This window comes from Bradyrhizobium sp. th-b2 (assembly GCF_000426785.1).
GTDB classification, from domain to species: Bacteria; Pseudomonadota; Alphaproteobacteria; order Rhizobiales; family Xanthobacteraceae; genus Bradyrhizobium; species Bradyrhizobium septentrionale.
Genome location: NZ_AUGA01000023.1, coordinates 1 through 112,015, shown reverse-complemented (window position 1 = coordinate 112,015; position 112,015 = coordinate 1). Strand labels below are relative to the sequence as shown.

General features: G+C 64.3%; 114 protein-coding genes, 1 tRNA gene, 2 pseudogenes and 1 riboswitch (1 of these 118 cut by a window edge). Of the genes and pseudogenes, 63 read left to right on the top strand and 54 right to left on the bottom strand.

Annotated elements, in window-relative coordinates; translation table 11 throughout:
- Positions 1-47 carry the 5' end (the start) of a hypothetical protein gene (locus tag K359_RS0126485; RefSeq protein ID WP_029082018.1) on the bottom strand. It extends 289 nt beyond the left edge of the window, so the window shows 47 of its 336 coding nt (coding positions 1-47); the start codon lies at positions 45-47; its stop codon lies beyond the left edge, outside the window.
- A gap of 97 nt (positions 48-144) precedes the next feature.
- A complete protein-coding gene (locus tag K359_RS0126480) occupies positions 145-1,095 on the bottom strand; it encodes an AraC family transcriptional regulator (protein WP_029082017.1) in 951 nt (316 codons plus the stop codon).
- Positions 1,096-1,461: 366 nt separating this feature from the next.
- Here K359_RS0126480 and K359_RS53095 point away from each other — a divergent pair.
- A pseudogene (locus K359_RS53095) lies at positions 1,462-2,390 on the top strand (helix-turn-helix domain-containing protein).
- Positions 2,391-2,402: 12 nt separating this feature from the next.
- On the opposite strand, the gene K359_RS53090 reads toward K359_RS53095, so the two are convergent.
- Together K359_RS53090 and K359_RS0126465 are read right to left on the bottom strand one after the other, a co-directional pair.
- On the bottom strand, positions 2,403-2,582 hold the full coding sequence (locus tag K359_RS53090; protein ID WP_035977149.1) for a hypothetical protein: 180 nt from the start codon (positions 2,580-2,582) through the stop codon (positions 2,403-2,405).
- A gap of 9 nt (positions 2,583-2,591) precedes the next feature.
- Positions 2,592-2,825, bottom strand: a complete 234-nt coding sequence (locus tag K359_RS0126465; RefSeq protein WP_029082016.1) for a hypothetical protein — start codon at positions 2,823-2,825, stop codon at positions 2,592-2,594.
- Positions 2,826-3,021: 196 nt separating this feature from the next.
- On the opposite strand from K359_RS0126465, the gene K359_RS0126460 reads away from it, so the two are divergent.
- Genes K359_RS0126460 through K359_RS0126450 form a run of 3 tightly spaced genes read left to right on the top strand, consistent with a single transcriptional unit; the run spans position 3,022 to position 7,321 of the window.
- A complete protein-coding gene (locus K359_RS0126460) occupies positions 3,022-3,696 on the top strand; it encodes a TetR/AcrR family transcriptional regulator (protein WP_029082015.1) in 675 nt (224 codons plus the stop codon).
- Positions 3,693-6,374 carry a molybdopterin-dependent oxidoreductase gene (locus tag K359_RS0126455; RefSeq protein ID WP_029082014.1) on the top strand — a complete coding sequence of 894 codons (2,682 nt, stop codon included), beginning with the start codon at positions 3,693-3,695 and terminating at the stop codon, positions 6,372-6,374. The genes K359_RS0126460 and K359_RS0126455 overlap by 4 nt, the downstream gene beginning before the upstream one ends.
- The gene (locus K359_RS0126450; protein ID WP_029082013.1) at positions 6,371-7,321 is read left to right on the top strand and encodes a xanthine dehydrogenase family protein subunit M; all 951 of its coding nucleotides are present in this window, start codon (positions 6,371-6,373) and stop codon (positions 7,319-7,321) included. The genes K359_RS0126455 and K359_RS0126450 overlap by 4 nt, the downstream gene beginning before the upstream one ends.
- On the opposite strand, the gene K359_RS0126445 is transcribed toward K359_RS0126450, so the two are convergent.
- The 4 genes from K359_RS0126445 to K359_RS0126430 all read right to left on the bottom strand — a co-directional run bounded on the left by K359_RS0126445 (position 7,318) and on the right by K359_RS0126430 (position 11,180).
- Positions 7,318-8,301, bottom strand: a complete 984-nt coding sequence (locus tag K359_RS0126445; RefSeq protein WP_029082012.1) for a DUF3592 domain-containing protein — start codon at positions 8,299-8,301, stop codon at positions 7,318-7,320. The two genes, K359_RS0126450 and K359_RS0126445, sit on opposite strands and share 4 nt — an antisense overlap.
- Before the next feature lie 75 nt (positions 8,302-8,376).
- A complete protein-coding gene (locus K359_RS0126440) occupies positions 8,377-8,994 on the bottom strand; it encodes a LysE family translocator (RefSeq protein WP_029082011.1) in 618 nt (205 codons plus the stop codon).
- A 203-nt stretch (positions 8,995-9,197) separates the two neighbouring features.
- Positions 9,198-9,656, bottom strand: a complete 459-nt coding sequence (locus K359_RS53085) for a hypothetical protein (RefSeq protein ID WP_035977146.1) — start codon at positions 9,654-9,656, stop codon at positions 9,198-9,200.
- Positions 9,657-9,737: 81 nt separating this feature from the next.
- Entirely contained in the window at positions 9,738-11,180 is a 1,443-nt protein-coding gene (locus K359_RS0126430) for an LVIVD repeat-containing protein (protein WP_029082010.1), read from the bottom strand.
- A gap of 120 nt (positions 11,181-11,300) precedes the next feature.
- Here K359_RS0126430 and K359_RS0126425 point away from each other — a divergent pair, with 120 nt between their 5' ends.
- The 4 genes from K359_RS0126425 to K359_RS0126410 are packed head-to-tail and all read left to right on the top strand — an operon-like array spanning position 11,301 to position 13,090.
- The gene (locus K359_RS0126425) at positions 11,301-11,615 is read left to right on the top strand and encodes a helix-turn-helix transcriptional regulator (protein ID WP_029082009.1); all 315 of its coding nucleotides are present in this window, start codon (positions 11,301-11,303) and stop codon (positions 11,613-11,615) included.
- On the top strand, positions 11,608-12,078 hold the full coding sequence (locus K359_RS53080; protein WP_051346425.1) for an SRPBCC family protein: 471 nt from the start codon (positions 11,608-11,610) through the stop codon (positions 12,076-12,078). Before K359_RS0126425 ends, K359_RS53080 begins: the two co-directional genes overlap by 8 nt.
- Complete coding sequence (locus K359_RS0126415) at positions 12,075-12,542, top strand: SRPBCC family protein (RefSeq protein ID WP_029082008.1); 468 nt, start codon at positions 12,075-12,077, stop codon at positions 12,540-12,542. Before K359_RS53080 ends, K359_RS0126415 begins: the two co-directional genes overlap by 4 nt.
- 32 nt (positions 12,543-12,574) lie before the next feature.
- Positions 12,575-13,090, top strand: a complete 516-nt coding sequence (locus K359_RS0126410) for an SRPBCC family protein (RefSeq protein ID WP_029082007.1) — start codon at positions 12,575-12,577, stop codon at positions 13,088-13,090.
- A gap of 176 nt (positions 13,091-13,266) precedes the next feature.
- Here K359_RS0126410 and K359_RS0126405 read toward each other — a convergent pair whose 3' ends face one another.
- The 8 genes from K359_RS0126405 to K359_RS0126370 all read right to left on the bottom strand — a co-directional run bounded on the left by K359_RS0126405 (position 13,267) and on the right by K359_RS0126370 (position 19,791).
- Positions 13,267-13,701, bottom strand: coding sequence for a hypothetical protein (locus K359_RS0126405; protein ID WP_029082006.1), 435 nt, complete (start codon positions 13,699-13,701; stop codon positions 13,267-13,269).
- Positions 13,702-13,703: 2 nt separating this feature from the next.
- A complete protein-coding gene (locus K359_RS0126400) occupies positions 13,704-14,057 on the bottom strand; it encodes a nuclear transport factor 2 family protein (RefSeq protein WP_035977144.1) in 354 nt (117 codons plus the stop codon).
- Between the two features lie 96 nt (positions 14,058-14,153).
- On the bottom strand, positions 14,154-14,624 hold the full coding sequence (locus K359_RS0126395) for a MarR family winged helix-turn-helix transcriptional regulator (protein ID WP_029082004.1): 471 nt from the start codon (positions 14,622-14,624) through the stop codon (positions 14,154-14,156).
- Positions 14,625-14,642: 18 nt separating this feature from the next.
- Positions 14,643-16,253 carry an acyl-CoA synthetase gene (locus K359_RS0126390; RefSeq protein WP_029082003.1) on the bottom strand — a complete coding sequence of 537 codons (1,611 nt, stop codon included), beginning with the start codon at positions 16,251-16,253 and terminating at the stop codon, positions 14,643-14,645.
- Between the two features lie 158 nt (positions 16,254-16,411).
- Entirely contained in the window at positions 16,412-17,932 is a 1,521-nt protein-coding gene (locus tag K359_RS0126385) for an FAD-dependent oxidoreductase (protein ID WP_029082002.1), read from the bottom strand.
- An 80-nt stretch (positions 17,933-18,012) separates the two neighbouring features.
- Positions 18,013-18,480 carry a hypothetical protein gene (locus tag K359_RS0126380; protein ID WP_029082001.1) on the bottom strand — a complete coding sequence of 156 codons (468 nt, stop codon included), beginning with the start codon at positions 18,478-18,480 and terminating at the stop codon, positions 18,013-18,015.
- A 15-nt stretch (positions 18,481-18,495) separates the two neighbouring features.
- Positions 18,496-18,951, bottom strand: coding sequence for a GatB/YqeY domain-containing protein (locus tag K359_RS0126375; RefSeq protein WP_029082000.1), 456 nt, complete (start codon positions 18,949-18,951; stop codon positions 18,496-18,498).
- 138 nt (positions 18,952-19,089) lie between these two features.
- On the bottom strand, positions 19,090-19,791 hold the full coding sequence (locus K359_RS0126370) for an alpha/beta fold hydrolase (protein WP_029081999.1): 702 nt from the start codon (positions 19,789-19,791) through the stop codon (positions 19,090-19,092).
- A 160-nt stretch (positions 19,792-19,951) separates the two neighbouring features.
- Here K359_RS0126370 and carA point away from each other — a divergent pair, with 160 nt between their 5' ends.
- The 4 genes from carA (at position 19,952) to K359_RS0126350 (ending at position 23,639) form a co-directional block, all read left to right on the top strand.
- On the top strand, positions 19,952-21,145 hold the full coding sequence (gene carA / locus K359_RS0126365; protein ID WP_029081998.1) for a glutamine-hydrolyzing carbamoyl-phosphate synthase small subunit: 1,194 nt from the start codon (positions 19,952-19,954) through the stop codon (positions 21,143-21,145).
- 149 nt (positions 21,146-21,294) lie between these two features.
- Positions 21,295-21,792, top strand: a complete 498-nt coding sequence (locus K359_RS0126360) for a PaaI family thioesterase (protein ID WP_029081997.1) — start codon at positions 21,295-21,297, stop codon at positions 21,790-21,792.
- A 152-nt stretch (positions 21,793-21,944) separates the two neighbouring features.
- Positions 21,945-23,045: a mandelate racemase/muconate lactonizing enzyme family protein gene (locus tag K359_RS0126355; protein WP_084518517.1), complete on the top strand. Its 1,101-nt coding sequence runs from the start codon at positions 21,945-21,947 to the stop codon at positions 23,043-23,045.
- Between the two features lie 72 nt (positions 23,046-23,117).
- The gene (locus tag K359_RS0126350) at positions 23,118-23,639 is read left to right on the top strand and encodes a cupin domain-containing protein (RefSeq protein ID WP_029081995.1); all 522 of its coding nucleotides are present in this window, start codon (positions 23,118-23,120) and stop codon (positions 23,637-23,639) included.
- A gap of 169 nt (positions 23,640-23,808) precedes the next feature.
- Here K359_RS0126350 and K359_RS0126345 read toward each other — a convergent pair whose 3' ends face one another.
- Positions 23,809-24,336 (bottom strand): Dps family protein, encoded by a 528-nt coding sequence (locus K359_RS0126345; protein WP_029081994.1) that lies wholly within the window; start codon positions 24,334-24,336, stop codon positions 23,809-23,811.
- A gap of 123 nt (positions 24,337-24,459) precedes the next feature.
- Here K359_RS0126345 and K359_RS0126340 point away from each other — a divergent pair, with 123 nt between their 5' ends.
- The 6 genes from K359_RS0126340 to K359_RS0126315 all read left to right on the top strand — a co-directional run bounded on the left by K359_RS0126340 (position 24,460) and on the right by K359_RS0126315 (position 30,816).
- Positions 24,460-25,149, top strand: coding sequence for a class I SAM-dependent methyltransferase (locus tag K359_RS0126340; RefSeq protein ID WP_029081993.1), 690 nt, complete (start codon positions 24,460-24,462; stop codon positions 25,147-25,149).
- Between the two features lie 77 nt (positions 25,150-25,226).
- Positions 25,227-25,302: transfer RNA gene (locus K359_RS0126335), tRNA-OTHER, on the top strand.
- Positions 25,303-25,603: 301 nt separating this feature from the next.
- On the top strand, positions 25,604-29,068 hold the full coding sequence (carB, locus tag K359_RS0126330; RefSeq protein WP_029081992.1) for a carbamoyl-phosphate synthase large subunit: 3,465 nt from the start codon (positions 25,604-25,606) through the stop codon (positions 29,066-29,068).
- Between the two features lie 196 nt (positions 29,069-29,264).
- The gene (greA, locus tag K359_RS0126325) at positions 29,265-29,738 is read left to right on the top strand and encodes a transcription elongation factor GreA (RefSeq protein WP_156928677.1); all 474 of its coding nucleotides are present in this window, start codon (positions 29,265-29,267) and stop codon (positions 29,736-29,738) included.
- A gap of 175 nt (positions 29,739-29,913) precedes the next feature.
- On the top strand, positions 29,914-30,318 hold the full coding sequence (locus K359_RS0126320) for a DoxX family protein (RefSeq protein WP_029081990.1): 405 nt from the start codon (positions 29,914-29,916) through the stop codon (positions 30,316-30,318).
- Positions 30,319-30,414: 96 nt separating this feature from the next.
- Positions 30,415-30,816 (top strand): DoxX family protein, encoded by a 402-nt coding sequence (locus K359_RS0126315; protein ID WP_371261186.1) that lies wholly within the window; start codon positions 30,415-30,417, stop codon positions 30,814-30,816.
- Between the two features lie 225 nt (positions 30,817-31,041).
- On the opposite strand, the gene K359_RS0126310 is transcribed toward K359_RS0126315, so the two are convergent.
- The 5 genes from K359_RS0126310 to K359_RS53075 all read right to left on the bottom strand — a co-directional run bounded on the left by K359_RS0126310 (position 31,042) and on the right by K359_RS53075 (position 34,461).
- Positions 31,042-31,746: a hypothetical protein gene (locus K359_RS0126310; RefSeq protein WP_035977171.1), complete on the bottom strand. Its 705-nt coding sequence runs from the start codon at positions 31,744-31,746 to the stop codon at positions 31,042-31,044.
- Between the two features lie 86 nt (positions 31,747-31,832).
- A complete protein-coding gene (locus tag K359_RS0126305) occupies positions 31,833-32,063 on the bottom strand; it encodes a hypothetical protein (protein ID WP_051346431.1) in 231 nt (76 codons plus the stop codon).
- A gap of 192 nt (positions 32,064-32,255) precedes the next feature.
- A complete protein-coding gene (locus tag K359_RS0126300) occupies positions 32,256-32,840 on the bottom strand; it encodes a protein-S-isoprenylcysteine O-methyltransferase (protein ID WP_029081986.1) in 585 nt (194 codons plus the stop codon).
- 256 nt (positions 32,841-33,096) lie between these two features.
- Positions 33,097-33,636, bottom strand: coding sequence for a GDSL-type esterase/lipase family protein (locus K359_RS0126295; RefSeq protein ID WP_029081985.1), 540 nt, complete (start codon positions 33,634-33,636; stop codon positions 33,097-33,099).
- A 129-nt stretch (positions 33,637-33,765) separates the two neighbouring features.
- Positions 33,766-34,461 carry a thioesterase domain-containing protein gene (locus tag K359_RS53075; RefSeq protein ID WP_165127766.1) on the bottom strand — a complete coding sequence of 232 codons (696 nt, stop codon included), beginning with the start codon at positions 34,459-34,461 and terminating at the stop codon, positions 33,766-33,768.
- Positions 34,462-34,832: 371 nt separating this feature from the next.
- Here K359_RS53075 and K359_RS53070 point away from each other — a divergent pair, with 371 nt between their 5' ends.
- Positions 34,833-36,035, top strand: coding sequence for an alpha/beta hydrolase (locus K359_RS53070; protein WP_051346422.1), 1,203 nt, complete (start codon positions 34,833-34,835; stop codon positions 36,033-36,035).
- 52 nt (positions 36,036-36,087) lie between these two features.
- Here the strand turns inward: K359_RS53070 and K359_RS0126280 are convergent, their stop codons facing one another.
- Complete coding sequence (locus K359_RS0126280) at positions 36,088-36,567, bottom strand: Lrp/AsnC family transcriptional regulator (RefSeq protein WP_029081984.1); 480 nt, start codon at positions 36,565-36,567, stop codon at positions 36,088-36,090.
- 283 nt (positions 36,568-36,850) lie between these two features.
- On the opposite strand from K359_RS0126280, the gene trxB reads away from it, so the two are divergent.
- From trxB to K359_RS0126260, 3 genes are all read left to right on the top strand, one after another.
- Complete coding sequence (gene trxB / locus K359_RS0126275) at positions 36,851-37,816, top strand: thioredoxin-disulfide reductase (RefSeq protein WP_029081983.1); 966 nt, start codon at positions 36,851-36,853, stop codon at positions 37,814-37,816.
- Between the two features lie 2 nt (positions 37,817-37,818).
- Positions 37,819-38,739 (top strand): LysR family transcriptional regulator, encoded by a 921-nt coding sequence (locus K359_RS0126270; protein ID WP_029081982.1) that lies wholly within the window; start codon positions 37,819-37,821, stop codon positions 38,737-38,739.
- A gap of 536 nt (positions 38,740-39,275) precedes the next feature.
- Complete coding sequence (locus K359_RS0126260) at positions 39,276-40,193, top strand: 4-hydroxy-tetrahydrodipicolinate synthase (protein WP_029081980.1); 918 nt, start codon at positions 39,276-39,278, stop codon at positions 40,191-40,193.
- A 105-nt stretch (positions 40,194-40,298) separates the two neighbouring features.
- Here the strand turns inward: K359_RS0126260 and K359_RS0126255 are convergent, their stop codons facing one another.
- Positions 40,299-42,692 (bottom strand): heavy metal translocating P-type ATPase, encoded by a 2,394-nt coding sequence (locus K359_RS0126255; protein WP_029081979.1) that lies wholly within the window; start codon positions 42,690-42,692, stop codon positions 40,299-40,301.
- A 65-nt stretch (positions 42,693-42,757) separates the two neighbouring features.
- On the opposite strand from K359_RS0126255, the gene K359_RS0126250 reads away from it, so the two are divergent.
- Positions 42,758-43,033: a metal-sensitive transcriptional regulator gene (locus K359_RS0126250; RefSeq protein WP_029081978.1), complete on the top strand. Its 276-nt coding sequence runs from the start codon at positions 42,758-42,760 to the stop codon at positions 43,031-43,033.
- A 369-nt stretch (positions 43,034-43,402) separates the two neighbouring features.
- Here K359_RS0126250 and ychF read toward each other — a convergent pair whose 3' ends face one another.
- From ychF to K359_RS0126230, 4 genes are all read right to left on the bottom strand, one after another.
- Positions 43,403-44,500 (bottom strand): redox-regulated ATPase YchF, encoded by a 1,098-nt coding sequence (gene ychF / locus K359_RS0126245; protein ID WP_029081977.1) that lies wholly within the window; start codon positions 44,498-44,500, stop codon positions 43,403-43,405.
- Positions 44,501-44,631: 131 nt separating this feature from the next.
- A complete protein-coding gene (gene pth / locus K359_RS0126240; protein ID WP_029081976.1) occupies positions 44,632-45,237 on the bottom strand; it encodes an aminoacyl-tRNA hydrolase in 606 nt (201 codons plus the stop codon).
- 55 nt (positions 45,238-45,292) lie between these two features.
- Positions 45,293-46,021 carry a 50S ribosomal protein L25/general stress protein Ctc gene (locus K359_RS0126235; protein WP_029081975.1) on the bottom strand — a complete coding sequence of 243 codons (729 nt, stop codon included), beginning with the start codon at positions 46,019-46,021 and terminating at the stop codon, positions 45,293-45,295.
- A gap of 294 nt (positions 46,022-46,315) precedes the next feature.
- Positions 46,316-46,579 (bottom strand): accessory factor UbiK family protein, encoded by a 264-nt coding sequence (locus tag K359_RS0126230; protein WP_029081974.1) that lies wholly within the window; start codon positions 46,577-46,579, stop codon positions 46,316-46,318.
- A 177-nt stretch (positions 46,580-46,756) separates the two neighbouring features.
- On the opposite strand from K359_RS0126230, the gene K359_RS0126225 reads away from it, so the two are divergent.
- The 8 genes from K359_RS0126225 (at position 46,757) to K359_RS0126190 (ending at position 53,599) form a co-directional block, all read left to right on the top strand.
- Positions 46,757-47,488, top strand: a complete 732-nt coding sequence (locus K359_RS0126225; RefSeq protein ID WP_029081973.1) for a dienelactone hydrolase family protein — start codon at positions 46,757-46,759, stop codon at positions 47,486-47,488.
- Positions 47,489-47,504: 16 nt separating this feature from the next.
- The gene (locus K359_RS0126220) at positions 47,505-47,996 is read left to right on the top strand and encodes a GNAT family N-acetyltransferase (protein WP_035977140.1); all 492 of its coding nucleotides are present in this window, start codon (positions 47,505-47,507) and stop codon (positions 47,994-47,996) included.
- Between the two features lie 5 nt (positions 47,997-48,001).
- Complete coding sequence (gene lgt / locus K359_RS0126215; RefSeq protein WP_029081971.1) at positions 48,002-48,844, top strand: prolipoprotein diacylglyceryl transferase; 843 nt, start codon at positions 48,002-48,004, stop codon at positions 48,842-48,844.
- 83 nt (positions 48,845-48,927) lie between these two features.
- Positions 48,928-49,986, top strand: a complete 1,059-nt coding sequence (locus K359_RS0126210; protein ID WP_051346430.1) for a class I SAM-dependent methyltransferase — start codon at positions 48,928-48,930, stop codon at positions 49,984-49,986.
- Positions 49,983-50,750: a peptidoglycan editing factor PgeF gene (gene pgeF, locus K359_RS0126205; RefSeq protein WP_029081969.1), complete on the top strand. Its 768-nt coding sequence runs from the start codon at positions 49,983-49,985 to the stop codon at positions 50,748-50,750. Before K359_RS0126210 ends, pgeF begins: the two co-directional genes overlap by 4 nt.
- 73 nt (positions 50,751-50,823) lie before the next feature.
- Complete coding sequence (locus K359_RS0126200; protein ID WP_029081968.1) at positions 50,824-51,756, top strand: MerR family transcriptional regulator; 933 nt, start codon at positions 50,824-50,826, stop codon at positions 51,754-51,756.
- Positions 51,757-51,858: 102 nt separating this feature from the next.
- Positions 51,859-52,467: a hypothetical protein gene (locus K359_RS0126195; protein ID WP_029081967.1), complete on the top strand. Its 609-nt coding sequence runs from the start codon at positions 51,859-51,861 to the stop codon at positions 52,465-52,467.
- Between the two features lie 178 nt (positions 52,468-52,645).
- Entirely contained in the window at positions 52,646-53,599 is a 954-nt protein-coding gene (locus K359_RS0126190; protein ID WP_029081966.1) for a ribose-phosphate pyrophosphokinase, read from the top strand.
- A gap of 162 nt (positions 53,600-53,761) precedes the next feature.
- Here K359_RS0126190 and K359_RS0126185 read toward each other — a convergent pair whose 3' ends face one another.
- The 10 genes from K359_RS0126185 to K359_RS0126140 all read right to left on the bottom strand — a co-directional run bounded on the left by K359_RS0126185 (position 53,762) and on the right by K359_RS0126140 (position 63,882).
- Positions 53,762-54,568 carry an SDR family NAD(P)-dependent oxidoreductase gene (locus K359_RS0126185; protein WP_029081965.1) on the bottom strand — a complete coding sequence of 269 codons (807 nt, stop codon included), beginning with the start codon at positions 54,566-54,568 and terminating at the stop codon, positions 53,762-53,764.
- An 81-nt stretch (positions 54,569-54,649) separates the two neighbouring features.
- Entirely contained in the window at positions 54,650-55,111 is a 462-nt protein-coding gene (locus K359_RS0126180; protein WP_029081964.1) for a carbon monoxide dehydrogenase subunit G, read from the bottom strand.
- Between the two features lie 8 nt (positions 55,112-55,119).
- Positions 55,120-55,956 (bottom strand): XdhC family protein, encoded by an 837-nt coding sequence (locus tag K359_RS0126175; protein ID WP_029081963.1) that lies wholly within the window; start codon positions 55,954-55,956, stop codon positions 55,120-55,122.
- Positions 55,956-57,167, bottom strand: a complete 1,212-nt coding sequence (locus K359_RS0126170) for a VWA domain-containing protein (protein ID WP_029081962.1) — start codon at positions 57,165-57,167, stop codon at positions 55,956-55,958. The genes K359_RS0126175 and K359_RS0126170 overlap by 1 nt, the downstream gene beginning before the upstream one ends.
- Positions 57,164-58,036, bottom strand: a complete 873-nt coding sequence (locus K359_RS0126165; protein WP_029081961.1) for a MoxR family ATPase — start codon at positions 58,034-58,036, stop codon at positions 57,164-57,166. Before K359_RS0126165 ends, K359_RS0126170 begins: the two co-directional genes overlap by 4 nt.
- A complete protein-coding gene (locus tag K359_RS0126160; protein WP_029081960.1) occupies positions 58,033-60,459 on the bottom strand; it encodes an aerobic carbon-monoxide dehydrogenase large subunit in 2,427 nt (808 codons plus the stop codon). Before K359_RS0126160 ends, K359_RS0126165 begins: the two co-directional genes overlap by 4 nt.
- Positions 60,456-60,956, bottom strand: a complete 501-nt coding sequence (locus K359_RS0126155; protein WP_029081959.1) for a (2Fe-2S)-binding protein — start codon at positions 60,954-60,956, stop codon at positions 60,456-60,458. Before K359_RS0126155 ends, K359_RS0126160 begins: the two co-directional genes overlap by 4 nt.
- Positions 60,957-60,967: 11 nt before the next feature.
- Complete coding sequence (locus K359_RS0126150; RefSeq protein ID WP_029081958.1) at positions 60,968-61,831, bottom strand: xanthine dehydrogenase family protein subunit M; 864 nt, start codon at positions 61,829-61,831, stop codon at positions 60,968-60,970.
- A 175-nt stretch (positions 61,832-62,006) separates the two neighbouring features.
- Entirely contained in the window at positions 62,007-63,203 is a 1,197-nt protein-coding gene (locus tag K359_RS0126145; protein ID WP_029081957.1) for an MHYT domain-containing protein, read from the bottom strand.
- A 97-nt stretch (positions 63,204-63,300) separates the two neighbouring features.
- Complete coding sequence (locus K359_RS0126140) at positions 63,301-63,882, bottom strand: 6,7-dimethyl-8-ribityllumazine synthase (RefSeq protein ID WP_029081956.1); 582 nt, start codon at positions 63,880-63,882, stop codon at positions 63,301-63,303.
- A gap of 78 nt (positions 63,883-63,960) precedes the next feature.
- Positions 63,961-64,114, bottom strand: a riboswitch (FMN riboswitch).
- Positions 64,115-64,558: 444 nt separating this feature from the next.
- Between K359_RS0126140 and K359_RS0126135 the strand changes: the two genes are divergently transcribed.
- Together K359_RS0126135 and proC are read left to right on the top strand one after the other, a co-directional pair.
- On the top strand, positions 64,559-65,059 hold the full coding sequence (locus tag K359_RS0126135) for a YbjN domain-containing protein (RefSeq protein ID WP_029081955.1): 501 nt from the start codon (positions 64,559-64,561) through the stop codon (positions 65,057-65,059).
- 255 nt (positions 65,060-65,314) lie between these two features.
- Positions 65,315-66,079 carry a pyrroline-5-carboxylate reductase gene (gene proC, locus K359_RS0126130; protein WP_245284722.1) on the top strand — a complete coding sequence of 255 codons (765 nt, stop codon included), beginning with the start codon at positions 65,315-65,317 and terminating at the stop codon, positions 66,077-66,079.
- 134 nt (positions 66,080-66,213) lie between these two features.
- Here proC and K359_RS0126125 read toward each other — a convergent pair whose 3' ends face one another.
- The 4 genes from K359_RS0126125 to K359_RS0126110 all read right to left on the bottom strand — a co-directional run bounded on the left by K359_RS0126125 (position 66,214) and on the right by K359_RS0126110 (position 69,946).
- Complete coding sequence (locus K359_RS0126125) at positions 66,214-66,624, bottom strand: thioesterase family protein (RefSeq protein ID WP_029081953.1); 411 nt, start codon at positions 66,622-66,624, stop codon at positions 66,214-66,216.
- Between the two features lie 175 nt (positions 66,625-66,799).
- A complete protein-coding gene (locus K359_RS0126120) occupies positions 66,800-67,003 on the bottom strand; it encodes a tautomerase family protein (RefSeq protein WP_018269806.1) in 204 nt (67 codons plus the stop codon).
- Between the two features lie 113 nt (positions 67,004-67,116).
- Positions 67,117-68,721 (bottom strand): histidine--tRNA ligase, encoded by a 1,605-nt coding sequence (gene hisS, locus K359_RS0126115; RefSeq protein ID WP_371261185.1) that lies wholly within the window; start codon positions 68,719-68,721, stop codon positions 67,117-67,119.
- Between the two features lie 145 nt (positions 68,722-68,866).
- Complete coding sequence (locus K359_RS0126110) at positions 68,867-69,946, bottom strand: branched-chain amino acid aminotransferase (RefSeq protein WP_029081951.1); 1,080 nt, start codon at positions 69,944-69,946, stop codon at positions 68,867-68,869.
- A 331-nt stretch (positions 69,947-70,277) separates the two neighbouring features.
- On the opposite strand from K359_RS0126110, the gene K359_RS0126105 reads away from it, so the two are divergent.
- The 3 genes from K359_RS0126105 to K359_RS0126095 are packed head-to-tail and all read left to right on the top strand — an operon-like array spanning position 70,278 to position 72,946.
- On the top strand, positions 70,278-70,826 hold the full coding sequence (locus K359_RS0126105; protein WP_035977134.1) for a MarR family winged helix-turn-helix transcriptional regulator: 549 nt from the start codon (positions 70,278-70,280) through the stop codon (positions 70,824-70,826).
- A 20-nt stretch (positions 70,827-70,846) separates the two neighbouring features.
- On the top strand, positions 70,847-71,551 hold the full coding sequence (locus K359_RS0126100) for a response regulator (RefSeq protein ID WP_371261187.1): 705 nt from the start codon (positions 70,847-70,849) through the stop codon (positions 71,549-71,551).
- 9 nt (positions 71,552-71,560) lie between these two features.
- The gene (locus tag K359_RS0126095) at positions 71,561-72,946 is read left to right on the top strand and encodes an ATP-binding protein (protein WP_029081948.1); all 1,386 of its coding nucleotides are present in this window, start codon (positions 71,561-71,563) and stop codon (positions 72,944-72,946) included.
- A 38-nt stretch (positions 72,947-72,984) separates the two neighbouring features.
- Here the strand turns inward: K359_RS0126095 and K359_RS0126090 are convergent, their stop codons facing one another.
- Positions 72,985-74,964, bottom strand: a complete 1,980-nt coding sequence (locus K359_RS0126090; protein ID WP_245284719.1) for a TonB-dependent siderophore receptor — start codon at positions 74,962-74,964, stop codon at positions 72,985-72,987.
- 489 nt (positions 74,965-75,453) lie between these two features.
- On the opposite strand from K359_RS0126090, the gene K359_RS61560 reads away from it, so the two are divergent.
- Positions 75,454-75,960, top strand: a complete 507-nt coding sequence (locus K359_RS61560) for a hypothetical protein (protein WP_156928675.1) — start codon at positions 75,454-75,456, stop codon at positions 75,958-75,960.
- On the opposite strand, the gene K359_RS0126085 is transcribed toward K359_RS61560, so the two are convergent.
- Both K359_RS0126085 and K359_RS0126080 read right to left on the bottom strand, forming a co-directional pair.
- Positions 75,914-76,444, bottom strand: a complete 531-nt coding sequence (locus K359_RS0126085) for a DUF3617 family protein (RefSeq protein WP_029081946.1) — start codon at positions 76,442-76,444, stop codon at positions 75,914-75,916. The two genes, K359_RS61560 and K359_RS0126085, sit on opposite strands and share 47 nt — an antisense overlap.
- Positions 76,445-76,488: 44 nt before the next feature.
- Entirely contained in the window at positions 76,489-76,788 is a 300-nt protein-coding gene (locus K359_RS0126080) for a hypothetical protein (protein ID WP_029081945.1), read from the bottom strand.
- Positions 76,789-76,952: 164 nt separating this feature from the next.
- Here K359_RS0126080 and K359_RS0126075 point away from each other — a divergent pair, with 164 nt between their 5' ends.
- The 4 genes from K359_RS0126075 (at position 76,953) to K359_RS0126060 (ending at position 79,842) form a co-directional block, all read left to right on the top strand.
- Entirely contained in the window at positions 76,953-77,447 is a 495-nt protein-coding gene (locus K359_RS0126075; protein ID WP_029081944.1) for a hypothetical protein, read from the top strand.
- A 114-nt stretch (positions 77,448-77,561) separates the two neighbouring features.
- The gene (locus K359_RS0126070) at positions 77,562-78,248 is read left to right on the top strand and encodes a ribonuclease T2 (RefSeq protein ID WP_051346421.1); all 687 of its coding nucleotides are present in this window, start codon (positions 77,562-77,564) and stop codon (positions 78,246-78,248) included.
- Between the two features lie 260 nt (positions 78,249-78,508).
- Positions 78,509-79,369, top strand: coding sequence for a 23S rRNA (adenine(2030)-N(6))-methyltransferase RlmJ (locus K359_RS0126065; RefSeq protein WP_029081942.1), 861 nt, complete (start codon positions 78,509-78,511; stop codon positions 79,367-79,369).
- A gap of 260 nt (positions 79,370-79,629) precedes the next feature.
- Positions 79,630-79,842, top strand: a complete 213-nt coding sequence (locus K359_RS0126060) for a cold-shock protein (RefSeq protein WP_016844477.1) — start codon at positions 79,630-79,632, stop codon at positions 79,840-79,842.
- A gap of 272 nt (positions 79,843-80,114) precedes the next feature.
- On the opposite strand, the gene K359_RS0126055 is transcribed toward K359_RS0126060, so the two are convergent.
- Positions 80,115-80,738, bottom strand: coding sequence for an outer membrane protein (locus K359_RS0126055; RefSeq protein WP_029081941.1), 624 nt, complete (start codon positions 80,736-80,738; stop codon positions 80,115-80,117).
- Between the two features lie 263 nt (positions 80,739-81,001).
- On the opposite strand from K359_RS0126055, the gene uvrC reads away from it, so the two are divergent.
- From uvrC to K359_RS0126020, 7 genes are all read left to right on the top strand, one after another.
- Entirely contained in the window at positions 81,002-83,089 is a 2,088-nt protein-coding gene (uvrC, locus tag K359_RS0126050) for an excinuclease ABC subunit UvrC (protein ID WP_029081940.1), read from the top strand.
- Positions 83,090-83,295: 206 nt separating this feature from the next.
- Complete coding sequence (gene pgsA, locus K359_RS0126045; RefSeq protein WP_029081939.1) at positions 83,296-83,910, top strand: CDP-diacylglycerol--glycerol-3-phosphate 3-phosphatidyltransferase; 615 nt, start codon at positions 83,296-83,298, stop codon at positions 83,908-83,910.
- A complete protein-coding gene (gene moaD, locus K359_RS0126040) occupies positions 83,907-84,158 on the top strand; it encodes a molybdopterin converting factor subunit 1 (protein ID WP_029081938.1) in 252 nt (83 codons plus the stop codon). The genes pgsA and moaD overlap by 4 nt, the downstream gene beginning before the upstream one ends.
- An 8-nt stretch (positions 84,159-84,166) precedes the next feature.
- On the top strand, positions 84,167-84,634 hold the full coding sequence (locus K359_RS0126035; protein ID WP_029081937.1) for a molybdenum cofactor biosynthesis protein MoaE: 468 nt from the start codon (positions 84,167-84,169) through the stop codon (positions 84,632-84,634).
- Positions 84,634-85,593 (top strand): 50S ribosomal protein L3 N(5)-glutamine methyltransferase, encoded by a 960-nt coding sequence (gene prmB, locus K359_RS0126030; RefSeq protein ID WP_029081936.1) that lies wholly within the window; start codon positions 84,634-84,636, stop codon positions 85,591-85,593. Before K359_RS0126035 ends, prmB begins: the two co-directional genes overlap by 1 nt.
- Positions 85,594-85,772: 179 nt before the next feature.
- Positions 85,773-87,185, top strand: coding sequence for an EAL domain-containing protein (locus K359_RS0126025; RefSeq protein ID WP_029081935.1), 1,413 nt, complete (start codon positions 85,773-85,775; stop codon positions 87,183-87,185).
- 15 nt (positions 87,186-87,200) lie between these two features.
- Positions 87,201-88,052: a TIGR01459 family HAD-type hydrolase gene (locus K359_RS0126020; protein WP_029081934.1), complete on the top strand. Its 852-nt coding sequence runs from the start codon at positions 87,201-87,203 to the stop codon at positions 88,050-88,052.
- Between the two features lie 258 nt (positions 88,053-88,310).
- Here K359_RS0126020 and K359_RS0126015 read toward each other — a convergent pair whose 3' ends face one another.
- Positions 88,311-88,706 (bottom strand): response regulator, encoded by a 396-nt coding sequence (locus K359_RS0126015; protein ID WP_016844467.1) that lies wholly within the window; start codon positions 88,704-88,706, stop codon positions 88,311-88,313.
- Between the two features lie 213 nt (positions 88,707-88,919).
- On the opposite strand from K359_RS0126015, the gene K359_RS0126010 reads away from it, so the two are divergent.
- The 8 genes from K359_RS0126010 (at position 88,920) to arfB (ending at position 98,632) form a co-directional block, all read left to right on the top strand.
- Positions 88,920-89,891, top strand: coding sequence for a bifunctional riboflavin kinase/FAD synthetase (locus K359_RS0126010; protein ID WP_029081933.1), 972 nt, complete (start codon positions 88,920-88,922; stop codon positions 89,889-89,891).
- Positions 89,888-90,439 (top strand): sugar O-acetyltransferase, encoded by a 552-nt coding sequence (locus K359_RS0126005; protein ID WP_029081932.1) that lies wholly within the window; start codon positions 89,888-89,890, stop codon positions 90,437-90,439. Before K359_RS0126010 ends, K359_RS0126005 begins: the two co-directional genes overlap by 4 nt.
- A gap of 213 nt (positions 90,440-90,652) precedes the next feature.
- The gene (gene ileS, locus K359_RS0126000; protein ID WP_029081931.1) at positions 90,653-93,652 is read left to right on the top strand and encodes an isoleucine--tRNA ligase; all 3,000 of its coding nucleotides are present in this window, start codon (positions 90,653-90,655) and stop codon (positions 93,650-93,652) included.
- On the top strand, positions 93,625-94,146 hold the full coding sequence (gene lspA / locus K359_RS0125995) for a signal peptidase II (protein WP_035977133.1): 522 nt from the start codon (positions 93,625-93,627) through the stop codon (positions 94,144-94,146). Before ileS ends, lspA begins: the two co-directional genes overlap by 28 nt.
- A 100-nt stretch (positions 94,147-94,246) precedes the next feature.
- A complete protein-coding gene (locus K359_RS0125990) occupies positions 94,247-94,978 on the top strand; it encodes a hypothetical protein (RefSeq protein WP_029081929.1) in 732 nt (243 codons plus the stop codon).
- Positions 94,979-95,146: 168 nt separating this feature from the next.
- Positions 95,147-96,535, top strand: a complete 1,389-nt coding sequence (locus K359_RS0125985) for a pitrilysin family protein (protein WP_035977132.1) — start codon at positions 95,147-95,149, stop codon at positions 96,533-96,535.
- Positions 96,532-97,896: a pitrilysin family protein gene (locus tag K359_RS0125980; protein ID WP_051346420.1), complete on the top strand. Its 1,365-nt coding sequence runs from the start codon at positions 96,532-96,534 to the stop codon at positions 97,894-97,896. Before K359_RS0125985 ends, K359_RS0125980 begins: the two co-directional genes overlap by 4 nt.
- A 316-nt stretch (positions 97,897-98,212) precedes the next feature.
- Positions 98,213-98,632, top strand: a complete 420-nt coding sequence (gene arfB / locus K359_RS0125975) for an alternative ribosome rescue aminoacyl-tRNA hydrolase ArfB (RefSeq protein WP_029081926.1) — start codon at positions 98,213-98,215, stop codon at positions 98,630-98,632.
- A gap of 48 nt (positions 98,633-98,680) precedes the next feature.
- On the opposite strand, the gene K359_RS0125970 is transcribed toward arfB, so the two are convergent.
- The gene (locus K359_RS0125970) at positions 98,681-98,983 is read right to left on the bottom strand and encodes a hypothetical protein (RefSeq protein WP_029081925.1); all 303 of its coding nucleotides are present in this window, start codon (positions 98,981-98,983) and stop codon (positions 98,681-98,683) included.
- A gap of 389 nt (positions 98,984-99,372) precedes the next feature.
- On the opposite strand from K359_RS0125970, the gene K359_RS0125965 reads away from it, so the two are divergent.
- From K359_RS0125965 to K359_RS0125950, 4 genes are read left to right on the top strand one after another with little or no spacing between them, the layout of a single operon-like run.
- Positions 99,373-99,693, top strand: a complete 321-nt coding sequence (locus K359_RS0125965) for a cytochrome c family protein (RefSeq protein ID WP_029081924.1) — start codon at positions 99,373-99,375, stop codon at positions 99,691-99,693.
- Positions 99,694-100,089, top strand: a complete 396-nt coding sequence (locus tag K359_RS0125960; protein WP_029081923.1) for a VOC family protein — start codon at positions 99,694-99,696, stop codon at positions 100,087-100,089.
- A gap of 33 nt (positions 100,090-100,122) precedes the next feature.
- Positions 100,123-100,671, top strand: coding sequence for a hypothetical protein (locus K359_RS0125955; RefSeq protein ID WP_029081922.1), 549 nt, complete (start codon positions 100,123-100,125; stop codon positions 100,669-100,671).
- A gap of 25 nt (positions 100,672-100,696) precedes the next feature.
- Positions 100,697-102,265 carry a GMC family oxidoreductase gene (locus K359_RS0125950; protein WP_029081921.1) on the top strand — a complete coding sequence of 523 codons (1,569 nt, stop codon included), beginning with the start codon at positions 100,697-100,699 and terminating at the stop codon, positions 102,263-102,265.
- A gap of 193 nt (positions 102,266-102,458) precedes the next feature.
- Here the strand turns inward: K359_RS0125950 and K359_RS0125945 are convergent, their stop codons facing one another.
- On the bottom strand, positions 102,459-102,782 hold the full coding sequence (locus K359_RS0125945; protein WP_029081920.1) for a ribbon-helix-helix domain-containing protein: 324 nt from the start codon (positions 102,780-102,782) through the stop codon (positions 102,459-102,461).
- A gap of 231 nt (positions 102,783-103,013) precedes the next feature.
- On the opposite strand from K359_RS0125945, the gene mutL reads away from it, so the two are divergent.
- Positions 103,014-104,831: a DNA mismatch repair endonuclease MutL gene (mutL, locus tag K359_RS0125940; RefSeq protein WP_029081919.1), complete on the top strand. Its 1,818-nt coding sequence runs from the start codon at positions 103,014-103,016 to the stop codon at positions 104,829-104,831.
- 143 nt (positions 104,832-104,974) lie between these two features.
- Here the strand turns inward: mutL and rsmD are convergent, their stop codons facing one another.
- Both rsmD and K359_RS0125930 read right to left on the bottom strand, forming a co-directional pair.
- Positions 104,975-105,538, bottom strand: coding sequence for a 16S rRNA (guanine(966)-N(2))-methyltransferase RsmD (rsmD, locus tag K359_RS0125935; protein WP_029081918.1), 564 nt, complete (start codon positions 105,536-105,538; stop codon positions 104,975-104,977).
- A 6-nt stretch (positions 105,539-105,544) separates the two neighbouring features.
- On the bottom strand, positions 105,545-107,728 hold the full coding sequence (locus tag K359_RS0125930; protein ID WP_029081917.1) for a pseudouridine synthase: 2,184 nt from the start codon (positions 107,726-107,728) through the stop codon (positions 105,545-105,547).
- Positions 107,729-107,867: 139 nt separating this feature from the next.
- On the opposite strand from K359_RS0125930, the gene K359_RS0125925 reads away from it, so the two are divergent.
- Positions 107,868-108,314, top strand: coding sequence for a nucleoside deaminase (locus tag K359_RS0125925; protein ID WP_245284718.1), 447 nt, complete (start codon positions 107,868-107,870; stop codon positions 108,312-108,314).
- Positions 108,315-108,546: 232 nt separating this feature from the next.
- Here the strand turns inward: K359_RS0125925 and glmM are convergent, their stop codons facing one another.
- Complete coding sequence (gene glmM / locus K359_RS0125920) at positions 108,547-109,893, bottom strand: phosphoglucosamine mutase (protein WP_029081915.1); 1,347 nt, start codon at positions 109,891-109,893, stop codon at positions 108,547-108,549.
- 215 nt (positions 109,894-110,108) lie between these two features.
- Positions 110,109-110,294: a hypothetical protein gene (locus K359_RS0125915; RefSeq protein ID WP_029081914.1), complete on the bottom strand. Its 186-nt coding sequence runs from the start codon at positions 110,292-110,294 to the stop codon at positions 110,109-110,111.
- 164 nt (positions 110,295-110,458) lie between these two features.
- Between K359_RS0125915 and K359_RS0125910 the strand changes: the two genes are divergently transcribed.
- Positions 110,459-111,595, top strand: a complete 1,137-nt coding sequence (locus tag K359_RS0125910; RefSeq protein ID WP_029081913.1) for an alpha-hydroxy acid oxidase — start codon at positions 110,459-110,461, stop codon at positions 111,593-111,595.
- 92 nt (positions 111,596-111,687) lie between these two features.
- Here K359_RS0125910 and K359_RS53065 read toward each other — a convergent pair.
- A pseudogene (locus tag K359_RS53065) lies at positions 111,688-112,015 on the bottom strand (IS5/IS1182 family transposase); the annotation flags it as partial.

Below are 112,015 nucleotides of genomic sequence, written 5' to 3'. Positions count from 1 at the left end.
CGTCGCCGCGTGATTGCGAGGGAGCTGCCGAAATCCTTCCAGGCCATCGCTTGTCTCCGTTGTTGGCGTGGGCGCCACGGTGATCTAGCGAATTGAGCTTGTCCGTGCCCCAGAGCGATTGCCCGACCTGAAGAGCGATTGCTGCTACCGCAGACGACGACGCCAATCGCTCGGGGTTTCGCCGGTCAACTTCCTGAATGCCGCGGCGAACGCGGTCTGCGAGCTGTAGCCGAGCGCCGCCGCGATCGAGACGACGGATGCATCGGTGTCGCGCAGCATGTTCATGGCCTGCTCGAGCCGGTGCTGGCGCAGCCAGGCATGCGGCGAGAGCCCGGTGCTTTCCTTGAAGGCACGGCAGAAGTGAAAGCGCGACAGGCCGGCGTCCATGGCCAGCGCCGCAAGCGAGACGTCCGCATCGCTGTCGGAGCGCAACCGCTCGACGGCGCGGCGCAGCGCGGTCGGCGACAGCCCTCCCATGGTCGCCTGTAGCATGGCAGGCGCGCCGGCATGCGCCGACAGCAGGCGGTTCGCCAGAAGATCTGTCAGCTGGTGCCTGAACAGCGCATCCAGCGCCTGGCTGCCGTCGAGGGCGTCGGCGGCGCTCAACAGCAATCGCGACGTAATGGGATCGGGATGCGCGGTGCGCTCCAGGAGGTCGCCGGGCGCGGCGGTGTCGGCTTCGCCGGCCACGCGCTGCAGCGTCGCATGCGGAAGATAGAGCTGAACGACATGCATCGACTGGTGGATGTCCCATCGCGAGGTCGAGCCGGCCGGAATGATCGTCACGACGCCGGAACGCGCCGTTCCGATCGAGGTCACCTTGCCGGTGCGCCGCTCCAGCTGCTGCGAGCCGGCAGGATAGGTCATGATGACGTGATCGACCATCGGCCGGACGACGTCGTGCAGGGCCTCGTGCTTCCAATAGGCGAACGCGCCGCTCGACGGGTCGGCCGCGATGCGCAGCGGCCGCGTGTGGAGCACACGGGCCATCTCCTGGTCGGCGGGAGCGCGCGGGCCGACCGGCGTCTCGGGCGGCTTGGCATCGGATGCGGCGGACGAATCCCGCAAAGCATCGTGCAGGATCGGCTTAGTCATGACCTGTGCTCGCGTTTGAAAGCTCATGCGCTACCTCCCTGCGGGCAGGGTCTATCGACCGATGAGGTGCGGAACTGTCTGCGGGACCTAAGCGCCACGCAGTTTGGATGTCTTTCCTGAAACGGCCATGCTTTATCTAATTCTGTTGCGAGCGTGCCTTTGCGACATTCTGCCTCCGACAAATTCGATCGGACCAAAGCAATTGAATTCCTTCTGGAATTGCATCGTCATGATCGACGCGGCGGGGCGTTCATCATCGCGTGAGGAACTGGACGGCACCGCAACAATCCGGATAAATAAGCCCCGACCACGCGGGATGACGGTGACGGTATCCGAGGTCGCCCATCACAGTCGGACTTGATCGATATGGCACAGGCAGGCGTCTACGGACGGAGGCTCGGGCAGCCGCTGCAATTGGCGGAAGCGCCCTCGCTGATCACGCGCTCGCTGCGCAGTGCCGAGCTCGCGGTCACCGAGACGCGGAACGACAGCCCGGTGCGCGACCTGTCCGGGTCGCTGCCCGCCGACGATGCCTATCTCCTCAGCCTCAAGTTTCGCGATTATCCGGACTGCGAGTGCTGGGAACGCGGCCGGTGCGTCATCAAGTCGGATATCCGCAGCGGCGCAACCTACCTGTACGACCTGAAGCGCGATCCGCGTTATGTGATCGACAAGCCGTTCCACTCGATCTTTTTCTATCTGCCGCGCTCGGCGCTCGACGACATCGCAAGGCAGGCCGGCGCGCCACGTATCGATGAACTGGCTTATCAACCCGGTATCGGCCATGACGACGCCATCGTCCGTCATCTCGGCGCTTCGCTGCTTGAAGCATTGCGCCGGCCGGAGGAGACCAACCAGCTGTTCGTCGATCACATGATGCTCGCCTTCACCGCACAAGTCGCGCAGACCTACGGCGGACTGCGGAGCATCACCGCGCCGACCCGCGGAGGCCTTGCCGCCTGGCAAGCGAGGCAAGCGTGCGAACGGCTCGAAGCCGACCTCGGAGGAAAAATCCCGCTGAAGCAGATCGCGGCCGAGTTCGGCCTCTCGGTCAGCCACTTCTCGCGGGCCTTCCGCGTCTCACCGGCCTGCCGCCTCACCAATGGCTACTGCAGCAACGGGTGACGGCGGCCAAGCAATTGATGGCGGTGCGCGACCTGTCGCTGTCCGAGATCGCGATTTCGGCCGGCTTTGCCAATCAGAGCCATTTCACGCGGGTGTTTTCGGCCGTGATCGGCGTCAGCCCGGCGGTGTGGCGCCGCGAGACGCATCGCCCGGCGAACAGCGCGAGCTGAACCGGTCCGCGTTCAACCGGCCGGGGCGGCTTGAACGGTATGCTTGGCATGCCATTTGGGGCCCGGCCCGCGCATGTAGTGGAGCTCGGGCCGGTAAGGATCGCGAATTCGCTCGATCAGATTCTGCCAGCCGGTCGTGATCGCGTGCAGGCCGTGGCGAAAGGGCAGCAATGCTGGCTGCAGCGACGGCATGGCGTCCTCTCAGTGTGGTTTGCCGAGAACGGATGCGAAGGACAGGATGACGATCTCGTCGCCGGCCTCGTCGCTGACATGCACGGCCCAGTCGCGCCAGTCTTCCAGGCTGGCCGTTGCGACCAACGATCGCATCATGCACGTCGCCGCCTCGCAGGCCTCGGAAAGGCTGGTCACCGCGGTGCCGCGGCGATCCATCAACACGCCGCGCGTAGTCGAGCAATGGAAATAAACCTGGGCCATGTCAGTGTCCTTGCAAGCTCCGGGCGAGCAGGCTCGCCTTTAACAAGCTCTACGTTTCTTGGACGCGACCATCCGTGATGCGGTTCACACCGGTGCCGGCGGCGCGGCGACCTCGCGGAATGGTGATCAGGGGCGCCAGCACCACCCTCACCAAATCGCGATTTGACAGTTCGTCTATATTTGTCAAAATCGTCAAATGGGACCGAAGACCCGCATTCTCGATGCCACGATGCTGGTGTTCCGCCGGCACGGCTTTCGCCGATCCTCGATCGAGCAGGTCGCCGAAGCGGCCGGCCTGACGCGGCAGGCGCTCTACCACCATTTCGAATCCAAGGAAGCGCTGTTCCGCGCCGTGATCGAGCGCGTGCATGAGTCCGCGATCGCGGCCGAGGACGCCGCCGTTGCCGAGGCGGAGACGGCGGGCGGCGATCTCGGCGACATTCTTGCCGCAGGCATGATCGCGCGGATGTCGACCATGATCGCGTCGCTGGACGGCTCGCCGCATCTCGAGGAGCTGTATTCCGAGCACCTCTTGCACGCGCGCGACCTCTACCAGACCTATGCCGCGCGCTACGCGGAGCGCATGGTCACGACGATCTCGCGGATCGTGCGCAAGCAGCAGCTTGTGCTGCCGCAGGGCCTGTCGCCGGCCGAATTCGCCCGGCTGGTCGAAATGGCGATGTACGCATCGAAGTCGCAGTACCCGGCGATGCAGCCGGCCGATGCGTTCCTGAAGGACATGGCGATGATGGTGCGGACGCTCTGCGCGGGTGCCATGTCGAAATCCATGTCGAAATCCGAGAGGCCGCCCGTCAAGAAGGCGGCGATCAGCCAAAAGCCGACACGCAGGAAGACCGGAGGACATCCATGAGCACGACGACCATCAACGGCCGCGTTGAATCCCTGCCCGACGATCCCGACGCGTTATTGATCGACGTCGTGCGCGACCAGCTCAAGCTCACCGGCACCAAGCTGGTGTGCGGCGCCGGCGTCTGCGGCGCCTGCACGGTGCTGGTCGACGGCGCGCCGGTCGCAAGCTGCCTGATGCCGGCCGGCGCAGCTGCCGGCAAATCGGTGACGACGGTGGAAGGCATCGGCGCCGCAACGCTGCATCCGGTGCAGAGGGCGTTCATGGCGCATGACGCGCTGCAGTGCGGCTTCTGCACGCCGGGCTTCATCGTGGAAGCGACCGCGTTCTGCGACCGCTGGCGTGCAACCAAGGGAACGGCAGTGCCCTCGCGCGAGGAGATCGGAGTGGCGCTGTCCGGCCATCTCTGCCGCTGCGGCGCCTATGACGGGATTTTCCGCGCGGTGGCGGATGCCTGCACCGGCCGTTTCGACGGCGACAATGTCACAGCGCCCCGCATCGAGGCGCGCGACAAGGTGACGGGCGCGGCAAAGTACACCGTCGACATCAACCATAATGGCCAGCTCGAAGGCGTGATCCTGCGCTCGCGCGAGGCGCATGCCCGCATCACCACGCTTGATTTGGCTCCCGCGCGAGCAATCCCCGGCGTCGCCGCGGTATCGCTGCTCGGCGACGACCGCATCGTGCGCTATGTCGGCGAGCCCATCGCGGCGGTCGCTGCCCCGGACCGCAGGACCGCGCATGCCGCACTCGCCGCGATCAAGCTGACCAGCGAACGCCTGCCCTCCGTGATCGGGCTCGACGCCGGGCGCAAGGATGACGCGCCTGTCGTGTTCGACAAAGCAAGCCGCAAGCGGGCCGGCAACGTCTCGGAAGCGGCCGGCGGGCCGGCGCCCTGGAAGCAGAACATCCGCGGGCCGACCGCGGTGTTCTCGACACGCGCCAAAAAGGCCCGCAACTGGGTGGATGAGGCGCGCCAGGCCAACAACCGGCTGCTCGTCGAAGCAACCTTTCGCACCGCCACACAACAGCACGCATGCCTCGAGCCGCACGCTGCGGTGGCGCGCTTCGACGGCGACGGGCTGACCCTGCACGCCTCGACCCAGCAGGTGTTTCACCTGAAGGAGCAGATCGCAAAACGCTTCAAGCTCGGTCACGACAAGGTTCGCGTGATCGCCGATCACGTCGGCGGCGGCTTCGGATCGAAGGCGAGTCTCGGCGTCGAGACGATCGCCGCGATCGAGCTCGCGCGCGAGGCGAAGGCACCGGTGCGGGTCGCCTACGATCGACAGGAGGAGCTCTCCGTCGCCGGCTACCGGCCGGCCGCGGAACTGAAGGTCGCGCTGCTTCCCTCCGAGCAGGGCGGCCTGAAGGCGCTCTCCGTCACTGCGCATGCCGATACGGGGGCCGCGACCAATTCGACGATCGCGGGCCTGGCGCGGCTGATCTATCCGGCCGAGGCCAAGGACCTTTCGGATTTCGACGTCATCAGCAATTTGCCGCCCGGCGCCGCCTTCCGCGGCCCCGGCGGTCCGCCGATGGCATTCGCGGTGGAGCAGGCGATCGACGAGGCCGCGCTGCGGCTCAACGTCGATCCGATCGCGCTGCGCAAGCGCTGGGATCCCGATCCCAACCGTCAGCGGCTCTACGACTGGGCATCCGGGCTCGAGATCTGGCGCAATCGCAAGCCGGCACAGAATGGACGCTATCGCCGCGGCATCGGGGTGGCGACGGGCTACTGGCTCTATCTGTGGCAGCCCAACGTGAAGGTCGAGGTCGCGGTCAAGGCCGGCCGCATCATCGCCAGCACCGCGACGCAGGACATCGGCACCGGCACCCGCAGCGTGCTTGCCGACACGATCGCGCGCGAGTTCGATCTCGAACCAGCTGACATCGAGGTACGGATCGGCGATTCGTCGCTGCCCGAGGGGCCCGGCTCCGGCGGCAGCCGCGTCACCGCCTCCGTGCTGCCGCCGACGCTGCAGGCGGTGCGGAAGCTGAAGGCCGCGATCCTCGAACAGGCCACACGAAAGCCTGCGCCGGGTTCGAACGCGCCCTGGCGCGAGCTGATCGCGCGCTCGCCCGACATCGCTGTCACGGAGACGCGCGGCGAGGACGGCAAGAACACCGCGCCCGGCATCCGCTCGCCGCTGCGCGAAGTCGGCCTGATGGGATTTGTGTTCGGCTGGATGATGCGCCGCTTCTCGAACATCGCGGTCGGCGCCGGCGTGCCGAGCTCGGTGCAGGTCATCGAGGTGGAGGTCGACACCTGGCTCGGCCATGTGCGCGTGCTCAACGTGCATACCGGCATTGCGGTCGGCAAGATCGCAGCGCCCGCGCTGGCGCACAGCCAGGCCTGCGGCGCGGTGATCCAGGGCCTTGGCTACGCGCTCTATGAGGCGCGCGAGCTGGATCCGACGAGCGGCGACGTCCTGACCGCGGGGATGGAGGATTATCGCATCCCGGGCATCGCCGACACGCCCGAGATCGATGTCCATTTCGACGAAGCCGGCTTCGACCATGTGCTCGGCAACAGCGTCGGCATCGGCGAGGCGTCGACGGTGCCGACCTCGGCGGCCGTCGCCAACGCGATCCACAATGCGATCGGCGTCCGCCTCACCGAGATTCCGATCCGTCCCGACCGCATCGTCGCCGCGCTGAAAGGGAGGGCTGCCGCATGAGTGCCGCAACCGCAGAGGCAATGTTCGCGCCCGAATTCCGTGCCGCCGGCACCGACCTGTCGGAGCGCCGCCGCAGCGGCCTGTCGTGCGGCACGATCATCGATCTCGCCGCCAGTCCCGATATGATCGGAATCGCGTGGAACGCCGACGGCTCGGCACGCATCGGCGCCCTGACCGCGATCGCAACCATCGCATCCGACGGGCGACTGGCCCAGGCCTATCCCGGCATCGCCGCGGCCGCACAGGGCCTGGCCACGCCGCAGATCCGGCACATGGCGACGCTCGGCGGCAACCTCGCGCAACGTTCGCGCTGCTGGTATTTCCGCAATCCGCAGATCGCCTGTCTCAAGAAGGGCGGCTCCGACTGCCCGGCGCGATCGGGCAACCATCTCTATCACGTCGCGTTCGATCTCGGCCCTTGCGTGGCGCCGCATCCGTCGACCATGGCGATGGCGCTGTTGGCCTATGATGCGAAGGTCACCACGGACCGGCGCAGCGGATTGTCGATCTCCGACCTGCTCGGCAACGGCAGCAACGGCAGCAACGGCACGGCCGACAATTTGCTTGCGGCAGGCGAACGGATCGAGCGGATCGAGCTCCCCGCCCCGCTGGCCGGCGAACGCGCGCTCTACAAGCGCGCCATCAGCCGCTCGCATGCGGAATGGCCGCTGGTCGAGATCTGCGTACGAACCGTGATCTCAGGCGGTGCATTCCAGCAAGTTTATATCGCCGCCGGCGGCATCGCTCCGGTGCCGCTGCGGCTTGCGGCATGCGAGGCGGCACTGCGGGGCAAGCCCGCCAACGCAGCGACGATCGCGCAAGCCGCGGAGCTCGCGACATCAGGCGCGAAGCCGCTGCCGATGACAGGATACAAGCTTGATTTGCTGGTCGGTTTGCTGCGCGATGTGATGGAGCGGACGCTCAACGTCAACGAGACCGCGCGCTAGCCGCCACGGGTGGCAGCAAACAGCGCGGCCGCGAAAAAGAGTCCTGCGATGGTCCACAGCACCCAGGCGAGCCGGCCGTCGCCGCGCGCGTCGAGCGACGCTTCGGCGGGATTGGCGGGATTGACATGGACCTCGACGGCGGCGCCATCCTGGTAGCGCGACATCAGGCGCTGCAGCAACTTGTTCGAGCTCGCAGCGGACTCCGCGCCGACCCGCGCGCATTCGTTGGTGTAGCTGACGTTCTCGTAGGTGTAAGTGCAGGACACGCGCTTGCCGAACATCTCCATCCCGCGCCCGTCGCCATCGGGGGCAGCGCCACGATACTCCTCCATCTCGGACACATGGATGATGCCTGATACCACCGGCCAGTGGCTCGCCATCGTCGCCTGCCGCCGCACGGCGAGCGCAAACAGCGCGACGACGAGGCCGAACGCACCGAAGCCGATCACCATCCCCGACAAATCGGGCCGCGCCATGTGGCGCGAGAGAACATCGTTGATCCGATTGAGACCGAAAGCCGAGCCGAACACGATCGCGAGCACGATCGCACTGCCGATGCCCAGACATCCCCAGATGCCCTTGGGCAGATCACGCTCCAGCACCGCCTGATCGGGATGTCGCGGATTGTAGTAGACGGTCACGATGCTGCCGGCCGGATACTTCGCCAGTGTCTCCGCGACCTGGAAATTGCCGAGGTCTTCGCCGATGCTGACGCGGTTATTGCGCAACTTCCTGCCGTCCACCTGGTACTCGTAGACCACATTGGCGAAGTTGCGCTGCTCCATCCGATAGCCGTCCTCGCGCTCATCGTCGGAGACCCTGACCTCGCGTACCTCCGCGGCCGCGGTCACGACCTTGCCGGACGTGTCCGGCCAGCCCCTCGCCTCGCGCACCTGCCAGGTCTTGACGACGGCGGCGATCAGGATCAGCCCGAGCGGCGCGAGCAGCATCGCATAAACAAGCCAGGGCAAATCGGGCACGGGAAGGGTCCTTCATCGGAGGCAGCGCCGGTTTGACGCGCCACCCCTGTGAAGGGTTCAACCACCCGGCGGGGTTTATCGGGCCCGGGTCAGCGCCAGCCAGATGCCGCCGCCGATCATGAAGCCGCCGGAGATGCGCGACATCAACCGCGTCCGCTCCTTGGAGAAGAACTTTCGGGCGCGGCCGGCCGCCAGCGCGTAGGCCGCGTCGGTCAGCACGGCGGTTGCCATGAAGGTGACGCCGAGCAGCGCGACCTGCGGAATGTGCGGCTTGTCCATGTCCATGAACTGCGGAATGAAGGCGCCGAAGAACACCAGCACCTTCGGGTTCGAGAGCAGCACCAGAAAGCCCTGCAGGAAGAAGCCGCCGCGCGGCGGTGGCGGCGTCTCGTCGGTGCCGACGCCCTCGACCGGCGAGCGGATCAGCTTGATGCCGAGCCAGACCAGATAGGCCGCGCCGGCAAAGCGCACCCAGTCGAACCAGTACCCCATCGTCGCCATCAGCGAGGTCAGGCCGACCGCGACGATGCCGATCACGATGGCGAGCCCGACCTGCGCGCCCAGCACGTTGGTGAGCGCGGCGCGCGTGCCGTAACGCAGGCCGTTGGCGATCACCATCGTGACGATCGGACCGGGCAACAGCGCCAGCGCCATGCAGGCGGCGACGAAGGCGAAATAGGCTTGCAGGGACATGGAAATCTCACTGACGGTGAGTGCGAATTATGCACATAGGAGAGGTGAAGAGGAAGTGGTTCATGCTCATCTCCGTCATACCCCGCGAAAGCGGGGTATCCAGTACGCCGCGGCCTATCTGCTGAACATCAGCGCCTCTGGAATACTGGGTCACCCGCTTTCGCGGGAGACGACACCATATTCGCATGCGAGAGAGGGGCTCCTCAACGGCCATCCATGGCCACCGTCATCCATTCCTTGATCTCTTGCAACTCCAGAAACTTCAACGTCGCCCGTTGCACTTTTACGGCGTCACCCCTGCCCTGCGCCGCCACCGCCATGAGATCGCAGCGATGCGAGGCCGCGATGCCGATCGCGGCGCGCTTACCGTCGAGATCATAGGCCCTGATCCGCCCGGACATGCCCGCAACATGAACGACTTCACCCGCCTTCAGCGGCACGAAGCGCGGGCTGATCATGTCGACATCGGAAACGCGGTCGACCTCGTCGTCATCAGCGACGCCGCTGTCGCAGTTGCAGAAGCCGAGTTTTGGCCTGAGATAGACCTCGACGTCGGCGCCGCAATCGGCCACGCCGCAGCGGAAGGCGCGGCCGGCGGGCCAGCCGTCGCGCGGAAACGGCCAGGCGATCTCGCGCCACGCCGCAGCGCGCGGCGGTCCCATCTCGTAGCCCGCTCGGCTGAGAGGCCGCCGAGCGCCAGGAACAGCGCCGCGATGACCGACCACGATCGCTTCATCGCGCGCTCACGGTAGGCCAGCGATGGCGCGCGCCGCGCCGGTCAGTTCGAGAATATGCAGCCCGGTGTTGGCGCGGTCGACCGCGTAGATATAGCCGCGCTCGTCGGTCTCGAGATTGTTGGTCTGGATCGCGACCTTGCAGCGCTCCTTGCCGTCGAGGGTGACGCAGCGCTTGTCGGTCGCCGACGTGATCGACGGGATGAAGTAGCCGACTTCCTTGGGGTGATAGGGATCGCGGATGTCGAGCGCACGGACGCCGGCATTGAAGAAGGCGATGAAGGCCAGCTTCTTGTAATAGACCGGCGCCATGCTCTCGTTCGACGAGTGCGAGCCGAACCGGCCGCCGCGCTCGCAGAACGAGCCGGAGGCCTCCGGCACCGTGTAGCTCGAAATCAGCATCGGCCGCGCTTCGGTGGTAATGTCAGCGAACCACACCATCTGCCGCGCCTCGCCGCACTCGTTCTGGATCGCCTCGTCGACGATCATCACGATGTCGCGGGTCTTGCCGTCCTTGTCGTGCGCAAACTCGGCGATCGGCATGCCAGGCATCGGGAACACCGTGTGCGCACCGTTCATTGCCGACAGCGGCATCCGCGCGATCTCCGGATATTTCAGATTGTCCGGCGTCGGCTCTTTCGGTCCGTTCAACAACTTGTCGCGATCGACGATCTGCAGGAAGCCGCCCTTGTTGGTGCCGTAGCCGAAATAGACGCGGTTGCCCTTCGGCCCGGTCGAGATCGGCCCGTGCAATTCGGTCGGCACCGCGCCGGTGGCGCCGGGCTCCTGCCCGGGCAGACCAAAATCCCTGATCTTCCTGGGCTGCGTGGGATTTGAGAGATCGTAGACCTGCGTCATCCGCCGCGTGCGCCAGTCCGGCGCGCCCGACACCAGGAAGGCGATGCCGGTGCCGCATTCCCAAAAATTCTTGTGCGTGTCCTTCAGCCCGCCGATCCGGGTGACCAGCACCGGATTGGCGGGATCGGCGACGTTCCAGATCTCATGCGCCTCGCTGCCAAAGGTACGCAGCATGTAGACCGCGTTGCGATCACCCTTCGGCAGATCCTTGCCGTCGCAGATCCGCACCATCTGCGCGCCGCCGGATTCGTATTTGCCTTCCTGCCCGGGAATGTGCCGCAGATATTTCGGATGCGCGGGATCGGTGACGTCGACGATCGAGGTGCCGTTCGGCTCTGTCTTGCCGGTCATCGGATTGACGGGATCGGGAATGTCGTCGGTGCCGCCGTGATGGCCGATATAGGCGATCCACCGGTCGCCCTGATGATGGATGGTCGGCTGATAGGCGCTGCGCGCCTGCAAATCGCTGGTTCCAACCAGCCTCATGTTGGAGGCTTCGGGCGGGTCGCCGATCTTCGGCGGCTGGGCGCCCGCAGCATTTGCGAGCAGGACAACAAAGAACGTGCAGCAAACTGCCGTAACGCGACCACCCATGCGCACCACCCCGTATTCCCTGCCAATCTGCGTTGGCTGTCTGCGACGATAGCACGGCGAAATGACCACCCAAACACACGCTGTTGACATGCAACCATTTGGTTGCCTATTATCCAAGCCATGGATGAAGTCTTCAAAGCCCTCGCGGATGCCTCACGGCGGACGCTGCTTGACCGGCTTCACGATCAGAACGGGCAGACGCTCGGTGAGCTCTGCGACGGCCTCGACATGACGCGTCAGGCCGTCACCAAGCACCTTGTGATTCTCGAGGAGGCCAACCTCGTCACCACGATCAGGCATGGCCGCGAGAAGCTGCACTACCTCAACCCGGTTCCGATCCATCAGATCGGCGAGCGGTGGATCAAAAAGTTCGAGCGCGGGAAACTTGCCGCGCTCAGCGAATTGAAAAGACAGTTGGAGAAGCGTGATGAGTAAGCCGGAATTCGTCTACACCATCTATATCGCCTCGACACCGGAGCAGGTGTTCGCCGCGCTGACCGACGCCAAAATGTCGGAGCAGTACTGGCACGGCAGCTCCGTCGTCTCGGACTGGAAGATCGGCTCGCCATTCGCGATCCGGATGCCCCGGCACAACAAGGAAATCACCGGCGAGGTGCTCGAATACGATCCGCCGAGGCGGCTGTCCTATTCGTTCCTTGCCCACGACGGCTCCGATGGCGGCAAGGCTTCACGGGTTACCTTCGAGCTGGAACGTCAGAGAGATCAAGTCAGGCTCACGGTGATCCATGACCGCTTCGAACCCGGCAGCGTGGCGCTCGAAAAGATCAGCCTCGGTTGGCCGCTGATCCTGTCGAGCCTGAAGAGCTACGTCGAGTGCGGCCGGGTGCTGCATGCGCCCTGGTACGAGAACGAGGCAACGACGGAGCAAGCGCAATGAGCAGGCCCGAATTCGTCTACGTCACCTATATCGAGACCACGCCCGACAAGCTCTGGGATGCGCTGACCGACAGCGCGTTCACCAAGCAATACTGGTTCGACACCGAGGTCCGATCCGATTGGAAGGTTGGCTCGCCGTTCGCATTGGTGATGGGCGGCAAGACCACCGATACCGGCAAGATCCTCGAGGCGGACCGGCCGCGGCGGCTGTCTTATACGTTCAAGCACGAGCCGTTCGACGGCATGCGCGACGAGCCGGCGACGAAAGTCGTCTTCATCCTGCAGCCGTTCGGCGATCTCGTGAAGTTGACCGTAACCCACGAAGGCTTCTCCGCCGGCAGCAAGCTGCTCGGCGCCATCTCCAAGGGTTGGCCTGCGATCCTGTCCGGGCTCAAGAGCCTGCTCGAGACCGGCAAGGTGTCACCGATTCCGCCGGAGGCGCTCGGGATCGAGGGCTTCGAGTGACCATGAGAATCTATCGAAGGACACGTGCGGACATGAACATCGAGAAATTCAAGCCGGCGATCGTCTATGCCATCTACATCGCCGCCACGCCCGAGAAGGTGTGGCAGGCACTGACGCGTGCCGAATTCAGCCGGCAGTATTTTTCCGGCCACGCGGTCGAGGTCGATCTGCGGGTCGGCGGCGCTTACATCGTGCGCACGCCCGACGGCGCGCTGCATATCTCGGGCGAGGTGATCGAGTGCGATCCGCTGAAGCGGCTGACCGTCACCTTCAACGTCAACTGGCCGCAACTCGTCGAAAAGCTCGGGCCGACGCTCGTCACCTACGAGATCGAGCCGGCCGGCGACGGCGTGAAGCTGACCTTGCTGCAGTCGCATGATCGCCCGATCAGCGACGACATCCTCGAAGGCGGCCGCACCGGCTGGCCGGCGATCCTCTCCAGCCTGAAGAGCCTGCTGGAAACCGGCAAGGCCATGGTGATCCCGATGCAGCCCCCGCAACGCATGATGGCCGCGCTGAAGGAATTGGGGATTGCGCTGCCGATGTGAAACTTCTTCCGTCGTCCCGGCGAAAGCCGGGACCCATTACCACCGCTCCAAGCGGTAAGAGTTTGTTGGGGCCACAGCGTCGCGCAACAACTTCACCCTGTGGTTATGGGTCCCGGGTCGCGCTTCGCTTGCCCGGGACGACGGAGAGATTAAGCAGGAGTGGCGCGAGCGAATCCCTACACGAGAAGGAGTCCGACGACGAGATTGGCCACGAACAGCGTCGCATCGATGACGAAGATCCTGAGCATCGGGCCGGTCAACACGGGCCAATATGCCACCCCGACGCGTCCGCCGCGCATCAAGACCGGCAGGTTGTAGGCGAACTGGCTGAAGTGACACGCGGCGAAGAACAGGAACAGCGCGAGCTGCGCGTCGCCGGCCTGGAAGAACGGCGGCCTTGCCGCAAGGAGATACAGCGACAATAGCCCGATCGGCAGATTGATCCCGCCGAGGAACGCCACGCTGGCCGACAGGGTTGGCGCGATCGGATTTGCATGCTCCTGCCGCGGCACCAGGATCTTCAGCGTATTGCCCTGGGCAATGCTGAACTGGATGAATGCGCCGCCGAACCAGAGTGCGTTGAGGAGGAGGACGAAATCTGCAAATCGCATGGCTATTTTCCGTAGAACGCTTCGCTGCGCACCACACGGCCGGCATCGTCGAAGTCCATGAACTCGCTGGCGCGCGTGTCGCCCAATTGCCACCACACCGTCAGCCGCGCGATGGTGTCGTCCCAGCTCCAGTTCAGGATTTTGAGGTCTGCGCTCTCAATGCTTCCATAAGCCTGGCGCCAGTAGGCGCGGATGTTCTCTGCGCCGGCAACCACGGGGGAATCCGTCAATTTAAGCGCCAGGGGGCTGCGCATCTCGGCGTTTTCGGCGAAATGCGCGACGACGGCGTCGATATCGACCTTGCACCAGTTGGCGCACCACGCCTCGACAAAGCGTCCGACGGCTGCCCGGTCCATTGCCTGTTCGCCCACGCTCCCGCCCTCCTCCGCTGCTTCTGACGGAAGAGTGACACGGCGAGATCCTAACGTCAACTATGTTGACGTTAGGCGCGATCAGTTGCTGTCGGCGATGGCCTCCATCACGGCCATCCAGGCGGCGGCGCCGGACTGGCCGACACGATCGAACGCCTCGCGCATCACCTTGCGCTCGTAGCCCGATGCGCGCTGCTCGATGCGTTGTCCGGCCGGCGTCAGGCGCAGCAATTTGGAGCGATGCTGCTCCGCCGACCGTTTTGATGTCACGAGTTCACGCTGCAGCAACAGGCCGAGCGGCCGGTTCAAGGCCTGCTTGGAGATGCCGAGAATTTCGATCAGCGCGCCAATCGAGATGTCGGGTTGTCGCGCAACGACGTAGAGAATGCGGTGGTGGGGGCGCGACAGGCCAAGCGTGGCAAGATACTGGTCGGCCGACAGCGTCATCCCGCGCCAGCCGTAATACATCAGCTCCAGCGCGGCGTCCAAATCGTGGACCTTCTCGAGCGAGGCGCGATGCAAGCCCGCGGCGCGCGTGGCGGCTTTCTTCATTGGTCCCCCGAACCGAACTTAGCCCAGCGCCCGCAGCTCCCGCCGCAGCACCTTGCCGGTCGCCGTCATCGGCAGGCTGTCGGCGAACTGCACGAAGCGCGGGTATTCGTGGGCGGCGAGCTGGATCTTGACGAACTCCTGGATCTCGCGCGCCAGTGCGTCGCTCGGCGCGTAGCCCGGGCGAAGCACGATCCAGGCCTTGATCGATTCGGTGCGGATCGGATCGGGGATGCCGACCACGGCCGACATCGCAACCGCTGGATGCTTCATCAGCGTGTGCTCGATCTCGGACGGGCCGACGCGATAGCCGGCTGACGTGATCACGTCGTCCTCGCGGCTGACGTACCAGAAATAGCCGTCCTCATCCTGCACGCCGAGATCGCCGGTCAAAAGGAACTCGCCGGCATATTTCTTACGCGTCGCCTCCGGATTGCGCCAGTACTCGATCATGGTGCAGGGGCACGGCTGGCGGACGCCGATGATGCCGCGCTGTCCCCGCGGCATTTCCTCGCCCTTGTCGTTGACGATGCGGACGTCGAAGCCCGGCGTGGCGCGGCCCATCGAGCCCGGGCGGATCGGAAACAAATTGGAGTTGCTGCCGATCACGAGATTGCATTCGGTCTGGCCGAACACCTCGTGGGCATCGATGCCGAAGGTGTCGCGCACCCAGCCCAGCAATTCGCCGCCGAGCGACTCGCCGCCGGTGAAGATGCTGCGCAGCCTGACGCCGGAATTTTTCACATCGGCCTGCCGCATCAGCTTCAGCGCGGTCGGCGGCAGGAACACGTTGCGGATGCCGAGTTCGGCCATCATCTGCATCGCCGCCTGCGGCTCGAACTTGCGGGCGCGGTGACCGACCATCGGGATGCCATGGTACCAGAACGCGAACAGGCCGTTGATCAGGCCGCCAATCCAGGCCCAGTCGGCCGGCGTCCACATCAGATCACCCGGCTTGGGGAGAAAGTTGTGGCACATCTCGACATTGGGCAGATGGCCGAGCACGACGCGATGTGCATGCAGCGCGCCCTTCGGATTGCCCGTGGTGCCCGAGGTGTAGATGATCAACGCAGGATCGTCGGCCGACGTATCTACAGTGGCAAACTCGGGAGACGCCGACTTGATCGCGCCCCAGAAAGATTTTGTGCCCGCCGGCGTCGTTTCGCCGACGATGTAGACGCTCTTCAGGTCGGGCAGGCGATCGCGGATCTTTGCGATCTTCTGCCAGCCGGCCTCATCGGTGATGATGGCCTTGGCTGCCGAGTTCGAGAGCCGGAATTCCAGCGCATCCTCACCGAACAGCGCGAACAGCGGGATCGAGATCATCGCTGCGCGGAACGCCGCGAGATGCGCGACCGGCAATTCAAGCGATTGCGACAGGAACACTGCAACGCGGTCGCCACGCATCAGGCCGTCAGCGGTCAGCACGTTGGCGAAGCGGCGCGAGGCTTCCGCGACCTCGTCGAACGAGGTGCGCACGGTGCCGCCATCCTCGTCGACATAGAGCAGCGCGAGCCGGCCCGTGCCGTCGGCATGACGGTCGCAGCAGGCGGTCGCCATGTTGAAGCGCGCGGGAACGTCCCAGCGAAAGTTGCGATAGAGCTCGTCGTAGGTTTTGGCTTCCTGAAGCATGGCCGCAGACTAGAGCCTTTTCCGTTCCGATGGAATCGGAACGGGGCTCTAGATTCTTGTTTGACGCTTTTTCTTCACGCGAACCGGTATCCACTTCGCTCGAAAACGCTCCAGACCATTGCCGTCAGACCACAAACCCCTCCTTGAGGGGAACGCGGTCAGGCTGCCGCCCGCTCCATTGCGACCTCGACCTTGAGGCTTTCGAGGTCGCGATAGATCGACGCGACTGCGAGCACGCGCCCGCCGCGCTTGTAGCGGAGCACGCAATCCCTGCCGGCAATGCTGCCATCCACCGCGATCTCGTCCCACTGCTCGGCATGGCCGACATAGTTGATCGGCACGTCGTAATGCTGGCTCCAGAAGAACGGCACCGCGTCGAAGACCTCGCGGTGCCCAAGCATATTCCGCGCGGCGGTCTGGCCCTGGCGCTCAGCCACCACCCAGTGCTCGACCCGGATATTCTCGCCGCTGTGCCGATCGGGCCAGCGCGCGATATCGCCGGCCGCGTAGATGCCGGGAATGCTGGTCTCGAGATAGGCGTCCACTTTCACGCCGCGATCGATTGCGAGCCCAGCCCCTTCCGCCAGCGCCAGCCGCGGCTTCACGCCGACACCGACCACGACGAGATCGGCATCAAGCACGGGCCCGCTCTTCGGGCGGGCGCGCTTGCCGTCGATCGCGGTCACTGTGTCACCGAGGTGGAATACGACGTCATGTTCTTCGTGCAGCGCGCGGACGAAATCGCCCATGTCAGGCCCGAGCACGCGCTCCATCGGCCGCTGTTCCAGCCCGACCACGTGAACCTCGATCTCCCTCGCGCGCAACGAGGCCGCAACCTCGAGCCCGATGAAGCTTGCACCGATCACAACCGCGCGGCGTGCTCCGCTGGCCGAGGCGATGATCGCCCGGCAATCATCGACGGTGCGCAACACATGAACGTGGGGCTGGTCCGCGCCCGGGATCGGCAGCCGTACCGGCTCCGCGCCGGTCGCCAGCAGCAGCCGGTCATACTGAAGCGCTCCGCCGCCGGCGAGCGCGACATTGCGGCGGCCGGTGTCGATCGACTTGACCTCGGTCCTGAGTTTCAAATCGATCGCCGCGTCGGTATAGAAACTGTTCGGCTTCAGCGGCAGCCAGTCTTCCGGTGCGCTGCCGGCAAGGAAGTCCTTTGACAGGTTCGGCCGATCCACCGGCGGCTCGGCCTCGCCGCTCAGCATGACGATGCTGCCGCGATAATCCTGCCGTCGCAGCATCTCGGCAGCGGCAAACCCTGCCGCGCCTCCGCCGACAATCACGATCCTGCCGGGCGCATCGACCGGGCCCTTGACGCGGGGTTTCGGCTGCTCGCGCTTCTCCCGCACGATGATGCGATCGCCCTCTCGCTCGACCTTCCAGACGCCGAGCGCGTTCAGGGCGGGCGGGGCGGTCGCTTCACCGGTGCGAGCATCAAAACAGGCGTGATGCCAGGGGCAATGGACAGTCACGCCCTCCACCAGGCCTTCGGCGAGCGGGCCGTGGTAGTGGCTGCAATGAGCGTCGATGGCGAAGATATCCGCCCCCGAACGCACCAGCAGCACGTCCTCGTCGCCGACATGGCCGAGCAACATCGGGCCCGGGAATTCGGAGAGTGCCACGCCTTGTGTCAAATCCGGACCGGAAGGGGCTTGCTGATCAGCCATGGCCTATCTCCAGTTTATCCAGAACTTCACCCCGATGGCGCCGCTTTCACAGGGCATCGCCCCATTTCGGCAAACCGATATCAGCTTCCCTGCATATAGCGGACCGGGTTCTCCTTATCCGCCTTGAAGATATCGGCGGCCTCGGTGAACAGCGCCGCAACGGCAGACGCCTTCAGATCAACAAACGTCTCAAAGCTGAAATTGTTGCCGCCTGTCCGCAATGCGCCGAGCTGGCCGGCGTAACAGGACACCAGCGGCTTGCCGCCTCGGGTCACCGCGACATAGACGCTGATATAGTTCTTCTGCAGTGCCACCCCGATCACGGGCCACGCTGCCGTCTTGCCGGACTTGATCGCATAGTGAAACTGGCCGTAACCGATCATGCACATGCGCATGCCGGCCTCGCCGGCCGGCGAGCCCGCATGAAAGTGCCGCTTCAGCGCAGGCGCGGCCTTTCGAATCACCGCATGCAGTTGTTCGAGATCCGCGGTCCGGGCGGGATCAAAGGCGAGGTAGGCTTCCAGACTGTCCGCGGCGACACGAAACACCGGAAGCCTCCACTGCTAGCCCGCAAGCGCCGCCTTCACCAGGCCGCTGGCCTTGCCGAAATCCATCTGGCCGGCATACTTCGCCTTCAGCGCCCCGATCACCTTGCCCATGTCCTTGATCCCAGCGGCACCGGTCTCGGCGATGATGGCTGAGATCGCGGCCTTCACGTCGTCGTCGGACATCTGCTTCGGCAGATAGGCAGAGATCACGGCGATCTCCTCGCGCTCCTGGGCGGCGAGCTCGGCGCGGCCGCCCTTGTCGTAGAGCTCGACCGACTCCTGGCGCTGCTTGATCATCTTCTGCAGGACGCTCAGCAGGTCGGCATCGGACAGCGGCGGCTTGCCCTGCCCGCGCGCGTCGATGTCGGCGTTCTTGATGGTCGAATTGACCATGCGCAGCGTGGAGAGCTTGCGCTCGTCCTTCGCCTTCATCGCTTCCTTGACCGCAGTATTGATGTCGTCGCGCAGCATCTCGGTGTCCTTAAACCAGCAATCCCCACATGTAGGCAGTTTGGGACGACTGGACAACTCTTGTTTCGCCGCGTTTTCCTGGCGCGAACCGGCATCCACCCCGCATCAAGTGCGGGGCAGGCTTCGCTCGAAAACGCTTCAGTTCCTGAGCCATTCGACCAGCGCATCGGCGCAGGCCTGCGGCTGCTCCAGTTGCAGAAGATGACCGCAATTGGCGAGCACGACGAGCTTAGCCCCGGGAATCCCGTTGGCCATCTCGTCCGACAGCGCGTTCGGAACGGTGTTGTCGGTGTCCGATGTCAGCACCAGGGTCGGGCACTTGATCCAGGCCATGCTCGGCCGCGAATCCGGCCGGCCGAGCACCGCGTTTTGCTGGCGGATGAAGGCCTCGGCGCCGACATCCTCGCTCATGTCATTTACAATCTGGCGCAGGTTTGCGTCGCCCTGCCGCGATGGATGCACGAAGCCCGGATAGAGCTCGTCGACCACGCTCCGGTATTGGCCGCCCCTCGCCCGCTCGATCATGCCGCGGCGGCGTGCGGTTGCTTCCGGCGTGTCGGCGCGCGCCTGGGTGCTCATCAGCGCCAGTTTGGCGACCCGCTCCGGCGCCTGCCGCATGATCTCGAAGGCGATGTAACCGCCCATCGAGTGCCCGGCGAGCGCGAAGCGCGGCGGCGCCTCGGCCAGGATGCGGCGGGCGATCGCCCCCATATTGTCGTCCCTGACGTGGTTGGCGACCGTGACCGGCCCGAACCGCCACAGCGCCGGGATAACCGGGGCAAAAATCCGCGGCGAGCAGATGAGGCCCGGGACGAGCAGGATCGGCATCGTGTTGTCCATGCGGGGCTCCGGTCCGGGTCATTTTCGGCAAGCAAACGGCCGCTTGCGGGAACTTTAGATTAAAAGGCCGTTCCGGCCTGTCAAATCGACCGGGATTGCCGTGTGAATCCGCGCCGTTTCGCTTTGACGCCGCAGGGTGCGGCGACTATTTAAAGGGCTCATGACAACCCCTGAAAACGCTCCCGCCTGGCCGGACCATAAACCGACCGCGCTCCTTGTGCTCGCCGATGGCACCGTGCTGGAAGGTTTTGGCCTCGGCGCGGAAGGCCACGCCGTTGGCGAAGTCTGCTTCAACACCGCGATGACCGGCTATGAGGAGATCCTCACCGATCCGTCCTATGCCGGCCAGATCATCACCTTCACCTTCCCGCATATCGGCAATGTCGGTACCAACGAGGAAGATATCGAGACGGTGAACATGGCCGCGACGCCGGGTGCGCGCGGCGTGATCCTGCGCTCGGCGATCACGGATCCTTCAAACTACCGCGCAACCCGCCACCTCGACCAGTGGTTGAAGGCCCGCGGCATCATCGGCCTCTCTGGCATCGACACCCGCGCGCTGACCGCGCTGATCCGATCCAAGGGCATGCCCAATGCCGTGATCGCGCACGCCAGGAGCGGCGAGTTCGACCTGCACGGCCTGAAGGAAGAGGCCCGCGAATGGCCCGGCCTCGAGGGCATGGACCTGGTGCCGATGGTCACCTCCGGCCAGCGCTTCACCTGGGATGAGACTCCCTGGGTATGGGGCAAGGGTTTCGGCCAGCAGACCGCGCCGGAATTCAACGTGGTCGCGATCGACTACGGCATCAAGCGCAACATCCTGCGCCTGCTCGCCGGCGTCGGCTGCAAGGTGACCGTGGTGCCGGCGACGACCACAGCCGAGGACATCCTGGCGATGAAGCCGGACGGCGTGTTCCTGTCGAACGGCCCCGGCGATCCGGCCGCGACCGGCAAATATGCGGTACCGGTGATCCAGAAAGTGATCAATTCGGGCACACCGACCTTCGGCATCTGCCTCGGCCATCAGATGCTCGGCCTCGCCGTCGGCGCCAAGACCATGAAGATGCATCAGGGCCATCATGGCGCCAACCACCCGGTCAAGGACGAGACCACCGGCAAGGTCGAGATCACCTCGATGAACCACGGCTTTGCGGTGGACCAGGCGACGCTCCCGAAGGGCACGACCCAGACCCATATCTCGCTGTTCGACGGCTCCAATTGCGGCATCGCGCTCGACGGCAAGCCGGTATTCTCGGTGCAGTACCACCCCGAGGCCTCCCCCGGCCCGCGCGACTCGCACTATCTGTTCCAGCGGTTTGCCGATCTGATGCGGCAGAACAAGCGCGCGGCCTAGACGCGACCTGTCATTGCCGGGCTTGACCCGGCAATCCATCCCTTGAAGAAAGATGGATGCCCGGATCAAGTCCGGGCACGACGGACTGTCATGTGCTCCGAGCACCGACGAGCAACGCGCCTTCGCATCAAATCACGGGAAATGCCGACATGACCGACAGCGCCGCCCCGAAGCCCGAATACGGTGTCTCCTCGATGGAGGTGATGGCGTCGATGTCCGGGCTCGACTTCGTGCGCGGCATCTTCGCCCGCACCCTGCCGGAGCCGCCGATCATGGAGAATGTCGAGCCGTTCGACTGCACCGCCGAGGCCGGCCATGTCGTGATCCACAGCGTGCCGGGCCTGCGCCACTACAACCCGATCGGCTCGGTGCATGGCGGCTACGCCGCGATCCTGCTGGATTCCGCGATGGGGCTCGCGGTGCAGAGCACGCTGCCGAAGGGCTTTGGCTACACCACGCTGGAGTTCAAGATCTCCTTCGTCCGCGGCATGAGCCAGGACACCGGGACGATCCGCACCGAGGGCCAGGTGCTCAATGCCGGCCGCCGCGTCGCAACTGCTGAAGCACGCATTACCGACGACAGGGGCAAGCTGATCGCGCATGCCACGACAACCTGCCTGGTATTCGAACTTCCCAAGAATGGCTGAAGGCAATCGCGTCCTGGCATAAGTTCTTGGCGTAAGGTCTTGGCGCATTGGAGGCATGACGAACAGCGCTGGATTGGCGCCGGCGTTCTGTGATTGAGTTTCCGTCTCCGAGATCAGGCAAACCTGATCCGGCCAGAAAAGGGAAACGCCCGATGATGTCAGCCAGTTCAGACATGACCATCCGCGACATCCGCGTCACGATGCTGCGGCTGCCTTGGGCCGATGATCGCTGGCTGAAGGGCGCAGCGCTGGGCGAGACGCGCGACATTCTGATCTGCGAGGTCGAGACCGCGGGCGGCATCACCGGGATGGGCTATCTGTTCGTGTTCCGCCCGGCGATGAAGTCGATCGCGGCCTGTCTGGACGAGTGCATCATCCCGCGCGTCAAGGGCAAGGACGCCACCGCGATCGAGGCGATCTGGCGCGATCTGTGGACGGCGACGATGACCTATGGCCGCGGCGGCATCGCCGCGATGGCGATGTCGGCGCTCGACATTGCGCTGTGGGATGCGGTGGGGAAACGCGCCGGCCTGCCGCTGCACCGGCTGTGGGGGCATTATCGCTCAGAAATTCCGATCTACGGCTCCGGCTGCTTCCGCGGCGCGGGCGGCGACGGCATGATCGAGAAGGCGTTGCATTTCGTGAAGCAGGGCTACAAGGCGATCAAGATGCAGGTCGCGCATGTTCACACGCCCGCGCAAGACCTCGACAATGTGCGCCGCATGCGCGAGGCGCTCGGGCCCGACATCGACATCATGATCGATGTCAACATGGGCTGGAGCGCCGATGTCGCCATCGAGATGGGACGCAAGTTCGAAAAATACGATATCTACTGGCTCGAGGAGCCGGTGCCGGCGGACGATTTCGCCGGCTATCAGCGTATCGCGGCGGCGCTCGACATGCGCGTCGTCGGTGGCGAGACCCATTTCACGCGCTACGATCTGCGGCCGTTCTTCCTCAATCCCTGCCTGCCGATCCTGCAGCCCGACCCGATGCGTGGCGGCATGACGGACCTGCGCAAGATCGCAGCGCTCGCCGACACCTTCGGCATCACCATCGCGCCGCATCTGTTTCCCGAGCTCAATGTGCACCTGCTGGCCTCGATTCCGAACGGCATCTGGTGCGAGAACATGGCGCTGATCGACGACCTCTGGGTTGATCCGCCGGCGATTGCCAATGGCATGATCACGGCGCCGGAGCGGCCGGGGCACGGGCTCAGATTCAAGGACGAGGTCCTGAAGTTCAAGATCTAGCGGGAACGGTTTCCGGACCGACGGCTTGGTTTGTCCGGAGATCACGGTCCCTCGAAACGGCGGAGAGCCACCATGCCGGTCGTCAGGTCCGATGCCGAACCCCTGACCTTTGTCTTTCAGGACGACGGGCTGGTGCCGAACAATCCGATGCCGTTCCTGGTCTACAGGGGCGCGGTCGACGTCCGCAAAAATCCCGAGGCCACGATCGAGCAGCTGTTCGCCAGCAACGGCTGGGGCGCGATGTGGCGCAACGGCGTCTACGACTTCGCGCATTATCACGCCACCGTGCACGAGGTGCTCGGCGTCGCCCGCGGCAGCGCGCGCGTGCAATTCGGCGGCGCGCACGGGCAGGCGCTGGAGATCGCAGCCGGCGATGTCGCGATCCTGCCGGCCGGCACCGGACATCAATGCCTGGCCTCGAGCGACGATTTCAGCGTGGTCGGCGCCTATCCGCCGGGGCCACCGATGGATCTGCAACGGCCGACGCCGGAGAGCCATGCCAAGGCACTGAAGACGATCCCGCTGGTCGCGATCCCCGCGACCGATCCGGTGATGGGCAAGAGCGGGCCGCTGCTGCGGCTGTGGAAGCGGTAGCTCGCCGGGGACACTCACCCTCCCTTCTCCCCTTGTGGGAGAAGGTGGCTCGCATCGGCAGATGCGAGCCGGATGAGGGGTCTGTATCCGCGGATAGAGACCCCTCACCCGGCTTCATCTCGCTCCGCTCGATTGCGCCACCCTCTCCCACAAGGGGAGAGGGTGAATTCTACGCCGCGTTGCTGCCTTCCTGGCGGCTTGCCTCGAACAGGAACCAGGTGCGCCGCTCGGTTTCGTCGATGAAGGTTTCGAGCAGGCCGGCGGTGCCGGAATCCTCGTGGTCGTCGGCGATCTTGTGCGCCTTGCGCATCGCTACCGCCATGTGCTTGTTGTCCTCCATCAACTCGCGCAGCATCTCGCGCGGCGGCACATAATCCTCGTCATTGTCCTTGACCGTCTGGTGCCTGGCGATGTCGCCGATCGACCTCAACGTCGCGCCGCCGAGCTTGCGTACCCGCTCGGCGAGCTGGTCGGTGGTGGCGAAGATCGCGTCCGACTGCTCGTCCAGCAACAAATGGTAATCATGGAAATGCCGGCCGCTGACGTGCCAGTGGAAATTCTTGGTCTTGAGGTAAAGCGCGAAGGCGTCCGCCAGCAGCGTGTTGAGCGAGGCCGAAATCGTGTCCACCGCAGCCTGCGGCAGGTCGCTCGGCGTCTCGAGATCGGGCGAGATCTTGTCAGTCTTGGCTTTGCTCACGTTGGACCTTCCTGTTAGGAACCGGTACTTCGGCGCATTGAACATTGGCCGCCGGACCGCTAACGCATCATCAGCCCACCCGTTCCTGGGGCCAGGAACCCGTTCTGCCGGATACCAAACGCGATGGATGAATGGATCGATTATTACGATTCCACGCATACGATCTATGCAAGCCGACTGCACCGCGACCTGCATTTCCAGGTCATCGCAAACGACATCGTCGGCTACATCACCTCACCCGACGCGGTGGTGCTGGACTATGCCTGCGGCGAGGCGCTGTCGGCGACCAAGGTCGCCAACGCCTGCGCCCGGCTCTATCTGGCGGAGCCGGCGCCCGGCGTCCGCGGGCGCCTGGTCGCGCGTTTCGCGCACGACACCAGGATCCGCGTTCGCTCGCTCGATGATCTGAAGAACATGGAAGCGGATTCGATCGACCTCGTGGTGATGAACTCGGTGGCGCAATACATGACGCCGCAGGAGCTCGACAACGCATTCGACGTGATCCACCGCCTGCTGAAACCGACGGGCCGCTTCGTGCTCGGCGACATCCTGCGGCCTGAGGTCGGCATGCCCACGGACGTCGTGGCGCTGCTGCGCTTCGCGGCGACCCACGGCTTCCTGCGCGATGCTTTGATCGGGCTAGCTTCAACCGCACTGTCTGATTACCGGCAGTTGCGCACCAAGATCGGGCTGCAGCGCTACCGCGAGGACGAGATGATCGCGAAGCTCGGCGCCGCGGGGTTCAGCGCAACGCGCGCGCCGCGCAACATCGGACACAATCCGTGGCGGATGACGTTCGTGGCGCACCACTGATCAAGGGTTGCACAAAATATTAACCTTAACCAAAGGTAAACGTGGCCGACCCTGAAATAATCGGCAATGATCCTCTCGGCCCGGTGGCGGAAGCGTCGACGCGGCAGTGGTGCAACACTGTTTATCCTGGTTCAAATCCAGGCCGGGCCTCCACGCTTCGCCCTGACGGGCTACGCGTGGCGCAGCCACGCTGGACCGGCGGGGCAAAGCCGGGCCTCGGCAAGCCCTCCTCGCATCCCGAGCCTTCCCAACCGCCCCCATCCAATGAGGAATTTCCCCCAGAATCGCGGTTGATTGGGCGTTTTTGGGGGTTTCGCGGGTGCGGAAACTGGTCTAAAGACCACCCGCGCGCGAGGGATCGCGCTTCCTGCGCTACAAGATGTAGCGCATGGCCCGAGGGACGCGCGACCAGCGCGCCCTTTTTTTGTGCCCAAAATCCAGTCCGCGAGAGCTGATGCCCAAAAGAACCGACATCTCCACCATCCTGATCATCGGCGCCGGTCCCATCGTGATCGGCCAGGCCTGCGAATTCGACTATTCCGGCACGCAGGCGGTGAAGGCTCTGAAGGAGGAGGGTTACCGCGTCGTCCTCGTCAATTCCAATCCGGCCACCATCATGACCGATCCGGAACTGGCGGACGCCACCTATATCGAACCGATCACACCCGAAATCGTCGGCAAGATCATCGAAAAGGAACGCCACGTCATTCCCGGCGGCTTCGCGCTGCTGCCGACCATGGGCGGCCAGACCGCATTGAACTGTGCGCTGAGCCTGCGCCGCCAGGGCACGCTTGAAAAATTCGACGTCGAGATGATCGGCGCAACCGCCGATGCGATCGACAAGGCCGAGGACCGCCAGCTGTTCCGCGAGGCCATGACCAAGATCGGGCTGGAGACGCCAAAATCGCGGCTCGCCAACGCCTCGGCGCTGAAGAAGTCCTACCGCGACAAATACCACGCCGAGCGGGAGAAACTGTCCGGCGAGGCGCTGGAAGAACTCGAGCGACAGTGGACGCTTGGCGAGAACGACCGCCGCAAACGCTATCAGGAGCACGCGTTCGGCGAGGCGCTGATGGCGCTGTCGGAGATCGGCTTGCCCGCGATCATCCGCCCCTCTTTCACGATGGGCGGCACCGGCGGCGGCATTGCCTACAACAAGGAAGAGTTCCTCGACATCATCGAGCGCGGCCTCGACGCCTCGCCGACCAACGAGGTGCTGATCGAGGAAAGCGTGCTCGGCTGGAAAGAGTACGAGATGGAGGTGGTGCGCGATAAAAAGGACAATTGCATCATCATCTGCTCGATCGAGAATTTCGATCCGATGGGCGTGCATACTGGCGATTCCATCACCATCGCGCCGGCCCTGACGTTGACCGACAAGGAATACCAGGTCATGCGCGACGCCTCGCTGGCGGTGCTGCGCGAGATCGGGGTCGAGACCGGCGGTTCGAACGTGCAATTCGGCATCAACCCCGTCGACGGCCGGATGGTCGTGATCGAGATGAATCCGCGCGTGTCGCGCTCGTCGGCGCTGGCTTCGAAAGCCACCGGATTCCCGATCGCCAAGGTCGCGGCCAAGCTCGCGGTCGGCTACACGCTCGACGAAATCGCCAACGACATCACCGGCGGCGCCACCCCCGCCTCGTTCGAGCCGACCATCGATTACGTCGTCACAAAAATTCCGCGCTTTGCGTTCGAGAAATTCCCCGGCGCCTCCTCCACGCTGACCACATCGATGAAGTCGGTCGGCGAGGTGATGGCGATCGGCCGCACCTTCCAGGAAAGCCTGCAGAAGGCCCTGCGCGGGCTCGAGACCGGCCTGACCGGCCTCGACGAAATCGAGATCGACGGGCTCGGCCGCGGCGACGACAAGAACGCGATCCGCGCAGCGCTGGGCACGCCGACGCCGAACCGCATCCTGCAGGTCGCGCAGGCGATGCGGCTCGGCTGGACCGACGAGGAGATCTTCAACTCCTGCAAGATCGACCCCTGGTTCCTCGCGGAGATGCGCACCATCGTCGAGATGGAGGACAAGGTCCGCCGCAACGGCCTGCCGGCGAACGCTTTCGCGATGCGGATGCTGAAGGCGATGGGCTTTTCCGATGCGCGGCTCGCCGTGCTCACGCAGACCATCGAAGCCGACGTCACCGCCAAGCGCCACGCGCTCGGGGTGCGCCCGGTGTTCAAGCGCATCGACACCTGCGCGGCGGAGTTCGCTTCGCCGACCGCCTACATGTATTCGACCTATGAGCGGCCGTTCGCGGGCGAGCTTGCCGACGAGAGCGCGCCGTCGGACCGCAAGAAGGTGATCATTCTCGGCGGCGGGCCGAACCGCATCGGCCAGGGCATCGAGTTCGACTATTGCTGCTGCCATGCCTGCTTCGCGCTCGAGGACGCCGGCTACGAGACCATCATGGTCAACTGCAATCCGGAGACGGTGTCGACCGACTACGATACCGCCAATCGGCTCTATTTCGAGCCGCTCACCGGCGAAGACGTGCTCGAGATCATCGCGACCGAGCGCAAGAACGGCACGCTGCATGGCGTGATCGTGCAGTTCGGCGGCCAGACCCCGCTGAAGCTTGCCCGGGCGCTGGAAGCCGCCGAAGTGCCAATCCTCGGCACCTCGCCTGACGCGATCGACCTCGCCGAGGACCGCGACCGCTTCAAGCGCGTGCTCGACAAGCTGCGTCTCAAGCAGCCGAAGAACGGCATCGCGTATTCGGTCGAGCAGGCCCGCCTGGTGGCCGCCGATCTCGACCTGCCGCTGGTGGTGCGTCCGTCCTACGTGCTCGGCGGCCGCGCGATGCAGATCATCCGCGAGGAGACTCAGCTCAACGACTACCTGCTGGGAACGCTGCCTGAGCTCGTGCCCGCCGACGTCAAGGCGCGCTACCCGAACGACAAGACCGGGCAGATCAACACCGTGCTCGGCAAGAACCCGCTGCTGTTCGACCGCTATCTGTCGGATGCGACCGAAGTCGACGTCGACTGCCTCTCCGACGGCAAGGACACCTTCATCGTCGGCATCATGGAGCATATCGAGGAAGCCGGCATCCACTCCGGCGATTCAGCGTGCTCGCTGCCGCCGCATTCGCTCGACGCCAAGACCATCGAGGAGCTGGAGCGGCAGACCCGCGAGCTCGCGCTCGGCCTCGACGTGGTCGGGCTGATGAACGTGCAATACGCCATCAAGGACGGCGATATCTACGTGCTCGAAGTCAACCCGCGCGCATCCCGCACCGTGCCGTTCGTCGCCAAGGTGATCGGCATGCCGGTCGCCAAGATCGCGGCGCGGATCATGGCCGGCGAAAAGCTCGCCGACTTCAAGCTGAAGAAGAAGAAGCTCGGCCATGTCGGCGTGAAGGAATCGGTATTCCCGTTCGCGCGTTTCCCGGGCGTCGACACCGTGCTCGGACCGGAGATGCGCTCGACCGGCGAGGTGATGGGCATCGACCGCTCCTTCGAGGTCGCATTCGCAAAGAGCCAGCTCGGCGGCGGCACCCGCGTGCCGCGCCAAGGCACGGTGTTTGTTTCTGTGCGTGGCGACGACAAGATGCGGATCGCGGATGCGGTGCGGCTGCTGCACTCGCTCGGCTTCAAGGTGATGGCAACCTCGGGCACGCAGCGCTACCTCAGCGACCACGGCGTGCCGACGGAAAAGGTGAACAAGGTGCTCGAAGGCCGGCCGCACATCGTCGACGCCATCACCAATGGCGACGTCCAGCTGGTCTTCAATACCACCGAAGGTCCGCAGGCGCTGGCCGACAGCCGTTCGCTGCGTCGGGCTGCCCTCTTGCATAAAGTGCCATATTACACCACTCTTTCGGGTGCGGTGGCGGCCGCACGGGGGATCCGGGCCTATCGGGACGGGGACCTTGAGGTCCGCACGCTTCAGAGTTACTTTTCCGAAAGCTGACCGCTGCCCGGGCTGAAGGCTTGACGCGGTCAATTGGCCGAATGGCTGGAACTCACCGCGCGAATGGATGTTGTCACGGCCCTTAGCGGGGCCGAATATCACTGGGCTTCCGGGCGCGTTGGCGCCCTGATTCCTGCGTTAGCTGAACTGGATATTCGTGCACGCCGCCGGGTGCGCACGATGAAGGACCAAGATGATGGATAAGGTTCCGATGACCGCGGGTGGATACGCCGCGCTGACGGACGAGTTGAAGCATCGCCAATCGGTGGATCGTCCGCGCATCATCGAACACATCGCGGAGGCGCGCTCGCACGGCGATCTCTCCGAGAACGCCGAGTATCACGCGGCGAAGGAAGAGCAGTCGCACAACGAGGGCCGCATCGCCGAGCTCGAGGATAAGCTCGCGCGCGCCGACATCATCGACATTTCGAAACTGTCAGGCGACACCATTAAGTTCGGTGCGACCGTGACGCTGATCGATGAGGACACCGAGAAGAAAGCGGTGTGGCAACTGGTCGGCGAGGTCGAGGCCGACGCCAAGAAGGGCCGCATCTCCATCACCTCGCCGCTCGCGCGCGCGCTGATCGGCAAGAAGAAGGGCGCCACCGTCGAGGTGATGGCGCCCGGTGGCGCCAAGGCCTACGAGATCACCAAGGTCGAATGGCGATAGTTACTCTCAAGTAACTTGTGCGAAAAAGGCCGCGTATCGCACGCGGCCCTTTTTGCTGCACGGTCTGTCAACCCTTCACCGCTCTGACAGGATTGTGAGTTGTCAAATCTGCTTAACTTGTTAATAGCTCCGCCCCGGAATGATTATATAGCATAACTATCCGGGGACAGCATACATGATCAGCACTCTCGTCGGGCGGTATTCGCCCAGCCTTCTAAGCATCCTTCGTATCTTCACCGGCCTCAGCCTGCTCCAGCACGGCACCGCGAAGATTCTCGGCTTTCCCACCGTTCCGAATTTCGCCAATGTTCAGATCGGCTCGCTGACGGGCATCGGCGGATTGATCGAACTCATCGGCGGCGTCCTGTTCGTGATTGGCCTGTTCACCCGGCCGGTGGCCTTCATCCTCTCGGGCTTCACCGCCGTCGCCTACTTCATGGCGCATGCGGGCAAGAGCTTCTATCCGATCCTGAACGGGGGCGAACTCGCCGCGGTCTACTGTTTCGTCTTCCTCTATTTCGTGTTCGCCGGCCCCGGACCCTTGAGCCTGGACGCGATCCGCGAGGGTAAGACCGCCTAGGGCTCCAGCAAGGAACCGCACGCAAGGCGTGACAGCGCCGTTTCATTCTCCATAATGCGCGCTCGCAACGGCGCGCGTTTTCTTTTGGAGAGCAACATGGACCTGGATCGCCTCGGCGCAATCGCTCAGCCCTATCTGCTGAGCCTCTTTCGCTTCATCACCGGGCTGCTGCTCTTGCAGTTCGGCGTCGCCAAGCTGTTCAAGTTTCCGCACGTCGAGATGTTCGCCGAGGTGACGCCGTTCTCGCTGTTCGGCGTCGCCGGCATGTTCGAACTGGTGCTCGGCGGAATGCTGACGCTGGGCCTGTTGACCCGGATCGTTGCCTTCATCCTCTCGGGCGAGATGGCCTTTGCATATTTCATCGAGCACGCGCCGGTAAGCTTCTTTCCGCTGCTCAACAATGGCACACTTGCGATCCTGTTCTGCTTCGCCTGCCTGTATCTCGCGACCTCGGGCCCAGGTCCGATCAGCGTCGACGCCGCGATGGGCAGGAAGTGACAACGCTGAGATCCGTCCCGCTCAGCCGGGACGGATTCTTCGCGGCGGCGCCATACGACCGACAGCGGCAATCCCGTCGAACAATGAAGGAATAAGCCAGGAGAGCCTGAGGAGGCTGTCCAAGCGCGATGGGAGCAACCCGAGGAGCGTTGCAAGATGGGCAGGGCCCCGGGGCCGATCTTCAAACCGGCCCAGACAGCGCCTGAACATCCTTGACCGAGAAAGCTAACGATCCGACGCGAGTTGCACCGTCTGGCGCCCGTCGTTCATGTCTTTCAACTGGTTTACGTAGTCCTCAGGCTTCTGCAAATGAAATGGAGTCTTCAAGCCCATGAAGCTGGCTATGCGACCAATAAAAGCCGTGCAATTGGTCGTTTCCGCGTTCCAGAGGGGCGAGGTCGCCTGAAGATGCTTGATGTACGCAAAGACCTTCTTCGCGTCGGCCTCACTTAAGTACACGCGATAGCTGGCCAACAAATACTGCACGTCAAGGTCGCCGTAACTTGCCCCCGTCTCAGAGGGCACCCAGGTCAGATGTCCCAGCATATAGGGCAGAACGTCGCCCGCCGGGTGCAGCCCGGCGACTTCGACCATCTTCTCGCTTGTCTTGCCGTACCAAACGAACGCATGCCCGTAAGAGGCAGCGGTTCGGGCACGAAAGTCCACGTAGTACGGCCCTTTGGCCGCAGACCTTCGAACCGGTTTCGCGTCTGCTCCAGAAACAGAAGCACCCGGTCCGGCAACGGCCGCCGCCACAGCCGACCTTGACGATGGCTTGCGCGGCTTGTCCTGCTGCAGCGGGGCTTGATCCGTTTGCGCAGCCAATTGCTGCGCATGACTGATGCCGACCTCCAAAGTCACGGAAGCCGCAACGACACCGATTCCGGCGAGCAGCCGCAGGCCGGTCTGTGTCCGCTTCGATTTTGGCACCTTCAGACCCTCACAAGGGCAAGACATCCCCCAGACAGCGCCGTCCGCAAAAACTGCAGGAATGCGCTGCCCGGGCGATCCTCGGATTAACCCTTGGTTACGATCGGGGCCGGAGCCTTGCCGACCGGGTACTTGCCGACCGGGTACTTGCCGACCGGGTACTTGCCGACCGGGTACTTGCCGACCGGGTACTTGCCGATTGGCGCCTTGCCAATCGGAGCCTGTTCAGCGACCGGCTGCGGGCGGGGGAGGTCAGCTGCGCTGGCAGCAGCCACGAAACCAAACGTTGCAACTCCAGCAACCAGAAACTTCAGCATCGTCATCTCCGAGGTGGAAAACTTGAGTGTGAACACCATACCCTCTGACGGGTGCGGTGTAATTAACGCTGTGCCGAAGGTTGTGGTCGTGCGGTCGTTTCTTTGCCGGATGTGGCAAAATCGACACGGATGATTGCTTGGCCTCGGTATCTGAATGCAGATTCGGGCAAGACCCGACCTGGTACAGCCGGCTTAGAACAACCTCGGCATAATGCGCCCGGTCCGGGCCATATACTGGCGATACTCGTTGCCGAACGTTTCCAGCATCATCTGCTCTTCTCTGGCAACACGGCCGAAAAACAGCACGCCAAATCCGATCAGGCCGGCAAAACCGGCTACCAAATTCGGCAACAGCAATGCCTGGGCGACAGCCCAAAGCCAGAATGCGGAATACATGGGGTGCCGGATCTTTCGATAGATCCCGGTTGTGATCAGGTGATGATTTTCCCGCACGTCGAGGCTTAACGACCAGTTTCGACCGAGAGCGCGATGGGTTAGCCGGAACATGACCAGCGCTGCGATCGCCACGACAACGCCCAGCCAGGCTTGAGCTGGCTGGAAGTCGTACGATGCGAAATGAGGTATGGCCGTTGCCACATAGATGAACGGCACAATGCCAAGACCCGTGAGCGATATCAGCAGCAGGGCGTTCTCGCGAGCGCCGCGGGCGCTCCGCACGACCTTTTCACGGCGAGCACGACGTGCGTATCTGTAGCGGATCAGATACCAACCAACCGCCATCATCACGAACACGAACTTGGCAATGCCAGGCGTCATCGTGGGCCAAGGGCTCGTTTCGCTGGCGCGCCATCCTTGCCGACCATCGAAACGGCGCCGTCCTTAGCGAGCGTCTGAGATTTGACTGAAACAGATCCACTGACCAACATGAAGCAATCATACAGGGCTTGCAGGTCGTTGCCACCGATAAGTTGACAGTGCGCCGGGTAGAATCCAAGGCGGACGCGTTGCCGGGTTCGCTCTTTTGGGACGGTTGACCCAACGCGGTGGGCGGCAGTGGTCGTGTCAGCTCTATCTATCTCGCCTGCGGCGAAGCCACGATGGCTCTCCGGTCTATCATCGCCAACACGCGCGGGAGTAACCGCGACGCAATGAAAGCATGGCCGTCAGCCGTGAGGTGGATGAAGTCAAAAGCGTAATACTGCGGAGGAATTTCTTCGTCATACACGATCACTTTGATGGCGCGATCACGCAATCGCCGCTCCATCGCCGCGATATTGGCCGCCCGCTGCTCTTTCGTAACAAGGAAACGCCTGTCATTGCCCCCGGGCTGCAGGATGACGATGTCGGTTCCCCTTGGCACATCGCTATCAATGCGCTTGAGCATGCCGACCGTTGTATCAAATGGAACGCCGGCATTGATGACGTTCGCACTGACGCCCTTCTCTCTCAGCAGGACCTCTAACTTGGCTGGGTAAGCGCCCTGCTTCCCGACGTACCACCCTTGCGTGTTGCTTGCGCCGACCGCCACGACACGAATCGGCTTTGTAAAGCCGGCGCACACGATCGCCAGGATACACATGGCTATGGCAATCGAGACTTTCCTGAACGTCATCACCAGTTGCCTCACCGGCTGAAGTGCTAAAGGAGGATATACACCGACACCGGGTTTCAGGAGAGGTGCGACGTCCAGCCCCGCTCGTTGCGTCGAACAGCGCCTTCAAACTGCCTTTCGGACATCATGCTAGGAATTGGAGGAAGCTCCGGTTGCAGGCAAAGGACTCTGGTGTAGCCGCGGGCGGGCGGATCCGATCGCCCTGATCTTTCGTATGACCATGCTATGCAGCGCCGCGCTTTTGTCGATGTTGAAGTGACTGACGTTTGCATCACGAACATAAAAGTTTGTAAGCTCGCCACGGAAGCCGGGGCCGCGGCTTATTCGGACGCCTTCATTCTTGTACAAATTCAGAACCCGCGCGACATTCGCCGTCGCCACGTGAGGCGATGTTCCGTCGAATGGCACAACCAAGGCGACCGGCACTCCCATTTGGCCAAGGTACTCCGCCATCGACATCACGGCATCCGCACCAAGAGAGTGCCCGACCAGTATGATAGGCCCACGCTGGCCCGCTCGATATTTTGCGACGATGTCGTCGGCAACGCTTCTCCACTGAGTGTGATTGGCGACAGCCGCGGCGATGCCAGCCGCTCGCAACTGGGCGGCAAGGCCGTCCATGCCCAAGGAAAAGACGTTCAATAACCCGCGGAACAAATAGACGTGCGCCGTGGAAGAATGCAGTCGAGCGGGCGAACCGGTCGATCTCATTGCAACGGTTATTGCAGGACTCGCCTGAGCCGCGCCGTTCAAATGCAAGCTGCTCGCAAAAAGAACCGTCAAGACGGCGCATACCAGCGCCGCGCTGTAACGCAATCTCTCCATTTCTGGATTCCCCGCCAACCTCAAGTCCAGCGGCATTAAATCAGACTTTGGAATCGGACAATCAAGAAACCATTGCTGGAAACGTGTCGAGGCACGCCAATTGGCTGGCTGTCACGGATTTGCCACACCGAAAGAAGCGATCAAGCGACGACCGTTCGTCACCACCCGGCGGTCACTTGGCTCTCATTCTGGAGCCGTCAGCCGCATTTTTTTCAGTCAAGGCCAATCTCCATGGTGCACCAAGCAGATCGAGTGGTAAATTCGTAAGCCTAGATCCACATGATCCATGTCAAGTTCACCTGGGATTTCAGGATCAGCGTCGTAAGATTTCCCGGTAAACTATCGATCCGTTTGCAGATTCGAGTTGCTGGATGATTCAACGACGGCACGTCTTCCACATTGGTGGTTACGATCCAATCACTCCAGAAGAGCAGGTTGAACGCTTGCGCCGCTCGCTGTCGAGCTTCGAAAAGATTTGGGGCGCTTCTTCACGGCTGTCGGAAATCTCGAACGCATCTGCAGTCAATGCTTCATGCAACCTGGAAGCATGGGGACCGAACTGGAAGACCTGCATCACCTTCGAGATGCTCCGCTGGGACGATCTCATCCGGCGCGATTCCGGAGTCGGGATGGTACCTCGGCTGGTTCAGTCCACGGTCGCGCTGTTCGACTTCATCTTGACCGGAACAGTATTCAGATATGCGATCGCAAGCTGGAAATACGCTCTCTTCTTCCTCTTTCCATATTGCTGTTTGCTGTTGATTGCACTTTTCAGCGCCGGGCTCTCCTATCTGGTGGTCAGGCCGATACCCGCTACATTCTGGGTAGAGCAGTTGCTGCTTGGCATTTTTCTATCACTTGCCATCTTCATCAGCGCGGTCCTCTGGATTGGACCCAAGCGTCGGATAAATCACATTCTCGACGACGCTATTTTTTCCCACCAGTTTCTTTACGGGCAAAGAAGCGAAGTTGATGAACGACTCAACGATTTTGCGGCCGTGATATCAAGAAAAGCTCGGGCCGCAGACGTTGATGAAATTCTGATTGTTGGCCATTCCCTCGGCGCTGCGCTCTCGATAGCGGCGGTCGCGCGCGCGCTAAAGTTGGATCCTCTGCTTGAAACGCGAGGACCGAAGTTGTGCATTCTCACTATAGGCGCCACTATTCCCAAATTCTCGTTGCATCCGATGGGCAACCAAATACGGGAAGCGGCACAACTTGTAGCTGGAACGCCTGCCATCGGCTGGGTCGAATACCAGGCGCGAGATGACGCAATCAGTTTCTATCGCTTCGACCCCGTCACGCTGAAACGTATCGGTCGAGGCCATTCAGAAGGGCGCCCAAAGATTCGGCGCGTCCAAATACATTCAATGGTGGATCCGATCCGCTTCAGACGTCATCGATTCAACTTTATGCAGATGCACTATCAGTTCTTGATGGGAAACGACCGGCGCTCGGTCTACGACTACTGCGTGATTACTTGCGGCCCGCTCGAGTTCAACGTCGCGACTTCACCGTCCGGGGCTGTTGAACTATTCGAGGCAAACGGTTCGGTGATGACAGCCCGAAATTGAGTAGACTCTTCGCTCCAGCCAACGCATCGCCCCGAAATGACGCGCCACGGCGCTAACCCGCCGCCTTCAGTCCCAGCGGCACCGCGGCTTCGTATTTCGAGTTGTGCAGAACGAGCGAGGTCCTGACGTTGCGCACATGCGGTGCGGCCGTCAGATGCGTGACGAAATCCTGGAACGTCGCCATGTCGGGGGCGACGCATTTGAGGATGAAATCAACCTCGCCCGACAGCATCCAGCATTCCCGCACCAACGGCTCGGCGCGCACGAAATTCTCGAAGGCGCGCAGATCGGCATCGGCCTGGCTCGACAGATGCACCGAGGCGAACACCGTGACGTCGTAGCCGAGGCGGCGCGGATCGAGCAGACCGCGATATCCCTGGATGTAGCCTTCCTCCTCCAGCGCCCGGACCCTGCGCAGGCAGGGCGGCGGCGAGATACCGACGCGTTTGGCCAGTTCCACGTTGGTGATTCGACCATCAGCCTGGATCTCGGCGAGGATTTTGAGGTCGATCTCGTCAAGGTTCTTCGACACGCGACTACAGTTCCCCTGGGGTTTGGAAGGCTTGGCAGGTCTGCCGGCAACTCTCATAGCGCAGCCAGCCCACCTTGCGCAATTTTATTGCGCGTGCAGCGCAGGATTTCGCGATTGTGACCTTCAGTTCCGGGGAAAAATCGCTGCCATGGATTGCAAATCTTGCATAGCTTCCCAGATATCCTAGACTTGGATTTGACACTTTTGGCGCCGCCGTGACCGTTTCCGGGGCGCTTCCCGCACAAGTCCTTGATCAAAATCCCCAAAAGAGAGGGATCTCACAATGCCCGCGCCTACCCATGCCAAGGTCGTCATCATCGGGTCCGGCCCCGCCGGTTACACCGCAGCGATCTACGCGGCGCGCGCGATGCTCGAACCGATCCTGATCCAGGGCATTCAGCCGGGCGGGCAGCTCGTCATCACCACCGATGTCGAAAACTATCCGGGCTTCGCCGATGTGATCCAGGGCCCTTGGCTGATGGAGCAGATGGAGAAGCAGGCAGCCCATGTCGGCACCAAGATCGTCACCGACCTCGTCACCAAGCTGGAGCTCGGCCAGCGGCCGTTCCGCCTGACCTGCGACTCCGGCGACGTCTATCTCGCCGAGACCGTCGTCCTCGCCACCGGCGCCCAGGCGCGCTGGCTCGGGCTTCCCTCGGAAGAGAAATTTCAGGGCGGCGGCGTGTCGGCCTGCGCGACCTGCGACGGCTTCTTCTACCGTAACAAGGAAGTCGTGGTGGTCGGCGGCGGCAACACCGCGGTCGAGGAGGCGCTGTACCTGACCAATCACGCCACGAAGGTCACCATCGTGCATCGCCGCAACCAGTTCCGCGCCGAGCGCATCCTGCAGGAGCGGCTGTTCAAGCATCCCAAGATCAAGGTGGTGTGGGACTCCGCGATCGACGAGATCTGCGGTTCGGAGAATCCGAGCAAGGTCACCCATGTGCGGTTGAAGAACGTCAAGACCGGCGCGCTGACCGACCTCAAGACCGACGGCGTCTTCGTCGCGATCGGCCATGCGCCGGCGACCGAGCTCGTCAAAGGCCAGATCAGGCTGAAACCGTCGGGCTATGTCGAGGTGGCGCCGAACTCCACGGCGACCTCGGTGCCCGGCCTGTTCGCCGCGGGCGACGTGGCGGACGAAACCTTCCGGCAGGCGGTCACCGCCGCCGGCCTCGGCTGCATGGCAGCGCTCGAGGCGGAACGCTTCCTGGCTCTTCGCGCGAGCGATCGCGCAGCGGCGGAATAATCATGGCACGATCTCGCGACGGATTTACAGATATGGATTGGGACAAGCTGAAGGTCTTTCACGCAGCGGCTGAGGCTGGCAGCTTCACGCATGCCGGCGAACAGCTCGGCCTGTCGCAATCGGCGGTCTCCCGCCAGGTCAGCGCGCTGGAGCAGGAGCTCTCGGTTTCGCTGTTTCACCGCCATGCCCGCGGCCTGATCCTCACCGAACAGGGCGACCTGTTGTTCCGCACCGCGCATGACGTGTTCATGCAGTTGCAGGCGGCCCGCGCCAAGCTCACCGACAGCCGCGAGCGGCCGAGCGGCGACCTCAAGATCACCACGCCGCCCGCGCTCGGCATCAACTGGCTGATCCCGCGGCTCGACGAGTTCGTTGCGCTCTATCCGGACATCCGGATTTCGCTGATCGTCACCGACGAGGATCTCGACCTGTCGATGCGCGAGGCTGATGTCGCGATCCGCACCCGCAAGCCGACCCAGCCCGACCTGATCCAGCGCAAGCTGTTCTCGATCGGCTTCCATGCCTATTGCTCGCCGGAATACATCAAGCGCTTCGGTACGCCGCGGACGCTGGATGATCTCGACTCGCACCGCATCATCATGCTCGGCGACTCGCAGGTGCCGCCGCATCTGCAGAACCGCAGCTGGCTGATCGATGCCGGCCGCAACGGCTCCGGTCCGCGCGAGCCCTATTTCAAGGTCAACAACATCCTGGGCCTTGTGCGCGCCTGCCAGCAGGGCCTCGGCATCGCCGCGCTGCCGGACTATCTGGTCGAACAGAACAATCTCGTGCAGCTGTTCGGCGAGTCCGACTCGATCGCGCTCGACACCTACTTCGTTTATCCGGAAGAGCTGAAGACGGTGGCCCGGGTGCAGGTGTTCCGCGACTTCGTGGTCAGCAAGGCGCAGCGCTGGCCGTCCTGATTAAGCCGCCCTTATGGGCTGGGTTATGGATTTTCCGCGCTGCCCCAAGAGGCCCCTGAATCTCCGCATGACTGACATGCGACCTGGATAGTTGCTGCAGGGCGCCGATGGGGATCATATTGCTTACACGCTGAGCGGTCGCGTCGCGCATATGTCCCCCTCCTCCAGTGGCGCGGAAGTTCAGTAATCCCTCTTGGAAGGTGATTGTGTCGGCCTCACGTGGCCAATACCTTAAGCCGGGCTCTCTCGAGCCCGGCTTTTTTTCATCGCCGTATCTTTTCATCGCTATGTCACGCTCAGACCTGCCGCACGCCCCGATCAGCGCGTGCATTGACAACAACCTCGCAGCGCAGCATCATTATCCCATGATCACGACTTTGTGCGCCGTTCTGTCGTCGAAAAAAGTTCCCCTCCCGGGGACACGAGATCGCGCGCGATAAGATCACCTTCGCATTCAAACCGATCCCGAACCCCGCCGCCTGGACGGGGTTTTTTGTTGGTCCCGTCTCCGGCTTTGCCCCCTTAGGAGATGGAACATGACTGACTTACACCTGCAATTGCAGGGCCTCTGGCTGCCCCTGATCACGCCGTTCCGCGACGGCGAGCTCGACGTCACCTCGCTGCGCCGCCTCGTGCGGCACTACGCCAGCGGCCCGGTCGACGGCTTCATCCTCGGCGCAACGTCCGGTGAAGGCATGGCGCTCAGCACCGATGAACTCGAGGGGTTAGTGAGCGTCGTGCTCGCCGAGCTCAGTGCCAGCTCCCGCCATCTGCCGGTCGTTCTCGGGCTCTCCGGCGCCTCGACCGCCCGGATGAAGCATGTGCTGGATGACACCGCCGACTGGCCGATCAACGGCTATCTGATCGCGAGCCCGTACTACACGCGACCGTCGCAACGCGGGCTCGTGCAGCACTTCAACGCGCTTGCCGATCATGCGGCATGGCCCATCGTGCTCTACAACATTCCCTATCGCACGGCGGTGAACCTGACCAACGAGACGCTGCTGACGCTCGCCGAACATCCGAACATCGCCGGCATGAAGGATTGCTGCGCTGACCGCGCGCAGTCGATCGACTTCCTCAGCCGGCGGCCGGCGGGCTTCCGCGTGCTGACCGGCGAGGATGCACAGACATTCGATGCGCTCTCCGACGGGGCCGACGGCGCGATCCTGCTGTCCGCACATTTGGAAACAAACATTTTCGCTTCGATCCGCACGTTGTTGAAGCAGGGCCAGCGCGACGCGGCACTGACCGCCTGGCAGAGCGTCGTCGGCCTGACCCGGCTGTTGTTCGCCGAGCCGAGCCCCGCGCCGGCGAAGCACTGGCTGTGGCGGCAGGGGCTGATCGACAGCCCCGAGGTGCGGCTGCCGATGGTGGAGGTGAGCGAGGATCTCGCGACCTGGCTCGATGCGGAGATCGAGCGGCGCGCACAGCTTCTGCTGCAGCCAGCGTAAATACCGTAGCCTGGATGCAGCGAAGCGTAATCCGGTGTCCTCACCACTTGGTGAGATCGGCCCCGGATTTCGCTGCGCTTCATCCGGGCTACCGATCTCGTCGACTCAATCCAGCTTCACGCGTGACAGCCGCAGCGCGTTGCCGATCACGCTGACCGAGGACAGCGCCATCGCTGCGGCGGCGACGATCGGCGACAGCAGGATGCCGAACAGCGGATATAGCACGCCGGCCGCGATCGGCACGCCGGCGGCGTTGTAGACGAAGGCAAACGCCAGGTTCTGGCGGATGTTGCGCATGGTCCCGACCGACAATCGCCGCGCGCGGACGAGACCCATCAGATCTCCGGTGAGCAGCGTGATGCCGGCGCTCTCGATCGCGACATCGGTACCGCTACCCATCGCGATGCCGACATCGGCGGCGGCCAGCGCCGGCGCGTCATTGACGCCGTCGCCCGCCATCGCGACGACACGGCCCTCGCCGCGCAGCCGCTGCACGACCTCGCTCTTGCGCTCCGGCAGGACGCCGGCCTCGATTTCGTCGATGCCAAGCGTCTTCGCCACCGCGCGCGCGGTGGTCTCATTGTCGCCGGTCAGCATCACGATGCGCAGGCCCCCGGCGCGCAGCGCCTGCAGCGCGTTGGCTGCCGACGCCTTGACCGGATCGGCAATCGCGATCGCGCCGGCGATGCGGCCATCGACCGCGACATAGATCGCAGTGGCGCCGTCCCGGCGCGCGGCCTCGGCGGCCTGATCCAGCGCCGACGTTGCGATCTTCAGGTCGCCCATCAGCATGGCGTTGCCGAGGGCAACCTGCCTGCCCTCAACGGTGCCGGTCGCGCCCTTGCCGGAGAGCGAGGCGAAGTTGCTCACGGTAACGGAAGCCAGCCTGCGCTCCGTCGCCGCCGAGATGATCGCCTGCGCCAGCGGATGCTCGCTGCCCTGCTCGACGCCGGCGGCAAGGCGCAGCAGATCGTTCTCGTCGAACCCCTCGGCGGCAATGATCCGCACGACCTTCGGCTTGCCCTCGGTGAGCGTGCCGGTCTTGTCGACGACCAGCGTGTCGACCGCCTCCATCCGCTCCAACGCCTGCGCGTCGCGGATCAGGATGCCGGAATGCGCGCCACGGCCGACGCCGACCATGATTGACATCGGCGTTGCCAGCCCGAGCGCACAGGGGCAGGCGATGATCAGCACGGTGACGGCGGCGACCAGCGCAAAGGTCAGGCGCGGCTCCGGACCGAACATCGTCCAGGCGATGAAGGCGAGCACAGCTGTGGCGATCACCGCCGGCACGAACCAGCCGGCGACGCGATCGGCGAGCCGCTGGATCGGTGCGCGCGAGCGCTGCGCCTTCGCCACCATGTCGACGATGCGCGACAGCATGGTGTCGCGGCCGATCTTCTCGGCACGCATCACGAGGCCGCCGCTCTGGTTGACGGTGCCGCCGATCACGCTCTCACCCTCGGCCTTCGTGACCGGCATCGATTCACCCGTCACCATGGATTCGTCGATCACCGCGTTGCCCTCGATGACGACGCCGTCGACCGGAACCTTCTCGCCCGGGCGCACGCGCAGGCGATCGCCGACCTTGATCGCATCGATGTCGATGTCCTCATCGCCGTGATCGGTGACGCGCCGCGCGGTCTTGGGAGCAAGGCCGAGCAGCGCGCGGATCGCGCCCGAGGTCTGGGCGCGGGCGCGCAATTCCAACACCTGGCCGAGCAGCACCAGCACCGTGATCACGGCCGCCGCCTCGAAATACACCGCGACCGCGCCGTGCATGCCGCGGAAGGCGGGCGGGAACAGCTGCGGCGCCAGCGTCGCAACCACGCTGTAGACATAGGCGACGCCGACACCCATCGCGATCAGCGTGAACATGTTGAGATTGCGCGTGACCAGCGACTGCCAGCCGCGCACGAAGAACGGCGCGCCGGCCCACAGCACGACCGGCGTCGCGAGCACGAAGGAGATCCAGTTCGACCAGTCCTGCGGCACCAGATGTCCCAGCCCGAGATGGCTGCCCATCTCGAGCACGAACACGGGCAGCGTCAGTGCCAGCGCGATCCAGAACCGCCTCGTCATGTCGATCAATTCGGGATCCGGCCCGTCGTCGAGCGAAATCTGCTCGGGCTCGAGCGCCATGCCGCAGATCGGGCAGGAGCCGGGGCCGACCTGACGCACCTCGGGGTGCATCGGGCAGGTGTAGATCGTACCCGCGGGCGCCGGCGGCTCCGGCTCGCGCGGCTTCAGGAATTTCTCCGGCTCGGCCTCGAAGCGTTCGCGGCAGCGGCCGCTGCAAAACAGATACTCCTCGCCCTTGTAGCTGAAGCGTTGCTTGGCGGTCGCCGGGTTGACCTTCATGCCGCAAACCGGATCGATCGCGGACGCCGTCTCGGCCGGCGCGGCGTCGTGATCATGCTTGCCGCCGCAGCAGGAATGCGCGGCCGCGCCATGATGGTGGTGATCCGCGTGCGAATGGTCATGCTCTGCGTGTGCCACGAGACTCTTCCCGGCCGGTATCCCGGCCTCTTGATTAATATACCCTAGGGGGGTATATGAGACCTATGAGAGAAGAGGTCAAGACATCCTGTTTAAAACGGCTCAAACGGATCGAGGGTCAGATCCGCGGGTTGGCCGCCATGGTCGAGGACGACCGCTATTGCATCGACGTGGTGACGCAGATCGCGGCCGCGCGCGCGGCGCTGCGCCGCGTCGAGGAGGAGGTCCTGCGCGATCATGTGGCGCATTGCGTGGAGCATGCGATCTCGTCCGGCGACAAGGCCGACCAGCGGCGCAAGATCACCGAGCTGATGGATGTGATCGGCCGCGCGGATCGCTAGGGCGCAGCCCTTCTACGGCAGCTAACCTCGCCGCTTCCGACGGAGTCGAGAGCGGCGCCTCACATTCAGTGTCGTCCCGGCGAAAGCCGGGACCCATGACCACATGGAGTGGTTGTTTGTGCGAGGTGGGGCCCCAGCGTGCTTCATAACCACGGCTGGTGGTTATGGGTCCCGGGTCGCGCTTCGCTTGCCCGGGACGACGTGGGGAGAAAGCGGCGCCTCACATTCAGTGTCGTCCCTGCGAAAGCAGGGACCCATAACCACCGCTGCCTGCCGTGAGGAATCGCTGGGGCCACAGCCCCGTTAATCACAGAGACTTGTGGTTATGGGTCCCGGCCTTCGCCGGGACGACGTGGGGAAAGATCAAGCTCAGGTGTTGAAGCGGAAGTGCATGACGTCGCCGTCGGCGACGACGTAGTCCTTGCCTTCAAGCCGCAGCTTGCCGGCATCGCGGGCGCCGGCTTCGCCGTTGCCGGCGATATAATCTTCATACGCAATGGTCTCGGCGCGGATAAAGCCCTTCTCGAAATCGGTATGGATCACGCCGGCGGCGGCGGGCGCCTTGGTGCCGCGGTCGATGGTCCAAGCACGCGCTTCCTTCGGGCCGACGGTGAAATAGGTGATGAGGTCGAGCAGCTGGTAGCCGGCGCGGATCAGCCGATCGAGCCCGGCCTCTTCGAGGCCCAGCGTCTCCAGGAAGTCGACCCGCTCCTCGCGCGACAGCGTCGCGATCTCGGATTCGATCTTGGCCGAGATCACGACCGCGACCGCGCCCTCCTCCTTGGCGCGTTCGAACACCGCCTTCGAGAAATTGTTGCCGTCCTTGGCCGAGCCTTCCTCGACGTTGCAGACATAGAGCACGGGCTTCGAGGTCAAGAGCCCGAGCATGCGGAACGCCCGCTCCTCCTCCGGCTTGCGCTCGAGCCCGCGGGCCGGCTTGCCGTCGCGCAGCAGCACCAGCGCGCGGTTGACGAGCTCGAGCTGCTCCTTGGCTTCCTTGTCGTTGCCCTTGGCCTTCTTCGACAGGTTGTCGACGCGCTTCTCGAGGCTGTCGAGGTCGGAGAGCATCAACTCGGTCTCGATGGTCTCGATATCGGCGAGCGGCGCGATCTTGCCTTCGACATGGGTGATGTCGGAATCCTCGAAGCAGCGCACCACATGGGCGATGGCATCGACCTCGCGGATGTTGGCGAGGAACTGGTTGCCGAGGCCCTCGCCCTGCGACGCGCCGCGGACCAGGCCCGCGATATCGACGAAGGTCAGCCGGGTCGGGATGATCTGTGCAGACTTGGCGATCGCCGACAGCTTCTCCAGCCGCGGATCGGGCACCGCCACCTCGCCGACATTCGGCTCGATGGTGCAGAACGGATAGTTCGCCGCCTGGGCGGCCGCCGTCTCGGTCAGCGCATTGAACAGCGTCGACTTGCCGACGTTAGGCAGCCCGACGATCCCGCATTTGAATCCCATGTTCGTCCCGATCTCTCGCGCGCTCCCGCTGCGCGGTTGAATTGACTGAGGTCGTCATACGCGGGCTTGACCCGCGTATCCATCCCACTTGGAAAATGGATCGCCGGGTCGAGCCCGGCGACGACGAGGGTCTACTTCGTGCCCTCGTCCTTGGTGTCGAAAAATCCCTTCGCCTGCATCGTCAGATGCACCTTGTTGGCGAACGACGCGTCGTGCCCCGTCGCCAGCAGGCCGGCATTGTCGGCGATGGCCTGGCACAAGGCCTCCACCCACGCCCGGTCGCTCTTGGCGAAGTCCGACAGCACGTGGCTGTGCACGAGCTCCTTGACGCCGGGATGACCGATCCCGATCCGCACGCGCCGATATTCGTTGCCGATATGCGCGGAGATCGAGCGCAGCCCGTTATGGCCGGCGATCCCGCCGCCGGTCTTGACGCGCACCTTGCCGGGCGGCAGTTCGAGCTCGTCCTGGAACACGGTGATGTCGGAGGGGGCAAGCTTGAAGAAGTTCGCCGCTTCCTGCACCGCGCGCCCGGACTCGTTCATGAAGGTGGTCGGCTTCAGCAGCACGACCTTCTCACGGTCGACCACGCCTTCAGACGCCTCGCCCTGAAAGCGACGGCGCCATGGTGCGAAACCATGACGCCGTGCAATCTCGTCGACCGCCAGGAAACCGATATTGTGCCGGTTGCTGGCGTATTTCGCGCCGGGATTACCGAGACCGACAAAAAGGCGCATGGCGCGGCATCCCGCGTCGGTGCGCCATCAGACGATGGCGCGCCGACCTGATCGATTACTTCTTCTTGTCGCCACCGCCGGCCGGAGCCTTGGCACCCGCGGCCGGAGCCGCAGCACCGGCAGCCGGAGCCGCCGCGGCGGCCGGAGCCGCAGCACCCGCAGCCGGAGCCGCAGCGCCACCAGCAGCCGCCGCAGCCGCGGCCTTCTGCTCTTCGGCGTAGCCGGACGGCGGCACGATGGTGACCAGCGTTGCGTCCTCACGGGTCAGCGACTTCACGCCCGCGGGCAGCTTGACCTCGGAGAGATGCAGCGAGTAGCTGATCTCGAGCGCGCCGACATCGGCCTCGATATATTGCGGGATGTTGTCGACCGAGCACTCGAGGTCGAGCGTGTGGGTGACGATGTTGACGGTGCCGCCGCGCTTGACGCCCGGCGAGCTTTCGCCGTTCACGATGTGCAGCGGCACGCTGACGCGGATGGTGGCGCCTTCGCCGAGCCGCATGAAGTCGACATGGAGCGGGAAGTCCTTCACCGGATCGAGGTGGAAGTCGCGCGGAATCACGCGGTGCTTCTTGCCCTCGAGGTCGATGTCATAGATCGTGGTCAGGAACCGGCCCGCCAGGATGCGCTGGCGCAGTTCACGATCGTCGACCGAGATGGTGACGGGGGGTTGGTTGTCTCCGTAGATCACTCCGGGAACTCTCCCGGCGCGACGCTCTGCCCGGGCGGCCCCCTTGCCGCTCTTCGGACGCGCGGTCGCCTTCAATTCCTTGACGGTCGCCATAGCGTTAAGTCCTTGTATTTAAAAAGTTAAAGGCCGCAGCGCGGCCCATGCTCAGGTCCACAGCAAGCCTCCAGGGGTGCGGGGGCCGCGGACGTGGCGGGCTTTTAGCCCCAAAGGGCCGAAATGACAAGGAAATGAAGGGATTTTTCTGCGGAGTTCTCAAACTCGTCATGCCCGGGCAGAAGCGCGAAGCGCGTCTTCGCGCTAGATGACCCGGGCATCCATCAAAAAGAGGACGCTCTCGTAGGAGGATGGATGGCCGGGTCAAGCCCGGCCATGACGATCGGAGCAAGATCAGCTTGCGCCGCCTACCCCGAGCTTGGCTTCCAGCACCGCGATCCGGGCCTTCAGGGCCTCGTTCTCCTCACGCGCCAGGCGGGCCATGTCCTTGACCGCGTCGAATTCCTCGCGCTTGACCACGTCGAGGTCGCGCAGGATGCGTTCGGCCTGGTTGCGCATGACCGTGTCGACCTCGCGCTTGACGCCCTGGGCGGCGCCCGCGGCATCGTTCATCAGACGGCCGATCTCATCGAAAAACCGGTTGCTGGTCTGGGTCATCTCGCAAAACTCTCCGCGTTCACTGGATTGCCAGAAGACAATGGCGATCCCCGCCATCCGGTTCAAGTCCGCCGCGAATGGCAGACCTTGCGGCGGCTTGCCTTGTCATGCTCCGGTTTCCTTGCAATCGTATGAACTCACAACAGAAATCGCACACATAACGCGAGCAGAGACGCCATGATCGAGCATACGGTCGATATCCCGACCAAGGACGGCAAGACCACCACTTTCATCACCCATCCCGAGCGCGGCGGCCCCTTCCCTGTCGTGATCTTCTATATGGATGCGCCGGCGATCCGCGAAGAATTGCGCGACATGGCGCGGCGGCTCGGCACATCAGGCTATTATGTGATGCTGCCCAACATGTATTACCGCGCCGGCGCGATGGAGCTCGGCCCGATCAATCCCGATCCGGAATCACCCGAGCGCAAGCGCATGTTCGAGCTGATGCACTCGCTCAACATTCCGCTTGTCATGGAAGACACCAGGGGCCTGCTCGCCTATGCCGAGACGCAGAAGGCCGCCAACACCAAGATCATCGGCACGGTCGGCTATTGCATGAGCGGCCGTTACGCCGTCAACGCGGCGACGCATTTTCCCGACAGGGTCAAGGCCGCCGCCTCGGTCTACGGCACCCATCTGGCAACCGACCAGCCGGACAGCCCGCATCTCGCCGCGCAGAAGACCAGGGCCGAGCTCTATTTCGCCTGCGCCGAGACCGACATCTACGCGCCCGCGGAGATCATCGAGCAGGTGAAGGCCGGCATGAAGGGCTCGAACAACGAGGTCGAGATCTATCCCGGTACCCATCACGGCTTCGCCTTCCCCAAGCGCCCGGTCTATGATCGCGACGCCGCCGAACGCCATTGGGAGCGGCTGCTCGCGCTCTATCGCCGCAATCTGGTTTGAGGCCTGAACCACGCGGATGGCCGACAGCGTACGCATTCGAGATTATCGAAGCTCCGATGCGGACGAGGTGAACCGGCTTGCGGTTACAGCCTTTGACCAATTCCGCGATGCCTTCCACGACTGGCCGGCGATGCGCGCCGGCCTCTCAAAAACCTCCGAGCTGAGTTCCGGCGGCGAGATCATCGTCGCCGATCTCGGCGACCGGCTTGCCGGCGCGGTCGGCTATTTTGGGCCCGGCGTCAAAAAGGCCGCATTCTTCGATCAGGCATGGCCGATCATTCGCATGCTGGTCGTCGACCCCGTCGACAGGGGGAAAGGACTCGGGCATGCGTTGACGTCGGAATGCTTTGCCAGAGCGCGGCGCGACCGGTGCAAGACCATCGCGCTTCACACGAGCCCCATCATGACGGTCGCCCTGCCGATGTATCTCAGGATGGGCTTCAGCAAGCTGCATGACGCCCCGCCCATTCACGGCGTGCCCTACGCCGTCTACACGAAAGCACTCTGATCCAAATGCCGTTCCTGCTGATCGACTTCCCGGTGTTCAACCCCGTGGCGCTCTCGCTCGGGCCGATCGTGATCCGCTGGTATGCGCTCGCCTATATCGTCGGCATCGTGCTGGGCTGGATCTATGCCCGCTCACTGATCAAGAAAGAGCGGCTGTGGGACGGCCCGGCGCCGATCACGCTGCCGCAGCTCGACGATTTCATCCTCTGGGTCACGATCGGCATCATCGTCGGCGGCCGCACCGGCTATGTGCTGTTCTACAACCTGCCCTTCTTCATCGCGCATCCTGGCGAGATCCTCGAATTGTGGAAGGGCGGCATGTCGTTCCACGGCGGCTTCCTCGGCTGCGTCGCCGCGGTGATGCTGTTTGCCCGCCGCAACGGCATTTCGATCCTGTCGCTCGGCGACATCACCACCGCGGTGGCGCCGATCGGGCTGTTCCTCGGCCGGCTCGCCAATTTCATCAACAGCGAGTTGTGGGGCCGTCACGCCGAGGCGAGCCTGCCCTGGGCCATGATCTTCCCCAATGGCGGACCGCTGCCGCGGCATCCGAGCCAGCTCTACGAGGCCGGGCTTGAGGGCATCGTGCTGTTCGTGGCGCTCGCCATCATGATCCGGATGGGGGCGCTGAAGCGGCCCGGCCTGATCCTCGGCAGCTTCATCACGATCTATGGCATTGCCCGCATCATCGGCGAGCACTTCAGGGAGCCCGACCCGCAGCTCGGATTCCTGTGGGGCGGATTAACCATGGGTATGCTGCTGTCGGTGCCAATGATTATTGTAGGCGTCATCATCATCAGGGCCTCCGTCCGTCGCAAGGCGAACGGACCGGCCCCGACTGCAACCTAAGCAAGTTCAATCCAAGGAACGCCGTGAGCGAACCCTCCCCGTTGCTGGACGAGATCAGGAAGCTGATCAAATTGTCCGGGCCGATGCCGGTCTGGCGCTACATGGAATTGTGCCTGATGCATCCGCAGTACGGCTACTATTTGTCGCGCGATCCGCTCGGCCGCGAGGGCGATTTCACCACGGCGCCCGAGGTCAGCCAGATGTTCGGCGAACTGCTCGGGCTGTGGAGCGCCTCGATCTGGCGCGCGATCGGCTCGCCGGAGACGCTGCGCCTGATCGAGCTCGGGCCCGGCCGCGGCACCATGATGGCCGACGCGCTTCGGGCGCTTCGCGTGGTGCCGCCGCTCTACCAGTCGCTCAGCATCCACCTCGTCGAGGTCAATCCGGTGCTGCGGGAGAAGCAGTACGAGACCCTGACGGGCGTGCGCAACATCACCTGGCACGACAGCATCGACGACGTGCCCGAGGGGCCGGCGGTGATCCTCGCCAACGAATATTTCGACGTGCTGCCGATCCACCAGATGGTCCGCCGCGAGACCGGCTGGCACGAGCGCACGGTCGGGATGGATGCCAATGGCAGCCTTTATTTCGCTCCCGCTCCCGAGCCCACGCCGCACTTCGAGGTGCTGTTGCCGCCGCTGGTGCGCGCCGCCCCGCTCGGCGCGGTGTTCGAATGGCGGCCCGACAGCGAGATCATGAAGCTCGCAACGCGGGTGCGCGACCAGGACGGCGCCGCGCTGATCATCGATTACGGCCATTTGCGCAGCGACGCCGGCGACACCTTCCAGGCGATCGCGCGCCACAGTTTCGCCGACCCGCTGAAGAATCCTGGACAGGCCGACATCACGGCGCATGTCGATTTCCAGGCCCTGGCGCGGGCCGCCGAGGATGTCGGCGCACGCGTCCACGGGCCGGCGACGCAGGGTGACTTCCTCAAGCGCCTCGGCGTCGAGGCCCGCGCCGCCGGGTTGATGGCGAAGGCAAGCCCCGAAATGTCCGCCGACATCGCCGGTGCGCTGAAGCGCCTGACCGATTCCGGGCGCGGGGGGATGGGCTCGATGTTCAAGACGATAGCCATCTCCGACCCGCGCCTCACCTCGATCGCCGGACTGAGCGATCAGCCTGACGAGACCGAACAATGACATTGGGATCATCGCTGCTGTCGGCCATTCCGGGCCTGCGCCACGCCTTCTTCTCGCGCGAGGGCGGCGTCTCGGAGGGCATCTACGCCGCCCTCAATGGCGGGCTTGGCTCCAACGACGATCCAGCCAGGGTCGCGGAGAACCGGCGGCGGATGGCCGCGCAACTCGGCGTCCCGCTGGATCACCTGATCAGCGTGCATCAGGTGCACTCGCCCGACGTCGTGGTCGTGGACGGCCCTTGGAATGGCGCACCGCGCCCGAAGGCGGATGCGCTCGTCACACGCACCGAAGGGCTTGCGATATCGGTCACCACGGCCGACTGCGGCCCGATCCTGTTCGTCGATCCCAATGCGCGGGTGATCGGCGCTGCGCATGCCGGATGGAAGGGCGCGCTGACCGGCATCCTGGAATCGACCATCGATGCGATGGAAAAGCTCGGCGCCGAGCGCGGCGTCATCGTCGCGGCGATCGGGCCGATGATCCGCAAGGAGTCCTACGAGGTCGGCAACGAATTCGTCGAGCGCTTCATCGAGGCCGATGCCGAGAACGGCGTGTTCTTCATGCCCGGCGAACGCGACGGACACGCGATGTTCGATCTCGCCGGCTTCATACGGATGCGGCTGGAAAATGCCGGCGTGCTGATGATCGACGATCTCGGCATCGACACCTATTCCGACGAACGCTGCTTCAGCTACCGCCGCTCCGTGCATCGCAAGGAAGCCGATTACGGCCGGCACGTTCACGCCATCGCGCTGGAACGCTGAGACGAGCGTTTTTAGCCGTCGCTGTGCGATAACGTCTTGACTCTCCACCTGCTGGAGACCGGACAAGCGGCGCATGACACAACGCACCTACAGCATCGGCGAGGCGGCGCGGCTCAGCGGCATCAGTGTCCGCAAGCTCCGCTTCTATTCGGATCAGGGATTGCTGCCGCCGGCCGGCCGCACCGCGAGCGGCTATCGCGTCTTCACCGACGACGAACTGGTTCGCCTCGACCTGATCCGCTGCCTGCGCGATGCGGGGCTCGGTCTCGACGCCATTCGTGAGGTCCTGACCAAGGAGCTCTCGCTGGTCGAGGCGCTCAAGCTCCGCCTCGAGACGCTGGAAGCGGAGATCGCGGCACAGCGCCGCGTCGCCTCGGCCCTGCGGGCTGCGTTGCGTTCACCGCAACTCACCGAAGCAGACTTGAGGAGATACCTGACCATGACCCAGCTGTCCCGCGCCGAGCGCCGCAACGTCGTCGAACGCTTTTTCGAGAAAGTGTCCGACGGCATCAACATCGACCGGAATTGGGTCCGGCAGATGATCGAAACCAGCGTGCCCGAATTGCCCGATGAGCCGACGCCCGAGCAATGCGATGCCTGGATCGAGCTTTCGGAGATGCTCAATGATCCCTCCCTTGTCGCCAACCTCCGTGCCAACGCAGAGGACGTCTGGAATCACCGGGTGCTGGATCTCGCCGCCTGGCAACAGGCCAACGAGACCGTGCTGGCGAGGGCGAAAGAGATCATCGCGCGCGACCTCGGACCGACGTCGGAGGCGGGCCAGGCGCTGGCGCGCGACTGGCTGGAGACATCGGCGCGATTGCTGAAGCGCGAGCCCGATCTCGAATTCCGCAACTGGATCCGCGGCAAATATGCGCTGCACGACGATCGCGCAGCGCGTTACTGGGAGCTCGTCGCCATCATGCGGGGGCAGTCGCCGGACGCGAGCCCGAACCGGGAATGGGCCTGGATCACCGCAGCCATGCGGCACCATCTCTCTGACTGAGCAAGGAAATCCGAAACCTCGTGGCGCAGCCGCCGGATCGGTTAAGGGCTGTGGCCGTCCTGCCCTAGACGTTAAGCCATTTTAACGATATCGCAGGACGCAATGAGGGAAGCGTCAAACCACCAGTTTCAAACTGGGACAGCCGTGCGCGCCGCGCTCGCCATCACGTGGCTAGCGGTCGCCTGTGCGCTTGGTGGATGCGCGGCCGGCGGCAATGTGGCCGATTCCTATGCCATGGCCACACCGGCAAGCAGCGGCACGACCGTTGCGTTCGAATCGATCGACGGCCCGCCGCCCCAGGTGTTCGACCGCATGGTCGGCGTGCTCGACAGCGAATCCAAGCTGCGCAGCCTGTCGGTCGTGTCGCGCCAGGGCGCCGCGGCCTACCGCGTGCGCAGCTATCTGTCGGCACAGGTGGTACGCGGCCGCACCATGATCGCGTGGGTGTGGGACGTCTATGACAGCAATCAGCAACGTGCCCTCCGCCTCTCCGGCGAGGAGCCCGCGGGCAAGGCCAGCCGCGACGCCTGGGCCACCGCCGACGATCTGGTGCTGCGCAGGATCGCCCAGGCCGGGTTCAGCGGCCTGTCCAGCATGATCAATGGCGGTCCGGCGCCCGCCCCGGCCCCGGAGCTCCGCGGGCCGACCGTCGCGAGCGCGCCGTCCTCCGCCGGGTCCGAGACCGTGGCGCTCGGCTATTCCGCCAATTAGACCCCGTTATGTCCCGGTGAAGGGCGTTTTTGCCCAGGAAAACGGCGGCGAAAGCGGGCTAATGGGTTGCCAGCCAAGCCGCCTCCCTGATATTCCCTCGCGCACCGAAAACCCGCCGGTTCTGTAAGGACTTGAGATGCTGAACGTCGTATCCAGCAAGGCGCGGGGGGAAGCATCGATGTCGGCAAAGAACGGATCAATCAAGCTCGTCGCCGGCAACTCCAATCCTGCGCTGGCGCAGGAGATCGCCAAGGGACTTGGCATCGAACTGACCAAGGCCGTGGTCCGGCGCTTCGCCGACATGGAGATCTTCGTCGAGATCCAGGAGAACGTCCGCGGCTCGGACATGTTCATCCTGCAATCGACGTCGTATCCGGCCAACGACAATTTGATGGAATTGCTGATCATCACCGACGCACTGCGCCGTTCCTCGGCGCGCCGCATCACCGCGGTGGTGCCCTATTTCGGCTACGCCAGGCAGGATCGCAGGTCCGGCTCGCGCACGCCGATCTCGGCCAAGCTCGTCGCCAACCTGATCTCGCACTCCGGCGTCGATCGCGTCATGACGCTCGATCTGCACGCCGGCCAGATCCAGGGCTTCTTCGACATCCCCGTCGACAATCTCTTCGCAGCGCCGCTGATGGTCCGCGATATCAGAGAAAAGTTCGACCTCGCCAAGGTGATGGTGGTGTCGCCGGACGTCGGCGGCGTGGCGCGTGCGCGCGGGCTCGCCAAGCGCATCAACACCCCGCTCGCGATCGTCGACAAGCGCCGCGAGCGCCCCGGTGAATCCGAAGTGATGAACGTGATCGGCGACGTCGCCGGCTACAATTGCATCCTGGTCGACGACATCGTCGATTCCGGCGGCACGCTGGTGAACGCGGCCGAGGCGCTGATCGCGCACGGCGCCAAGGAGGTCTCGGCCTACATCACCCACGGCGTGCTGTCGGGCGGCGCCGCCGCGCGCATCGCATCGTCGCGGCTGAAGGAGCTGGTCATCACCGACTCGATCCTGCCGACCGAGGCCGTCAACAAGGCACCGAACATCCGCCAGATCTCGGTCGCCGGCCTGATCGCCGAAGCGATCGGCCGAACCGCGGCGGAAGAGTCGGTCTCCAGCCTGTTCGATTAGCGGACCTACACTCACTGTCGTCCCGGCCTTGAGCCGGGACCCATAACCACCGATGACTGTTGCTGCGAAGATTGGGGCCGCCGCCGGCGCTCACAACGTAATCCTGTGGTTATGGGTCCCTGCTTTCGCAGGGACGACACGCAGTTTGTGGCACTCACCCCGCTAAAACCCCGGCCGCGGCACGTGGCTCATCAGCGTCCGCGCATAGCCGCCATCGACGATGATCTCCTCACCATTGACGTAGGACGAGCGGTCGCTCGCCAGGAACAGGATCGCATCCGCCATGTCCTGCGGTGCGCCGATCCGGCGCATCGGCACCACGGCGGTGCGCCGCTCGGTGACCCCTGGCGTATCGTAGAAGGCCTGGCTCATCGGCGTCACGACGAGGCCCGGGCTGACCACATTGCTGCGGATGCCGTGCGGCCCCCATTCGGCAGCGAGCTGCTGCGAGAGCATCACGACGCCGGCCTTGCTGACGCTGTAGGCGCCGCTCTGCCCCTGTGCATTGCTGGCGGCGATCGAGGCGACGTGGATGAGGCTGCCGCCGCTCGCTTTACGCATCTGGCCGCCGAACGCCTGCGCGCAGATGAAATAGCCGGTGAGATTGACCGCCAGCACCGCATTCCATTCGGCGAGCGGGAGCGTATCGAGCCCGCCCGGGCGCAGCACCGCCGCGGTGTTGACGAGGATGTCGCAAGCCCCAAGCGTGCGCTCGACGGCCCCAGCGGACGCCGCGACACTTTCCGCGCTAGTGGTGTCGCAGCTCGCGACGAGGTGACCATCGCCGAACTCGCCAAGCTTTGCCTTGGTCTCGGCAAGCCCGCGCTCGTCGCGATCGAGGGCTGCGACCCTGGCGCCGGCGCGCGCGAAGCTGACCGCAGTGGCGCGGCCGATGCCGCCGCCTCCGCCGGTGACGACGGCTACGCGGCCCGACAGGCCGAGCCAGTCGGAGGAGCCTTCCTTGGTCATGGTCCGATCACTCCCATCCAGTGAGTTTGTTACCGGACAGCTTAACCGAAGATGCGATCAGACCAAGGCCGCTGTACCAGCTCAGGCGCCGACCGCCGCTGCCCCGCCGACGACCTCGCCAAAGGATTTGAAGAACTCGCCGGCAAGCTTCCTCGCGGTGGAATCGATCAGCCGGCCGCCAAGCTGCGCCAGCTTGCCGCCAATTTGCGCGTCAACCGCGTAAGCCAGAACGGTCAGGTCTGGCCCTTCCGACGTCAGCGTGACGATCGCGCCCCCCTTGGCGAAGCCGGCGATGCCGCCAGAACCTTCGCCGGAGATGCGATAGCTGTTCGGCGGATCGAGATCGGACAGCGTCACCTTGCCGCCGAAGGTCGCTTTCACCGGCCCCACCTTGAGCACGACGGTAGCAGTCATTTCGGTAGGTGAGGCCATCTCGAGCGACTGGCAGCCGGGAATGCACCGCTTCAAAATCTCGGGATCGTTGAGCGCGGCCCACACCTTCTCTTTTGTGGCCGGGATACGCTGGCTGTCGTTCATCTGCATATTGCGGATTACCTCCCTGCAATGGAGCCGGTGGAACGCTGGCCACGGCGGCGTTCAATGGTGATTTCGGCGAGGATCGACATCGCGATTTCCTCCGGTGTGATGGCGCCGAGATCGAGCCCGGCCGGCGCCTTCACGCGATCAATCACGGCAGCCTCGAGACCGTCGGCAATCAACTTGTTGCGTAACGCCGCCATCTTGCGTTTGCTGCCGACGAAGGCGTGATAGGCAGCGTCGATCGCAACCGCCATCTTCAGCGCGATCTCGTCACCCTTGCCCTGGGTCGAGACCACGACGAAACGACGAGCCGGATGGAGATCTTTCGGTTCGAAACCATCGAGGATCACGTCAGCATCCGGCGGGACAATGAGGTCGGATGCGGGCGCGGCAAGCGTCACGTGATAGCCGAGTTGGCGCGCTTGGGCGGCAAGCGACAGCGCGACCGGACTTGCGCCGAGGATGACCAGCGAGGGATGCGGCAAGACCGGTTCCACGAAAATGTCCATCGTCCCCTTGCTCGGGCACATATTCGAGGCGAAGCGCACACCATCCTTGCTCTCGCCAGCCTTCACGCCGAGCTCGGCGAGCAAATTCTCAGGCTGCACCGAGACCATGCGCGGCTCGCCATCGATCAACGCATCGCGCGCCGCCTTCAGGACCGCTCCTCTGGCACACCCTCCTCCGATCCAGCCCGCCACGATCGTACCGTCCGGACGGATGATGGCCTTCGCTCCCGCCTTGGCGGCGGTCACCGAGACCGTGCGAACGACTGTCGCCAATACGAACGACTGCTCCGCGGCCTTCAGCTGCGCGACCAGATCCATGATCTCGACATGCACGCCCATCAAAGCCTCGCCAGATAGGGTTCGAGCGCCCTCAAGCTCGCAAGCGTGTTGGCCGGCGCATAGAGATCGACATGCGGCAGCGCCGCCTTGATGCCGCGCGCCTCGGGCGCGTAACCCTGCCATCCCATCATCGGGTTGAGCCAGGCGATACGGCGGCAGCGCCGGCGGAGCGCCGCCATCTCGCGGCCGAGCAATGCAGCGTCGCCCGTCTCGTAACCATCGGAAACGATCATCAGACAGGTGCGCGAATGAACCACGCGCGCTGCGTGCCAACGATTGAATGTCTGCAGGCACTCACCGATCCTGGTGCCGCCACCCGCTCCCTGCGCCATGATCGAGAGCCGGTCGAGGGCGCGGCCGGCATCCCTCTCCTTCATCGCGTCCGAGACGTGAGCCAGCCTCGTATGGAACAGGAACGCCTCGGCCTCGCGGAACTCGTCGAGCACGCCATGGATGAAGCGGAGGAAAACGCCCGTGTACATGCTCATCGAGCCGGAAGCGTCGAGCAGGACCACCAGGCGCAAGGGCTTCGGCTTGCGCTGGCGTCTCACCAGACTGAGCGGCACGCCGCCGTGACTGATGTTGCCGTGAATCGTGCGACGCAGATCGAGACGATAGCCTCGGCGGCGCGCCAGATCGCGCCGCGTCAGCCGCGTGCGCATGACGCGCGCCAGTTGCGCCGCAGCGAGGTGGGCCAGCTCAACCTGCTGCGGATCTGCCAGATTGCGGAAATCCACCTCGGCGAGATTGTCCGCGCGCGACGCGCCTTCCATGCGCCCATCGCCGGAGCGTTCATTTTCGACCCCATCAACCGAGGGAATCTGATCGATCGCCGTCTCGGCACCGGCTCGGGGCTCGGCCGATTGGTTGGGCAGACTTTTCAGCGATGGATTGTTCGCGGGTTTCACGGCACCCGTCGCGATCGAACGCGACCGCACCCGCGTGCCGAGCCAGAAAGCGTCAAAAATTCCGTCGAACCTGTCCCAATCGGCCTTGCGCGTCGAAAACAGGTGCTTGAGCGCCGAACGCAGCAGGCCCGGCCGTGCCGCGTAGCCCGCAGCCATCAGGGTGGCGGCATCCTGACCCTCGGCAAGACCGACGGCGAAGCCGCTATCCCGCAGGGTCCGCAGAAACGCCGCGAGCTTGCGGGACACGAGGCGGGACACCTCGTTGACGTCGTCAAGATCGGGTGATGCGCCGCAGCAGCTCATGCGACCCTCCCCAGCAGACGTTGCGTGACCTCGCGCGAGACCCGCGCCTTGTCTTCCTGCGTCTTGAGCAGGCACATCAGGGTTTCGTGCACGGTCTCGGGCGCATCGTGCAGATCCTTCACCTCAAGCCCGACCAATGCAGCGGCCCAATCCAGCGTCTCGGCGACCCCGGGCACCTTGCGCAATTCCTCTTTCCGGATGCACTCGACCATGCGCGCGATCTGCAGGGCCAGCGAGGCGCTGGTGCCTTCGAGCCGCGTCGTGATGATGCGCGCTTCCCGGTCGACGTCGGGATAGTCGACATAGTGGTAGAGACAGCGGCGACGCAGCGCATCCGAGAGCTCCCGCGTACCGTTCGACGTCAGCACGACATGAGGTATTGCAGTCGCCCTGATGGTGCCGAGTTCGGGTATCGTGACCTGGAAATCGGACAACAGCTCAAGCAGAAATGCCTCGAACTCATCGTCGGCGCGATCGATCTCGTCGATCAGCAGAACCGGCGATCTTTCTCGGCGAATCGCAGCGAGCAATGGCCGCTCGAGGAGATACTTCTCGGAAAAGATCTGATCCTCGACCGCATCCGCATCGGCGCCGCGGTGCGCCTGGATCGACAGCAATTGCCGTTGGTAGTTCCATTCATAGAGTGCCGCGGACTGGTCGAGCCCCTCATAGCACTGCAGGCGAATCAATTCGGTAGCGTGAACGGCGGCCAGCGCCTTGGCGACCTCGGTTTTGCCGACGCCCGCCTCGCCTTCCAGCAAAAGCGGACGCCGCAATTGTTGCATCAGCGCGATCGCGATCGCGAGCTCGCCGTCGGCGATATAGCCGGCGTCGCCGAGTGCGCGCGCGATCTCGTCACGGGTCTTCATGGGGTAGCGAACACGCCGAGGTTCTTCGCCGCCAACCAGTTCCGCCAGAAATCATGCGGCATCTGGATGTGGGTCGATCCAAGAAACGAGAATGCGTCGTTGACCGCGTTTGAGAAAGCGGGCACGCCGCCGACATTCGGGCTTTCACCGACACCCTTTGCGCCGATCGGGTGATGCGGTGACGGAGTGACCGTAAAATCCGTCTCCCAATGCGGCGTCTCGACCGCGGTTGGCATGAAGAAGTCCATGAACGAGCCGGTGACGACATTGCCCTCGGCGTCGTAGCGAATCTCCTGTCCCATCGCGATCGCAAACGCCTCGGTGAGGCCGCCATGCACCTGGCCCTCGATGATCATCGGGTTGATCCGCGTGCCGCAATCATCGAGCGCATAGAAGCGCTTGACCTTGTACACGCCGGTGTCGACGTCGATGGTCATCACGCAGATATAGGCGCCGAACGGATAGGTCATGTTTGGCGGATCATAGTAGCTGACCGCCTCCAGCCCCGGCTCCAAGCCCGGCGGCACCGAATTGTACGCGGCCCAGCAGATATCCTTCATCGACATGACTTTCTCGGGCAGGCCCTTGACGCGGAAGCCATCGATGTCCCATTCGAGATCGTCCTCGTGGACCTCGAGCTTGTAGGCGGCGATCATCTGCGCCTTGGCCCTGATCTTTCGCGCGGCCATCGCGATCGCGGCGCCTGCGACCGGCGTCGATCGCGAGCCGTAAGTGCCGAGGCCGTAAGGCGCGGTATCCGTGTTGCCTTCCTCCACCATGATGTTGTCGGCGGGGATACCGATCTCGGTGGCGATGATCTGTGCCCAGGTCGTCTCGTGCCCCTGGCCCTGGCTCTTGGTGCCCACCCGGGCGATGCCTGCACCGGTCGGATGCATGCGTATCTCGCACGAGTCGAACATCGCAATTCCGAGGATATCGCAGTTCTTCGATGGGCCGGCGCCAACGATCTCGGTGAAGAAGGAGACGCCGAGACCCATGATCTCGCGAGTCTCGCCGCGCTTGAACGCCGCGCGCTGCTCCGCTTGCTGCTTGCGCAAGCCGGCGTAGTCGACCGACTCCATCATCTTGCGCATCGCGGTGTGGTAGTCGCCGGAGTCATATTCCCAGCCGAGCGCCGAGTGATAAGGGAATTGCTCCGGCTTGATGAAATTCTTCAGCCGAAGTTCGGCCGGATCCATCCCCAGCTTCTGCGCCAGGATATCCATCGCGCGTTCGATGCAGTAGGCCGCCTCGGTGACACGGAATGAGCAGCGGTAGGCAACCCCGCCCGGGGCCTTGTTGGTGTAAATGCCGTCGACCGCGAGATGCGCGGTCGGGAAATCATACGACCCGGTGACGATATTGAAGAAACCCGCCGGCCATTTCGACGGATCGGCACAGGCGTCGAATGCGCCGTGATCGGCCAGCACATGGACACGCAACCCCGTAACCTTGCCCTCCTTGGTCGCGGCGATTTCCGTCGTCATGTGATAGTCGCGCGCGAACGACGTCGCGGTGAGGTTCTCGATGCGATCTTCAACCCATTTCACGGGCTTGCCGGTGACGATGGAAGCGACCGCGGCGCAGATATAGCCCGGATAGGCCCCGACCTTGTTGCCGAAGCCGCCGCCGATGTCAGGCGCGATGACGTGGATCTTCTGCTCGGGAATTTTTGCGATCAACGCCACGACGGTGCGGATCACATGCGGCGCCTGGAAGGTGCCCCAGATCGTCAGTTCACCCTTGATCTTGTCGAAGGAACAGACGCACTGGCAAGTCTCGAGTGGCGACGGATGGGTGCGATGGTAGGAGATCATCTCCTTGATCGTCACCTCGGCCTTCTTGAAGGCGGCATCCGTCAGGTCCTTGTCGCCGACGGTCCACTCGAAAATGTGATTGTGGTGCTTGCGCGGGCCGTGGGCGCCGGTGGTCTTGCCGGCGAGATCTTCGCGCAGCACCGGTGCATCTGCGTCCATTGCCTTGAAAGGATCGATCAGCGGCGGCAGTGGTTCGTACTCGACCTTGACCTTGTTGACACCGTCATCGGCGGCGTAGCGGTCCGTCGCGACGACGAAGGCCACCTCCTGGTTCTGGAACAGCACCTTGCCGTCGGCCAGCACCATCTGCACATCGCCTGCCAAGGTCGGCATCCAGGCAAGATTCACCGTCTTCAGCGTCTCGGCGGTGATCACCGCGAGCACGCCCGGCACCTTCAACGCCTCGGAATCGTCGATCGACTTGACGCGCGCATGCGGATGCGGCGAACGCACGAAATCGCCATGCAGCATGCCCGGCAGCTTCACGTCGTCGACGTAATTGCCTTTGCCCTGCGTAAAGCGGATGTCTTCGACCCGCTTGCGCTTGCAACCCATACCTTCGAGCGCAGCGCTGCGTTGTTCCCGCGTGGGAGTCATATCGTTCATTCTGCGGCCTCCCGGAATTCCACGCCGTTGATCTTGGCTGCGGCGTATTGAATGGCTTTGACGATGTTCTGGTAGCCGGTGCAGCGGCAGAGATTGCCGGAGATACCCATCCGGATCTCCTGCTCGGTCGGCGACGGATTCTCCTTCAGAAGCCGATGCGCGCGCATGATCATGCCCGGCGTGCAGAAACCGCATTGCAGACCGTGCATCATGCGGAAGCCCTCCTGCAGCGCCGAGAGCGAACCGTCGGGGTTCGCCATGCCCTCGATCGTGGTGATGTCGGAGCCGTTGGCCTGTATCGCGAACATGGTGCAGGACTTCACCGACATGCCGTCGATATCAACCGTGCACGCGCCGCAATGCGTGGTCTCGCAGCCAATATGGGTGCCGGTCATCTGCAGGTTCTCGCGGATGAAGTGCACCAGCAGGGTACGTGGTTCGACGAGGCCTTCGACCTCGGCGCCGTTCACCTGCATCGTGATATGCGTCTTTGCCATCTGGTCCCTCCTCAGGCCGCATTGGCGGCGGCGCGCTGCAGCGCTCGCATCACCATGATGCCGCCGACGTGCTTGCGGTATTCGACGGGCCCCCGCGCATCCGCGGCTGGAGCCATGATCGCCTCCGCCGCGGCCGCAGCCTTCCTGAGCGTGGCTGCGTCGAGGCTGGTGCCGATCACCACCTGGGCGGCGGCATCGGCCAGTAGCGGCGTTTCCGAAAGATTGGTCAGTCCGATCGTGCAGGTCGCAACCTTGCCGCTGGACATCGTGAGCACCACCGCCGCGGCAGCGGTGGCGTAGTCCCCGACCTTCCGCTTCAGCTTCTCGTAGGCGTAGCCGTGACTCGCGGGGGGGACCGGGATGGAGATCGAGGCCAGAAGCTCGCCTGGCTCGATCGCTGTGAAATAGGCCCCCTGATAGTAATCGGCGGCTGCAACCTCACGACCGCCATGCGGCCCCTCGAGATGATAGGTCGCGCCAAGCGTCATCATAAGCGCCGGCATGTCGTTGCCCGGGTCGCCATTGGCGACATTACCGCCCACGGTGCCACGGTACCGCACCTGAGGATCAGCGATCAGAAGCGCGGCCTCATGCAGAATGGGGATGGATTGGGCGATCTCGACGGAGGTAAGCAAGTCGTGCTGGGTGGTCATGGCCCCAATCAGGACCTTGCTGCCTTCGCGACGGACGCCTTTCAGGTCGGCGATGTCATGCAGGTCGACAAGGTGCTCGGGGGCAGCCAGCCGCAGCTTCATCATCGGGACCAGGCTGTGGCCACCAGCCAGCGGACGAACCTCATCGCCAAGTGTCGAAAGCAGTTTCACCGCGTCAGCCAGCGTCGCCGGGCGGTGATAGCTGAACGAGCCGGGAATCATCGTTTCCTCCATGTCGTCCTGCGGCCCTTAGGGTCCGGCGGACGTTGGAGGGAGGCTGGCTGGGCGCGGATTCGCCCGCAACAGATGCGGCACGGGCACGCAAAATTCGCACGAAATGCCGTCCGATGCGCACGAAATGCGTCAGCGCCTACGTCCCATCGGGCCAGGGAGGCGTTCAGGCGGTGCGGCGGGCGAGCCCGAGTCGGGCCTTCACCTCAGCGATCTTGGCTCGGCTCACCGGAACGCGATGTGGCGACGGACCGTCCAGTTCAATGACCGCGCCATCGCCCTCCTTCCGAACCAGGGTCACATGCGGTATCGCCACGATATGGCTGCGGTGCACACGCAGAAACAGGCGGGGATCGAGCAGCGCCTCGGCCTCCGAGATCGACCAGGGGCACATCCTCTCCCGGGTCCCGTCATGCACCTTGGTGTAGTGGGCATCCGCCGTCACGCTGCGAACGTCTGCGGCATCGATGAAATGGGTGCCGTCCGCCCCTTCTAGAGGCAGCCGACGTGCCGGCGGGGCGCGGGGCGGCTGGCCAATTCCACCCAAGGGGGTCGGCCGAAGCGGTGGATCGGCCTGAACAGTGGCGGCACCCGCCAGTTCGGCTGAATCGGAGCTTCCCCCGGCGGCGCCGGCAATTGCCACGGCCGTTTTCCGCGGATCAGGCACCAACGACAGCAGGAAGCCTGCGGCAATAACGAAGCACAGCAACGTCACGACCAGCGACAGCATCTGCGACGACGCCGCCAATCCATCCATGTGGTGATGAGCCTCGCCGCCAGATGGAGCTATCTGCATGCCGGCCATTGCCGTGTAGTGCATCCCGGAGACGGCAAAGCCGAAGGCCACCGCACTCAACATCAACTGGACGCCCCCGTGCCGCGCCAGGAATGCGCGTAAGCCGCCATAGGCCGCGGCGATCGCGATCGCGATCGAGAGCACAACCAGTCTCGGAGCGTGCGTCATCGCGAAGTCGCCGGACAGCCCGTGCATGCCGACATAGTGCATGCTGGCAATGCCAAGGCCGAGCAACACGGCCGATGAAACAACGCGGAGCATCGACGGCTCGCCGACGCTGACGAAGAACAGCGATATGCCGACCACCAGCGCGCAGATCAGAAAGGAGATAATGGTCGGCAACACCAGATAGACAGTGCCCACCGGCAATGGTGCGGCCAGCATGCCGACAAAATGCATCGTCCAGATGCCGACGGCGAAAAAGAATGCTGCACCCGCGAGCAACAGGCGATGAGCGGAATCCGGTCCGCCGCGGATGCGCGCGGCCAGGCCGAAACCGGTGTAACCTCCCAGAATCGCGATCACCACCGAGAGCGCGACGAGATAGGGATCGTGTCCTTCGAACATGATCGTCTCGGCCAAGCCGTCGTCACGGCGAGGCCTCCTCCCACCGCCGACTTTATAGAGGCGGCGGTGGGAATGACAATCAGACGATTGGAAGGCGCTAGCCGGGGATCCCCGCCGCGACCTGGCCGCGCAGACGCTCCAGGCTGAGCAGCGTGTTGGCGCAGGCTTCCGCGACCTCGATCCCCTTGATGACGAAGTGCTTGCGGAAGAAGTCGTAATGCACCTCGGTCTCGTGGAATTGCTGCGGCGTCAGCACTGCCGAGAACACAGGCACCTCGGTGCGCAGCTGCACGTCCATCAGCGCCTTGATCACGGTGTCGGCGACGAATTCGTGGCGATAGATGCCGCCATCGACGACGAGCCCGGCCGCGACGATCGCGGTGTAACGGCGGGTCTTCGCCAAGAGTTGCGCGTGCAACGGGATCTCGAACGAGCCCGGCACCTCGAACACGTCGACATTGGTGATGTGGCGCGCCTCGATCTCCTTCAGGAAGGAGATGCGGCACTCTTCCACCACATCGCGATGCCAGGACGACTGCACGAAGGCGACGCGCTGCGGCTTGGCGAAGTGCGGATGCTCCGGCGCCGGCGGAATTGCCGGCGTATCGGAAGCGCTATCTGCTTCGGAGGTTTGGACTTGAGAAGCTTGAACGTCTTGGTCTTGCAACATCTGATTCATGGCTTTCCTCTTTCAGGACCAGAATCAGGGCACACGGACAACGACACGAGCCGACGCGAAAATCGCGTTGGCCGCCGCAACCGTTCTCTTTCATCCGGACTGTAACCGTCGGCTTCGGAATTGCACCGAATCTGCTGACCCTTCTCCCGGCTTCGCGAAAGAAGGCGCTCGCGGGCTTGGGCTCATCACCCTTACCGCCGGTGGGGATTTTCACCCCGCCCTGAGAACATCGGCACGCCCGGGATGGACGTGCCTGAGACGAAATATGACCAAACCGCGACAGCCGGGCAAGGTCCTTTGGCATGGGGAATCGGCATGTCCCCATGAGCACGATGCGGCTCTTGCAGGGAGGGTGCGAGCGCTCGAAGGCTGATTCACGCGTGCGGCGAAGCGCCTGCAAATGGTTAACAAATCGTTACGCGCGCACCAAGATTCCGATTTGTTCGCAAAATCACAAGTGTGGCGGAGATCAGCTGTGGACGATGCGCGCTTTGGCTGTGGACGGACTCGGCGTGCGGTTGCGCGGATTCCGCAAATCACATCACTTCATCGGCGTCAGGTCCAGGAGCATCCGGAAGCCCGGTCAAGGAACTGCACTCGGCCACGACGCAGTATGTCGCAGGTGCCGGCTTCCGTGTGCGTATCAAGCGATCATAAGAACAAGGTCCGAGACGGCATGTCCCTCCTCGAAAGCATTATCGATTCCCGGAACAACCCGCTTGCGGTGGTCGAAGATATCGCCACCGACAACAACTGGGCGTTCGAGCGTTCCGGCGAAGACGAGGTGACGATCGTCTCCAAGGGAGACTGGATCGATTATCAGCTCTCCTTCACCTGGATGGGCGAGATCGAGGCGCTGCATCTCGCCTGCGCCTTCGACATGAAGATGCCGCAGGCGCGACGCGCCGAAGTGCAGCGACTGGTTGCCGCGATCAACGAACAATTATGGGTCGGCCATTTCGACCTGTGGACCCACACCGGCATGGTCATGCACCGCCAGGCGCTGGTGCTGCCCGGCGGCCTCACCGCCTCGACCGCGCAATGCGAGAGCATGGTGGTCAACGCAATCCACGCCTGCGAGCGCTACTACCCGGCGTTCCAGTTCGTGGTGTGGGCGGGCAAGTCGACCGCCGAGGCGATGGCGGCTGCGATGTTCGATACCGAGGGCGAGGCGTAAGCCTCAACGGATTCAATCGTCATGCGCGGGCTAGACCCGCGCATCCATCCGGCAAAAGCTGCTTTCGTTCCGATGGATTGCCGGGTCGAGCCCGGCAATGACATCTGGGTGCTTGTGGCTCGCTCCCTGCTTCACTAGAACCCTTGTGGTTATGGCGCCCGGCCTCCGCCGGGACCACGAGCGGTGACACCTGTGAACGCAAGCAGCGCATTGACAAACACGACCGGCACCATCGCGCTTGCGGGCGCGGGCAAGATGGGCGGCGCGATGCTGACCGGCTGGCTCGCACAGGGCCTCGCGCCCAAGCAGGTCGCGGTGATCGATCCGTATCTCTCGCCGGAGATCTCCGCGCTCGCCGCAAAGGGTGTGCAGCTCAATCCGCAGGCAAAGGATCTCGGCACCGTCGATACGCTTGTCGTCGCGGTGAAGCCGCAATCGTTCCGCGACGCTGGCGCCGCGCTGAAGGCGCTCGTCGGTCCGTCGACGCTGGTGGTCTCGATCATGGCCGGCACGACCATGTCAGCGCTGGAAGAGGTTGTCGGCGGCGCGGTGGTGCGCGCGATGCCGAACACGCCGGCGGCGATCGGCCGCGGCATCACGGTCGCGGTGCCGTCAAAGCGCGTCACCGCCGCGCAGCGCGCCACGACCGATGCGCTGCTGAAGGCAACCGGGCTCGTCGAATGGGTCGACGATGAGAGCCTGATGGACGCAGTGACCGCGGTCTCCGGCTCCGGCCCGGCTTACGTGTTCCTGCTCGCCGAGGAGCTGGCCCGCGCCGGCGTCGCGGCCGGCCTGCCCGAGCAGCTTGCGACCACGCTGGCGCGGGCGACCGTCGCCGGCTCCGGCGAGCTGCTACATCGCTCGGATCTGCCGTCGGCGACCTTGCGGCAGAACGTCACCTCGCCCGGCGGCACCACGGCTGCTGCGCTCGAGGTTCTGATGGCGAACGACGGCATGCAGCCGCTGATGACCCGCGCCATCGCCGCAGCAACCCGGCGCTCAAAGGAATTGGCGAAGTAAAGCATCCACCGTCATTGCCGGGCTTGACCCGGCAATCCATCTCACGTGGACAACGCTGTCTTTCTTGATGGATGCGCGGGTCAAGCCCGCGCATGACGAGTTGGTCGTGCGGACCGCACAGCGCCTGGGCCTGCCTATTGCGTTTGGCCCGAGGTCCCTGCGAGCCGTTTGTTGAAACGCTCCACATTGATCAGGCCGCGGGCGTGGCGGCCTTCACCGAGCTTGCGCGGGCCTTCAAAGGCCTCGACCTCGAAACGGATCACGCGGCGCTCGACCGCAATGACCTTCGCTGTGGTTCGCACCGTGGCACCGACCAGCGCCGCCGCGAGGTGGCGGATGTCGACCTCGGTCCCGACCGTGACCCAGCCGGGCTGCAGCGCGCCGCGGATGGCGTCGCCCGAGGCCATCTCCATTTCGAGGATCATCATCGGGGTCGCATAAACCATCGGCATATCAGGCACGAAATGCCCGACCGTGCGCTCCGGCGGCACCACGAGCGTGCGCTCAGCGCTCATGCCGACCTTGATGAAGTCGCGTGCGTCCATTAGCGCCTCAAGAAGACTGTCGTCCCGGCCTTGAGCCGGGACCCATAACCACCAAAGCTGGTTGTTGCGAAGGCTGGGGCCTCAGCGAGCGCAACGACTGGCATCAGTGGTTATGGGTCCCTGCTCCAGTGCGCAATTGCGCACAAGGCGGGGACGACCCGTGGAGAGACAGGGGCTATTTCTTCGCCGCGGCAGCGCGCTCGACGAAGGACTTGCCGCCCTTCATCTTGTGATGCAGCGGCGCTTCATTGATCTGGATCACGACCGCGTCGGCATCGACGCCGAGATTCTTCACCAGCGCCTGGGTGATGTCGCGCATCATGCCGAGCTTCTGCTCGTCGGTGCGGCCGGCGGCCATGCTCACGGTGATCTCAGGCATTGGAAGAACTCCCTTGTTATTGTTGACGCGCAACTGCAGCTGACCGGGCTTGGCCGGACGCGCCATCTTTTTGAAGATGGATGCGCGGGTCAAGCCCGCGCATGACAATCCAGCTATCCCCAGGTCACGTCATGCCGCGCCAGGACCTCGCGGACCTTGGCGACCAGATCGGCCTCTGCGCAGGAGAACTGCGCGGGACGTGTCTCGCGCCATTCCTGGTTCGAGGCGATCGCCGCTGCGGCCTTGGCGCCCTCGATCAGATCCTTGATCTGCAGCTCGCCGCGCGCCTTCTCGTCGGAGCCCTGGATGATCACGCAAGGCGAGTTGCGGCGGTCGGCATATTTGAGCTGGTTGCCCATGTTCTTCGGATTGCCGAGATAGAGCTCGGCGCGGATGCCGGCCTGCCGCAGCTCGGCGACCATCTTCTGGTAGTCGGCGACACGGTCGCGGTCGAACACGGTGACGACGACGGGGCCGAACCCGGCCTGCGTGTCGAGCTGGCCGAGCATCGTGAGCGCCGCCTGCAGGCGCGACACGCCGATCGAGAAGCCGGTTGCCGGCACCGGCTCGCCGCGGAAGCGCGAGACCAGGCCATCGTAGCGGCCGCCGCCGCCGACCGAGCCGAACCGCACGGGACGGCCCTTCTCGTCCTTGGTATCGAGCAGCAGCTCAACCTCGTAGACCGGGCCGGTGTAATATTCGAGGCCGCGGACGACGGAGGGATCGATGCGGATGCGATCTTCACCATAGCCCGCCGCCGCCGCAAGCTTCGCTATCTCAACCAGTTCAGACCTTCCCTGATGAAGCAGGTCTGTTCCCTCCTGGCCTTCGAGGAAGATGCTTGGCGCATCGATCACGAGAGATTGTCTCTGAATTCCGTCAGAACTTTCGCTAGTCTCGACTCTGAACTTTAAGGCCTGAAAGACGGTCTCAATCTGAGCCTCGTTGAGCTGGGCTCCCTTAGTAAAATCCCCGCTCTCGTCCTTACGCCCCTCGCCGAGCAGAAGGCGAACTTCTTCTGGCTTAAACTTATCAAGCTTATCGATGGCTCGGAGTACCGTCAGCCTGCGAGACGCATTCTCCTGTCCGCTAAGACCGATGCGGTCTAGAACTCCGTCGAGCACCTTGCGGTTGTTTACCTTCACGATATAGGAGCCGCGCGGAATGCCGAGCGCTTCCATCGTGTCGGCCGCCATCATGCAAATCTCGGCGTCGGCCGCCGGTGTCGCCGAACCGACCGTATCGGCATCGAACTGCATGAACTGGCGGAAGCGGCCGGGACCCGGCTTCTCGTTGCGGAACACGTAGCCGAAACGATAAGAGCGGTAGGGCTTCGGCAGCGCGTCGAAGTTTTCCGCGACATAGCGCGCGAGCGGCGCGGTCAGGTCGTAGCGCAGCGAGATCCACTGCTCGTCATCGTCCTGGAACGAGAACACGCCCTCGTTGGGACGGTCCTGGTCGGGCAGGAACTTGCCGAGCGCGTCGGTATATTCCATCGCCGGCGTCTCCACCGGCTCGAAGCCGTAGAGCTCGTAGACGGCGCGGATCTTCTCGACCATCTGCCGCGTGGCATTGATCGCGGCGGGGCCACGATCTTCCAGCCCGCGCGGCAGGCGCGCCTTCAGTTTCTGGGGTTTTTTGGGTTTTTCGGCCATGAGCGGCCGTTTACCAGCCGGCGCGCAAGGCGGCAACCGGGGCCTCCATTCCCAGATTGTCATTCCGGGGCGCGTCGAAGACGCGAACCCGGAATCTCGAGATTCCCCCGGTACGCAATTGCGCACCTGAGGTCTGGTCCTGCGGACCATCCCGGAATGACGGTGCGCGAAGATAGGACGGCCGAGACACGGCGAAGTTCGTCGCTGGTCAGGCGACGTTTCTGATCCAGTTATGCGGGTCGTTGGTGCGACCGTACTGGATGTCGACCAGCTTCTTGCGCAGGCCCATCGCGACCGGGCCGGCCGCGCCGCCGCTGATCTGGAAGTCGCCGCTCGCCGAGCAGACCTTGCCGATCGGCGAGATGACGGCCGCGGTGCCGCAGGCGAACGCTTCCTTCAGCTTGCCGCTCGCGGCATCGGTGCGCCACTGCTGGATCGTATAGGGCTCCTCGCGCACGCGGGTGCCGGCATCCTTGGCAAGCGCGATGATCGAGTCGCGGGTGATGCCGGGCAGGATCGTGCCGAGCGGCGGGGTCAGCAGCGAGCCGTCGTCGAACGCAAAAAAGACGTTCATGCCGCCGAGCTCCTCGATATAGCGGCGCTCGACCGCATCGAGGAACACGACCTGGTCGCAACCACGATCGATCGCCTCAGCCTGGGCGCGCAGGCTTGCGGCGTAATTGCCGCCGCACTTGACTGCGCCGGTGCCGCCGATCGCGGCACGCGTGTAATTTTCCGACACCCAGATCGACACCGGCGCCGGACCGCCCTTGAAGTAGGAGCCAACCGGCGACGCAATCACCGAGAAGATGTATTCCGCCGACGGCTTCACACCGAGGAAGACCTCGCTCGCGATCATGAAAGGCCGCAAATAGAGACTGCCCTCGCCGCCCGGGATCCAGGCACGATCGATCCGCACCAGCTGCTCAACCGCGTCGATGAACACGTCCTCGGGCAGCGGCGCCATCGCCATGCGCTCGGCCGAATTATGGAAGCGCCGGGCATTGGCGTCCGGACGGAACAGGTTCACGCCGCCATCGTCGCGCTTGTAGGCCTTGAGACCTTCGAAAATCTCCTGGGCGTAGTGCAGCACCGCACCGGCCGGATCGAGCGGGAAATTCGCGCGTGCCTCGATGCGCGCGCTATGCCAGCCCTTGCCCTGGCTGTAGCGGACGATCGCCATGTGATCAGTAAAGACCCGGCCGAAGCCCGGGTCCACGAGCCTCGCCGCGCGCTCCTTGTCGGGCGTCGCATTCGGCGAAGGCTGGATGTCGAAGTTCAAAGTCATTTTTCTTGCTTTCCGCTGTCGGAACCGACGCAATGTCTGGCGCCGGCCTGTTTCCCCCGGAGCCTCCCGGCTCGGCTTGGCCCGAACTTCACCACCACCGGCCCTGCGGCCGGTTGCCTGCGCCAACATGCCGTTTAGACATGCTTTTGCGGAATGCTGAAGTCCAGTATGTTTGCCGAAATGCCGCTCGACAATCGCACGGTAGTCCAATTTGCGGCCCAAACCGCCTCACAGGCTCTTTCAGGCCGTCTCAAACGCTGTCGAAGACAAAACGACCTAATGTTTCGTCGTAACAGGCAGTTTTGTAACATTGAACCCAAGATACGTCAATATGACTGACATAAATTTCTCAGGCATGGCTGCCAAGCCCGATTCGCAGGGAGATGACCACGCATCTGCGGCGGGCGGGCGCGATCTGCGCTGGGACATCATCGAGCTCTTGTTCTTCGCCTACCGCGACTTTGTCGGCGACGCCGACCAGGAGCTGGAGGCGTTCGGGTTCGGCCGTGCCCACCACCGCGTCATCCACTTTGTCACCCGATATCCCGGCCTGAAGGTCGCCGACCTGCTCGACGTCCTGCGCATCACCAAGCAGTCGCTCGGGCGCGTGCTCAAGCAGCTCCTGGACGAGGGCTACATCGTGCAGAAGACCGGCAACAATGACCGCCGGCAGCGCCTGCTCTACGCCACGCCGAAGGGCGAGGCGCTGGTCGGCAAGCTCGCGGGGCTGCAGACCGACCGCATCAACCGCGCAATCGCCGGGATCGATCCGGCCGGTGTGGAGACAGTTCGCCAGTTCCTCCGCGCGATGATCGACCGCGATGATCCCGACAAGGTGCTCGAAGCGATCTTCGGCGTCGGCAAGAAAACGAGGGAGTGAACCTGGTGCAGGCTGCAACCATGCTGCGGACACCGGCCGAGCCGGCCGACGACGCACCGCATCTGCTATTGGTCGACGACGACCGGCGTATTCGCGACCTGTTGTCGCGCTTTCTGTCCGGCGAGGGCTATCGTGTCACCACGGCGATGAGCGCCACCGACGCCCGCGCCAAGCTGCTCGGGCTGCATTTCGACCTGCTGATCCTCGACGTGATGATGCCGGGCGAAAACGGCTTCGACCTCGCCCGCTTCATCCGCAGCTCGTCGACGGTGCCGATCATCATGCTGACCGCCCGCCACGAGGCGGAAGCCCGCATCGAGGGCCTGCAGATCGGCGCCGACGATTATGTCGCCAAGCCGTTCGAGCCGCGCGAGCTCGTGCTGCGCATCGGCAACATCCTCAAGCGCACCGCGCCGCCGCAGGTCGTAACCGTCGAGCAGATCGCGTTCGGCCCCTACATCTTCCACATCGAGCGCAGCGAGCTGCGCCAGGGCGAGGAGATCATCCATCTCACCGATCGCGAGCGCGAGATGCTGCGCATCCTTGCGAGCGCGCCCGGCGAGACCGTGCCGCGCGCCGAATTGACCTCTGGCGGCACCGTCAATGAGCGCGCGGTCGACGTGCAGATCAACCGGCTGCGCCGCAAGATCGAGCACGATCCCGCCAATCCGCTGTTCCTGCAGGCGGTGCGCGGCATCGGCTATCGCCTGGTGGCCTCGCCGTAAGATGCAGCCATGAGCACGCTCGACACCGGCCTGACCCTGATCAAGAACGCCTCGCAGCGCGTCTCGAAGGCGAACGGCTGGATGGGCAATGCGTTCAAGAGCTGGATGCCGACCGGCCTCTACGCCCGCGCGCTGCTGATCATGATCGTGCCGATGGTGATCCTGCAGACCGTGGTCGCGTTCGTGTTCATGGAGCGGCACTGGAACACGGTGACGCGGCGGCTGTCGGCCGCGGTGGTATCTGACATTGCCGCACTGATCGACGTCTACAAGACCTATCCGCAGGACAAGGATCGCGCGCAGCTGCGCCGCATCGCCCAAAAGCTGCAGCTGGTGGTCGACTTCCTCCCCACCGGCGACATGCCGCCGCCGGGACCGAAGCCGTTCTTCTCGCTGCTCGACCAGACGCTCTCGGTGCAGCTCGGCCGCCAGATCAGCCGTCCGTTCTGGATCGACACTGTCGGCAAATCCAACCTGGTCGAGATCCGCGTGCAGCTCGACGATTCGGTGATGCGTATCTTCGCCCAGCGCAGCGCGGCCTACGCCTCTAATTCGGAGATCTTCATCTTCTGGATGCTCGGCACCTCGACGATTCTGTTGATCGTCGCCGTGCTGTTCCTGCGCAACCAGATCAAACCGATCCTGCGGCTTGCCGACGCCGCCGAAAGTTTCGGCAAGGGCCGCGAGGTGCCGAACTTCCGGCCGCGCGGCGCGCGCGAGGTGCGGCGCGCGGCACAGGCGTTCATCGAGATGAAGGCACGCGTCGAGCGCTCGATCGAGCAGCGCACCGCCATGCTCGCCGGCGTCTCGCATGATCTGCGCACCATCCTGACCCGCTTCAAGCTCGAGCTCGCCCTGATCGGCGAAGGTCCCGAGATCGACGCGATGCGCAAGGACGTCGACGAAATGTCGATGATGCTGGAGGATTATCTCGCCTTCGCGCGCGGCGATTCCGGCGAGGTGGCGCAGCCGACCGACATGGCGATGGCGCTGGAGGAATTGCGCAGCGACGCCGAGCGCCACGGCCACACCGCGACGGTGGCATTCCGCGGCCTGCCGGTCGTGACGGTGAAGCCGGCCTCATTCAAGCGCTGCCTCGCCAACCTCGTTTCCAACGCGGCGCGCCACGCCAACACCATCTCGATCACCGGTCATCGCGACCATCGCTATCTCAACGTCACGATCGACGACGACGGGCCCGGCATCCCCGCCGCGATGCGCGAGGAAGTGTTCAAGCCGTTCCTGCGGCTCGACGATGCGCGCAACCAGGACGAAGGTGGCAGCGGGCTCGGACTTGCGATCGCCCGCGACATCGCCCGCTCGCATGGCGGCGACATCATGCTCAGCGAGAGCCCGATGGGTGGCTTGCGGGCGGCGGTACGGGTGCCGGTGTAGCAAAGCTCTGCCTTCGGCTCGAAGCTCAGGAATGGCCGCTACCAGCGATAGGACAAGGTGCCGATGACCTGACGCCGTTCGCCGGCATAACAATAGCCGGACTGGCAGGTCTGATAGTGCTTGTCGAACAGGTTGGTGGCGTTCAGCCGCATCGTGGCTCCGAGCAATCGCCGGTCCAGCTTGCCGAGCTCGTAATCGATCACGGCATCGAACAATGTTGTCGCCGCATTCTGGAACGTGTTCTGGTCGTTGCCGAAGTTCGTCCCGATGTAACGGACACCCAAGCCGAGCCCGAGCCCTTCGACGGGGACGCCGGACTGGAACGTGTATTTGCCAAACGCGGCGAAGGAATTCCGCGGTATGCCGGAGAGCTCATTGCCGGTCGTATCGGGATTGCCCTGCGTGATCACCACGTTGAGATGGGTGTAGGCGGCGGTGAGATCGAATCCCTGCTTGAGCGCGAGCTTCGCCTCGAGCTCCACGCCCTTCGATTCGACCTGACCGGTTGCCGTCTGGAACGCCATGTTGTTGGGATCGGTGCGCAGCACATTGTCCTGCGTGATGTCGAACACCGCGGCGGTCAACAGCACCGGAACATGCGGCATCTGGTACTTGATGCCGGCTTCCGTTTGCTCGCCGGTGGTCGGCTTGAACGGCGATCCCGATGCGTCGACGCCGACCTGCGGGCTGAATGAAGTCGCGTAGCTGACATAGGGCGCAAGGCCATTGTCGAAGACGTAGCTGAGGCCCGCGCGGCCGGTAAAGGCGGTCGCCTTTTGCGTTGACGGCAAGCCGTCGAGACCCGCGGTCGTCGTCTGCGATACCCGGCTCTGGCGACCGTTGAGCGTCAGGACGAAGCCGCCGAGCCTGGCCTGCTCCTGGCCATAGACACCGACCTCGTCGGTCGACTGCTTGTTGAAGATCGAGAATGCCGGCGCCGCGATGGCCTGGGCGCCGTAGTTCATGGTCAGGAGATTGAGATCGGGAGCGGCGCCATATCCGATCTTGTCGTTGTAGTAGGAATGCCCGTAGTCAACGCCGAACAGGGCCGTGTTCCTGATCGCGCCGAGCATGAACTTGGCTTCGGCCTGATTGTCGAGCGTCACAGTATTGAAGCTGTCCAATATGCGCCAGGCGGAGCGCGACGCCAGATTGGTGCTGCTGTCGATCGAATCGATCTGGGTGTATTTCGCGTCCACGTCGACCTGATAGAAGCGGAAGTTCTGCCGCACCGTCCACACGTCGTCGACATTGTGCTCGAACGCGTAACCGATCCGATACTGCTTCTGGTCCATGGCGCTGAAGGCCGGATCATTCGAGTAGATGTTGGTCAATTGACCGTCAGCCGTGCGGAAGTTGCCGATGCTCGCGGCGGTGCGGCTGGTTTGATATTCGCTCAGGATGGTGAAGGACGTATCGGTGTCCGGCCGCCAGGTCAAAGCGGGCGCGATGTAGGCGCGATCGTCGTCATTGCCGGGATACCAGGTCTTCGCATCACGGAGCAAACCCGTCAGCCGGTAGTACAGTTGATCGCTGCCGGGCACCGGGCCACCGATATCGAAACTGCCCTGGTGACGGTCATAATTGCCGGCCTGCAGCTGCACCTCGCCGAACGGCGTCAACGTCGGCCGCTTCGTGGTGACATCCACGATGCCGCCCGGAGAGCCAAGGCCGTAGAGACCCGAAGCGGGACCACGGAGGATTGATAAGCTGTCGAGACCGTAGGGTTCGATCTTGGGAATGGCGAAGTTGCCGCCACCCTGGCGCAGGCCGTCCCGATAGATCCCCGTATAGGTCGCATCGAAGCCACGGATGTAGAAACTATCGAACCGCGGATCATAGCCGAATGCCGTGGTCGTGACGCCGGGCGTGTAGTTGACGGCGTCCTTGAGTGTCTGAACGTTGCGATCCCTGAGCTCCTTCTGCGTCACGACCGAAAGCGATTGCGGCGTCTCGAGCAGCGGCGTGTTGGTCTTGGTGCCGGCGGTGCTGTTGGTTGCCACGTATCCGGTCGTCACGCCGATCGCGCCTCCGGCGCCTTGCGCCCGCGGAGCCTGGCTCTGAACGGGCGCCGCATTGCGGCGCTGGTTTACAGCAGTCGTTCGCGAAGTCCTGGTGCGCTGACTTGAAGCAACGGCGCCGCGCTTCGTTGCCACATCAGGTTGATTCACCGTCACCGGAGGGAGCACGCTTACATTGTTCGGCGGAGCACTGGTTTGCGCCTGAGCGTTGGCGACGTTTGCCCCCGCTGGCACGAGCAACACCGAACCGAGAAACGCCGCATTGATCGCAGCCGTTGATCCGAGCAAGCCGCGCATGCTCCGCGACGAAGCCATTCCCACCAAACAATCCCCACACTGCCCAGGAAATCTTGACCGAGCCGCGCGTTCGCAACTCAGCGGGCATCGATTGGGGCGGACTTTTATCGGCGGGTTGAGCGAAATTCCACACGCGCAAAATAGAATCCATTGAAGCGCACCCGATGCGAAACACTGGAACGATTCAAGATGCGCAACACTGGAGCGATTCAAAAACGACATGCTGTCGCAGCACACTTGCAGCGCGAAGAATGCGATGCGCGTCTTCGCTCTCTCAGATTGCTCGATCGCGAGGCACGCAGCGATCGTTCAATGATGCTGATTTCGTCCTGCAACCCCTTGGCATTGTGCGCGATCAAAGCCAACACCTCGCAAGTGATGCGCGCTATCCATGTCATCGCATCTAACGGGGCGAGCGAACGTGCGCTCGATGTTAGGCTGCGCGAAGCAGCCATCGCTCCTCGACAAGCAAGCTGCGAATTGGATTGCGTCCGCCTTCGCCGAGCTTCGGCGGACAAGTCGTCGCTTCAGCGCAAAATTGCTTTGCAATTTTGTCGCGAGCTTCTCGCAATGGAGGTGGTGCAAAGCGTCACAGCCTCTCGAGATGAGAGGCGATACATTCAGGCGCGCGACGTCAGTGCGCTGCGCCCTACTTCTGCTTGGGCAGCAGGCCCTTCAGCTTTTCCATGTCCTTGACGTTCATCTTCATGCCGCCGGGCATGACGATGTCACCGGGCTTCTGGTCGGCCTTGCAGGCGCCAAGCCATTTCGCCTCGATGGTCATCGTGGTGTCGCGGGTGCCGGCCGCGCCGCCCTCGGAATGCGAGGTGCTCTTGACCATGTAGGCGGAATTGAAGTCGCCGACGATCTCGGCGTGGCTCTGCACCGTCATGCCGGCGACGCTGCAGACGGAATCGCTGACATAGCCGGTCGCGGTCTTCTGGATATCCTGCTTGGAGCAGACTTCCTTGGCCATCGGCGATGCCGCCGCGCTCATTTCCTTGTCGGTGGTCTCGTCGGTGCAGTGCTGCATGGTGATTTCCGGCATCGGCCCGCCGGTACGCAGCATTTTCATCTCCCACAGCCCGGCCTTGCGGGTCGGCAGGTCGACGGCACTTGCGGCGCCGGCGGACAAGACAAGGCAAACAGCCGAACCAAGCAAGGCAAGCTGTCGGGTCATGCGGTGAGCTCCCGGCTGAACGATCGGAGAATGGAGCGGCGCGCTCAGTAGAGCGTGCGCACCGGCCTCTGAGCCGCGCCGTAGGGCACCCAGCGGCACGCAAAGGAGAGATAGCCGCCCGGATAGCGCTGCACCGCAAGGAACTTCACCACCTTGCCGTAGGAGGCGCAGTGATCGACAGCGAGCTGCCGGGCGTCGCTCTGGACCGCCAGCGTATAGGCGATAATACCGCCGGTATCATTGCCCTTGAACGGCGGCACCGGCTGCATCCAATCGGCTCGCGCCGGTACGACGGCCAGCATCCCGCAAACGGCAACCAGGCACGCGGCCAATTTCCTTCGCATCGCAGACTCCATTTCGCTTGAAGCAACATAGAGTGCGCCGGCCACCGTGAAAAGAACGAGCCGGTCGCTAGAAGTGGACTTCTCCGCAGGTGTTGCCGCGCTGCACTTGACCTTGCCGGGGCTTCGCGGCACCGTCCGCGCATCGGATCATCGGGTGGATTCCCATGCGCAACCTGTTCAACTCCCGCACTAAACTCGGCCAAAAGCTTGGCCTCGGCGCCGCACTCGTGGTCGGCCTGCTGGCGTTCGGGGGTACGGCCGAGGCCGCCAATCCGTTCGAGCTGAATTTCTGGCTGTCCGGCCCGCGCTATGACGGCAATGTGGCGCCCTGCGAGAGGGCGCTGAGGGTCATCAGCGAGCAATTCCAGGAAAAGGAAGCCACTTTCTGGAATTCGCCGCTCGTGATCACCGGCTTCAACCGGATCCACGAAACCGCCTTCCGCCCCTGGCAGGCCGACAATATTCCGCGTCGCTATTGCTCGGGCGACGTGATGTTGAGCGACGGCAAGGTGCGCGGCGTACACTATTCGATCATCGAGGACGGCGGTTTTGCCGGTGTCAGCGACTCACTCAGCCTCAGCCCAGGCGTCGAATGGTGCGTGACCGGGCTCGACCGCAACTGGGCCTACAACCCGTCCTGCAAGGCCGCCCGGCCCTAATCTCCGACCAGATTGCTGACAGCAGAAGCCGCCGCCATTCAGACGGCGGCTTTTGTTCTTGAAATGTTCCGGTGGCCTGTTAGGCTCCGGGCGGTCGAGTGAGGGGAGCGTTTGATGCCGCGGTTGGTCACAATTTCCCGATTTCTGATTTCGATTGCCTTTGTTCTATGCGGTGCGGTGGGGGCATCGGCCCAGGATCGCCGCCAGAATGCGCCGGGCGAGTTCGATTTCTACGTATTGTCGCTGTCGTGGTCGCCTTCGTTCTGCGAGGCGGCGAGCGAGCGCGGCAACAATGGCCGTGGCGCGCAGGCCCAGTGCAGCGGACGGCCGTATTCCTTCGTGGTCCACGGCCTATGGCCGCAATATGAGCGGGGCTTTCCGGAATACTGCCAGCGGCCCTCGCCGCGGCTCGCCCGCAACATCATGACCTCGATGCTCGACCTGATGCCGGCGCCCGGGCTGATCTACAACGAGTGGGACAAGCACGGCACCTGCTCCGGCCTCGGCGAGCGGGCCTATTTCGAAGCCATCCGCAAGGCCCGCGCTGCGGTGAAGATCCCCGAGGAATTCCTGCAATTGTCGGAGCCGAAGACGATCGCGCCCGACGAGCTGGAGGCGGCGTTCATCAAGGTCAATCCGGGACTCAGCAGCTCGGCGATCGCGGTGACCTGCGACAGCAGGCGGCTCAGCGAGGTGCGGATCTGCCTGAGCAAGGACCTGCAATTCCGTTCCTGCGAGGAAACCGACCGCCGTGCCTGTCGCCGTGATCAGGTGCTGATGCCGCCGGTTCGCGGCGGCTAGAGCGTTTTTGAGCGAAAACCTGTCCCAGACTTGATCCGGGATGGGCACCGCTTCGCGTGAAGACAACCCGTCAAAACAGGAAGCTGGAGCTCCGGTTCTGATTTCAGTCAGAACCGAAAATGCTCCAGCCCATTGCTTCGCGCCATTGCGAGGAGCAATCCATGACTTTCTCATGGTGAGACGGATTGCTTCCGTCTTCGCTTTCCGGACTTCGGCGGACAAAGTCGCTCCCCCCGCAATGACGTGGTAATTGCTATCCCATGAACTACCGTCACGCCTTTCACGCCGGCAGCTTTGCCGATGTCATCAAGCACATCGTGCTGGTACGCATGCTGACCTATCTGCAGGAAAAGCAGGCGCCGTTCCGCGTCATCGACACCCATGCCGGCGCCGGACTCTATGACCTGACATCGAGCGAAGCGCAGCGCAGCGGCGAATGGCTCACCGGCATCGCGCGGCTGATGCAGGCGCGACTCTCCGACAAGGCGCTGCCGCTGATCGCGCCGTATCTCGACATCGTCAGGGCATTCAATTCGAGAGGTGAACTGAAATCCTATCCCGGTTCGCCGTTGATCGCGCGTGCGCTGCTGCGGCCCCAAGACCGCCTCACCGCCTGCGAGATCGAACCGACGGCGCGCAAGCAACTGATCGATGCGTTGCGGCGTGATGCGCAGGCGCGCGTCGTCGATCTCGATGGTTGGACGGCGCTGCCCGCATTCGTGCCGCCGAACGAGCGGCGCGGTCTGGTGCTGATCGATCCACCGTTCGAGGCAAAGGATGAGTTCGAACGACTGGCCCGTGCTTTCACTGAAGCGTTCGCGAAATGGCCGACCGGCGCGTATCTTTTGTGGTACCCCGTAAAATCCCGGAGGGCCACCGACGAGCTCGCGCACAGCGTTGCCGCAGCGGCAGCAACAAGCCAGCCTGCCGGCAAATGCTTGCGTTTGGAATTCAGTGTGGCACCGCAAGAAACCGACGGCGGCCTCGTATCCACCGGCCTTTTGATGGTGAATCCGCCGTGGACGTTGGCAGGTGAGCTGAAGATCATCCTGCCCGAACTCGAGAAGCCGCTCGGTCAAGGCGGCGCTGGCCGCTTCAGACTCGAGACGCTCAAGGCTTAATCCGCAGCACCCACTGAAAAGTTCGAATTGATCGTAGGCAACGCGCGCGGAACCGTATTATGCTCATCCTGTTACGACTGGCTTTACGTTCCGCTTCCGCGAATGGTTGCGGCGGAGTGACAAGGCCGAAATAAATCCAGGCAGACCGGCGGCGTGACACCGGCCTGTTCAGGTGGCCAAGCTTCCGACAAGCGAATGTCGGTCAACCGCTACGCGGCGTGCGCGTAGCGGTGGAGCAATACGGGGGAGGAGTTTTCCCGATGGCCATGACTGGGACAGTCAAGTTCTTCAACGGAGAGCGTGGCTACGGCTTCATCAAACCTGACGATGGCGGCCGCGATGTGTTCGTTCACATCACAGCTGTCGAGCGTGCAGGATTGAAGGACCTGACTGAAGGACAGCGCATTACGTTCGAGGTTGAACCAGACAAGAAGGGCAAGGGCCCGAAGGCGGTCAACCTGGTGGTTTCATGAGGAGCGCTCGCGGCGCGCGGCTCGTGATGAACGCCAAATGAAGCGTTGCGTGTGATTTGACTGCCGGGCGCGGGGCTCGCGCTCGCTGCGTGACCACCTGCATGATGCGGACGCGACTGGCGGTGCCCGCATAGCCGACACGTGCGGCGCGATTGGCTTCGCGAACGCCGTGGCGTGCGTGCTGCTGCGCATGATGTCCACGTCATCAGCACAAAGAAAAACCCGACCGCGCGAGGCGCGGCCGGGAGTTGATATCTGACGTTTTCTTGTTCTCAGAAGTGATAGTTGATGCCGGCGCGAACCAGGCTGAAGCTGTAGCCGTTCGACGCGCCGCCGGTAATCGTGAAGTTGCTGCTGGCGAGATCGATGTAGAGATACTCGATCTTGGCGCTCCAGTTCGGGGCAAAGCCCATTTCGGCGCCGGCGCCGACGGTGAAGCCCGCATTGGTATGCGTCTCCGAAATGCCGAAGGTTTCGCCGCGCAGCTCGCCGAAGGCGAGACCGCCGGTTGCGTAGAACAGCACGTTGTTGACCGCATAGCCGGCGCGGCCGCGCACCGTGCCGAACCACGGATTGGAGAACTTCCAGGGCGCGAACCGATCGTCCGCTGCGGAGCCCTGGATATCGGCTTCGATACCGAACACCCAGGGGGTGCCGTTCTGGAAATTGTAGCCGGCCTGCACGCCGCCGGCGAAGCCGGACGGCTTGGTCGGGTTGTTCTCGACCGAACCCCAGCCATAGCCGATGTTGCCGCCGAGGTAAGGGCCGGCCCAGCTATAGGCGTTGAGCGGCTGATGGACGGTATAGGGCGATCCGTAGTTGAGGTCGGCCGACGCCGCCGAGGTCGTCCAGCCTGCGACGATCAGTGCCAGCGCACGCGCAACCAACCGGGTCATTATACTCTCCACCACGCAACTGCCGCAGCCCGCCGGCCAAGGCCAGCGTGGTTACGGAATTCCACTTTTTTCGCTAAGGTTTATCGAGAGTTTTAAGTTAAAGGGCTGTTAAGCCCGGTTACCGGCCCGCTCATCAATCTTAACAATGTGTTACCCACCCACCCGGGTCGACCCGCGGGGTCGGTAACCTCCTGCAATCGGGCTTGTTTTTCTGGCGCCGCCAACGCTGGCGAGCGGTCGCCCAAGCGCTTAATTTACGGCCCATGGTTCACGATTCTCCCGAACGTCCGACGCCGGCCCCGAAGCCACGGCGCGGTTCAAAGTCCGACCTGCCACAGGACGATCCGACGCTCGACACGAGCGACGTCGATCCCGAAACCTCCGCAGCCGAGGAGGAGGATGAGGCGCGTCTGCCGGACGCTTCGGACGACGCCACCGAGGCGGTTGCCGAGGGCACGCTCTCGGTCGGGCACGCCGCGATCGAGAACGCGGTTCGCCTCGCCCCGACCTCGCCCGGCGTCTACCGCATGCTCAACGCCGCCAACGACGTGCTCTATGTCGGCAAGGCGAAGAACGTCAAAAAGCGGCTGTCGTCCTATGCGCGGGCCAACGCGCCGCTGCCGGCGCGCATCCTGCGCATGATCGCCCCGACCACGCATGTCGAGATCGTCTCGACCACGACCGAGACCGAAGCACTGCTGCTCGAAGCCAATCTGATCAAGCAGCTTCGCCCGCGCTTCAATGTGCAGCTGCGCGACGACAAGTCGTTTCCCTATATCCTGATATCAGGCGATCACTGGGCGCCGCAGATCCTCAAGCATCGCGGCGCGCAGTCGCGGCCCGGACGCTATTTCGGCCCGTTCGCCAACGCGGGCGCGGTCAACCGCACCATCACCGCGCTGCAGCGCGCCTTCCTGATCCGCTCCTGCACCGACGGCTTCTTCGAAAGCCGCACCAGGCCCTGCCTGCTCTATCAGATCAAGCGTTGCGCCGGCCCCTGCACGCGCGAGATCGATTTCTCCGGCTACAGCGAGCTGGTGCGCGAGGCGACCGAATTCCTCTCCGGGCGCAGCCACGCCGTGAAGGAGCTGCTCGCGGCCGAGATGGAGAAAGCCTCCGGCGAGCTCGAATTCGAGACCGCGGCGCTGTACCGCGACCGGCTCGCGGCGCTGTCGGCGATCCAGTCGCAGCAGGGCATCAACCCGCGCACGGTCGAAGAAGCCGATGTGTTCGCGATCCATCAGGAAGGCGGCTATTCCTGCGTCGAGGTGTTCTTCTTCCGCACCGGCCAGAACTGGGGCAACCGCGCCTATTTCCCGCGGGCCGAGAAGAGCTTTACGCCCGAGGAGGTGCTGTCCTCGTTCCTCGCGCAATTCTACGACGACAAGCCGCCGCCGAAGCTGATCCTGCTGTCGCACGAGATCGAGGAAAGCGCGTTGCTTGCCGACGCGCTGTCGGTCAAGGCCGGATCGAAGGTCGAGGTCTCCGTGCCCAAGCGCGGTGAGAAGAAGGAGCTGATCGGCCACGCGCTCACCAACGCGCGCGAGGCGCTCGGCCGCAAGCTCGCCGACACCGCGACGCAAAGCCGGCTGCTCGAGGGCATGGTCACCACGCTCGGCCTGCCGCACACGCCAAAGCGCATCGAGGTCTACGACAACAGCCACATCCAAGGCACCAACGCGGTCGGCGCAATGATCGTGGCCGGCCCCGACGGCTTCATGAAGAATCAGTACCGCAAGTTCAACATCAAGTCCGAGGGCCTGACACCCGGCGACGACTACGGGATGATGCGCGAGGTGCTGGAGCGCCGCTTCAAGCGGCTGCTGAAGCCGCCGGAGGGCGAGGCCGCCGCCAAGGACGGCGCAAAGACCAAGGCGGACGACGATTCGTTCCCGCAATGGCCCGACCTCGTCATCATCGACGGCGGCCGCGGCCAGCTCAACGCGGTCAGGGAAATTTTCGGGAATCTCGGGCTGACCCAGGTCTCGCTGATGGCGGTGGCCAAGGGACCGGAGCGCGACGCCGGGCGCGAAACCCTGTTCATGCCGGACCGCGAGGCCATCAAGCTGGAGCCGCGGGACCCGGTGCTCTATTTCATCCAGCGGCTGCGCGACGAGGCCCACCGCTTCGTGATCGGCTCGCACCGCAAGCTGCGCAAAAAGGACATCCGCGAGGCCGGCCTGCAGGAGATCCCAGGGATCGGCCCGTCGCGCAAACGTGCCCTGCTGCACCACTTCGGAACTCTCAAGGAGATCGAGCGGGCCTCGATCGCCGACCTCGGCAAGGTTCCCGGCGTCAGCGCCGAGAGCGCCCGCAAGATTTTCGAGTTTTTCCACGCCCAGCCGGGTTAAACGAAAGACGAGTCATCAGGGCGTCGCCCGCGACGGGGCAACTAGGGCATGATGCGGGCAATGTTCCCTCGCGACAAACGCGAGGCGTTTGCGCGGAGATCATGCATAAACAAGGAGCTAAAGTGCCATGAGGATTCGGCGTAATCTCACCGCGCTTTGGCCTGCGCACGGTTGACCTTCTTGCTTCAGCGGTATTGGTAGAACGGATGAACATCGCCACGACCCGGGGACAGCCCAAGACCTTGTCCCTCCCGAATATCCTGACCTATGCCCGGATCGCCGCCATCCCGGTGGTGATCGGCTGCGTCTACTGGCAATCGATCCTGGACGGCCCGCTGTGGCTGCGCTGGGTGGCGCTGGCGGTATTCATCGCGGCGGGGATCACCGATTACCTCGACGGTTACTACGCCCGGATGTGGGACCAGCAGTCCGCATTCGGCCGGATGCTTGATCCGATCGCCGACAAGCTTCTGGTCGCCTCCAGCCTGTTGATGCTGGCCGCCGACAACTCGATCCATGGCTGGACGCTGTGGGCGGCGATCGTGATCCTGTGCCGCGAGATCCTGGTCTCGGGCCTGCGCGAATATCTCGCAGGACTGCGGGTCAGCGTTCCCGTCACCAAGCTTGCGAAATGGAAGACGACGATCCAGCTGGTGGCGATCGGCTTCCTGATCGCCGGCGAAGCGGGCGAGCAGGTCGTTCCGGCGACCACCCTGATCGGCATCGTGTTGCTCTGGATGTCGGCGATCTTCACGATCTACACCGGCTGGGATTACTTCCGCGCCGGCATCCATCACCTCATCAAGGAGGATGAGGGATGAAGCTGAAATATTTCGCCTGGGTCCGTGAACGCGTCGGCAAGGCCGAAGAGATCATCGAGCCGCCGGCCGGGGTGCGCACCGTCGGCGACCTGATCGGCTGGCTTGCCGCGCGCGACGATGCCTATGCCTATGCCTTCGAGAAGCCCGCGGTGATCCGGGCCGCGATCGACCACGCCCACGTCAAATCGGACGCGGCGATCTCCGGCGCCCGCGAGATCGCGTTCTTCCCGCCGATGACCGGCGGTTAAATCTTCCGATGACCGTTGCAGCGACCATCCGTATCCAGGAAGCCGACTTCGACGTCGCGCAGGAGATCGCCGGCGTAAGCAAGGGCCGTACCGATGTCGGCGCGGTCGTCAGCTTCAGCGGCATCTGCCGCGGCAGCGAACAGGGCGAGCCGATCGCGGCGCTGACACTCGAACACTACCCTGAAATGGCGGAAGCCGAGATTGCGCGCCACGCCGACGAGGCACTGTCGCGCTGGCCATTGCAGGGCCTCACCGTCATCCATCGCTTCGGCCGCATCGCGCCTGGCGAGAACATCGTGCTGGTCGTGACCGCCTCGGCGCACCGGCAGGCCGCGTTCGAGGCAGCCGAGTTCCTGATGGACTATCTCAAGACCAACGCACCGTTCTGGAAGCGCGAGGAAAGCGCGCGCGGCACCGGCTGGATCGAGGCGCGCGACCATGACGACGCGGCCGCCGCGCGCTGGACCAAATCCTGATGGCCAAGCGCAGCAAAGTGCCGGCCAGGCGCGGCCCCGCCGCGCCGAGAGCGCCCAAGGTCGGCGCCCGCGAGCTTCAGACCCTGTTCGATTTCCTGCGCTACGCGGTCAGCCGCTTCAACGCGGCAAAGCTCGTGTTCGCGCACGGCACCACCGATCCGGTGGCCGAGGCCGCATTCCTGATCTGCGAGACGCTGCACCTGCACCCCGACCAGTTCGAGAGCTTTGCCAACGCGCGCGTCACCATTGCCGAAGGCAGGCAGATCCTCGACTTGATCGAGCGGCGGATCGCGACGCGAAAGCCGGCCGCTTATCTCGTCAACAAGGTCTATATGCGCGGCCTACCATTCTATGTCGACGAGCGCACCATCGTGCCGCGCTCCTTCATCGGTGAATTGCTGGACTCGCATTTCCGCGGCGATGAGGACGGCACCTCGTTGATCGGCGACCCAGAGGACGTCGAAAGCGTGCTCGACCTCTGCACCGGCTCCGGCTGTCTTGCGATTTTGGCCGCCAGGCATTTCGCCAACGCCGCGGTCGACGCGGTCGACATTTCCAAGGATGCGCTGGAAGTCGCCGCGCGCAACGTCGCCGACTACGGCCTCGACGATCGCCTGACGCTCCATCGCGGCGACCTGTTCAAGCCGCTCGGCGTCCGGCGCTACGATCTCATCATCTCGAACCCGCCCTATGTCGACGCTAGCGGCATGGCGGCGCTGCCGCGCGAGTGCCGCGCCGAGCCGAAGATCGCGTTCGACGGCGGCACTGACGGGCTCGATATCGTCCGCCGCCTGCTCGACGAGGCCAGGCAACATCTGACCCCGCAGGGCGGCCTGCTCTGCGAGATCGGCCGCGGCCGCGACAATCTCGAGGCTGCCTATCCGAACCTGCCGCTGCTCTGGCTCGACACCGAGGACTCCGAGGGCGAGGTATTCTGGATCGCCGCCGCGGACCTCTGACCGGCGCGCCGCGGCCGGGTCCGGATTATTGCGGAGCCCCGGCTTCCCGAGCCCGATCTGGACGAAGCGAAAATCGTGTGCAGTTCCAGCCGGTTCCGAAGATCGCAGGCCCGTCGAATCAACAATGGTGCTAAGGTTGCGGTCCGGGGACATTCGGAGAGAGGGCGCGGGCGCGCGACATGATTCGCATTTCGACGATCTTCATCGCCATCTGCATGGTGCTCCTCGCAGCCTCGCTGGGCTTCGTGCTGTATTCGGTGGCGGGCATCAGCGGATCGGAATCGGCGATCGTGGCGCTCACCGCCCTCACCTGCCTGATCCTCTACAACGCCGTCTCGATGCGGTTGCGCGACCGCAGCGATGTCGGCGGCCAGATCGCGGATCTGTCGCGCGGCACCGCCGACCTCGCTCGCCAGGTCGCCGAATTCGGCCGCCGGCTGGCCGCGGTCGAAGGCCGCGTCGCTTCGGCCAACTCCACCGGCGCCGACCGGATCCAGGGCATGGCCGGCGAGATCAGCGAGCTTGGCGGACTGGTGAAGCAGCTTGCGGCGTCCGTCGCCCATCATGAGGATCTGCTGGCCGCAGCTCCCGTGGCGCAGCCGGTCGCCTCATTGCGCGACGATCTGCTGCAGCCCGTCCCGCCGGCACCGACCGTCGTGTTTGCGCCCCCGCCGCCACCTGCCCCTCCGTCAGCGATATCACGCAGCCAGACCCAACTCATCGGCGCGATCAGGCACGCGCTCGACGAGAACCGCCTCGACATCTACCTGCAGCCGATGGTGACGCTGCCGCAGCGCAAGGTACGGTACTACGAGGCGGTGACGCGGTTGCGCGACGAGCGCGATCAGGTCCTTGCCGCCGACGATTTCATCGAGGCAGCCGAGGTCGGCGGCCTGATCGGCCGTATCGACCACATGGTGATGCTTCGCTGCGTCCAGGTGCTGCGCCGCCTGATGATCCGCAGCAAGGATGTCGGCGTGTTCTGCAACGTGGCGTCGGCGACGTTGTCCAACCCGGCACATTTCACCCAGTGCCTCGATTTCCTCGAGGCCAACCGCGCGCTGGCGCCGTCCTTCGTGCTCGAGTTCAAGCAGGCGACCTTCCGCAATCTCGGCGCGGTCGAAAGCGAGAACCTCGCGGCGCTGGCGCAGCGCGGCTACCGCTTCTCGATCGACCATGTCAGCGACCTCCGCCTCGAGCCGCGCGAGCTCGCCGATCGCGGCGTCCGCTTCATCAAGGTGCCGGCGGCGCTGCTGCTCGACGCGAGGCAGAACGCAACCACCGATATCCATCCCTCCGATCTGTCCGACCTGCTCGGCCGCTACGGTATCGACCTGATCGCCGAACGGATCGAGGGCGAGCGCTCGGTGGTCGATCTGCTCGACTCCGATGTCCGGTTCGGCCAGGGCTTCCTGTTCGCCCCGCCCCGGCCGTTGCGGCCGGAAGGGGCATCTGCTACCGCCGAGACTGCACAGACCAAGCCCCAGGACCTCAATGGCGCCAGCACTTCCGCACCCGTCTCCAGCCCCGCAGCGCCACCGCGCACGACCGGCAGCGCTGCGCTGGCGCGCCGCGCGCTCGGTCCGAACTAACCAACGGTTCGCCTCATGACGCTGCGTTTTGTGGAGCGGCTGCGCGATCTCGTCGACGGCGTCGACGTCGTGCTGTCGGACATCTGGGGCGTCGTGCACAACGGGCTCGAATCCTTTCCCGAGGCCTGCGCGGCGCTGCACACCTTCCGCCAGCAGGGCGGCACCGTCATCCTGATCACCAACGCGCCGCGGCCGGCCGATTCCGTGCAGCGGCAGCTGCGCAAGCTCGGCGTCGCCGACGAGACTTATGACGCGATCGTCTCCTCGGGCGACCTGACGCGTCATTTTGTTTCTGATCATCCCGGCCAGAAGATCTTCTGGATCGGCCCGGAGCGCGACAGTTCGATCCATCGCGGCCTCGACGCCACCATGGTGCCGCTGGAGCAGGCCGACTACATCATCTGCACCGGCCTGTTCGACGACGAGACCGAGTCCGCCGAAGACTATCGCGACACCCTGCTGAAGGCACTCGAGCGCAAGCTCACGCTGATCTGCGCTAACCCAGACATCGTGGTCGAACGCGGCGACCGGCTGATCTATTGCGCCGGCGCGGTCGCCGAGCTCTATCGCGAACTCGGCGGCGAGGTGATCTTCTACGGCAAGCCGCACCGGCCGATCTATGAACGCGCAATGGCGCTGGCCACTGAGCGCCGCGGGCGTCCGACCGAACTCAGCCGCGTGCTCGCGATCGGCGATTCCGTGCGCACCGACCTCACCGGCGCCCATGGCTTCGGCATCGATCTGCTGTTCGTCACCCGCGGCATCCATTCCGATCAGTTCGAGGGCATCGAGCAGCTCGATCAGGCCTCGGTGAAGGAATTGTTCGGCCATCCGCCGCGCGCGCTGATGCGCGACCTGAAGTGGTAGCGGCGCTTCACAGCCAAAATATCGAAAACAACCCCATGCAAAGTAGCCGCCGGCGGCTGACGGTCGACCAGGCGACTTGACACGTCGGGCAACTCAGGGACATTCTTCCAATATTCCGAAATCGTGCAGGCACACCCTCCCGCTAAGGCTTTCGCATTGGCATTTGACGCAAATGCCCGGGACGTCTAGCGCGAAGACGCGCTTCGCGCTTCTGCCCGGGCATGACGAGATATTCAGATGGTGCGATGAACGGGCGTCTTACGCCGTCGCCATGTCCGGGAAGACCGCCTCGATCTTGGTCTTCAGCGTGGCGGCGTTGAACGGCTTGACGATGTAATTATTCACGCCGGCCTTCTTGGCCGCGATCACGTTCTCGGTCTTGGATTCCGCCGTGATCATGATGAAGGGCGTGGTCGCGAGGTTGGGATCGGCGCGGACTTCCTTGAGCAGGTCGTAGCCGGTCATCGGCTCCATGTTCCAGTCGGAAATCACCAGTCCATACTTCTTGCCGCGCATCTTGTTCAGCGCCGCCGAGCCGTCGGAGGCATCGTCGATATTCTCGAATCCAAGCTGCTTGAGAAGATTCCGGATGATGCGGATCATGGTGCTATAGTCATCAACCACCAGAACCGGCATGGACAAATCAACCGCCATCTTTCCCCCCAAAACAACTGACGCAACTGGCTTCTGCACAAACGCAGCTTTCCGCCAACGACTAACAGCAGGCGTTAAACAGCGCGTTAACCGGCTGAATCCGGATTGTTACGGATTTGACGCGATTTTCGCTACGCTTGACTTCCACGCCGCCGCCGCGTCACGGTCCGGCCCGCAACAATCATGCTTAAGAATCCTCGAAGAATCCCTGAAATGAGCACCGGCTTTATCGTTATCCGCGACAACACCCCCGCCAGCGCCATTCCGAAGGGCGCCGTGGTTGCGATGGGAAATTTCGATGGCGTCCATCTCGGTCACCGCGCCGTGATCGGCGCGGCGCTCGCGATGGGAAAGGCGCATGGCGTGCCCGCGCTGGCCGTGACCTTCGAGCCGCATCCGCGCTCCTTCTTCAGCCCGAACACCCCGCAATTCCGCCTCACGGACGAGACCAACAAGCTGCGGCTGCTCGCGGCCACGGGGCTTGCCGGCGCGGTCGTCATGACCTTCGACAAGGCGCGCGCCGGGACCTCGGCACAGGACTTCATTCACCATGACCTGATTGACCGGCTCGGCATCAGCGGAATCGCGGTCGGCTACGACTTCCATTTCGGCAAGGGCCGGGTCGGCTCGCCGAGCCTGCTGGTCAGCGAAGCGCCGCGGCTCGGCATCGAGGTCGATGTGCAGGCCCATGTCGATATCGAGGAGCGTCCGGTTTCCTCCAGCGCCATCCGCATGGCGCTCGCCGAGGGCCAGGTCACTGACGCCACCACGATGCTGGGCGGACCGTGGTTCGTCACCGGCAAGGTGATCCACGGCGAGAAGCGCGGCCGCGACCTCGGCTACCCCACCGCCAACATCCGCCTCGACAAGCATTGCGGCCTGAAGCACGGCATCTATGCGGTGCGGGTCGGCAAGGGCTCGCAACGTTTCGACGGGGTCGCAAGCTTCGGGCGGCGTCCGACCTTCGACAACGGCGCGCCGCTGCTCGAAGTGTTCCTGTTCGACTTCAAGGGCGATCTCTACGACACGGTCCTTGATGTCGCATTCATCGGTTTCATTCGCGAAGAGCTGAAATTCGACACCATCGAGGCGTTGATCCGCCAGATGGACGACGACAGCGCCAAGGCGCGCGCGGTGCTGGCCGCGGCACCCGATGCGTTCCCGCAGCTCGGAGCGATTGGTTGAACAGGACTGAGAAGCAGAAGATGCTGGCGGGCGAACTGTATCGCCCCGATGCCGAGCTCGCCGCCGACCATACCGCGGCGGAACATTGGATGACGCGCTACAACGCGTCAGGCGCCTCTTCCGCAAGCGAGCTGCACGCGCTGCTCGCCGAGCGATTCCGCAGGGTCGGCAAGGATGCCGTGATCCGCCCGCCGTTCTTCTGCGACTACGGCGGCAATATCAGCCTCGGCGACGGCGTGTTCCTGAACTTCAATTGCGTCATCCTTGACGTGGTCGAGGTCGCGATCGGCGATCGCACCCAGATCGGGCCCGCGGTGCAGATCTATACCGCCGACCACCCGCGCGACGCCGCGACCCGGCGCGCCGGGCTGGAATTCGGCCGCCCGATCCGGATCGGTAGCGACGTCTGGATCGGCGGGGGTGCCATCATCCTGCCCGGCGTCACGATCGGCGACGGCGCGCTGGTGGGGGCCGGCAGCGTGGTCACCCGGGACGTCGCCGCCGGCGCGACCGTGGCGGGAAATCCGGCCCGGCCGCGGCAGACCTAGGGCACCCCGGCAGGTCCGGATTTGCCGGCGGCGGAGGCTTTGCGATTTCCCCGCTTGGCTGCTATGGAAACCCCATGTTTTCGCGGCGCATCATACGGATTAGCGGCCCGGCTTCCGCCTGAGCCTGAAGGCTCGGCGCAAGACCGGGACTTTCGCCGTTTCACCCGCGATTGATCGCGTATCCGCGCCCTCACCTGCCAAATCAGAGCCTTCATGTCCGACAAGCCGCAAAAGACCGACGCCAACGACTATTCCAAGACCCTTTACCTGCCGCAGACGGAATTCCCGATGCGCGCCGGCCTGCCTCAGCGCGAGCCGGAAATCCTGAAATACTGGAACGACATCGGCCTCTACACCAAGCTGCGCCAAGAGGCCGAGGGCCGCGCCAAATTCGTGCTGCATGACGGCCCGCCCTATGCCAACGGCAACATCCATATCGGGCACGCGCTGAACAAGATCCTCAAGGACGTCGTGACCAAGAGCCAGCAGATGCTCGGCTTCGACTCCAACTACGTGCCGGGCTGGGATTGCCACGGCCTGCCGATCGAATGGAAGATCGAGGAGGAGAACTACCGCTCCAAGGGCAAGCAGAAGCCCGACTTCCGCGACTCCGCCGCGATGGTCGCATTCCGCAAGGAATGCCGCGCCTATGCGACGCACTGGATCAACGTGCAGCGCGAGGAGTTCAAGCGGCTCGGCATCATCGGCGACTGGGACCATCCCTATCAGACCATGAGCTATCCGGCGGAAGCTGCGATCGCCCGCGAGCTGATGAAATTCGCCGCCAACGGCACGCTCTATCGCGGCTCGAAGCCCGTGATGTGGAGCGTGGTCGAGAAGACCGCGCTTGCCGAAGCCGAGGTCGAATACGAGGACTACACCTCCGACATGGTGTGGGTGAAATTCCCGGTCACCTCGCCGGCGCATGGCGCGCTGGCCAATGCCTCGGTCGTGATCTGGACCACCACGCCGTGGACGCTGCCCGGCAACCGCGCGATCTCGTTCTCGCCGAAGATTGCTTATGGCCTCTACAAGGTCACGGATGCGCCTGCGGACAATTGGGCGAAGACGGGCGATCTCCTGATCCTGGCCGATGCGCTTGCCGCCGAGGTGTTCAAGCAGGCCCGCGTCACGGCCTATGAGAAGGTCCGCGATATCCCCGGCGACACGCTCGACGCCGTGGAATGCGCCCATCCGCTGCGCGGGTTCGGTGGCGGCTACGAGTTCACCGTGCCGCTGCTCGCCGGCGAGCATGTCACCGACGACACCGGCACCGGCTTCGTCCACACCGCGCCGAGCCACGGCCGCGAGGACTTCGACGTCTGGACGGCCAACACCCGCGAGCTCGACGCGCGCGGCATCCCGACTGCGATCCCCTACACGGTCGACGAGAACGGCGCCTACACCGCACAGGCGCCGGGCTTCACCGGAAAGCGCGTGATCAACGACAAGGGCGAAAAGGGCGACGCCAACGAGGCCGTGATCAAGGCGCTGATCGAGGCCGGCAAGCTGCTGGCGCGCGGCCGCCTCAAGCACCAATATCCGCATTCCTGGCGCTCCAAGAAGCCGGTGATCTTCCGCAACACGCCGCAATGGTTCATCGCGATGGACAAGGACATCGCGGAGAACGGCCATGCGAAGAAGGGCGACACGCTGCGCGCCCGCGCCCTGCACGCGATCTCGGTCACGCAATGGGTACCGCCGGCCGGCGAGAACCGCATCAACGGCATGATCGCCAACCGTCCGGACTGGGTGATCTCGCGGCAGCGCGCCTGGGGCGTGCCGATCGCCGTGTTCGTGCGCGAGAACAGCGACGGCTCGGCCGAGATCCTGCAGGACGAGGTCGTCAACCAGCGCATCGCCGAGGCGTTCATGGAAGAAGGCGCCGACGCCTGGTACATGGACGGCGCCCGCGAGCGCTTCCTCGGGGCCCGCGCGTCGGAGAACTGGAAGAAGGTCGACGACATCTGCGACGTCTGGTTCGATTCCGGTTCGACGCACGCCTTCGTGCTGGAAGACCGCCAGAACTTCCCGCAGCTCGGCAACATCGTTCGCAAGATCGATGGCGGCGACGACACCGTGATGTATCTGGAAGGTTCGGACCAGCATCGCGGCTGGTTCCACTCGTCGCTGCTGGAAAGCGCCGGCACGCGCGGCCGCGCGCCGTACGACATCGTGCTGACCCACGGCTTCACGCTCGACGAGAACGGCCGCAAGATGTCGAAGTCACTCGGCAACACCGTCGAGCCGCAGAAGGTGATCAAGGATTCCGGTGCGGATATCCTGCGGCTGTGGGTCTGCGCCACCGACTATGCCGACGACCAGCGCATCGGCCCGGAGATCCTGAAGAACACCATCGAGACATATCGCAAGCTGCGCAACTCGATCCGCTGGATGCTCGGCACGCTGCATCACTTCAAGCCGAGCGAGAAGGTCGGCTTTGCCGAGATGCCCGAGCTCGAGCGGCTGATGCTGCACGAACTGGCCGGGCACGCCGAGACCATCCGCAAGGCCTATGCGGAGTTCGACTACAAGACCGTGGTCGCAAGCCTCGCGGCCTTCATGAACTCCGAGCTATCGGCGTTCTATTTCGATATCCGCAAGGACACGCTGTATTGCGATCCGCCGTCGTCGGTGGCGCGCAAGGCGGCGCTGACCACGATCGACCTGTTGTGCGACGCGATCCTGAAATGGCTGGCGCCGATCCTGAGCTTCACGACCGACGAAGCCTGGCGGATGTACCGGCCGAACGCGGAGCCATCGGTGCACCTCACGCTGTTCCCCGAAGGTCTCGAGCAGTTCCGCGACGACGCCCTCGCAGCGAAGTGGGAGACGATCCGCAACGTCCGCCGCGTCGTCACCGGCGCGCTCGAGCTCGAACGCGCCGCCAAGCGGATCGGCTCCTCGCTCGAGGCATCGCCGGTGATCTACGTCGCCGACCGGCAGATGTTGGCAACGCTGTTCGACATCGACCTCGCCGAAGTCTGCATCACCTCGAACTACGAGGTGCGCGAGGGCGAGGCGCCGGCCAATGCCTTCCGCCTCGATGCCGTGCCCGGCGTTGCCGTCGTGGTCGAGAAGGCGGTCGGCACCAAATGCGCGCGCTCGTGGAAGATCCTGCCCACGGTCGGCGAGGATCGCGAATATCCCGACGTCTCGCCGCGCGACGCGCAAGCGCTGCGCGAATGGAAGGCGCTGGGGGGGACGGCTTGAGCTCGCCCGTTCGCGCGGGTGTGCTGGCGGCGGTCATCACCCTGATCGCCGACCAGGCCTCCAAGCTCTGGCTGCTGTACGTCTTTGGCATTGCCCACCGCGGCGCGGTGCAGGTGACGCCGTTCTTCGACCTGGTGCTGGCCTGGAATCCCGGGATCAGTTTCGGCTGGTTTCAGAGCGAGACCCCGGCGGCCCAGATTCTGCTGATGGTGATCAAGGCCGCCGCCGTGATCGCCCTGGCGATCTGGATGGCGCGGTCGCGGACCTGGCTGGCGACGCTGTCGCTGGGGCTGATCATCGGCGGCGCGATCGGCAACGGCATCGACCGCTTCGCCTATGGCGCCGTGGTCGATTTCGTCCTGTTTCATGTCGAGATCGGGGGAAAAACCTTCAATTGGTACGTATTCAACCTCGCCGATGTGGCGATCGTTGCTGGTGTGGCCGCCCTATTGTATGATTCCGTGATGGGGACCCCCGCCGTAAAAGCGCCCTGATCCCGGCCGATACGAACCGGTCGGCGGCCGACTTGCACCCAGCGGAACTGAGCGCTAAGCCAGTGATCGCTCGGGCGAATTTTGAGATGGAAATAGCGCGATGCGCAACACCAAAGCCCGCGGTTACCTGATCGAGACCTCCCGGATGCCGCTGATGCGCGGCCTCCGCCTGGCGTTCGTTGCGGCCGGGATCGGCCTTGTCATGACGGCCGGCCCGGTGCGCGCCGGCGACGATGACGACGATGGCGATGACGGCCTGACCTTCGAAGAGCGGATCGTCGACAATCTGATGACCGGGCTCGGCGCCAAGAGCGCGGCCAGCAAGGGCATCGACTACCGCGAGCGCTCGCCGTTGGTGGTGCCGCCGAAGCTCGACCTGCCCCCGCCGGCCTCGGCCGCCCAGGCCAATGCGCCGAACTGGCCGAAGGACCCCGATATCGCCAGGCGCAAGGCCGCGATTGCGGCGCGCAAGAAGGAAGTCAAGAAAGAGTCTTGGGAGTCGGCGATGCCGCTGACGCAGGCCGAGATCGAGGCCGGCCGCAAGCAGCAGACGGCCACCGACGGCAAGCGGGAACCGCTCGAGCCTGGTGCGAACACGAATCCGGCGCTGTCGCCGAGCCAGCTCGGTTACACTGGCGGCCTGCTCGGCATGTTCAAGGGAAACAGCAGCGAGTCCAAGCCGTTCAAGGGTGAGCCGACGCGCGATTCCCTGACCGAGCCGCCGCCGGGCTACCAGACGCCATCATCGGGCTTTGCCTATGGCACTGGACCGATGCAGCCGGTGGCGAAAGAGGGCCAGTTCGACGTCATGTCCGGAAAACCGGTGCAGTGATCGTTTGGCCCAATCACTTGGCCTGTGCGGGCGAAGGCTGACATGAGCAAAGCTTAATGCGGGGTGACGGGCGTCTCTCCGCTTCGTGACGACGGGCACGGATACGACCGTGTACGATGGCTTGCTTTCGCGCCCCGGCTGTGTGTCCGGGCTTCAACAAGGATCATGATGCCCTCACGCCGATCGATTGCCCTGTTTGCTGCCGCATTTTTTTCCACGATCCCGCTGTCGGGCGCCAGCCTCCGCGCCCAGACCACCGTCACCTCGGAACGCCCCGCCAGCTTCACGCTCGACAACGGCCTGCAGGTCGTGGTGATCCCCGATCGCCGCACGCCGGTCGTGACGCAGATGATCTGGTACAAGGTGGGCTCCGCCGACGAGACGCCCGGCAAATCAGGGCTGGCGCATTTCCTCGAGCATCTGATGTTCAAGGGCACCGCCAAGCATCCGGAGGGCGAGTTCTCGAAGACCGTGCTGCGGGTCGGCGGCAACGAGAACGCCTTCACCTCGGTTGACTATACCGGCTACTTCCAGCGCGTGCCGCGCGAGCAGCTCGCCTCCATGATGGAGTTCGAGGCCGACCGCATGACCGGCCTGATCCTGAAGGACGAGAATGTGCTGCCCGAGCGCGACGTCGTGCTCGAAGAGTACAACATGCGGGTTGCCAACAACCCGGACGCCCGGCTCACCGAGCAGATCATGGCCGCGCTCTATCTCAACCATCCCTACGGCCGGCCGGTGATCGGCTGGCACCAGGAGATCGAGAAGCTCGACCGCGAGGATGCGCTCGCCTTCTACCGGCGCTTCTACGCGCCGAACAACGCGATCCTGGTCATCGCCGGCGACGTCGACGTCAAGGATATCCGCCCGCTGGTCGAGAAGAATTTCGGCCCGATCGCGGCGCAGAAGGCGATCCCCGAGAAGCGCGTCCGGCCGCAGGAGCCGACGCCGGCCGCACCGCGCACCGTGACGCTGTCCGATCCGCGGGTCGAACAGCCGGGCCTTCGCCGCTATTATTTGGTGCCCTCGGCGACCACAGCCGCATCGGGTGAGAGCCAGGCGCTCGATGTGCTCGCGCAATTGATGGGCGGCGGCGCCAACTCCTACCTCTATCGCTCGCTGGTGATCGACAAGGGCCTCGCGATCTCAGCCGGCGCCGGCTACCAGGGCACTTCGCTCGATCCGTCGCAATTCTCGATCTCGGTGACGCCCAAGGCGGGCGTCGAGTTCGCACAGATCGAGGACGCGATCGACAAGGTGATCGCCGACCTCGCGCAGAACCCGGCCCGCGCCGAGGACCTCGAACGGGTCAAGACCCAGCTCATCGCGGAAGCGATCTACGCCCAGGACAATCAGGCGACGCTGGCTCGCTGGTATGGCGGGGCGCTGACCACCGGGCTCAGCATCGACGACATCAGGAGCTGGCCGGATCGCATTCGCGCCGTCACCGCCGAGCAGGTGCGTGCCGCAGCCGCTACCTGGCTCGACAAGAAGCGGTCGGTGACCGGCTATCTGATCAAGGATACTGCGCCGAAACGCGAGGAGAAGCGCTCGTGATCTATTCCCTGACCCGCCGTGCGGCGCTGATCGGCGGCGCCTGCGCCGCGCTGCTTTCGCTGTCATCGGCGCCCTCGCAGGCCGCGGCCAAGATCCAGCGGCTGGTGTCGCCCGGCGGCATCGAGGCGTGGTTCGTGCAAGATGCGACCGTACCGCTGATCGCGATGGAGTATTCCTTCAGCGGCGGCGCCAGCCAGGATCCGCCCGGCAAGCCCGGCGTCGGCAATCTGGTCGCCGACCTGCTCGACGAGGGCTCCGGCGATCTCGATTCCAAGAGCTATCATGAGCGGCTCGAGCGCCGCGCCATCGAGCTCAGCTTCCAGTCGAACCGCGATCAATTCCGCGGCTCGCTGCGCATGCTCAAGGACAACAAGGACGAAGCCTACGATTTGTTGCGGATGGCGCTGACCTCGGCGCGGTTCGAGCCGAAGGACGTCGAGCGCATCCGCGCCCAGACGATCTCGAACCTGCGCCGCGAATCGACCAATCCGTCGTCGCTAGCCGGCCGCAAGTTCCTCGAGCTCGCATTCGGCGATCATCCCTATGCCAGGACCGCCACCGGCACGCTCGAGAGCGTGCCGACCATCGAGATCGCTGACCTGAAGGACTATGTCCGCCGCATCATCGCCAAGGATACGCTGCGCATCGCCGTGGTCGGCGACGTCGACCCTGAGACGCTCGGCAAGCTCCTGGACAAGACCTTTGGCGGCCTGCCGGCGAAGGCCGAATTGACGCCGATTGCCGACGTCGTGGCGACCAAGCCGCCGCAGCGCGCCTTCGTCCCGCTCGACGTGCCGCAGACTGTCGTCACTTTCGGCGGCCCCGGCATCAACAGGCACGACCCGGATTTCATGCCGGCCTATGTGGTGAACCACATTCTCGGCGGCGGCGGGTCGTCGTCGCGGCTCTACAAGGAAGTGCGCGAGAAGCGCGGGCTGGCCTATTCGATCTATGAAGCGCTGGTCTGGATGGATCACTCCGCGCTGTTCATCGGCAACACCGGCACCCGCGCCGATCGCGCCGGCGAGACCGTCGATGCGATCGATGCCGAAGTCCGCCGCATCGCCGAGGAAGGCCCGACGCAGAAGGAACTGGACGAGGCGAAGTCCTATCTGAAGGGCTCGCAGATGCTGGCACTCGACACCTCCTCCAAGCTCGCGCAGGCGATGCTGCAATACCAGCTCGACAAGCTGCCGATCGATTACATCGAGAAGCGCAACGCGATCGTCGATGCGGTGACGCTCGACGACGCCAAGCGGGTCGCCAAAAAGCTCTGGGGCAACGGCCTGCTCACCGTGATCGTCGGCCGCTCCCCGCAGGCCGCGGCGCAACCGGCGTCGGCGCCGCCGAAGGCGAACTGACGCGCTTCGGCACGTACCGACTTCTACACACACCTCCGTTGTGGCCACCCCTCTCCCCCAACCCTCCCCCGCAAGGGGGGAGGGAGCCTGACAGGCGTGCTCACCTCACATCGCTTCACTGCGGCGTTGAGGTGCATGAGATAGGGTAAGGGACGCACCGGCGGATGGGCTCCCTCCCCCCCTTGCGGGGGAGGGTTGGGGAGAGGGGTGGCCTGCACTCCGAACGCAGACGTCACGAACGCTGCATCAACCCAGGCCAAGCACAGCCAAACCCGCTATCCTGCGGTCGCCGATTCTTGCCTTACCGGGTGATGTCATGCTGCGGGTGTCCCGCGACCTTACGATCGACGAGAACGACATTGAGATCGTGTTTGTCCGCGCCTCCGGACCGGGCGGACAGAATGTCAACAAGGTCTCGACCGCAGCACAGCTCCGCTTCGACACGCACAAGATCACGCTGCCGCCGGACGCCGCGCAACGGCTGGCGCGCCTCGCCGGCAGCCGCATGACCAAGGACGGCGTGATCGTGATCCAGGCCTTCCGCTTTCGCACCCAGGACCGCAATCGCGCCGACGCGATCGAGCGGCTGCTCGAGATGCTGAAGGAAGCGATGGTGCGGCCGACACCGCGGCGGCCGACCAGGCCGACGCTCGGCTCCAAGCAGCGCCGGCTCGAAGGCAAGAAGCACCGCAGTGACATCAAGGCCGGCCGCGGCACCCGCCGTTTCGACGATTGAGGAGCACCGGACGCAACGCACGCGCGGCGCGGCGTCCGGAATCCCGCCTCAGTACTTTTTGGTCCCCGGCGCCATCTCGGAACCGCTGGACTTCGGAGTGGCGTGGCCGCTGCCGACCGTTCCCTTGCTGCCCGACTTGGCAGTGGCGCCGCCCTTCTGCGTCGTGGTGCCGGGTTGCGCCGCCATTTCCTCATCGCCGCTGCCGGACATGCCGCCGCCCTGCTGCACGGTACCCCTGCCCTGTGCACCGCCGCGAAGCTGGGTATCCGATGCGGCCCCTTGCGCCAGAACGGGGCCGGCCATCGCGGCCGAGACGGCAAGGGCGAGCACGCTGGTTTTCACAAACGTCATCCATTTCTCCTGGACTTTAATTGACGATGGACGGAGCGGCGCTCGTATGCGCCGTTTGCAGCGCCGACCCTGAACCCCATCGCGCGAGACTGAATTTTCCGCAAACGGCGCACGCGCAATGCAAGCTACGTCGTGTGGTGATCGTGCAGGGATTTCGCGGTCATTTTGCGGATTTGTCGTTCGCATATGCGGCAACGATCAGTTCCGCGCCAGATCACCGCCCATCTTTGTTCTGCGGTGAAACAGCCCGCTACTACCAACGTCCGATTTCAGCCTCCTACAGTCACCGCACAGAGGCGGTGATGTATATGACAAAGCTGCGGGCCAAGTGGACGTTGGCGCTGGGATTTTGCAGCGCGATGTTTGCAGTGCAAATGGCCGGCGCGCAAATGCCATTGCCTGCCGCCAAACCGCCCGATGGGGCGACGCTGTTCAAGCAGCAATGCGCGACCTGCCATACCACCAACACATCGGATCCCGTCCGGCAGGGACCGTCGCTCTTCAAGATCGTCGGCCGCCATGCTGGCCAAGCCGACGGCTTCAAATATTCCGCGGGCTTTACGAAGGCGGATTTCGTCTGGGACGACGCCAGGCTCGATGCCTGGCTGGCCAATCCGCAGGAGGTGATCCCTGGCGCCGTGATGGCCTATCGGCAGGCCAAGCCGGAAACCCGCGCCATGATCATCGCCTATCTGAAGGAGCTGAACTGAATGGCGAAACCCGTGCACTCGATGATCCGCGTGTTCGACGAGGCCAGGGCGCTCGACTTCTACAAGCGCGCGTTCGGCCTCGAGATCGCGGATAATCTGCGATTTCCCGATTTCGCGCTGATCTATCTGCGCCATCCCTCCTCGCCCTTCGAGGTCGAGCTCACGGTCAATTTCGACCGCAAGGAGCCCTATGCGCTCGGCGACGGCTACGGCCACCTCGCCATCGTGGTCGATGACGTCGACGCCGAGCACGCGCGCTTCGAAAAGGAGAAACTGTCGCCCGGGCCGCTGCGCGACTTCAAGCATGACGGCAAGACGCTGGCGCGCTTCTTCTTCGTCTCCGATCCCGACGGCTACAAGATCGAGGTGATCCAGCGCGGCGGGCGGTTCGGTTAATCCAATTACAAGAAATGTCTACGGAGGAAACCCATGAGAGAAATCGATCGACGCAGCAAATATGACCGGCGTGTCTTCCTCAAAGGCGCAGCCGCCACCGCACCGGCAGTCGCGATCGCGACCTCCACCGGGCTTGGCATCACCGACGCGTGGGCCGATGAGGCCTCGACGCTGCCGCCGGCCACGCTGAAGACGCTGTTGAAGATGGCGCGCGACATCTATCCGCACGACTTTCTCGGCGACAGCTATTACATCACCGCGGTCAAGCCGTGGGATGCGAAGGCGGCGAAGGATCCGGCGGTCAAATCGCTGATCAATAACGGCGTTATCAGGCTCGATCAGGCGGCCAACGACCGCCACAAGATGCCCTATGTCCAGGTCGCCTGGGAGAACGATCGCGTCGCGCTGCTGCAGCAGATCGAGGGAAGCGCGTTCTTCCAGCAGATCCGCGGCGACCTGATCGTCTCGCTCTACAACAACAAGGAGGTGTGGCCGCGGTTCGGCTACGAGGGCTCCTCCGCCGAGCACGGCGGCTACATCAAGCGCGGCTTCGCCGATATCGACTGGCTGCCGAAGGCTTGAATCGGACAACGCTCGGGAGGAAACAATGGCAAAATTCGATTTGAATGACAGCGGCGTTGTTGTGATCGTCGGCTCCGGCGCCGGCGGCGGAACGCTCGGCAATGAACTGGCGCAAAAGGGCGTCAAGGTCGTGATCCTGGAAGCCGGTCCGCGCATCGAGAACCAGGACTTCATCAACGACGAATGGGACAGCTTCACCCAGCTCGCCTGGGCCGACGCGCGCTCCACGTCGGGAAGCTGGCGCGTCGCCAAGGACTTTGCGGGCCTGCCGGCCTGGATCGTGAAGGCGGTCGGCGGCTCGACCACGCACTGGGCCGGCGCATCGCTGCGCTTCGACGAGCATGAGTTCAAGATCAAGTCCGCCTACGGCAACATCCCCGGCGCCAATTTGATCGACTGGCCGATCACGCTCGCCGAGATGGAGCCATGGTACGCCAAGGCCGAGGACAAGATGGGCGTCACCCGCACCAACGGCATCCCTGGACTTCCCGGCAACAATAATTTCAAGGTGATGGAGGCCGGCGCCAAAAAGCTCGGCTACAAGGAAGTGCACACCGGGCGGATGGCGATCAACAGCGAACCGCGCGACGGCCGCGGCTCCTGCCAGCAGATCGGCTTCTGCTTCCAGGGCTGCAAGTCGGGCGCCAAATGGTCGACGCTCTACACCGAGATTCCGAAGGGCGAAGCCACCGGCAATCTCGAGGTGCGCCCCAGCAGCATGGTGATCAAGATCGAGCACGACCAGTCCGGCAAGGTGACCGGCGTGGTTTATGCCGACGCAACAGGCGCGATACAGCGCCAGAAGGCGCGCGTGGTCGCGGTCGCCGGCAACTCGATCGAGAGCCCGCGGCTGCTGCTCAACAGCGCCTCCAGCATGTTCCCTGACGGGCTCGCCAACTCATCCGGCCAGGTCGGCCGCAACTACATGCGGCACATGACCGGCAGCGTGTATGCGAGCTTCGAGAAGTCGGTGCACATGTATCGCGGCACCACGATGGCCGGCATCATCCGCGACGAGGCCAAGAACGATCCGAAGCGCGGCTTCGTCGGCGGCTACGAGATGGAGACGCTGTCGCTCGGCCTGCCCTTCATGGCGGCGTTCCTCAATCCCGGCGCCTGGGGCCGTAGCTTCACCAGCGCGATCGAGGGCTATCCGAGGATGGCCGGCATGTGGCTGGTCGGCGAGGACATGCCGCAGGAGACCAACCGCATCACGCTTGATCCGAAGATCAAGGACAAGTTCGGACTGCCGGTCGCCAGCGTGCATTTCGACGATCATCCGAACGACGTCGCGATGCGCGATCACGCCTACAAGCAGGGCTCCGCGGTCTATGAGGCGGTCGGCGCCACCGTGACCTATCCGACGCCGCCCTATCCCTCGACCCACAACATGGGCACCAACCGGATGAGCGAGAAACCGCGCGACGGCGTGGTCAACAAGTTCGGCCAGACCCACGACATCAAGAACCTGTTCGTCTCCGACGGCAGCCAGTTCACCTCGGGCGCGGCGTGCAACCCGACGCTGACGATCGTGTCGCTGGCGATCCGGCAGGCCGACCACATCGCCGGCGCGATGCAGCGCAAGGAGATCTAGAGCGTTCTCGAGCGAAGTGGGCACCGGTTCGCGTGAAGAAAACGCGTCAAAACAAGAAGCTAGAAGTTCGGTTCTGATTCAATCAGAACCGAACCTCCAGCAAGAAAATCCAATTCCCCTCTCACTGAAACGGCCTTGCCCGACAGGACAAGGCCGCTTTTGTTTTTTTTGCGTGATGGGGTTGGCGCGAACGCTATTCCGCGGCGTCCAGGATCGCCGCCGCCGTGCCGCGATAGTCGGGGACGACCACCGGCGCATTCGCCTTGGCGCGGTAGATCAGGCAGGAGCAGCGCAGCAGCGACGCAAAATTGTTCACCTCGCCGTGATGGTCGAGCACCTCGTTGTGCAAGGTGGTGAGGAACTTGGCCAGCGTCATGCCTTCCTTGGCCGCAATTTCCTCCAGCGTGTCCCAGAACGACATTTCCAGCCGGATCGAGGTGCAATGGCCGTCGATCCGCAACGATCGGGTGTGCGATTCATAGTCGCGTTGCGGCTGGTGCGCGAAAAGATGGCACATGGCGTTCCTCCGGCAAGAACTTATAATTTTTCTAAACGATATACCGGCGCGCGCGGCCCCACAATCGCGACGTAGGAGGTAACGCGCCGGCCGCTGAAGATGAGCGTCTTCAAGGCGATAGGCCGGAATCATCCCCATCTGGATCGGGCAGGCGCAGCGCTCCCATGCATTTGCCGGCGCAGCCATTTATAGTGGCGACGAGGCTCGAATCGCTCATCCGACATCCAATCCATGCCCGTCCGCCACCTCCCAGAACAGCTCGTCAACCGCATCGCCGCCGGCGAAGTGGTCGAACGCCCCGCGAGCGTGGTCAAGGAACTGGTCGAGAACGCGATCGACGCCGGCGCGAGCCGGATCGATGTTTTCACCGACGGCGGCGGGCGGCGCCGGATCGGCATCACCGATGACGGCAGCGGCATGACCAGCGCCGACCTTGCGCTGGCGGTCGACCGCCACGCCACCTCCAAGCTCGACGACGAAGACCTCTTGCGCATCCGCACGCTCGGGTTCCGCGGCGAGGCGCTGCCGTCGATCGGCGCGGTTGCAAAACTCGGCATCACCACGCGTCATGCCAGCGAGCCGCACGCTTGGTCGCTGTTGGTCGAAGGCGGCGAGAAATCAGAGGTCATGCCGGCTGCGCTCGGCCAGGGCACCCGCGTCGAGGTCAACGAGCTGTTCTACGCCACGCCGGCGCGGCTGAAGTTCCTCAAGACCGATCGCACCGAGGCGGAGGCGATCCGTGAGGTGGTGCGGCGGCTGGCCATGGCGCGCCCCGACATTGCCTTCACGCTGGCCGGCGAAGAACGCGCGCCGGTGACCTGGGCCGCGGCGCTGCCCGGGGCGGCCGGCCGGCTGACGCGGCTCGGCGATATCCTCGGCGCGGATTTCCGCGCCAGCGCCATCGAAGTCCGCTCCGAACGCGAGAGCGTCGTGGTCGAAGGTTTCGCCGCCGCGCCATCGCTGACCCGCGCCAATGCGCTCGGGCAGTATCTGTTCGTGAACGGCCGCCCGGTGCGCGACAAGCTGATCCTCGGCGCGGTGCGCGCAGCCTATTCCGACTACCTGCCGCGCGACCGCCATCCCGTCGTGGCGCTGTTCGTGACCTGCGACCCGCAAGAGGTCGACGCCAATGTGCATCCGGCCAAGACCGAGGTGCGCTTCCGCAATGCCGGCCTGGTGCGCGCGCTGATCGTGCATGCTTTGAAGGATGGCCTCGCGCGCGAGGGCAGACGCACCGCGGCCAACACCGCCGACGGCGCGACGTTGCAGGCGTTCCGTCCTGCCTTCACGCCGCCGCGCCCAGGCAATTGGGACTGGCGCGAATCGCCGTCATATCCGGTCAATCCGATGCGCGCGTTCGAGGGGGCGGCAGCGCCGGCGTTCGCCGAGCCCGGACAGGCCGCCTTCGATGTCGGCACGCCGACCGCCGATGTGCGCTTCGAGGCGGCTCCCGCGCCCGATCTGCTCGACCGTCCGCTGGGCGCCGCGCGCACCCAGATCCATGAGACCTATATCGTCTCGCAGACCCGCGATGGCCTGATCGTGGTGGACCAGCATGCGGCGCATGAACGCATCGTCTATGAGAGACTGAAGGCCTCGCTGGCGAAGAACGGCGTGCAACGGCAGATCCTCTTGATCCCCGAGATCGTCGAGCTTGATGAGGCGACCGTCGAGAAGCTGCTCGACCGCGCCGAGGAGCTGGCGTCGTTCGGGCTTGCGATCGAGTCCTTCGGTCCCGGCGCGGTCGCGGTGCGCGAGACACCCTCGCTGCTCGGCAAGGCCAATGCGGCGGGCCTGTTGCGCGACCTCGCCGAGCACATGGCGGAGTGGGACGAAGCGCTGCCGCTGGAGCGCCGGCTGATGCATGTCGCCGCCACCATGGCCTGCCACGGCTCGGTCCGCGCCGGCCGCCGCCTCAAACCGGAAGAGATGAACGCGCTCTTGCGCGAGATGGAAGACACGCCGAATTCCGGCCAGTGCAACCATGGCCGGCCGACCTATGTCGAGTTGAAGCTGAGCGATATCGAGAAGCTGTTCGGGCGGCGGTAGTCTCTATCCCCGTCGTCCCGGGCAAGCGAAGCGCGACCCGGGACCCAACCACCAATGTCTCGCTTGAGAGAAGCTGGGGCCACAGCGCGCTTCCACAATGCACATTCGTGGTTATGGGTCCCTGCTTTCGCAGGGACGACAGATCAGGGTGCGGTTACAGCTCGCAAAAACACGAACTCGGTGTCGTCATACGCGCGCCGCTCGAGCTCCTCGAACCCCGCGGGCGCCGCGAACGCAGCAGCCCGCGCCTCCTCCACCACGAGCAGCGCGCCCCGTGTCAGCCAGCCGCCGTCGCGCAGCGAGGCGAGCGCCTTGTCCGCGAGCCCCTTGCCGTAGGGCGGATCGAGAAACACCAGCGAGAACGGCTCGACCGGATGCGCCGGCCCGAGATCGGTGGCATCGCGGCGATAGACCTTGGTCGTGCCGCCAAGCCCGAGCGACTCGACATTGTTGCGCAGCAGCGCCCGCGCCTCGGCGCCATTGTCGACGAACAGCGTGAACTTCGCGCCGCGCGACACCGCCTCGATGCCGAGCGCGCCGGTGCCGGCAAACAGATCGAGCACGCGCGCGTCCGCGATCGGATTGTCGTAGGCGTGTATCAGGATGTTGAACACGGACTCGCGCAGGCGGTCCGCGGTCGGGCGGATCTCACGGCCCGACGGCGACGCGAGATTGCGGCCCTTCAGCCTGCCCCCGACGACGCGCATCGACCGTTACTCGTCCTTCGGCGTGAGATCGCGCTTGCCGTGATAGCCGCGCTTGGGACGGCGCGGCGGGCCGTAGCCGCTGGCCTCGTCCTCGTTGCGCGCGCGGGCTTCCTCGCTGCCGGTGCGCTGCACCAGCACGCGGCGGCCCTTGCGGTCATTGATCACGGCCCGCTTCGCCACCGGCTTGGACGGCTTGCGCGTGTCATCACCGTCGCCGGCGTCGCGCTGCTCCGGCCGCGCGAAGTCCGCACCTGCGACCTTGGCGATCTTCTCGCCCAGCTGTTCGCGCAGTACCCGCGTCTTGACCTCCTCGACCTTGCCCTCCTCGAGCTCGCCGAGCTGGAACGGGCCGTAGGAGATCCGAATCAGCCGGTTCACCTCAAGCCCAAGATGCGCCATCACGTTGCGCACCTCGCGGTTCTTGCCCTCGCGGATCGCGAACACCACCCAGACGTTGGAGCTCTGGTCGCGCTCCAGCGTCGCATCGATCGGCCCGTATTTGACGCCGTCGACCTCGACGCCGTCCTTGAGCTGGTCGAGCTGGCCCTGCGTCACCTCGCCATGCGCGCGCACGCGGTAACGCCGCAGCCATCCGGTGTCGGGATGCTCCAGCGTCCGCGCCAGCCCGCCGTCATTGGTCAGCAGCAACAGGCCCTCGGTGTTGAAATCGAGCCGGCCGATCGAGATCAGCCGCGGCAGGCCCTCTGGCAGATTGTCGAACACGGTCGGCCGTCCCTCGGGATCGGCATGCGTCGTCATCAGCCCGCGCGGCTTGTGATACATGAACAGCCGCGTCCGCTCGCGCGGCGGCAACGGCTTGCCGTCAACCGCCACGACATCGTTGTCGGTGATATCGAGCGCCGGCGAGTTGATCACGCGCCCGTTGACCGTGACGCGCCCCTGGGTGACGATCTCCTCGGCATCGCGGCGCGAGGCGAGACCGGCGCGTGCCAGCACCTTGGCGATGCGCTCGCCGGATTTCTTCGGCTTCGGCTCGGGACGTTCCCTGCGATCGTCGTAGGAGCGTTCGCGATAGGCGCCGCGGCCGCCGAAGGCCGGACGCTTCGCAAAAATCTCGCCGTCGTTTTCATTGTCGCGGCGCGGGCGATCGCCGAAACGGCCTTCGCTGCGCGGATGCTCCTGCCAGTCGGTGCGGCCTTCGGGACGCTCGCGCCGGCGGTCGCCGCCTGTATCGTCGTCGCGACCCCAGCGCGGCCGGCTGAACTTCGGCCGCTCTTGGCGATCGCCCTGCTCGCGATCGTCGCGGGAGCGCGAGAACCTGGGCCGCTCGCCGCCGCCGCGATCATCGCGCGGCTTACGATCGTCGCGCGGCGTGTCGTAACGCGGCTTGTCGAAATTGCGCGGGCCGTCGCGGAACGGACGCGAACCTCGCTCCGGACGATCGGAGCCGCCCTCGCGCTTCTGCCACGGCTTGGATTCGCCGCGCGGCGGCCGGTCGCCAAAGTCCTTGCGCGGGCCGCGGTCACCACGATCACGATCGCCCCCGCGATCCGCCGCACCGCGCTTGAACCTGCTGTCGTCGCCGAATTTCCGCGCGGGCCGGTCGCCGTCGCGCGATGGACGGTCGCCGAACGATCGCTCGCCACGCGGCGTATAGGGCCGCTTGTCGCCGTCACGCTCGCGCGAAGCGTAAGGCTTCTTGTCACCGAACTTCCGATCGGAAAACCGCCCCGCCGGGCGGGCGTCATCGCGATCGCGACGCGGCGCGCGGTCGTCGCGATTGAAGTTCGGGCGATCGCCACGCGGCGTGTAAGGGCGCTTTTCGCCGCCGCGGTCGTCGCGCGGCTTGAAGGTGCGCTTCTCGCCATCACCGTCACGCGCGGAGCGATCACGGAACGGCCGGTCGCCGCGCGGCTTGAAGCTACGCTTCTCGCCGTCGCCGTCACGCGGGGGCCGATCGCCACGGGGACGATCGTCGCGGTTGAACCTCGGCTTGTCGCCGAACTCGCGGCGCGGCGGACGGTCCTCGCGGTCGCCGCGATAGGGCCGCTTCTCGCCATCGCCCTTGCCGGCAAACTTCTTGTCGCCAAAGCCGCGTTTGGCGAATTTCTTGTCCGGTCCGCGGGCGGCGCCGGAGCGGCCCTTGCCGCCGCCGGCGCGGCCCTTGCCACCGCCGGGCCGATCACGCCGGCCGCGGGAATCGTTGTTTTTGTCGCTGTCGCGGGGCATGAATATTCTCGCTGGACGTTCAATTGGGGTGCAAGGGGACGGGCCGTACGCGCCTGTTGGCAGCGCATTTGACGCAAAACCGGCATCCACTTTTGCTGAAGGCGAAGCTACTAGCAGGTTTCTGGCAATGATACGAGGCATGACAGCCCCTTCTTTCATGGATTTGGCGCTGAAAACGGCCGAAAACGCCGGAAAGTCGGGCGAAGTTCCGATCGGATGCGTGATTGTCAGGGGTTATGAGGTGATCGCCACCGCCGGTAACCGCACCCTGACCGACCGCGACCCCACCGCCCATGCCGAGATCCTGGCGATCCGGCAGGCGGCAGAAGCCATCGGCACCGAGCGGCTGGTCGATTGCGACCTCTACGTGACGCTCGAGCCCTGCACCATGTGTGCCGGCGCGATCTCCTTCGCCCGCATCCGCCGGCTCTATTACGGCGCCGCCGACCCCAAGGGCGGCGCGATCGAGTCAGGCGTACGCTTCTTCGCGCAGCCGACCTGCCACCATGTGCCTGAGGTCTATGGCGCCGTCGGCGAGCGGGAGGCCGCGCGCCTCCTGCGCGAGTTCTTCAAGGAGCGGCGCTGACGAACCCGTAGCCCGGATGGAGCCAACGGGTCGCGCGAACGCGCGCCCGATGACAGGCTCCGCACAATCCGGGGGAAGTTCCTCCGCGAAGACGATCCCGGATTTCGCTTCGCTGCATCCGGGCTACGCAATTCTCCGCATACAAAATATCGATCCCGTCATCCCCGCGCAAAGGCTTCGCCTTTGCGCGGGGATGACGGGGGAGCAGGCTCGGGATTTGAATCAGCAGGCCCTAAGCCGCCGCGGCGTGGCCGAGTGCGCTGACGATGTTGTCGACGACCTCTTCCACCAGGATGCGATCGTCGCCCTCGCCCATGACGCGGATCACCGGCTCGGTGCCGGAGGGACGGATCAGCAGGCGGCCATGGCCGTTGAGACGCTTCTCGCCGTCGGTGATCGCGGACTTGACCTCGGCGTCGTCGAGCGGCTTGCCGCTGCGATAGCGCACGTTCTTCAGGATCTGCGGCAACGGGTCAAAACGCCGGCAGATCTCCGACACCGGGCGACGCAGCTTCTGCACCACGGCCAGCACCTGCAGCGCGGCGACGAAGCCGTCGCCGGTCGTCGAATAATCCGACATGATGATATGGCCCGACGGCTCGCCGCCGAGATTGTAGCCGCCGCTCAGCATCTGCTCGAGCACGTAGCGGTCGCCGACCGGGGTGCGGACCATCGAAAGCCCGAGGCCCTGCAGGAAGCGCTCCAGCCCGAGATTGGACATCACGGTGGTGACGATGCCGGGCTTGGAGAGGCGCCCCTCTTCCTTCCAGCTCTGCGCGATCACCGCGAGCAGCTGGTCGCCGTCGACGATGTGGCCGCGCTCGTCGACCAGGATGACGCGATCGGCGTCACCGTCGAGCGCGATGCCGATGTCGGCGCGCATCTCGCGCACCTTCCGCGACAGCGCTTCCGGCGAGGTGGAGCCGCATTCCTTGTTGATGTTGAAGCCGTCGGGCTCGACGCCCATCGGCACCACGTCGGCGCCGAGCTCCCACAGCGCTTCCGGCACCACCTTGTAGGCGGCGCCATTGGCGCAGTCGACCACGACGCGCAGGCCGTCGAGCGAGAGGTCGCGCGGCAGCGTGCGCTTGGCGAATTCGATGTAGCGGTCATGGACGCCGTCGATGCGGCGAGCGCGGCCGAGGCTCGCGCTCTGCGCCAGGCGGCGGTCGAGCGATTCGTCGAGCAGCTGCTCGATCTGCTTCTCGACATCGTCGGAGAGCTTGAAACCCTGCGGGCCGAACAGCTTGATGCCGTTGTCCTCGAAGAGATTGTGCGACGCCGAGATCATGACGCCGAGATCGGCGCGCATCGACTTGGTGAGCATCGCGATCGCCGGCGTCGGCATCGGGCCGACCAGCAGCACGTCCATGCCGACCGAGGTGAAGCCCGCGACCATGGCGTATTCGATCATGTAGCCGGACAGCCGCGTGTCCTTGCCGATCACGACGCGATGGCGATGGTCGCCACGCTGAAACACCAATCCTGCGGCCTGCCCCACCTTGAGCGCGAGCTCCGGCGTGATCAGCCCATTGGCACGGCCCCGAATTCCATCGGTCCCGAAATATTTGCGGCTCATAGTACCCCCAACACGGACCTCTCGAACCACCCGGCGAGAGAGTCCCGAACGCCCACCAGTCTAGCGTGCATCGGCCTTATAGACTGTCAGGCGCTAAGATGACTTCAAAAAATATGATGAATCATTACCGCCATCGAACCCCATGGTTCGAGCTTAAGACACTGAAAAATATAACATTCTCTCCTTAACCGCAATCCCGTAAACGCGGGCCGGCCCTAACCCTTGCCGCCTCGCTTGACGTGCTGGTCGCCCTTGCTGGGGGCCGGCTGGGTGACATTGACGGGGTCGGAACCGGGAAACGTCTCCTCCAGCCCCTCTTCCAGGGCCTCGTCGAGCCGGCGCTTCTCGGCGTTGTCGTCTGCTTTCGGCTTGGAGTTCGCCTTGGAGCCTGATTGCGTCATCGTGCTCTCCCATCCGTCTTGGCATTCATCCTGGCATTCGTCTTGGATTTGGCAGGCCATCCAACCATGCTAGATGACGGCAAGCGCGAACACCCGCAAGACTTCGCTGGATTAAGACTTCGCTGCATACGACTTGCGACATAGAAGAAGGGCCGGGAACGTCCATGAAGCACATTACCTGCATCGAAGATCTGCGCCAGCTGCACAAGCGCCGGGTGCCGAAGGCGTTTTTCGATTATGCGGACCGCGGCTCATACACCGAGGGCACGCTGCGCGCCAATTCCGAGGACCTGCAGCAGATCAAGTTCCGCCAGCGCATCCTGGTCGATGTCTCCAAGCGTAGCCTGGCGACCACGATCCTCGGCGAGCCGGCCGCGATGCCGCTGATCCTGGCGCCGGTCGGCCTGCTCGGCATGCAGCACGGCGACGGCGAGATCTACGCCTGCCGCGCGGCGCAGGCGGCCGGCATTCCCTTCACCCAGAGCACGATGTCGATCTGCTCGATCGAGGACATCGCGGCCGCCGTCGACAAGCCGTTCTGGTTCCAGCTCTACGTCATGAAGGACCGCGGCTTCATCAAGTCGCTGATCGAGCGCGCGATCGCGGCGAAATGCTCGGCGCTGGTCTTGACCGTCGACCTGCAGGTGATCGGCCAGCGCCACCAGGACATCAAGAACGGCATGACGGTGCCGCCGGAATGGTCGCTGTCGAAGCTCTTGGACTTCGCGAGCAAGCCGTCATGGGTCGCCGGCGTGCTGCGCGGCAAGCGCCGCACCTTCGGCAACATCGCCGGTCACGTCAAAGGCGCCGACGACCTCATCAAGCTGTCGGAGTGGACGGCGTCGCAGTTCGATACCACCCTGAACTGGAAGGACATCGACTGGATCCGCAGCATCTGGCCGGGCAAGCTGATCCTCAAAGGCATCCTCGATGTCGAGGACGCCGAGCTCGCCGCCAAGACCGGCGCACAGGCGATCGTGGTGTCCAACCATGGCGGCCGCCAGCTCGACGGCGCGCCGTCCTCGATCGAAGTGCTGCCGGAGATCGTCGACGAAGTCGGCTCGAAGCTCGAAATCATGTTCGACGGCGGCATCCGCACCGGCATGGACGTGATGCGCGCGCTCGCGCTCGGCGCCAAGTCCTGCATGATCGGCCGCGCCTATACCTACGGCCTCGGTGCCGGCGGCCAGGAAGGCGTCGCCAAGGCGCTCGATATCCTGGGCAAGGAGCTCACCACCACGATGGGGCTGTGCGGCGTCAACACCATCGCCGAGATCGACGATCACGTGCTGGCGGTGTAGCGCGCGCAGCTTCACACTCTTCGTCGTCCCGGGCAAGCGAAGCGCGACCCGGGACCCATAACCACAGCCGCGCGAGATTAGAACGTCGTCGGTTAAGAAGCCGATTTGAGTGGTGTGCGGTGGCTGGTGACTGAGAAGAAGGCAGCCAGGAAGAGGTACCAAAGAGCCCTTAGCCAGGCGAGGATGCGGCGGAAGTTGTAACCGACGGCGGAGAGGATGACGTTGGCGGTATCGCCGGCGCGGCCTTTGAGGTAGCAGCGGCCGAGGTGTCCGTCAGCCTTCAAATGGCCGATCACGGGCTCGATAGCGGAGCGGCGCCGCAGCTGGCGCTTGATAGTGCCGAAGACGCCGCGCTTCTGGCCGGAGATGAAGACGCGGCGCGGGTTCTGTGCGTCATGGCCGCGGTATCCCTTGTCGACA

Bases quoted from the DNA above. Each gene is read 5' to 3' on its own strand.
- K359_RS0126400 (WP_035977144.1), bottom strand. From the start codon at position 14,057: ATGGACCGGGCAGCCGTCGGACGCTTTGTCGAGGCGTGGTGCGCCAAC.
- K359_RS0125925 (WP_245284718.1), top strand. From the start codon at position 107,868: ATGACAGCCCCTTCTTTCATGGATTTGGCGCTGAAAACGGCCGAAAAC.
- K359_RS0126195 (WP_029081967.1), top strand. From the start codon at position 51,859: ATGAGGGAAGCGTCAAACCACCAGTTTCAAACTGGGACAGCCGTGCGC.
- K359_RS0126165 (WP_029081961.1), bottom strand. From the start codon at position 58,036: ATGAAGACCCGTGACGAGATCGCGCGCGCACTCGGCGACGCCGGCTAT.
- K359_RS0126200 (WP_029081968.1), top strand. From the start codon at position 50,824: ATGACACAACGCACCTACAGCATCGGCGAGGCGGCGCGGCTCAGCGGC.
- arfB (WP_029081926.1), top strand. From the start codon at position 98,213: ATGCTGCGGGTGTCCCGCGACCTTACGATCGACGAGAACGACATTGAG.
- K359_RS0126100 (WP_371261187.1), top strand. From the start codon at position 70,847: ATGCTGCGGACACCGGCCGAGCCGGCCGACGACGCACCGCATCTGCTA.
- K359_RS0126230 (WP_029081974.1), bottom strand. From the start codon at position 46,579: ATGACCCAGACCAGCAACCGGTTTTTCGATGAGATCGGCCGTCTGATG.
- K359_RS0126405 (WP_029082006.1), bottom strand. From the start codon at position 13,701: ATGCGATTTGCAGATTTCGTCCTCCTCCTCAACGCACTCTGGTTCGGC.
- K359_RS0126425 (WP_029082009.1), top strand. From the start codon at position 11,301: ATGGATGAAGTCTTCAAAGCCCTCGCGGATGCCTCACGGCGGACGCTG.
- glmM (WP_029081915.1), bottom strand. From the start codon at position 109,893: ATGAGCCGCAAATATTTCGGGACCGATGGAATTCGGGGCCGTGCCAAT.
- K359_RS0126300 (WP_029081986.1), bottom strand. From the start codon at position 32,840: ATGACGCCTGGCATTGCCAAGTTCGTGTTCGTGATGATGGCGGTTGGT.
- K359_RS0126315 (WP_371261186.1), top strand. From the start codon at position 30,415: ATGGACCTGGATCGCCTCGGCGCAATCGCTCAGCCCTATCTGCTGAGC.
- K359_RS0126010 (WP_029081933.1), top strand. From the start codon at position 88,920: ATGAGCACCGGCTTTATCGTTATCCGCGACAACACCCCCGCCAGCGCC.
- ychF (WP_029081977.1), bottom strand. From the start codon at position 44,500: ATGGGATTCAAATGCGGGATCGTCGGGCTGCCTAACGTCGGCAAGTCG.
- K359_RS0125930 (WP_029081917.1), bottom strand. From the start codon at position 107,728: ATGCCCCGCGACAGCGACAAAAACAACGATTCCCGCGGCCGGCGTGAT.
- K359_RS0126430 (WP_029082010.1), bottom strand. From the start codon at position 11,180: ATGGGTGGTCGCGTTACGGCAGTTTGCTGCACGTTCTTTGTTGTCCTG.
- K359_RS0126095 (WP_029081948.1), top strand. From the start codon at position 71,561: ATGAGCACGCTCGACACCGGCCTGACCCTGATCAAGAACGCCTCGCAG.
- carB (WP_029081992.1), top strand. From the start codon at position 25,604: ATGCCCAAAAGAACCGACATCTCCACCATCCTGATCATCGGCGCCGGT.
- K359_RS61560 (WP_156928675.1), top strand. From the start codon at position 75,454: ATGCGCAACACTGGAGCGATTCAAAAACGACATGCTGTCGCAGCACAC.
- K359_RS0126440 (WP_029082011.1), bottom strand. From the start codon at position 8,994: ATGTCCCTGCAAGCCTATTTCGCCTTCGTCGCCGCCTGCATGGCGCTG.
- K359_RS0126135 (WP_029081955.1), top strand. From the start codon at position 64,559: ATGTCCCTCCTCGAAAGCATTATCGATTCCCGGAACAACCCGCTTGCG.
- pgsA (WP_029081939.1), top strand. From the start codon at position 83,296: ATGAACATCGCCACGACCCGGGGACAGCCCAAGACCTTGTCCCTCCCG.
- K359_RS0126305 (WP_051346431.1), bottom strand. From the start codon at position 32,063: ATGCTGAAGTTTCTGGTTGCTGGAGTTGCAACGTTTGGTTTCGTGGCT.
- K359_RS0125950 (WP_029081921.1), top strand. From the start codon at position 100,697: ATGGCAAAATTCGATTTGAATGACAGCGGCGTTGTTGTGATCGTCGGC.
- ileS (WP_029081931.1), top strand. From the start codon at position 90,653: ATGTCCGACAAGCCGCAAAAGACCGACGCCAACGACTATTCCAAGACC.
- K359_RS0126155 (WP_029081959.1), bottom strand. From the start codon at position 60,956: ATGGCAAAGACGCATATCACGATGCAGGTGAACGGCGCCGAGGTCGAA.
- K359_RS0126350 (WP_029081995.1), top strand. From the start codon at position 23,118: ATGCCGGTCGTCAGGTCCGATGCCGAACCCCTGACCTTTGTCTTTCAG.
- mutL (WP_029081919.1), top strand. From the start codon at position 103,014: ATGCCCGTCCGCCACCTCCCAGAACAGCTCGTCAACCGCATCGCCGCC.
- K359_RS0126150 (WP_029081958.1), bottom strand. From the start codon at position 61,831: ATGATTCCCGGCTCGTTCAGCTATCACCGCCCGGCGACGCTGGCTGAC.
- K359_RS0126235 (WP_029081975.1), bottom strand. From the start codon at position 46,021: ATGGCGACCGTCAAGGAATTGAAGGCGACCGCGCGTCCGAAGAGCGGC.
- K359_RS0126455 (WP_029082014.1), top strand. From the start codon at position 3,693: ATGAGCACGACGACCATCAACGGCCGCGTTGAATCCCTGCCCGACGAT.
- K359_RS0126075 (WP_029081944.1), top strand. From the start codon at position 76,953: ATGCGCAACCTGTTCAACTCCCGCACTAAACTCGGCCAAAAGCTTGGC.
- K359_RS0125985 (WP_035977132.1), top strand. From the start codon at position 95,147: ATGCCCTCACGCCGATCGATTGCCCTGTTTGCTGCCGCATTTTTTTCC.
- pgeF (WP_029081969.1), top strand. From the start codon at position 49,983: ATGACATTGGGATCATCGCTGCTGTCGGCCATTCCGGGCCTGCGCCAC.
- K359_RS0125965 (WP_029081924.1), top strand. From the start codon at position 99,373: ATGCCATTGCCTGCCGCCAAACCGCCCGATGGGGCGACGCTGTTCAAG.
- pth (WP_029081976.1), bottom strand. From the start codon at position 45,237: ATGCGCCTTTTTGTCGGTCTCGGTAATCCCGGCGCGAAATACGCCAGC.
- K359_RS0126210 (WP_051346430.1), top strand. From the start codon at position 48,928: ATGCCGGTCTGGCGCTACATGGAATTGTGCCTGATGCATCCGCAGTAC.
- K359_RS0126110 (WP_029081951.1), bottom strand. From the start codon at position 69,946: ATGACTTTGAACTTCGACATCCAGCCTTCGCCGAATGCGACGCCCGAC.
- K359_RS53075 (WP_165127766.1), bottom strand. From the start codon at position 34,461: ATGGAGAGATTGCGTTACAGCGCGGCGCTGGTATGCGCCGTCTTGACG.
- K359_RS0126025 (WP_029081935.1), top strand. From the start codon at position 85,773: ATGATTCGCATTTCGACGATCTTCATCGCCATCTGCATGGTGCTCCTC.
- K359_RS0126125 (WP_029081953.1), bottom strand. From the start codon at position 66,624: ATGGACGCACGCGACTTCATCAAGGTCGGCATGAGCGCTGAGCGCACG.
- lspA (WP_035977133.1), top strand. From the start codon at position 93,625: ATGGAAGGCGCTGGGGGGGACGGCTTGAGCTCGCCCGTTCGCGCGGGT.
- K359_RS0125970 (WP_029081925.1), bottom strand. From the start codon at position 98,983: ATGACGTTTGTGAAAACCAGCGTGCTCGCCCTTGCCGTCTCGGCCGCG.
- K359_RS0126385 (WP_029082002.1), bottom strand. From the start codon at position 17,932: ATGGCTGATCAGCAAGCCCCTTCCGGTCCGGATTTGACACAAGGCGTG.
- K359_RS0126180 (WP_029081964.1), bottom strand. From the start codon at position 55,111: ATGCAGATGAACGACAGCCAGCGTATCCCGGCCACAAAAGAGAAGGTG.
- prmB (WP_029081936.1), top strand. From the start codon at position 84,634: ATGGCCAAGCGCAGCAAAGTGCCGGCCAGGCGCGGCCCCGCCGCGCCG.
- K359_RS0126410 (WP_029082007.1), top strand. From the start codon at position 12,575: ATGAACATCGAGAAATTCAAGCCGGCGATCGTCTATGCCATCTACATC.
- hisS (WP_371261185.1), bottom strand. From the start codon at position 68,721: ATGACAATCTGGGAATGGAGGCCCCGGTTGCCGCCTTGCGCGCCGGCT.
- K359_RS0126375 (WP_029082000.1), bottom strand. From the start codon at position 18,951: ATGCTGCGCGACGACATCAATACTGCGGTCAAGGAAGCGATGAAGGCG.
- K359_RS0126460 (WP_029082015.1), top strand. From the start codon at position 3,022: ATGGGACCGAAGACCCGCATTCTCGATGCCACGATGCTGGTGTTCCGC.
- K359_RS0125945 (WP_029081920.1), bottom strand. From the start codon at position 102,782: ATGTGCCATCTTTTCGCGCACCAGCCGCAACGCGACTATGAATCGCAC.
- rsmD (WP_029081918.1), bottom strand. From the start codon at position 105,538: ATGCGCGTCGTCGGGGGCAGGCTGAAGGGCCGCAATCTCGCGTCGCCG.
- K359_RS0126190 (WP_029081966.1), top strand. From the start codon at position 52,646: ATGTCGGCAAAGAACGGATCAATCAAGCTCGTCGCCGGCAACTCCAAT.
- lgt (WP_029081971.1), top strand. From the start codon at position 48,002: ATGCCGTTCCTGCTGATCGACTTCCCGGTGTTCAACCCCGTGGCGCTC.
- K359_RS0126065 (WP_029081942.1), top strand. From the start codon at position 78,509: ATGAACTACCGTCACGCCTTTCACGCCGGCAGCTTTGCCGATGTCATC.
- K359_RS0126340 (WP_029081993.1), top strand. From the start codon at position 24,460: ATGGATGAATGGATCGATTATTACGATTCCACGCATACGATCTATGCA.
- K359_RS0126160 (WP_029081960.1), bottom strand. From the start codon at position 60,459: ATGAACGATATGACTCCCACGCGGGAACAACGCAGCGCTGCGCTCGAA.
- carA (WP_029081998.1), top strand. From the start codon at position 19,952: ATGACAACCCCTGAAAACGCTCCCGCCTGGCCGGACCATAAACCGACC.
- K359_RS0125915 (WP_029081914.1), bottom strand. From the start codon at position 110,294: ATGACGCAATCAGGCTCCAAGGCGAACTCCAAGCCGAAAGCAGACGAC.
- K359_RS0126450 (WP_029082013.1), top strand. From the start codon at position 6,371: ATGAGTGCCGCAACCGCAGAGGCAATGTTCGCGCCCGAATTCCGTGCC.
- K359_RS0126480 (WP_029082017.1), bottom strand. From the start codon at position 1,095: ATGACTAAGCCGATCCTGCACGATGCTTTGCGGGATTCGTCCGCCGCA.
- K359_RS0126220 (WP_035977140.1), top strand. From the start codon at position 47,505: ATGGCCGACAGCGTACGCATTCGAGATTATCGAAGCTCCGATGCGGAC.
- trxB (WP_029081983.1), top strand. From the start codon at position 36,851: ATGCCCGCGCCTACCCATGCCAAGGTCGTCATCATCGGGTCCGGCCCC.
- K359_RS0126035 (WP_029081937.1), top strand. From the start codon at position 84,167: ATGACCGTTGCAGCGACCATCCGTATCCAGGAAGCCGACTTCGACGTC.
- K359_RS0125990 (WP_029081929.1), top strand. From the start codon at position 94,247: ATGCGCAACACCAAAGCCCGCGGTTACCTGATCGAGACCTCCCGGATG.
- K359_RS0125910 (WP_029081913.1), top strand. From the start codon at position 110,459: ATGAAGCACATTACCTGCATCGAAGATCTGCGCCAGCTGCACAAGCGC.
- K359_RS0126270 (WP_029081982.1), top strand. From the start codon at position 37,819: ATGGCACGATCTCGCGACGGATTTACAGATATGGATTGGGACAAGCTG.
- K359_RS0126225 (WP_029081973.1), top strand. From the start codon at position 46,757: ATGATCGAGCATACGGTCGATATCCCGACCAAGGACGGCAAGACCACC.
- K359_RS0125960 (WP_029081923.1), top strand. From the start codon at position 99,694: ATGGCGAAACCCGTGCACTCGATGATCCGCGTGTTCGACGAGGCCAGG.
- K359_RS0126105 (WP_035977134.1), top strand. From the start codon at position 70,278: ATGACTGACATAAATTTCTCAGGCATGGCTGCCAAGCCCGATTCGCAG.
- K359_RS0126170 (WP_029081962.1), bottom strand. From the start codon at position 57,167: ATGAGCTGCTGCGGCGCATCACCCGATCTTGACGACGTCAACGAGGTG.
- K359_RS0126395 (WP_029082004.1), bottom strand. From the start codon at position 14,624: ATGAAGAAAGCCGCCACGCGCGCCGCGGGCTTGCATCGCGCCTCGCTC.
- K359_RS0126320 (WP_029081990.1), top strand. From the start codon at position 29,914: ATGATCAGCACTCTCGTCGGGCGGTATTCGCCCAGCCTTCTAAGCATC.
- K359_RS53070 (WP_051346422.1), top strand. From the start codon at position 34,833: ATGATTCAACGACGGCACGTCTTCCACATTGGTGGTTACGATCCAATC.
- K359_RS0126145 (WP_029081957.1), bottom strand. From the start codon at position 63,203: ATGTTCGAAGGACACGATCCCTATCTCGTCGCGCTCTCGGTGGTGATC.
- K359_RS0125955 (WP_029081922.1), top strand. From the start codon at position 100,123: ATGAGAGAAATCGATCGACGCAGCAAATATGACCGGCGTGTCTTCCTC.
- K359_RS0126370 (WP_029081999.1), bottom strand. From the start codon at position 19,791: ATGGACAACACGATGCCGATCCTGCTCGTCCCGGGCCTCATCTGCTCG.
- K359_RS0126080 (WP_029081945.1), bottom strand. From the start codon at position 76,788: ATGCGAAGGAAATTGGCCGCGTGCCTGGTTGCCGTTTGCGGGATGCTG.
- K359_RS0126070 (WP_051346421.1), top strand. From the start codon at position 77,562: ATGCCGCGGTTGGTCACAATTTCCCGATTTCTGATTTCGATTGCCTTT.
- K359_RS0126185 (WP_029081965.1), bottom strand. From the start codon at position 54,568: ATGACCAAGGAAGGCTCCTCCGACTGGCTCGGCCTGTCGGGCCGCGTA.
- K359_RS0126260 (WP_029081980.1), top strand. From the start codon at position 39,276: ATGACTGACTTACACCTGCAATTGCAGGGCCTCTGGCTGCCCCTGATC.
- K359_RS0126120 (WP_018269806.1), bottom strand. From the start codon at position 67,003: ATGCCTGAGATCACCGTGAGCATGGCCGCCGGCCGCACCGACGAGCAG.
- greA (WP_156928677.1), top strand. From the start codon at position 29,265: ATGGATAAGGTTCCGATGACCGCGGGTGGATACGCCGCGCTGACGGAC.
- K359_RS0126020 (WP_029081934.1), top strand. From the start codon at position 87,201: ATGACGCTGCGTTTTGTGGAGCGGCTGCGCGATCTCGTCGACGGCGTC.
- proC (WP_245284722.1), top strand. From the start codon at position 65,315: ATGGGCGGCGCGATGCTGACCGGCTGGCTCGCACAGGGCCTCGCGCCC.
- K359_RS0126140 (WP_029081956.1), bottom strand. From the start codon at position 63,882: ATGAATCAGATGTTGCAAGACCAAGACGTTCAAGCTTCTCAAGTCCAA.
- K359_RS53090 (WP_035977149.1), bottom strand. From the start codon at position 2,582: ATGCCGTCGCTGCAGCCAGCATTGCTGCCCTTTCGCCACGGCCTGCAC.
- K359_RS0126175 (WP_029081963.1), bottom strand. From the start codon at position 55,956: ATGGGCGTGCATGTCGAGATCATGGATCTGGTCGCGCAGCTGAAGGCC.
- K359_RS0126355 (WP_084518517.1), top strand. From the start codon at position 21,945: ATGATGTCAGCCAGTTCAGACATGACCATCCGCGACATCCGCGTCACG.
- K359_RS0126295 (WP_029081985.1), bottom strand. From the start codon at position 33,636: ATGACGTTCAGGAAAGTCTCGATTGCCATAGCCATGTGTATCCTGGCG.
- K359_RS0126085 (WP_029081946.1), bottom strand. From the start codon at position 76,444: ATGACCCGACAGCTTGCCTTGCTTGGTTCGGCTGTTTGCCTTGTCTTG.
- K359_RS0126015 (WP_016844467.1), bottom strand. From the start codon at position 88,706: ATGGCGGTTGATTTGTCCATGCCGGTTCTGGTGGTTGATGACTATAGC.
- K359_RS0126415 (WP_029082008.1), top strand. From the start codon at position 12,075: ATGAGCAGGCCCGAATTCGTCTACGTCACCTATATCGAGACCACGCCC.
- K359_RS53085 (WP_035977146.1), bottom strand. From the start codon at position 9,656: ATGGGACCGCCGCGCGCTGCGGCGTGGCGCGAGATCGCCTGGCCGTTT.
- K359_RS0126465 (WP_029082016.1), bottom strand. From the start codon at position 2,825: ATGGCCCAGGTTTATTTCCATTGCTCGACTACGCGCGGCGTGTTGATG.
- moaD (WP_029081938.1), top strand. From the start codon at position 83,907: ATGAAGCTGAAATATTTCGCCTGGGTCCGTGAACGCGTCGGCAAGGCC.
- uvrC (WP_029081940.1), top strand. From the start codon at position 81,002: ATGGTTCACGATTCTCCCGAACGTCCGACGCCGGCCCCGAAGCCACGG.
- K359_RS53080 (WP_051346425.1), top strand. From the start codon at position 11,608: ATGAGTAAGCCGGAATTCGTCTACACCATCTATATCGCCTCGACACCG.
- K359_RS0126250 (WP_029081978.1), top strand. From the start codon at position 42,758: ATGAGAGAAGAGGTCAAGACATCCTGTTTAAAACGGCTCAAACGGATC.
- K359_RS0126390 (WP_029082003.1), bottom strand. From the start codon at position 16,253: ATGCTTCAGGAAGCCAAAACCTACGACGAGCTCTATCGCAACTTTCGC.
- K359_RS0126360 (WP_029081997.1), top strand. From the start codon at position 21,295: ATGACCGACAGCGCCGCCCCGAAGCCCGAATACGGTGTCTCCTCGATG.
- K359_RS0126055 (WP_029081941.1), bottom strand. From the start codon at position 80,738: ATGACCCGGTTGGTTGCGCGTGCGCTGGCACTGATCGTCGCAGGCTGG.
- K359_RS0126060 (WP_016844477.1), top strand. From the start codon at position 79,630: ATGGCCATGACTGGGACAGTCAAGTTCTTCAACGGAGAGCGTGGCTAC.